This is a genomic window from Streptomyces sp. P9-A2 (assembly GCF_036634175.1).
Taxonomy (GTDB): domain Bacteria; phylum Actinomycetota; class Actinomycetes; order Streptomycetales; family Streptomycetaceae; genus Streptomyces; species Streptomyces pratens.
On the sequence record NZ_JAZIFX010000001.1, the window covers coordinates 4,004,292 to 4,119,634 of the forward strand.

The 115,343-nt window shown below is 69.1% G+C and carries 98 protein-coding genes, 3 tRNA genes and 3 pseudogenes (2 of these 104 cut by a window edge); 48 read left to right on the forward strand and 56 right to left on the reverse strand.

The window, feature by feature from the left end:
- On the forward strand, positions 1-376 hold the 3' portion of the coding sequence (locus V4Y04_RS18165) for a phosphotransferase (RefSeq protein ID WP_332429259.1). It extends 656 nt beyond the left edge of the window; 376 of the gene's 1,032 nt are visible here — the last part of the coding sequence; its start codon lies off the left edge, out of view; it ends in the stop codon at positions 374-376.
- Positions 377-546: 170 nt separating this feature from the next.
- On the opposite strand, the gene V4Y04_RS18170 is transcribed toward V4Y04_RS18165, so the two are convergent.
- The gene (locus V4Y04_RS18170; protein ID WP_332429261.1) at positions 547-2,160 is read right to left on the reverse strand and encodes a protein kinase domain-containing protein; all 1,614 of its coding nucleotides are present in this window, start codon (positions 2,158-2,160) and stop codon (positions 547-549) included.
- Between the two features lie 362 nt (positions 2,161-2,522).
- On the opposite strand from V4Y04_RS18170, the gene V4Y04_RS18175 reads away from it, so the two are divergent.
- Positions 2,523-4,196, forward strand: a complete 1,674-nt coding sequence (locus V4Y04_RS18175; RefSeq protein WP_332429263.1) for a protein kinase domain-containing protein — start codon at positions 2,523-2,525, stop codon at positions 4,194-4,196.
- 150 nt (positions 4,197-4,346) lie between these two features.
- On the opposite strand, the gene V4Y04_RS18180 is transcribed toward V4Y04_RS18175, so the two are convergent.
- Positions 4,347-4,889 (reverse strand): bacterial proteasome activator family protein, encoded by a 543-nt coding sequence (locus V4Y04_RS18180; RefSeq protein WP_332429266.1) that lies wholly within the window; start codon positions 4,887-4,889, stop codon positions 4,347-4,349.
- 756 nt (positions 4,890-5,645) lie between these two features.
- Here V4Y04_RS18180 and V4Y04_RS18185 point away from each other — a divergent pair.
- Entirely contained in the window at positions 5,646-5,960 is a 315-nt protein-coding gene (locus V4Y04_RS18185) for a hypothetical protein (RefSeq protein ID WP_332429268.1), read from the forward strand.
- A 29-nt stretch (positions 5,961-5,989) separates the two neighbouring features.
- On the opposite strand, the gene V4Y04_RS18190 is transcribed toward V4Y04_RS18185, so the two are convergent.
- Positions 5,990-6,970, reverse strand: a complete 981-nt coding sequence (locus V4Y04_RS18190) for an NAD(P)H-quinone oxidoreductase (protein ID WP_332429270.1) — start codon at positions 6,968-6,970, stop codon at positions 5,990-5,992.
- 236 nt (positions 6,971-7,206) lie between these two features.
- On the opposite strand from V4Y04_RS18190, the gene V4Y04_RS18195 reads away from it, so the two are divergent.
- A complete protein-coding gene (locus V4Y04_RS18195; RefSeq protein ID WP_332429271.1) occupies positions 7,207-8,265 on the forward strand; it encodes an ATP-binding cassette domain-containing protein in 1,059 nt (352 codons plus the stop codon).
- Positions 8,262-9,113, forward strand: a complete 852-nt coding sequence (locus V4Y04_RS18200) for an ABC transporter permease (RefSeq protein ID WP_332429272.1) — start codon at positions 8,262-8,264, stop codon at positions 9,111-9,113. The genes V4Y04_RS18195 and V4Y04_RS18200 overlap by 4 nt, the downstream gene beginning before the upstream one ends.
- Positions 9,114-9,204: 91 nt before the next feature.
- Here the strand turns inward: V4Y04_RS18200 and V4Y04_RS18205 are convergent, their stop codons facing one another.
- From V4Y04_RS18205 to pdhA, 6 genes are all read right to left on the reverse strand, one after another.
- The gene (locus V4Y04_RS18205; protein WP_332432896.1) at positions 9,205-10,299 is read right to left on the reverse strand and encodes a potassium channel family protein; all 1,095 of its coding nucleotides are present in this window, start codon (positions 10,297-10,299) and stop codon (positions 9,205-9,207) included.
- Positions 10,296-11,798, reverse strand: a complete 1,503-nt coding sequence (locus V4Y04_RS18210) for a molybdopterin molybdotransferase MoeA (RefSeq protein ID WP_332429273.1) — start codon at positions 11,796-11,798, stop codon at positions 10,296-10,298. Before V4Y04_RS18210 ends, V4Y04_RS18205 begins: the two co-directional genes overlap by 4 nt.
- Entirely contained in the window at positions 11,795-12,742 is a 948-nt protein-coding gene (locus tag V4Y04_RS18215) for a DUF6457 domain-containing protein (RefSeq protein WP_443080186.1), read from the reverse strand. The genes V4Y04_RS18210 and V4Y04_RS18215 overlap by 4 nt, the downstream gene beginning before the upstream one ends.
- Positions 12,743-13,002: 260 nt before the next feature.
- On the reverse strand, positions 13,003-14,553 hold the full coding sequence (locus V4Y04_RS18220) for a dihydrolipoamide acetyltransferase family protein (RefSeq protein WP_332429274.1): 1,551 nt from the start codon (positions 14,551-14,553) through the stop codon (positions 13,003-13,005).
- On the reverse strand, positions 14,553-15,557 hold the full coding sequence (locus V4Y04_RS18225; protein WP_332429275.1) for an alpha-ketoacid dehydrogenase subunit beta: 1,005 nt from the start codon (positions 15,555-15,557) through the stop codon (positions 14,553-14,555). Before V4Y04_RS18225 ends, V4Y04_RS18220 begins: the two co-directional genes overlap by 1 nt.
- Positions 15,554-16,726, reverse strand: a complete 1,173-nt coding sequence (pdhA, locus tag V4Y04_RS18230) for a pyruvate dehydrogenase (acetyl-transferring) E1 component subunit alpha (RefSeq protein ID WP_332429276.1) — start codon at positions 16,724-16,726, stop codon at positions 15,554-15,556. The genes V4Y04_RS18225 and pdhA overlap by 4 nt, the downstream gene beginning before the upstream one ends.
- 433 nt (positions 16,727-17,159) lie before the next feature.
- Here pdhA and V4Y04_RS18235 point away from each other — a divergent pair, with 433 nt between their 5' ends.
- Positions 17,160-17,645, forward strand: coding sequence for an Lrp/AsnC family transcriptional regulator (locus V4Y04_RS18235; RefSeq protein ID WP_332429277.1), 486 nt, complete (start codon positions 17,160-17,162; stop codon positions 17,643-17,645).
- A gap of 330 nt (positions 17,646-17,975) precedes the next feature.
- Here the strand turns inward: V4Y04_RS18235 and V4Y04_RS18240 are convergent, their stop codons facing one another.
- On the reverse strand, positions 17,976-18,566 hold the full coding sequence (locus V4Y04_RS18240) for a TetR/AcrR family transcriptional regulator (protein WP_332429278.1): 591 nt from the start codon (positions 18,564-18,566) through the stop codon (positions 17,976-17,978).
- On the reverse strand, positions 18,563-20,077 hold the full coding sequence (locus tag V4Y04_RS18245; RefSeq protein ID WP_332429279.1) for a 3-hydroxyacyl-CoA dehydrogenase: 1,515 nt from the start codon (positions 20,075-20,077) through the stop codon (positions 18,563-18,565). Before V4Y04_RS18245 ends, V4Y04_RS18240 begins: the two co-directional genes overlap by 4 nt.
- A gap of 242 nt (positions 20,078-20,319) precedes the next feature.
- On the opposite strand from V4Y04_RS18245, the gene paaN reads away from it, so the two are divergent.
- A complete protein-coding gene (gene paaN / locus V4Y04_RS18250) occupies positions 20,320-22,011 on the forward strand; it encodes a phenylacetic acid degradation protein PaaN (RefSeq protein ID WP_332429280.1) in 1,692 nt (563 codons plus the stop codon).
- Between the two features lie 22 nt (positions 22,012-22,033).
- On the opposite strand, the gene V4Y04_RS18255 is transcribed toward paaN, so the two are convergent.
- The 3 genes from V4Y04_RS18255 to V4Y04_RS18265 are packed head-to-tail and all read right to left on the reverse strand — an operon-like array spanning position 22,034 to position 25,177.
- The gene (locus V4Y04_RS18255; protein WP_332429281.1) at positions 22,034-22,888 is read right to left on the reverse strand and encodes a TrmH family RNA methyltransferase; all 855 of its coding nucleotides are present in this window, start codon (positions 22,886-22,888) and stop codon (positions 22,034-22,036) included.
- Between the two features lie 10 nt (positions 22,889-22,898).
- Positions 22,899-24,281, reverse strand: coding sequence for an HTTM domain-containing protein (locus V4Y04_RS18260; RefSeq protein WP_332429282.1), 1,383 nt, complete (start codon positions 24,279-24,281; stop codon positions 22,899-22,901).
- A complete protein-coding gene (locus tag V4Y04_RS18265; RefSeq protein WP_332429283.1) occupies positions 24,278-25,177 on the reverse strand; it encodes a DUF5819 family protein in 900 nt (299 codons plus the stop codon). Before V4Y04_RS18265 ends, V4Y04_RS18260 begins: the two co-directional genes overlap by 4 nt.
- Before the next feature lie 368 nt (positions 25,178-25,545).
- Between V4Y04_RS18265 and paaA the strand changes: the two genes are divergently transcribed.
- Genes paaA through V4Y04_RS18290 form a run of 5 tightly spaced genes read left to right on the forward strand, consistent with a single transcriptional unit; the run spans position 25,546 to position 29,228 of the window.
- Positions 25,546-26,556, forward strand: a complete 1,011-nt coding sequence (gene paaA, locus V4Y04_RS18270; protein WP_332429284.1) for a 1,2-phenylacetyl-CoA epoxidase subunit PaaA — start codon at positions 25,546-25,548, stop codon at positions 26,554-26,556.
- Positions 26,553-26,840, forward strand: a complete 288-nt coding sequence (gene paaB / locus V4Y04_RS18275) for a 1,2-phenylacetyl-CoA epoxidase subunit PaaB (protein WP_257850428.1) — start codon at positions 26,553-26,555, stop codon at positions 26,838-26,840. Before paaA ends, paaB begins: the two co-directional genes overlap by 4 nt.
- Complete coding sequence (gene paaC / locus V4Y04_RS18280) at positions 26,837-27,571, forward strand: 1,2-phenylacetyl-CoA epoxidase subunit PaaC (RefSeq protein WP_332429285.1); 735 nt, start codon at positions 26,837-26,839, stop codon at positions 27,569-27,571. The genes paaB and paaC overlap by 4 nt, the downstream gene beginning before the upstream one ends.
- Positions 27,565-28,170, forward strand: coding sequence for a 1,2-phenylacetyl-CoA epoxidase subunit PaaD (gene paaD, locus V4Y04_RS18285; RefSeq protein ID WP_332429286.1), 606 nt, complete (start codon positions 27,565-27,567; stop codon positions 28,168-28,170). The genes paaC and paaD overlap by 7 nt, the downstream gene beginning before the upstream one ends.
- Complete coding sequence (locus tag V4Y04_RS18290) at positions 28,170-29,228, forward strand: 2Fe-2S iron-sulfur cluster-binding protein (RefSeq protein WP_332429287.1); 1,059 nt, start codon at positions 28,170-28,172, stop codon at positions 29,226-29,228. The genes paaD and V4Y04_RS18290 overlap by 1 nt, the downstream gene beginning before the upstream one ends.
- A gap of 115 nt (positions 29,229-29,343) precedes the next feature.
- Here the strand turns inward: V4Y04_RS18290 and V4Y04_RS18295 are convergent.
- Positions 29,344-29,518: pseudogene (locus V4Y04_RS18295) on the reverse strand (rhodanese-like domain-containing protein); the annotation flags it as partial.
- Positions 29,519-29,580: 62 nt separating this feature from the next.
- Positions 29,581-31,632 (reverse strand): hypothetical protein, encoded by a 2,052-nt coding sequence (locus tag V4Y04_RS18300; RefSeq protein WP_332429288.1) that lies wholly within the window; start codon positions 31,630-31,632, stop codon positions 29,581-29,583.
- A gap of 522 nt (positions 31,633-32,154) precedes the next feature.
- Here V4Y04_RS18300 and V4Y04_RS18305 point away from each other — a divergent pair.
- A pseudogene (locus V4Y04_RS18305) lies at positions 32,155-32,316 on the forward strand (2Fe-2S iron-sulfur cluster-binding protein); the annotation flags it as partial.
- A gap of 138 nt (positions 32,317-32,454) precedes the next feature.
- Here the strand turns inward: V4Y04_RS18305 and V4Y04_RS18310 are convergent.
- From V4Y04_RS18310 to V4Y04_RS18325, 4 genes are all read right to left on the reverse strand, one after another.
- Positions 32,455-32,784: a rhodanese-like domain-containing protein gene (locus V4Y04_RS18310; RefSeq protein WP_332432898.1), complete on the reverse strand. Its 330-nt coding sequence runs from the start codon at positions 32,782-32,784 to the stop codon at positions 32,455-32,457.
- A 73-nt stretch (positions 32,785-32,857) separates the two neighbouring features.
- The gene (locus V4Y04_RS18315; RefSeq protein ID WP_332429289.1) at positions 32,858-33,712 is read right to left on the reverse strand and encodes a hypothetical protein; all 855 of its coding nucleotides are present in this window, start codon (positions 33,710-33,712) and stop codon (positions 32,858-32,860) included.
- Between the two features lie 208 nt (positions 33,713-33,920).
- Positions 33,921-35,402 carry a DUF2252 domain-containing protein gene (locus tag V4Y04_RS18320; RefSeq protein ID WP_332429290.1) on the reverse strand — a complete coding sequence of 494 codons (1,482 nt, stop codon included), beginning with the start codon at positions 35,400-35,402 and terminating at the stop codon, positions 33,921-33,923.
- Positions 35,403-35,736: 334 nt separating this feature from the next.
- Entirely contained in the window at positions 35,737-36,411 is a 675-nt protein-coding gene (locus V4Y04_RS18325) for a ScbR family autoregulator-binding transcription factor (RefSeq protein WP_332429291.1), read from the reverse strand.
- Positions 36,412-36,626: 215 nt separating this feature from the next.
- Between V4Y04_RS18325 and V4Y04_RS18330 the strand changes: the two genes are divergently transcribed.
- Together V4Y04_RS18330 and V4Y04_RS18335 are read left to right on the forward strand one after the other, a co-directional pair.
- Complete coding sequence (locus V4Y04_RS18330) at positions 36,627-37,730, forward strand: ScbA/BarX family gamma-butyrolactone biosynthesis protein (RefSeq protein WP_332429292.1); 1,104 nt, start codon at positions 36,627-36,629, stop codon at positions 37,728-37,730.
- Positions 37,727-38,695, forward strand: coding sequence for an NAD-dependent epimerase/dehydratase family protein (locus V4Y04_RS18335; protein ID WP_332429293.1), 969 nt, complete (start codon positions 37,727-37,729; stop codon positions 38,693-38,695). Before V4Y04_RS18330 ends, V4Y04_RS18335 begins: the two co-directional genes overlap by 4 nt.
- A 429-nt stretch (positions 38,696-39,124) precedes the next feature.
- Here the strand turns inward: V4Y04_RS18335 and V4Y04_RS18340 are convergent.
- A tRNA-Leu gene (locus V4Y04_RS18340) sits at positions 39,125-39,208 on the reverse strand.
- Positions 39,209-39,883: 675 nt separating this feature from the next.
- Between V4Y04_RS18340 and V4Y04_RS18345 the strand changes: the two genes are divergently transcribed.
- The 7 genes from V4Y04_RS18345 (at position 39,884) to V4Y04_RS18375 (ending at position 49,293) form a co-directional block, all read left to right on the forward strand.
- Complete coding sequence (locus V4Y04_RS18345; RefSeq protein ID WP_332429294.1) at positions 39,884-40,771, forward strand: DUF3662 and FHA domain-containing protein; 888 nt, start codon at positions 39,884-39,886, stop codon at positions 40,769-40,771.
- Between the two features lie 10 nt (positions 40,772-40,781).
- The gene (locus V4Y04_RS18350) at positions 40,782-41,291 is read left to right on the forward strand and encodes an FHA domain-containing protein FhaB/FipA (RefSeq protein WP_332429295.1); all 510 of its coding nucleotides are present in this window, start codon (positions 40,782-40,784) and stop codon (positions 41,289-41,291) included.
- Between the two features lie 132 nt (positions 41,292-41,423).
- Positions 41,424-42,968 carry a Stp1/IreP family PP2C-type Ser/Thr phosphatase gene (locus tag V4Y04_RS18355; protein WP_332432899.1) on the forward strand — a complete coding sequence of 515 codons (1,545 nt, stop codon included), beginning with the start codon at positions 41,424-41,426 and terminating at the stop codon, positions 42,966-42,968.
- 27 nt (positions 42,969-42,995) lie between these two features.
- The gene (locus V4Y04_RS18360; protein WP_332429296.1) at positions 42,996-44,441 is read left to right on the forward strand and encodes an FtsW/RodA/SpoVE family cell cycle protein; all 1,446 of its coding nucleotides are present in this window, start codon (positions 42,996-42,998) and stop codon (positions 44,439-44,441) included.
- A complete protein-coding gene (locus tag V4Y04_RS18365) occupies positions 44,438-45,910 on the forward strand; it encodes a peptidoglycan D,D-transpeptidase FtsI family protein (RefSeq protein ID WP_332429297.1) in 1,473 nt (490 codons plus the stop codon). Before V4Y04_RS18360 ends, V4Y04_RS18365 begins: the two co-directional genes overlap by 4 nt.
- Before the next feature lie 169 nt (positions 45,911-46,079).
- Positions 46,080-48,071: a Stk1 family PASTA domain-containing Ser/Thr kinase gene (pknB, locus tag V4Y04_RS18370; protein WP_332429298.1), complete on the forward strand. Its 1,992-nt coding sequence runs from the start codon at positions 46,080-46,082 to the stop codon at positions 48,069-48,071.
- A 187-nt stretch (positions 48,072-48,258) separates the two neighbouring features.
- On the forward strand, positions 48,259-49,293 hold the full coding sequence (locus tag V4Y04_RS18375) for a restriction endonuclease (RefSeq protein WP_332429299.1): 1,035 nt from the start codon (positions 48,259-48,261) through the stop codon (positions 49,291-49,293).
- 96 nt (positions 49,294-49,389) lie between these two features.
- Here V4Y04_RS18375 and V4Y04_RS18380 read toward each other — a convergent pair whose 3' ends face one another.
- From V4Y04_RS18380 to V4Y04_RS18405, 6 genes and pseudogenes are all read right to left on the reverse strand, one after another.
- On the reverse strand, positions 49,390-50,151 hold the full coding sequence (locus tag V4Y04_RS18380) for a class E sortase (protein WP_332429300.1): 762 nt from the start codon (positions 50,149-50,151) through the stop codon (positions 49,390-49,392).
- 13 nt (positions 50,152-50,164) lie between these two features.
- Positions 50,165-51,433, reverse strand: coding sequence for a class E sortase (locus V4Y04_RS18385; protein ID WP_332429301.1), 1,269 nt, complete (start codon positions 51,431-51,433; stop codon positions 50,165-50,167).
- Positions 51,430-52,071 (reverse strand): aminodeoxychorismate/anthranilate synthase component II, encoded by a 642-nt coding sequence (locus tag V4Y04_RS18390; protein ID WP_332429302.1) that lies wholly within the window; start codon positions 52,069-52,071, stop codon positions 51,430-51,432. Before V4Y04_RS18390 ends, V4Y04_RS18385 begins: the two co-directional genes overlap by 4 nt.
- Positions 52,068-52,229, reverse strand: coding sequence for a hypothetical protein (locus tag V4Y04_RS18395; RefSeq protein WP_332429303.1), 162 nt, complete (start codon positions 52,227-52,229; stop codon positions 52,068-52,070). The genes V4Y04_RS18390 and V4Y04_RS18395 overlap by 4 nt, the downstream gene beginning before the upstream one ends.
- Positions 52,230-52,281: 52 nt before the next feature.
- A pseudogene (locus V4Y04_RS18400) lies at positions 52,282-53,006 on the reverse strand (sortase domain-containing protein).
- Positions 53,007-53,148: 142 nt separating this feature from the next.
- The gene (locus V4Y04_RS18405; RefSeq protein ID WP_332429304.1) at positions 53,149-53,928 is read right to left on the reverse strand and encodes a DUF881 domain-containing protein; all 780 of its coding nucleotides are present in this window, start codon (positions 53,926-53,928) and stop codon (positions 53,149-53,151) included.
- Between the two features lie 140 nt (positions 53,929-54,068).
- Between V4Y04_RS18405 and crgA the strand changes: the two genes are divergently transcribed.
- Positions 54,069-54,326, forward strand: a complete 258-nt coding sequence (gene crgA / locus V4Y04_RS18410) for a cell division protein CrgA (RefSeq protein WP_332429305.1) — start codon at positions 54,069-54,071, stop codon at positions 54,324-54,326.
- Between the two features lie 311 nt (positions 54,327-54,637).
- Here the strand turns inward: crgA and V4Y04_RS18415 are convergent, their stop codons facing one another.
- Both V4Y04_RS18415 and V4Y04_RS18420 read right to left on the reverse strand, forming a co-directional pair.
- Positions 54,638-55,525: a rhomboid family intramembrane serine protease gene (locus V4Y04_RS18415; protein ID WP_332429306.1), complete on the reverse strand. Its 888-nt coding sequence runs from the start codon at positions 55,523-55,525 to the stop codon at positions 54,638-54,640.
- A 110-nt stretch (positions 55,526-55,635) separates the two neighbouring features.
- Positions 55,636-56,163, reverse strand: a complete 528-nt coding sequence (locus tag V4Y04_RS18420) for a peptidylprolyl isomerase (protein WP_055594763.1) — start codon at positions 56,161-56,163, stop codon at positions 55,636-55,638.
- Between the two features lie 324 nt (positions 56,164-56,487).
- On the opposite strand from V4Y04_RS18420, the gene V4Y04_RS18425 reads away from it, so the two are divergent.
- Positions 56,488-57,186 carry a DUF5324 family protein gene (locus V4Y04_RS18425; protein WP_332429307.1) on the forward strand — a complete coding sequence of 233 codons (699 nt, stop codon included), beginning with the start codon at positions 56,488-56,490 and terminating at the stop codon, positions 57,184-57,186.
- Between the two features lie 316 nt (positions 57,187-57,502).
- On the opposite strand, the gene V4Y04_RS18430 is transcribed toward V4Y04_RS18425, so the two are convergent.
- Positions 57,503-57,575, reverse strand: a tRNA-Ala gene (locus tag V4Y04_RS18430).
- 182 nt (positions 57,576-57,757) lie between these two features.
- Between V4Y04_RS18430 and V4Y04_RS18435 the strand changes: the two genes are divergently transcribed.
- Together V4Y04_RS18435 and V4Y04_RS18440 are read left to right on the forward strand one after the other, a co-directional pair.
- Positions 57,758-58,306, forward strand: coding sequence for a helix-turn-helix domain-containing protein (locus V4Y04_RS18435; RefSeq protein ID WP_332429308.1), 549 nt, complete (start codon positions 57,758-57,760; stop codon positions 58,304-58,306).
- A 232-nt stretch (positions 58,307-58,538) separates the two neighbouring features.
- Positions 58,539-60,266, forward strand: a complete 1,728-nt coding sequence (locus V4Y04_RS18440) for a serine/threonine-protein kinase (RefSeq protein WP_332429309.1) — start codon at positions 58,539-58,541, stop codon at positions 60,264-60,266.
- Between the two features lie 43 nt (positions 60,267-60,309).
- Here V4Y04_RS18440 and V4Y04_RS18445 read toward each other — a convergent pair whose 3' ends face one another.
- Complete coding sequence (locus V4Y04_RS18445) at positions 60,310-61,629, reverse strand: hypothetical protein (protein WP_332429310.1); 1,320 nt, start codon at positions 61,627-61,629, stop codon at positions 60,310-60,312.
- A 205-nt stretch (positions 61,630-61,834) separates the two neighbouring features.
- Positions 61,835-61,963, reverse strand: a complete 129-nt coding sequence (locus tag V4Y04_RS18450; protein ID WP_003999697.1) for a DLW-39 family protein — start codon at positions 61,961-61,963, stop codon at positions 61,835-61,837.
- A gap of 337 nt (positions 61,964-62,300) precedes the next feature.
- Between V4Y04_RS18450 and V4Y04_RS18455 the strand changes: the two genes are divergently transcribed.
- A complete protein-coding gene (locus tag V4Y04_RS18455; protein WP_332429311.1) occupies positions 62,301-62,684 on the forward strand; it encodes a DUF6344 domain-containing protein in 384 nt (127 codons plus the stop codon).
- A 528-nt stretch (positions 62,685-63,212) separates the two neighbouring features.
- Here V4Y04_RS18455 and V4Y04_RS18460 read toward each other — a convergent pair.
- The 9 genes from V4Y04_RS18460 to dnaA all read right to left on the reverse strand — a co-directional run bounded on the left by V4Y04_RS18460 (position 63,213) and on the right by dnaA (position 76,566).
- A tRNA-Ile gene (locus tag V4Y04_RS18460) sits at positions 63,213-63,286 on the reverse strand.
- A gap of 121 nt (positions 63,287-63,407) precedes the next feature.
- Positions 63,408-64,154 (reverse strand): DUF3566 domain-containing protein, encoded by a 747-nt coding sequence (locus tag V4Y04_RS18465; RefSeq protein ID WP_332429312.1) that lies wholly within the window; start codon positions 64,152-64,154, stop codon positions 63,408-63,410.
- Positions 64,155-64,172: 18 nt separating this feature from the next.
- Complete coding sequence (gene gyrA, locus V4Y04_RS18470) at positions 64,173-66,764, reverse strand: DNA gyrase subunit A (protein WP_332429313.1); 2,592 nt, start codon at positions 66,762-66,764, stop codon at positions 64,173-64,175.
- A 42-nt stretch (positions 66,765-66,806) separates the two neighbouring features.
- Entirely contained in the window at positions 66,807-68,867 is a 2,061-nt protein-coding gene (gene gyrB, locus V4Y04_RS18475; RefSeq protein ID WP_332429314.1) for a DNA topoisomerase (ATP-hydrolyzing) subunit B, read from the reverse strand.
- Between the two features lie 454 nt (positions 68,868-69,321).
- Positions 69,322-69,885: a DUF721 domain-containing protein gene (locus V4Y04_RS18480; RefSeq protein ID WP_332429315.1), complete on the reverse strand. Its 564-nt coding sequence runs from the start codon at positions 69,883-69,885 to the stop codon at positions 69,322-69,324.
- Positions 69,882-71,003: a DNA replication/repair protein RecF gene (gene recF / locus V4Y04_RS18485; RefSeq protein ID WP_332429316.1), complete on the reverse strand. Its 1,122-nt coding sequence runs from the start codon at positions 71,001-71,003 to the stop codon at positions 69,882-69,884. Before recF ends, V4Y04_RS18480 begins: the two co-directional genes overlap by 4 nt.
- Before the next feature lie 126 nt (positions 71,004-71,129).
- A complete protein-coding gene (gnd, locus tag V4Y04_RS18490) occupies positions 71,130-72,005 on the reverse strand; it encodes a phosphogluconate dehydrogenase (NAD(+)-dependent, decarboxylating) (protein WP_332429317.1) in 876 nt (291 codons plus the stop codon).
- A gap of 281 nt (positions 72,006-72,286) precedes the next feature.
- A complete protein-coding gene (dnaN, locus tag V4Y04_RS18495; protein ID WP_332429318.1) occupies positions 72,287-73,417 on the reverse strand; it encodes a DNA polymerase III subunit beta in 1,131 nt (376 codons plus the stop codon).
- A gap of 1,196 nt (positions 73,418-74,613) precedes the next feature.
- On the reverse strand, positions 74,614-76,566 hold the full coding sequence (gene dnaA / locus V4Y04_RS18500; protein WP_332429319.1) for a chromosomal replication initiator protein DnaA: 1,953 nt from the start codon (positions 76,564-76,566) through the stop codon (positions 74,614-74,616).
- A 381-nt stretch (positions 76,567-76,947) separates the two neighbouring features.
- Here dnaA and rpmH point away from each other — a divergent pair, with 381 nt between their 5' ends.
- The 9 genes from rpmH (at position 76,948) to V4Y04_RS18545 (ending at position 83,945) form a co-directional block, all read left to right on the forward strand.
- The gene (rpmH, locus tag V4Y04_RS18505) at positions 76,948-77,085 is read left to right on the forward strand and encodes a 50S ribosomal protein L34 (RefSeq protein ID WP_073787211.1); all 138 of its coding nucleotides are present in this window, start codon (positions 76,948-76,950) and stop codon (positions 77,083-77,085) included.
- A 21-nt stretch (positions 77,086-77,106) separates the two neighbouring features.
- Positions 77,107-77,478 (forward strand): ribonuclease P protein component, encoded by a 372-nt coding sequence (gene rnpA / locus V4Y04_RS18510; protein WP_332429320.1) that lies wholly within the window; start codon positions 77,107-77,109, stop codon positions 77,476-77,478.
- Entirely contained in the window at positions 77,475-77,846 is a 372-nt protein-coding gene (gene yidD, locus V4Y04_RS18515) for a membrane protein insertion efficiency factor YidD (RefSeq protein ID WP_332429321.1), read from the forward strand. Before rnpA ends, yidD begins: the two co-directional genes overlap by 4 nt.
- A gap of 3 nt (positions 77,847-77,849) precedes the next feature.
- Positions 77,850-79,121, forward strand: coding sequence for a membrane protein insertase YidC (gene yidC / locus V4Y04_RS18520; RefSeq protein ID WP_332429322.1), 1,272 nt, complete (start codon positions 77,850-77,852; stop codon positions 79,119-79,121).
- Positions 79,122-79,136: 15 nt separating this feature from the next.
- The gene (locus V4Y04_RS18525; protein WP_332429323.1) at positions 79,137-79,649 is read left to right on the forward strand and encodes a Jag family protein; all 513 of its coding nucleotides are present in this window, start codon (positions 79,137-79,139) and stop codon (positions 79,647-79,649) included.
- Between the two features lie 115 nt (positions 79,650-79,764).
- Positions 79,765-80,484: a 16S rRNA (guanine(527)-N(7))-methyltransferase RsmG gene (gene rsmG / locus V4Y04_RS18530; RefSeq protein WP_332429324.1), complete on the forward strand. Its 720-nt coding sequence runs from the start codon at positions 79,765-79,767 to the stop codon at positions 80,482-80,484.
- Between the two features lie 342 nt (positions 80,485-80,826).
- Complete coding sequence (locus V4Y04_RS18535) at positions 80,827-81,903, forward strand: ParA family protein (RefSeq protein WP_332432900.1); 1,077 nt, start codon at positions 80,827-80,829, stop codon at positions 81,901-81,903.
- Positions 81,900-83,000, forward strand: coding sequence for a ParB/RepB/Spo0J family partition protein (locus tag V4Y04_RS18540; protein WP_332429325.1), 1,101 nt, complete (start codon positions 81,900-81,902; stop codon positions 82,998-83,000). The genes V4Y04_RS18535 and V4Y04_RS18540 overlap by 4 nt, the downstream gene beginning before the upstream one ends.
- A 327-nt stretch (positions 83,001-83,327) precedes the next feature.
- Positions 83,328-83,945 carry a GNAT family N-acetyltransferase gene (locus tag V4Y04_RS18545; RefSeq protein ID WP_332429326.1) on the forward strand — a complete coding sequence of 206 codons (618 nt, stop codon included), beginning with the start codon at positions 83,328-83,330 and terminating at the stop codon, positions 83,943-83,945.
- Between the two features lie 162 nt (positions 83,946-84,107).
- Here V4Y04_RS18545 and trxA read toward each other — a convergent pair whose 3' ends face one another.
- From trxA to V4Y04_RS18580, 7 genes are all read right to left on the reverse strand, one after another.
- On the reverse strand, positions 84,108-84,440 hold the full coding sequence (gene trxA, locus V4Y04_RS18550; protein ID WP_037754283.1) for a thioredoxin: 333 nt from the start codon (positions 84,438-84,440) through the stop codon (positions 84,108-84,110).
- Positions 84,441-84,481: 41 nt separating this feature from the next.
- On the reverse strand, positions 84,482-85,450 hold the full coding sequence (gene trxB, locus V4Y04_RS18555; protein WP_332429327.1) for a thioredoxin-disulfide reductase: 969 nt from the start codon (positions 85,448-85,450) through the stop codon (positions 84,482-84,484).
- Between the two features lie 194 nt (positions 85,451-85,644).
- Complete coding sequence (locus V4Y04_RS18560; RefSeq protein WP_332429328.1) at positions 85,645-86,589, reverse strand: anti-sigma factor family protein; 945 nt, start codon at positions 86,587-86,589, stop codon at positions 85,645-85,647.
- On the reverse strand, positions 86,586-87,311 hold the full coding sequence (sigM, locus tag V4Y04_RS18565; RefSeq protein WP_332429329.1) for an RNA polymerase sigma factor SigM: 726 nt from the start codon (positions 87,309-87,311) through the stop codon (positions 86,586-86,588). Before sigM ends, V4Y04_RS18560 begins: the two co-directional genes overlap by 4 nt.
- A gap of 483 nt (positions 87,312-87,794) precedes the next feature.
- A complete protein-coding gene (locus tag V4Y04_RS18570) occupies positions 87,795-89,498 on the reverse strand; it encodes a protein kinase family protein (protein ID WP_332429330.1) in 1,704 nt (567 codons plus the stop codon).
- Positions 89,499-89,639: 141 nt separating this feature from the next.
- A complete protein-coding gene (gene murJ, locus V4Y04_RS18575; RefSeq protein WP_332429331.1) occupies positions 89,640-91,886 on the reverse strand; it encodes a murein biosynthesis integral membrane protein MurJ in 2,247 nt (748 codons plus the stop codon).
- Positions 91,887-91,931: 45 nt separating this feature from the next.
- Positions 91,932-94,352, reverse strand: coding sequence for a DUF6049 family protein (locus V4Y04_RS18580; protein ID WP_332429332.1), 2,421 nt, complete (start codon positions 94,350-94,352; stop codon positions 91,932-91,934).
- A 249-nt stretch (positions 94,353-94,601) separates the two neighbouring features.
- Here V4Y04_RS18580 and V4Y04_RS18585 point away from each other — a divergent pair, with 249 nt between their 5' ends.
- Complete coding sequence (locus V4Y04_RS18585; protein WP_332429333.1) at positions 94,602-96,062, forward strand: CCA tRNA nucleotidyltransferase; 1,461 nt, start codon at positions 94,602-94,604, stop codon at positions 96,060-96,062.
- Positions 96,063-96,172: 110 nt separating this feature from the next.
- On the opposite strand, the gene V4Y04_RS18590 is transcribed toward V4Y04_RS18585, so the two are convergent.
- The 4 genes from V4Y04_RS18590 to V4Y04_RS18605 form a co-directional block, all read right to left on the reverse strand.
- A complete protein-coding gene (locus V4Y04_RS18590; RefSeq protein WP_332429334.1) occupies positions 96,173-96,685 on the reverse strand; it encodes an LppU/SCO3897 family protein in 513 nt (170 codons plus the stop codon).
- Between the two features lie 124 nt (positions 96,686-96,809).
- Entirely contained in the window at positions 96,810-98,072 is a 1,263-nt protein-coding gene (locus tag V4Y04_RS18595; RefSeq protein ID WP_332429335.1) for an MFS transporter, read from the reverse strand.
- A gap of 97 nt (positions 98,073-98,169) precedes the next feature.
- A complete protein-coding gene (locus tag V4Y04_RS18600) occupies positions 98,170-99,252 on the reverse strand; it encodes an inositol-3-phosphate synthase (RefSeq protein ID WP_332429336.1) in 1,083 nt (360 codons plus the stop codon).
- 43 nt (positions 99,253-99,295) lie between these two features.
- Complete coding sequence (locus V4Y04_RS18605; RefSeq protein ID WP_332429337.1) at positions 99,296-99,979, reverse strand: PadR family transcriptional regulator; 684 nt, start codon at positions 99,977-99,979, stop codon at positions 99,296-99,298.
- A 396-nt stretch (positions 99,980-100,375) separates the two neighbouring features.
- On the opposite strand from V4Y04_RS18605, the gene V4Y04_RS18610 reads away from it, so the two are divergent.
- Together V4Y04_RS18610 and V4Y04_RS18615 are read left to right on the forward strand one after the other, a co-directional pair.
- On the forward strand, positions 100,376-103,078 hold the full coding sequence (locus tag V4Y04_RS18610) for a transglycosylase domain-containing protein (protein WP_332429338.1): 2,703 nt from the start codon (positions 100,376-100,378) through the stop codon (positions 103,076-103,078).
- Positions 103,079-103,177: 99 nt separating this feature from the next.
- Positions 103,178-104,686: a glycosyltransferase family 87 protein gene (locus V4Y04_RS18615; protein WP_332432901.1), complete on the forward strand. Its 1,509-nt coding sequence runs from the start codon at positions 103,178-103,180 to the stop codon at positions 104,684-104,686.
- A gap of 219 nt (positions 104,687-104,905) precedes the next feature.
- On the opposite strand, the gene V4Y04_RS18620 is transcribed toward V4Y04_RS18615, so the two are convergent.
- The 3 genes from V4Y04_RS18620 to V4Y04_RS18630 form a co-directional block, all read right to left on the reverse strand.
- Positions 104,906-105,937 (reverse strand): alanine racemase, encoded by a 1,032-nt coding sequence (locus tag V4Y04_RS18620; RefSeq protein WP_332429339.1) that lies wholly within the window; start codon positions 105,935-105,937, stop codon positions 104,906-104,908.
- A gap of 91 nt (positions 105,938-106,028) precedes the next feature.
- Positions 106,029-107,150 carry a peptidoglycan bridge formation glycyltransferase FemX gene (gene femX, locus V4Y04_RS18625; RefSeq protein WP_332429340.1) on the reverse strand — a complete coding sequence of 374 codons (1,122 nt, stop codon included), beginning with the start codon at positions 107,148-107,150 and terminating at the stop codon, positions 106,029-106,031.
- A 164-nt stretch (positions 107,151-107,314) separates the two neighbouring features.
- Positions 107,315-107,629 carry a hypothetical protein gene (locus V4Y04_RS18630; RefSeq protein WP_332429341.1) on the reverse strand — a complete coding sequence of 105 codons (315 nt, stop codon included), beginning with the start codon at positions 107,627-107,629 and terminating at the stop codon, positions 107,315-107,317.
- Between the two features lie 319 nt (positions 107,630-107,948).
- On the opposite strand from V4Y04_RS18630, the gene rpsF reads away from it, so the two are divergent.
- From rpsF to rplI, 4 genes are all read left to right on the forward strand, one after another.
- Positions 107,949-108,239, forward strand: a complete 291-nt coding sequence (gene rpsF, locus V4Y04_RS18635; RefSeq protein WP_055571119.1) for a 30S ribosomal protein S6 — start codon at positions 107,949-107,951, stop codon at positions 108,237-108,239.
- Between the two features lie 77 nt (positions 108,240-108,316).
- Complete coding sequence (locus V4Y04_RS18640; RefSeq protein ID WP_332429342.1) at positions 108,317-108,916, forward strand: single-stranded DNA-binding protein; 600 nt, start codon at positions 108,317-108,319, stop codon at positions 108,914-108,916.
- A gap of 42 nt (positions 108,917-108,958) precedes the next feature.
- A complete protein-coding gene (rpsR, locus tag V4Y04_RS18645) occupies positions 108,959-109,195 on the forward strand; it encodes a 30S ribosomal protein S18 (protein WP_003949403.1) in 237 nt (78 codons plus the stop codon).
- 18 nt (positions 109,196-109,213) lie between these two features.
- Positions 109,214-109,660 (forward strand): 50S ribosomal protein L9, encoded by a 447-nt coding sequence (gene rplI / locus V4Y04_RS18650; RefSeq protein ID WP_332429343.1) that lies wholly within the window; start codon positions 109,214-109,216, stop codon positions 109,658-109,660.
- Positions 109,661-109,756: 96 nt separating this feature from the next.
- Here the strand turns inward: rplI and V4Y04_RS18655 are convergent, their stop codons facing one another.
- The gene (locus V4Y04_RS18655; RefSeq protein ID WP_332429344.1) at positions 109,757-111,094 is read right to left on the reverse strand and encodes an MATE family efflux transporter; all 1,338 of its coding nucleotides are present in this window, start codon (positions 111,092-111,094) and stop codon (positions 109,757-109,759) included.
- A 458-nt stretch (positions 111,095-111,552) separates the two neighbouring features.
- Between V4Y04_RS18655 and dnaB the strand changes: the two genes are divergently transcribed.
- The 5 genes from dnaB to V4Y04_RS18680 form a co-directional block, all read left to right on the forward strand.
- Positions 111,553-113,031, forward strand: a complete 1,479-nt coding sequence (dnaB, locus tag V4Y04_RS18660; RefSeq protein ID WP_332429345.1) for a replicative DNA helicase — start codon at positions 111,553-111,555, stop codon at positions 113,029-113,031.
- A 110-nt stretch (positions 113,032-113,141) separates the two neighbouring features.
- Positions 113,142-113,276: a hypothetical protein gene (locus V4Y04_RS18665; RefSeq protein ID WP_332429346.1), complete on the forward strand. Its 135-nt coding sequence runs from the start codon at positions 113,142-113,144 to the stop codon at positions 113,274-113,276.
- Positions 113,276-113,488, forward strand: coding sequence for a hypothetical protein (locus V4Y04_RS18670; protein ID WP_332429347.1), 213 nt, complete (start codon positions 113,276-113,278; stop codon positions 113,486-113,488). The genes V4Y04_RS18665 and V4Y04_RS18670 overlap by 1 nt, the downstream gene beginning before the upstream one ends.
- Positions 113,489-113,641: 153 nt before the next feature.
- Positions 113,642-114,436 carry a methyltransferase domain-containing protein gene (locus tag V4Y04_RS18675; protein ID WP_332429348.1) on the forward strand — a complete coding sequence of 265 codons (795 nt, stop codon included), beginning with the start codon at positions 113,642-113,644 and terminating at the stop codon, positions 114,434-114,436.
- An 83-nt stretch (positions 114,437-114,519) separates the two neighbouring features.
- Positions 114,520-115,343, forward strand: partial view of a serine hydrolase domain-containing protein gene (locus V4Y04_RS18680; protein WP_332429349.1) — the 5' portion only. It continues 562 nt past the right edge of the window; 824 of the gene's 1,386 nt are visible here — the first part of the coding sequence; its start codon is at positions 114,520-114,522; its stop codon lies beyond the right edge, outside the window.

Genomic DNA, 115,343 nt, shown 5'->3' on the forward strand with positions numbered 1-115,343 from the left:
CCACCCGTTCAACGTGCTGTACCGAGGGGGCGCGCCCGCGGCGATCGTCGACTGGGACCGGCTCGGCGTACAGCCCCGCGCGGAGGAGGCCGTACGCGCCGCGGCGATCTTCTTCGTCCGGCCCTCGGGCACCCTCGACCTGCCACGCGTACGGTCCTATGCGCGCGCGTACCGGCGCGGTGCGGGGGCCACACCCGCCCAGCTCGCCGCGGCGGTGCACCGGGTGTGGTGGGAACGTCTCAACGACTTCTGGATGCTCCGCTGGCACTACGAGCGCGACGACACCCGCGCGGACTCCCAGTTCCCGGCCACGGCCGCACTGGTGGTGTGGTGGAGCCGGGAGTACGACGCGGTGCGCGCGGCCTTCACGGGGTGAGGCGGGCGCCCGGAGGGCCGTTCACGGCATGAGCCCGCGCGGGAGGTGTTCCGCGTGAGGCGTGCCCCGCGCGGGGTGAGCAGGACGCGGGGCGGAACGGGACGGGACGGCGGAACGGGACGGGACGGGCGCCGAGCGCCCGCCCCGTGGTCCGTACGCGTGGTCCGTGGTCAGCCGCCGGTGACGGCGCCGGCGGCCGCGCCGCCCTCCGTACCGCCGTTGGCCGCGCCACCATCGCCGCCGCCCGGGTCCGGGTCCGGGTCCGGGTCCGTCTCCGGCGGGTCCTCGGGCTCCGTCTCCACCGGCGTCGTCGGGGTGTCCGTCGGGTCGCCGCTCGGCTCCTCGGGCTGCGTGTAGCTCGGCGTCGCCGTCGGGTACGGGGTGTACGGCGGGACGTAGCCACCGCCGCCGGAGCCGTTGCCGTTACCGGTGCCGGTGTCCGTGTTCGGCGCCTCCGGCTCCTTGGTGGTGTCGTCCTCGTCCGGCGACTCGCTGGCCTTCTCCTTCTCGCTGGTCTGCGAGGAGGACGGCGACTTCTTGGAGGGTTCCTTGTCGTCCTTGCCGTCGTCGCCGCCGCCGTTCAGCGCCAGGGCGACACCCGCGACGACGGCGATCACCGCGAGCACCGCGAGGATCCACAGCTTTCCGCGGCCGTTGCCATGGTGGTCGCCGCCCTCGAAACCGCCGTCGTCCCCGCCGTTGTACCGGTTGGGGAGAATCGGCTGCGGGATGGCCGCGGTGCCGGAGGCGTCCGGGTGCGGCATCGCCGTCGTGCCCGCGAACCCTCCCGCCGGGGTGTGCCGGCCGTCGTGCACGTCGACCACGCCGGTGTTCCAGGTGCCGGTGTGGCCGCCCTGGTCGTAGAGCATCTGCAGCCCGTACTGGATCAGCCCGCGCATCTCCTCCGCCGTCTGGAACCGGTCGTCCGGCTCCTTGGCGAGCGAGCGCATGACAAGCCCGTCCAGCTCCGGAGGGCTGGCGTCGGAGACCTCCGACGGGGGCGTGGGGATGTCCTGCACGTGCTGGTAGACCACGGACAGCGGCGTCTCACCGGTGAACGGGGGCCGCAGCGCCAGCAGTTCGTACAGCATGCAGCCGGTCGCGTACAGGTCGGACCGGTGGTCGACGGCCTTGCCGAGCGCCTGCTCGGGCGAGAGGTACTGGGGGGTGCCCATGACCATGCCGGTCTGCGTCATCGTCGTGGACGCGCCGTGCAGCGCGCGGGCGATGCCGAAGTCCATCACCTTCACGGCACCGTTGTGCGTGATGATGACGTTCGCGGGCTTGATGTCGCGGTGCACGATGCCGTGCTGGTGCGAGTAGGCCAGCGCCTCCAGGACGCCGGAGACGATGATCAACGCCTGTTCGGGGCCGGGCGCCTCGGCGTTGACCAGGAGATCGCGGATCGTGCGGCCCTCGACGATCTCCATGATGATGTACGGCACGGCCTGGCCGCCCACGATGTCCTCGCCGGAGTCGTACACGGCGACGATCGAGTGGTGGTTGAGACCGGCCACCGACTGCGCCTCGCGCGTGAAACGCGCTTTGGCGATCGGGTCCTCGGCGAGATCGGTATGCATCAGTTTGACGGCGACCGTCCGCCCCAGCCGCACGTCCTCCGCGGCGAACACCTCGGCCATGCCGCCCCGGCCGAGCCTGTGCGTCAGCCGGTACCGACCGTCGCCGACAAGCCCGCCGTTGCCCCAGTTGTCCGGCGCGTCCGACATGCCGCCGCCAGTCGCCTCGGGGTCGGACGGGCCCTGAGCGCGCTGCTGCTGTGCCATCAGTCCTCGCCGTCGTTTCTGCCCGCGGTGCGCGCGGTGTTGTCACGGTCTCCGTCGGCCACGCTACAGCCTTCACGCCGGCCTCCCGTCCGGGACGGGCTGCCAGGAACAGGCATGAGAACGGGTATGAGACGGACCGGCCATGAAACCCGCAATCCATATCGTCGTGCAAATTCTGTGCACCCGCCTCACGTCCCCTGTAACGCTTCCGCGACGCTTCTGTCCCGTACGGTCACGGAACGGGCCCCACGCTTGACGCGTCAGGGGCCTGGGGCAGACTTGGCCGGGGATAACGCATTGGATCTACGAGGAATCGGTCGCCGACGGCAGTAGCGCCGAAGAGGCTACGGGGGACGCGGAGCATGAGCCAGGACGGCGCACAGGGCCACAACGCGGGGCGGGCGCTCGCCGGCGGCCGCTACCAACTGCGGGACCTGCTCGGCCAAGGCGGCATGGCCTCCGTCCACCTCGCGTACGACAGCGTGCTCGACCGTCAGGTCGCGATCAAGACCCTGCACACGGAACTCGGCAGGGAACAGGCCTTCCGCGAACGCTTCCGCCGCGAGGCCCAGTCCGTGGCGAAGCTCACGCACACCAACATCGTCTCGGTCTTCGACACCGGCGAGGACGATGTGGACGGCATGACGATGCCGTACATCGTCATGGAGTACGTCGAGGGCCGTCCGCTGGGCTCCGTGCTCGACGAGGACATACGGCGGCAGGGCGCGATGCCCGCCGACAAGGCGCTGAAGGTCACCGCGGACGTACTGGCCGCCCTGGAGATCAGCCACGAAATGGGCCTGGTCCACCGGGACATCAAGCCGGGCAACGTGATGATGACCAAGCGCGGCGTGGTCAAGGTGATGGACTTCGGCATCGCCCGCGCCATGCAGTCCGGCGTGACCTCGATGACGCAGACCGGCATGGTCGTCGGCACCCCGCAGTACCTCTCGCCCGAACAGGCGCTCGGACGGGGCGTCGACGCCCGCTCCGACCTTTACTCGGTCGGCATCATGCTCTTCCAACTGGTCACCGGACGGATCCCGTTCGACGCCGACTCGCCGCTGGCCATCGCGTACGCGCACGTGCAGGAGGAGCCACCGCTCGCCTCCTCGGTCAACCGCTCGCTGCCCCCGGCCGTGGACGCGCTGATCACCCGCGCGCTGAAGAAGAACCCGAACGAGCGTTTCCCCAGCGCCGAAGCCATGCGTAACGAGTGCCTGCGCGTGAGCCAGTCCTTCCAGGCGGCCCCGCCGAGCATCGTCCCCGGCCCGCAAGGGCAGAGCGGCTCGGGCGTCGGTTCCGCGGTGTTCCCGCCCGTCGACCAGTCGGCTCCGGCGGCCCCGGGCAGCGTCCGGACGCCGTACACGCCGGGCCCGCCCCAGCACCACACCCCGAACCCGTACGGCACCCCGGCCGCGCCGGGTCCGGCCCCGGCGTACGGCTATCCCCAGCAGGGCGCCCCTCATGGCGGCTACGCGACACCCCACCCCCCGTACGGCGCGCAGCAGGGCGGCCCGTCGACGCCTCCGTACAACCTGTCGCCCCCGGGCCCGGGCGGACCGGGCGGCGACAGGAACGACAAGCCGGTGATCATCGGTTCGGTCGCCGTGTCCGTCCTCGCCGTCGGCGGCCTGATCGCGGCGCTGCTGGCCAACGGCGGCGGCGACGAGAACGACAAGGGCGGCGACCCCGGCGTCAGCGCGTCGGTGTCGGCGGAGGTCTCCCGGGCGGCCGGGTACCGCGGACCCGACCCCTCCAGGACGATCGACCCGGAGGAGTGCACGGAGCCGAAGGAGTCCTACAACGACGAGGACGAGATCCAGCTCCCGAACCTGAAGTTCAAGTACATCAAGTCGGTCAAGGAATGCTTCCAGGCCGCCGGCTGGACCCTGGAAGTGCGGAACGTCGACGAGAACACGTACGGCGAAGGCGCGGTCATGAAGCAGTTCCCCGCCGCCGGTACGGCTGTCGACCCCGAGGAGATGCCCAAGATCCAGCTCGACGTCTCCACGGGCAAACCGCCGAACGGCTGATCTCCTGGGCTCCTGGGCTCCTGGGCTCCTGGGCTCCTGGGAAAGCCTGAGCCCACCAGGCACGGGGCAAGGAACAAAGGACGTACGAAAGGGGCCCGGCTACGACGCCGGGCCCCTTTCGTACGTCCTGTCGAAGCGGGGCAGGGACGACTACAGGTAGGGGCCGCCCGCGCGGCCGCCCATCGGGGGTTCCTCGGCTCCGCCGTCACCGACGCCCGGCGGAAGGGCCCGGCGCATCTGCTCCAGCTGGGCGCGCGCGGCCATCTGCTGGGCGAAGAGCGTGGTCTGGATGCCGTGGAAGAGGCCCTCCAGCCAGCCCACCAGCTGGGCCTGCGCGATCCGCAGTTCGGCGTCGCTCGGGGTCGCCTCGTCCGTGAAGGGCAGCGAGAGCCGCTCCAGCTCCTCGACCAGCTGAGGCGCGAGTCCGTCCTCCAGCTCCTTCACCGAGCTGGCGTGGATCTCCTTGAGCCGGACCCTGCTGGCCTCGTCCAGAGGGGCCGCGCGCACCTCCTCCAGCAGCTGCTTGATCATGCTGCCGATCCGCATGACCTTCGCGGGCTGTTCCACCTGCTCCGTCACCGGGACCTCGCGGGAGTCCTCGTCCCCCGTGCCCCCGCCGAGCGCCATCCCGTCCTGGCCGACGACCAGAACCTGCGGATTGTCCGGTGACCGTTCGTTCCTCGGCATCTCCATGCGGCCATTCTCTCGCACGCCCGCCGCACACCCCCGGGGCCCCCCGGGCTGCCCCTGACTGGGGGAATCCGGAATGCCGGGGGTGCACGGGAATGCGAGCCTGTGGGAGTCCATCCGGCCCATCTTGCCGACGGTGCGAACGGGCACCGGCCGGTGCGGGAGGTCACCGCCGTGACTCCATGGCTGTGTGCAGTGAGGGCGATGCGAGCGGGGCTCGCCCTGCGAACGTGCGTCGCGCTCGGGGCGATGACGGGCGCGGTGACCGCGGCCGGAGCGGGAACGGCGGTGGGAGCGGGGGTGATACTGCCGTACAGCGCTGCCGTGGCGCCCGTCGGTACGGCGGTGGCTTACGACGCCGAAGGACCGGTTGACGGACTTCAGGAGGCGGTGGCCGGACGGCTCGACGTGCCCGCCCGCGCGACCGCCCGCTCGTCCTCTCCGTCCCCTGCTCTCTCTTCGGCTCTCTCGCCCTTCCGCTCGGCTGCGGCTGCGGCTGCGGCTGCGGCTGCGGCTGCGGCTGCGACGCCGTCGCTCTCGGCCTCGGCCTCGGCCGGGCCTCCCCGGGCCGGCAGCCGGCCCGGGGAAGGACGGAAGCGGCCGGGGCGGGAGGTTCCCGGACCGGAGGAGAGGCCCGAGGGATCCGAGGGGTCCGAGGGGCCCGGAGAGACCAGGGAGGCGGCGGACCCGCGGGATGGGCGGGACGGCGTACCGAGCGACGGCGGACGCGGCACCGGCGGACGCGGCACCGGCGGCGGCGTGAGTGGCGTTCCCGAGAAGCCGGGCGAGCCCCAGACCGGTGCGGAGGACACCGGGCCCGCCCCGGCCTCCGGAGACGGTACGGACGGATCCGAGGAACCCGGGGCCGGCGCCACCCCTCGGGCACCCCAGTCGCAGGAGGCGGCCGCCACGGTGTCCTCCGAGGTGTCGCGACAGCCCACGTCGAACACCGCCATCGGCACCGACCGCTCCGCCGGGCCCATGCTGCGCATCCTGCCGCTGGGCAGCGGACTGGTCCTGGTGGGGCTCGGGCTGGGACTGGCGTTCGTGGGCCTCAGGCTGCGGCGGAGCTGAAGCGCGAAGCCCATGGACATCCGGACGTCCTACGGCGCGATCAGCAGCACCTTGCCGATGTGGCCACTGGCCTCCACGACCCGGTGGGCGTCGGCCGCGTCCGGCATCGGGATCTCACGGTCGACGACGGGACGGACATGACCGCCCTCGATCAGCGGCCAGACGTGTTCCCGCACGGCCGCGACGATCGCCGCCTTCTCCGCCGGCGGCCGGGCGCGCAGCGAGGTCGCGCTGATGGCGCCGCGCTTGCCGAGGAGGGCGCCGATGTTCAGCTCGCCCTTGACGCCGCCCTGCATACCGATGATCGCGAGCCGGCCGTTGACCGCGAGGGCCCTGACGTTGCGGTCCAGGTACTTGGCGCCCATGTTGTCGAGGATGACGTCCGCGCCGGCGCCGTCGGTGGCCCGCTCCAGCTCGGCCACGAAGTCCTGCTCGCGGTAGTTGATCAGGATGTCGGCGCCCAGTTCGGCGCAGCGCTCCAGCTTCTCCTTCGTACCGGCCGTGACGGCGACCTCGGCACCGACGGCCTTGGCGAGCTGGATCGCCATGGTGCCGATGCCGCTGGAGCCGCCGTGCACGAGCAGCGTCTCGCCGGGGCGGAGGTGGGCCACCATGAAGACGTTCGACCAGACCGTGCAGACGACCTCCGGGAGTGCCGCCGCCTGCTTGAGGTCAAGCCCTTCGGGGACGGGGAGCAACTGGCCGACCGGGACGGCGACCTGCTCCGCGTAGCCACCACCCGCGAGCAAGGCGCACACCTCGTCACCGACCGCCCACCCGGTCACTCCGGGGCCGAGCGCGGTGATCCGGCCGGAGCACTCCAGGCCGGGGTGGGGGGAGGCACCGGGCGGCGGGTCGTAGAAGCCCTGCCGCTGCATGATGTCGGCGCGGTTGACGGCGCCTGCCACCACCTCGACCAGCACTTCGCCCGCGCCGGGAACGGGATCGGGGACCTTGGTCCACACCAGCGTCTCGGGCCCGCCGGGTTCGGGAATCGTGATCGCATACATGAGAACGACGCTACCTCCGACCGGGCCGTGGGCGGCTCAAGTCCGGTGCCGGCCAGACCCGGGGCCGGGATCGGACCCGGGGCCCGGCTCGGTCCGGGAACCGGCTCGGTCCACGGGCGGAGGGCGGGATCCGTCGCTGGGCCGGTTCGCGGGAAAACCCCTGTGCGGGAGCGATGAGTTCGCGCGATCGTGAAGGTCTCCCCTGCGTAGCCCCAGCACGCGGAAGGACTCGAAGCATGAGCACGCAGACGTCCGGCCTGGCGATCGAAACCGCCGGCCTGGTCAAGACCTTCGGTGAGACACGGGCCGTCGACGGAGTCGATCTCACCGTGCCGGCCGGCACGGTGTACGGCGTCCTCGGACCGAACGGCGCCGGCAAGACCACCACCGTGAAGATGCTCGCCACCCTGCTGAGGCCGGGCGGCGGCGACGCCCATGTCTTCGGCCATGACGTCGTGCGCGAAGCCGACACGGTGCGCGGCCTGGTGAGCCTCACCGGGCAGTACGCGTCCGTGGACGAGGACCTCACCGGTGCCGAGAACCTGATTCTGCTGGCCCGCCTCCTCGGCCACCGCAAACCGGGCGCCCGCAGCCGTGCCGCCCAGCTGCTGGAGGCATTCGGTCTGACGGACGCGGCGGCGAAGCAGGTCAAGCACTACTCGGGCGGAATGCGGCGCCGTATCGACATCGCCGCGTCCATCCTCAACACCCCCGACCTGCTGTTCCTCGACGAACCGACGACCGGCCTGGACCCGCGCAGCCGCAACCAGGTGTGGGACATCGTGCGCGCGGTGGTCGCCCAGGGCACGACCGTGCTGCTGACCACGCAGTACCTGGACGAGGCCGACCAGCTGGCGTCCCGGATCGCCGTCATCGACCGCGGGAGGGTGATCGCCGAGGGCACCAAGGGCGAGCTGAAGGCGTCCGTCGGCGCCGGCACCGTACATCTGCGGCTGCGTGACCCGGATCAACGGCCGCTCGCCGCGGACCTGCTGCGCCGCCTGCTCGACGCACAGGTGCAGCCCGACCCCGACCCGGTGACGCTCACCGCCCGCCTGGGCGCGGCCGCGAGTCAGGACACCGCCGCCGAACAGGCCGCCCGCGCGCTGAGCGAACTGGCCGCGGCCGGCATCACCGTCGACAACTTCTCGCTCGGCCAGCCGAGCCTGGACGAGGTGTTCCTCGCCCTCACCGGCCACGACACCCAGGCATCGGGCAGCGGGGCCGGTTCCGGGACAGCGCCCGGGGCCGGCACCGACATCTCCCACAACCCGAAGGACGAGGTGGCGGCATGAGTACCGTGACGACGACCACCGAGAGCGCGGAACTCGCCCCGGTCCGCACCGACTCCCTCGCCGAGCTGCTGGTCGCCAGGGAACGCCCGCCACGGCCCAGCGCGTGGTCGGCCTCCCTGACGTTCGGCTGGCGCGCGATCCTCAAGATCAAGCATGTGCCGGAGCAGCTCTTCGACGTCACCGCGTTCCCGATCATGATGGTGCTGATGTACACGTACCTCTTCGGCGGGGCGCTGGCCGGTTCACCGACGGAGTACATCCAGTTCCTGCTGCCGGGCATCCTGGTGATGTCGGTCGTGATGATCACGATGTACACCGGTGTCTCGGTCAACACGGACATCGAGAAGGGCGTCTTCGACCGGTTCCGCACCCTGCCGATCTGGCGGCCCTCGACGATGGTCGGCTATCTGCTCGGGGACGCCCTGCGCTACACCATCGCGTCCGTCGTGATGCTCACCGTGGGCATCGTCCTCGGCTACCGGCCGGACGGCGGGGTCCCCGGTGTGCTCGCCGGGATCGCGCTGCTGGTGGTCTTCGCGTTCGCGTTCTCGTGGATCTGGACGATGTTCGGGCTGATGCTGCGCACCGAGAAGTCCGTGATGGGCGTCAGCATGATGGTGATCTTCCCGCTCACCTTCCTGTCCAACGTCTTCGTCGACCCCCGCACCATGCCGGGCTGGCTCCAGGCCTTCGTCAACAACAGCCCCGTCACGCACCTGGCGTCCGCGGTGCGCGGACTGATGGCGGGGGACTGGCCGGCCGACGAGGTGGCCTGGTCGCTGGGCTGGTCCGTCCTGCTCGTCCTGGTCTTCGGACCGATCACGATGCGGCTCTACAACCGCAAGTGACGCGGCCGGCGAACACCGAGGGAAACAACGTGGTGCCCCGGGGTCGAGTGACCCCGGGGCACCACGTTGTTTCCCTCATGTCCCGGCGGTGTCAGTCGTGAAGCGGACGGATGTCGGGGGTGACCTGGCTGACCGGTGTCGCCCGCACGATGGTGATCAGCCGGTCCGTCAGTTCGAGCGCCCCGACGTTCTTGTCGTCGTAGCCGAGCACCCGGTGCCCGCGCAGAACGCTCACCACCAGATCGTCGACCTCCCGCGGTGTCTTGCCCACCTCGGCCTTTATGACCGGCCGTTCGATCATGTCGAGGCCGGTGCCCTGCTGGATCAGGTCCTCCATCACCATGCCGGCCGCGGGGCTGAGCACGGACAGACCGAGCAGCCGGCCGGCCGCGCTGGCACTGGTGATGACCGCGTCGGCACCCGACTGCTTCAGCAGCGGGGCGTTCTCCTCCTCGCGCACCGCGACCACGATCTTCGCATTGCGGTTGAGCTGGCGGGCCGTCAGCGTGACCAGCACGGCCGTGTCGTCCCGCTGTGTGGCGATGATGATCTGCTTCGCCCGGTAGGCCTCGGCCCGCTTCAGCACCTCACTGCGCGTCGCATCCCCTATGACGCCCGCGTACCCGTCGGCCGCCGCGGCCTCGATCGCCTTGCTGCTGGGATCGACCACCACGACCTGCTCCTTGCGGAGCCCCGTCGCACAGACCGTTCTGATCGCGGACCTGCCCTTCGTGCCGAATCCGACGACGACGGTGTGATCACGCAACGTGGACCTCCAGCGGTTCAGTCGCCACTCCTCCCGGGTGCGTTCGGTGAGGGCTTCGAGGGTGGTGCCGACCAGGATGATCAGGAACATCACCCGCAACGGCGTGACGACGAAGATATTGGTCAGCCGGGCGGCGTCGCTGACCGGGGTGATGTCGCCGTACCCCGTGGTGGAGAGGGTGACGGTCGCGTAGTAGAAGGCGTCGAGGAAGTCGAGGGTGCCGTCGGAGTTGTCGGTGTAACCGTCCCGGTCGATGTACACGACCAACGCCGTCACCACGAGGAGGAACAACGCCATGGACAGTCGCTTGGCGACCTGGCGGACCGGGTGCTCGACCACTTTCCTGGGCAGTTTCACCCGATGGGTCACCAAGTGCTCGTCCGCCTGACGGGCAATGGCGTCCTGGCCCGGAAGTTTCACGTGAAACACACCCCGATCCCTCCGGACGCCCAGGGCAGATCCAGCAGTTCCGCCTCCTGACCGGGCCGTGTGCCACCCGGGGGGACGACCGCGAGGGCGTCGGCCGCGGCGACGCCACGCAGCATGGCCGGGCCGTTGTAGTGCAGCGGCAGGGCCACGTCACCGCGCAGCACGACAGGGACGAGCCGAGTGTCGTGCGGATGCCCCTGCACCGCGTCCCGCAGCGGCATCGTGTACAGCTCGGGGGCGGGGCGGGCCGCGAGGGTCCGCAACAGGGGTTCGGCGAGCGTGAGCAGCCCGGAGACCGCGGCGAGGGGATTGCCGGGCAGGCCGACGAGGTACTGGTTCTCCTTGGTCCGGGCCAGGATCATGGGATGGCCGGGGCGCACCTCGACTCCGTCCACGAGAAGTTCGGCGCCGATGCGGCGCAGCGTCGGGTGGACGTGGTCGACCGGCCCCGCGGCGGTGCCGCCGGTGGTGAGGACGACATCGGCGCCGGACCTCGTGATCGCCTTGTACAGCGTCTGCGCGTCGTCACGGACCCGGCGGACGGCGGTGACCTCGGCACCGAGTGCGCGCAGCCAGGGCGGCAGCATCGGGCCGAGGGCGTCCCGGATCAGCCCGTCGTGCGGCAGGCCTCCGGTGAGCAGTTCGTCGCCGAGGACGAGGACCTCGACGCGGGGGCGGGGGAAGGTACTGAGCGTGTCGTACCCGGCGGCCGCGGCGAGGCCCAGCACGGCCGGGGTCACCAGGGTGCCGACGGACAGCAGCTGCTCGCCGCTGCGGCACTCCTGACCACGTGGGCGGATGTCCTGACCGTGCGCGACCGTGGAGACGGGCCCGGCGTGGGACGCGCCCGCCGGCCGGGATGCGGTGACGGCTCGGGGCAGGGTGGCGTGCAGCCGGCCGTTGTCGTCGGTACGGCCGTGTTCACTGCGCAGAACAGCGGTGGTGTCCGAGGGGATACGGGCGCCGGTGGCGATACGGACGGCTTCGCCGTCGGTGAGCGGTGGGTGCTCGGCATGCCCGGCGAGGACTCCTTCCTCCCGTACGGCCCAGGGACCGGGACCGGAGACCGCCCAGCCGTCCATGGCCGAGGTGTCGAAGGAGGGCAGGTCGGTGAGGGCCGTGAGAGGGGCGGCCAGGGTGAGGCCGAGGGCGGCCTCGAGCGGCACCGGGGCCGGGGCACGGTGGGCGGCCCGGCTGCCGGCCCCTCGGCGTGCGGCGCGCTCGGCGACGGTGCGGGCCTCGGTCCAGGAGAGGGCGTGGCGGCCGTCGTGGCGCGCGTGGCCGACGGCGGGACTCCGGCCGTCCGCGGCGGGCCGGGACCCGCCCCGCCGGGGGCCGCGGGCGCGCGCGGAATCGCCGGGGGAGCGGCCGGAGGCGTCGTTCACGAGGGCGAGAGCCTCCTCGACGTCGAGGTCATCGAGGTCATCGAGGTCATCGGCATCGTCGGCGGCCCCGGTGCCCCGGTCGGCACGGGCCCCGGACGCATTCATTCGGCGTCCGGACGCGTGCCGGGCGCCGGGGCAGGGCCGGAACCCCCGCCGGAGGCTGTGTCGGCGGCGGACTGCTCGTCCGTGGGCTGTGCGGGCGCGGGCTGTGCGGGCGCGGGCTGTGCGGGCGCGGCGTCGGTGGTGTCCTCCTCGGCCCAGCGGGTGGCGAGGGCGACCGCCTTGCGCGCGGCCTCGGCGACGGCCTCCCGGTCACCGCCCGCTCGGGCGGCCGCATAGCCGACGAGGAAGGTGGTCAGCGGTGCCGCCGGCCTGGCCACACCGTGGGCGGCGTCCCGGGCGAGGTCGAGGAGCACGCCGGTGTCGACGTCCAGGTCGATGCCCAGCTCGTCCTTGACTGCGGAAATCCATTCATCCAACACGTGTCCATGCTCCCTGATGCGTGCTCTGGCGGTGGCGATGTCGTCCCAGGTGTCGCAGTCGAACGATGCCACCGGGCCGATGATTCGGGTGAGGTCGAGCGAGCCGGTCAGCCGGCGCAGCGGCAAACCGGCCAACGTGCCGTGCCCTTCGGCGAGCACCGCGAGTCCGTGACGCAGCGCAGCTGTCCGGTACGCGGCCACGAGCGGCTGGTCCCGGCCGTCGGCGTCGGTCAGCAGGACCCCGTCCGCCGTGCTCGTCCGAAGGGTGATCAGCAGCTCGTCGACGGTGGGCCCGTCGAGGAACGGCAGGTCGGCGGAGAGCAGGACGGCGTACTCCGCGGTGCTCAGGCGGAGCCCCGCGTCGAGCGCGGCCAGCGGTCCGCCGCCCGGCGGTTCCTCACGTGCCCAGGACACGGGCCGGGAGGTGGGCCGGGGGTCGGCCACGACGACGCTGGTGCGGGCGCCGGAGCAGGCGGCCAGCACGCGGTCGAGCAGCGACCGGCCGCCCACCCGCACACCGGGCTTGTCCGCGCCCCCGAGCCGCCGGGCACCGCCACCGGCCAGCACGAGGGCGTCGTAGGCAAGGGGCGCGGCGGGCGCGGGACGCACGGCAGGCGCGGGACGCACGGCAGGCGCGGGACGCACGGCGGACTCGTCGTACGCGGCGGGCACCGCCCGGTCCGGCGCGGGGTCGCGGTCACGGGTGCGGTCGCCAGCGGCTCCGGGAGCATCCGGGAGCTCGTACTCGGTCACCCCCCGAGTATGCGTGCCCCCGCGAGCACGGGGAACGCGGGGGCACGGACAGCGCGGTCAGGAAGAACGTGACGTCACAGCGTCCGCAGCAGCACCGCCGGTTGCTCCACACAGTCCGCCACGTACCGCAGGAAGCCGCCTGCCGTGCCGCCGTCACAGACCCGGTGGTCGAAGGTGAGCGAGAGCTGCACGACCTGCCTCACCGCCAGCTCGCCCTCGTGCACCCAGGGCTTGGGGACGATGCGGCCGACACCGAGCATGGCCGCCTCGGGGTGGTTGATGATCGGGGTGGAGCCGTCGACGCCGAAGACGCCGTAGTTGTTCAATGTGAACGTGCCACCCGTGAGGTCCGCCGGCGTCAGTGTTCCCGTACGGGCCGCCTCGGTCAGCCGGGCGAACTCCGCCGTCAGCGACTCCGCGTTGCGCGTGTGCGCGTCCCGTACGACGGGGACGACGAGCCCGCGCTCGGTCTGCGCGGCGAAGCCGAGATGCACGGCCGGGTGCCGGACGACCTCCCTGGCCGCCATGTCCACGGAGGAGTTGAGCTCGGGGAAACGGGCCAGCGCTGCGGTGCAGATCCGGGCCAGCAGGGCGAGTACGGAGATCTTCGACCCGCCGGCCACGGGGCTCCGGGGACGTTCCTCGGCGAAGCGCCGCATCGCGTCCCGCGCCCGCATCAGCTCGGTCGCGTCGGCGTCCACCCAGCAGGTCGCGTCGGGGATCTCGGTACGGCTGCGGGAGAGCTTGTCGGCCATGACACCGCGGATGCCCTTGAGGGGGGTGCGGAGGGTCTCCGGGGCTGCCGGAGCCCCGGCGGTCGGCGCGTGCGCCCGCGGCTGTGCCTGTGTCTGCGTCTGCGGCACGCGCGGCTGCGGCTGCGGCTCTGTGGTGGGCGCCCGGTCCTTGCCGGCCCGCGTTCCGGCGGCCCGGAGCGCGTACTCCACATCCGCCCTCAGGATCAGCCCCTCGGGCCCGGAACCAGCCATCTCCCGCAGGTCCAGGCCGTTCTGCCGGGCCAGCCGGCGCACCAGTGGCGAGATCACGGGGACCGGCCCGTCCACCGGCCCGTCGGTACGGACCTGCCGGGCAGCGGATGCCTGCCCGGCGGCGGCCCGACCGTTCACCGCGGGCGTGGCGGACGTGGCGGGCTTGGCGGGCGTCGCCGGCGCGCTCGGCACCGGCTGCCCCGGCCGGACCCTGCGACGCCTGGCCGGCGCTTCCGAAGTGCCGTACCCGACCAGCACATTGCCGGAACCCTCCGAGCGCGCGCCCTCCGCACGCGAGTCCTCCGCACGCGAACCGTCGGCACGGGGGCCGTCGGCACGGGAGCCGTCGGTTACGGAACACCGCTCCCCCGCCGGACGGTCGTCGTCGGCCGGGCCGCCCACCGCGACCGTGATCAGCGGGGCGCCCACCGGCACCTCGGCGCCCTCCTCGCCGAAGCGGGCGGTGACCACACCCTCGTAGGGGCAGGGCACGTCCACCATCGCCTTGGCCGTCTCGACCTCGACGACCGGCTGGTCGACGGCGACGACCTCGCCGACCTCGACCAGCCAGCGCACGATCTCCGCCCCGGTGAGCCCCTCACCGAGGTCGGGGAGCTTGAACTCCAGCACCTGTGCCATCAGCTTTCGGCCTCCCACTGCAGACGCCCCACGGCATCCAGGATCCGGTCCACGCCGGGCAGGTGGTGACGCTCCAGCATCGGCGGCGGATACGGGAGATCGAACCCTGCCACACGCAGCACCGGCGCCTCCAGATGATGGAAGCAGCGCTCCGTGACCCGGGCCGCGATCTCGCCGCCGGGACCGCCGAAGCCGCCCGACTCGTGAACGACGACCGCGCGTCCCGTCCGCCGCACCGAGGCGCACACCGTCTCGTCGTCGAACGGCACCAGCGAGCGCAGATCGACGACCTCCAGGTCCCAGCCCTCGGCACGGGCCGCCTCGGCCGCCTCCATGCAGACGGGAACGGACGGCCCGTACGTGATGAGCGTGGCGTTCCGGCCGGAGCGCCGCACCACCGCACGGCCCAGGGGTTCAACGGCCGTCGGCCGCTCCGGGTTCCAGGAGTCCTTCGACCAGTACAGACGCTTGGGCTCGAGGAGGACGACCGGGTCGTCGGAGGCGATGGCGGCACGCAGCAGTCCATAGGCGTCCGGGACGGTCGCGGGCGTCACGACATGAAGCCCGGGAGTCGCCATGTAGTACGCCTCGGAGGAGTCGCTGTGGTGCTCGACACCGCCGATGCCACCGCCGTAGGGGATGCGGATGGTGAGCGGCAGGGGCATCCGCCCGCGCGTACGGTTGCGCATCCTCGCGACATGCGACACCAGCTGCTCGAACGCCGGGTAGGCGAACGCGTCGAACTGCATCTCCACGACCGGCCGCAGCCCGTACATCGCCATGCCGACGGCCGTCCCGAGGATGCCCGCCTCGGCCAGCGGAGTGTCCGTGCAGCGGTCCTCGCCGAACTCCTCGGCGAGTCCGTCGGTGATCCGGAAGACACCGCCGAGGGTGCCGACGTCCTCACCCATGACGTGCACGGACGGGTCCGCGGCCATCGCGTCGCGCAGCGCGCGCGTGAGCGCCTGCGCCATGGTGGCCGGTTTGACGGCGACGGTGGTCATCGCTGCGTCCCTCCCGGTTCGGAGCCGGCCCCGGGCCCGGCCTCGCTCTCCGCTTCGGCCGCCAGCTCGGCCCGCAGCTGCTCCCGTTGCTCCAGCAGCTGGGAGGTGGGCTCGGCATAGACGTGGGCGAACAGGTCCATGGGGTCGAGCACCGGGTCCCGGTTCATGCGCGCCCGCAGGTCGGCGGCCATGGTCTCGGCGTCCTGGCGGACGGCGGCGATACGGTCGTCGTCGAGCAGACCGCGCCGGGTCAGTTCCCGTTCGAGGAGCGCGACGGGGTCGTGCCCCTTCCAGGTCTCCACCTCGGCGTCGCCCCGGTAGCGGGTCGCGTCGTCGGCGTTGGTGTGGGCCTCCACGCGGTAGGTGATCGCCTCGACCAGGGTCGGGCCGCCGCCCTCACGCGCGTGGCGTACGGCGTCGGCCAGCACCTCGTGCACGGCGGCCGCGTCGTTGCCGTCGACCAGGCGGCCGGGCATCCCGTAGCCGACGGCCTTGTGGGCCAGCGACGGGGCCGCGGTCTGCTTGGCAAGCGGAACGGAGATCGCGAAGCCGTTGTTCTGGACGAGGAAGACGACCGGCGCCCGCCACACGGCGGCGAAGTTCAGCGCCTCGTGGAAGTCGCCCTCGCTGGTCCCGCCGTCACCGACCATGGCCAGCGCGACCACGTCGTCCCCCTTGAGGCGGGCGGCGTGCGCGAGTCCGACGGCATGCGGCAGCTGGGTGGCGAGCGGCGTGCTCAGCGGTGCGACCCGGTGCTCGTAGGGGTCGTAACCGGTGTGCCGGTCGCCACGCAGGAGGGTGAGGGTCTCGACGGGGTCCACGCCGCGCGCGACGACGGCGAGCGTGTCGCGATAGCTCGGGAAGAGCCAGTCCTGCTCCTCGAGGACCAGCGCGGCGGCGACCTCGCAGGCCTCCTGTCCGGTACTGGAGGGGTAGACCGCGAGACGGCCCTGCTTGGTGAGCGCGGTGGCCTGTGCGTTGTAGCGGCGGCCCTTCACCAGCTCCGCGTACAGCCGGCGCAGCAGCTCCGGATCGGCCGCGTCGGCGCGCCCGGTGCCGAGCACCCGGTACGGCTCCGCGTCGGGCAGCAGCGGCGCGGGGTCGGTACGGGGCTGCCAGGCGGGCGGCGGGGTGGGCCGGTAAGCGCCCCGCTGCTCCATGACCGTCATGACGGCACCTCCTCGTGGGAGCGGCTGGGTCCTGTCGTCGGACTCCCATCGTCCGCCCGAAGGGCGGGCCACGCGGCGCCATGGGGATCTCCCCCCTGCTCTGGGGGCACCTCCCGGCGGTAGCCGGGGGAGAAGCCGAGAGCTTGGGGGAGCGTGCTCTCGGCGTGCCGGGCCCTGAGCCTCGTACTTGGATGTACTCGGGTCAGGGTCCGGTACGGCGAGAGTGCGTGCACGGCGTCACGTGACAGAGGGGAGTCCGCCGACGGGTCCCAGGAGACGCGGCGTCTGTGACGCGCCTCACCAACCGATTGTTCGGTCGTCGGCACATTTTGGCTACGGGTGGCACCAGGCTGTGGACAAACGGTTGTCCACAGCCTGTGATGGACGCATTACGTCCATGGCGGAGAGGCGGGACCGGGTGTCGTCTGAACAAATGGCCGAAAGCTTGGAGGGGAGCCGTCCGCTGCCGCCCGCGCGCCCCCTGGACGCCATAGACCAGGACATCCTGCGCATGCTCCAGGCGGACGGCCGCGCGTCCGTCCGGTCGGTCGCCGACCGGGTCCACGTCTCGCGCGCGAACGCCTACGCCCGGATCAACCGGCTCGTGGAGGACGGCGTCATCCGCGGCTTCGGCGCCCGCGTCGATCACGAACGGGCCGGTCACAGCACCTCTGCGTACATCACGCTGAAGATCGTCCAGAACACCTGGCGCACGGTCCGCGAGCAGCTCCGGCAGCTCCCCGGCGCCTCCCACATCGCCCTGGTGGGCGGCGACTTCGACGTGCTGCTCCTGGTGCACACCCCGGACAACCGGGCGTTGCGCGAGCTGGTGCTGACCCGGCTCCAGGCGATCCCCGAGGTGCTCAGCACGCGCACCCTGCTGGTGTTCGAGGAGGAGGACCTGGAACCACAGAGGTGAACCGCCGGACGAGCCCGGGGCTGCTCCCGGACAGCCCCCCGCGCGGAACCGTTCCCCGGTGAGGACCACCCCGGGCCGTTCCTGGAGCCAGGGCGTGTTTCGAAAGGAGCGCCGGCCGCCCGGAGGGCGGGCGCCGCGGTGTCATGGGGGTCCCCCTGCTCGAGCGGAGCCGAGAGCTTGGGGGAGCGTGCGATCGCACGGCGGAGGGTCGCCCGCGTACCGGGCGTACGTGGGCGCTCCCGACAACGCGGCTGGGGGTCCCCCTGCTCGAAGAGCTTGGGGGAGTGCGCGCCGGACGCCGCGGGGCAGGCGGGACTTTCGACACACGTCCTAGGACGCCTTGCGCAGCCCGCCGAAGGCCAGCTGGACCACCGCGTCCGTCACCTCGCGCTCGCTCATGCCGTGCCCGTCCGGCCGGTACCACTCGACGATCGAGTTGATCATCCCGAAGACCAGCCGGGTCGCCAGGCGTACCTCTATGTCGCCGCGCACGTCCCCGTCCGCCGCCGCGGCCCTCAGCAGTGCCGCCACCCGGTGGTCGAATTCGCGCCGCCGTTCCAGGGCCCACCGCTCGGTTCCCGTGTTGCCGCGCACGCGCAGCAGCAGCGTCACGTACGGCAGCTCCGCGATCAGGACCTCGACCATGCGCCGCACGACGTACTCCAGGCGCTCGGCGGCACGCCCCGCGCACGCGTGCTCCTCGTCGAGGATGCCGAAGAGCCCGTCCAGCGCCCGGCTCACCGCGCGCCGCAACAGCTCCTCCTTACCCGTCACATGGTGGTATATCGACGACTTGGAGATGCCGGCGGCCTTGGAGAGATGCTCCATGGAGGTGCCGTCGTAGCCGCGCTCGTTGAACACCCGGACGGCGACGGAGAGCAGGGACTCCGGGGTGTACGTGTCACGCCTGGCGGTGGTCATGGGGTGTCCTCCCGCTTCTCGGTGGCGCACGCGTGCCGGTAGAGCGCGAGGGACGGCGCGTAGCGGCCGGACTGATCACGCTCGTGCAGGTCCTCCAGGAGGGCACCGGCCCAGCCACGGCCGAGGCGACGGCTCCACTCGAAGGGGCCGAGGGGGTAGTTGACTCCCAGCCGCATCGCGGTGTCGATGTCCTGCTCGGTGGCCACCCCCTTGGCGACGGCGTCGTGCGCCAGGTCGATGATCCGCGCCACCGTGCGCGCGACGATCATGCCGGGGACGTCCCCGATGACGCTGACCTTCTTTCCGAGCGCCTGGAACAGCCCGGTGGCCTCGGCGACGGTCCGCGCGGAGGTGTCCTGGGAGTGGGACAGGGCGATGCGCGTGGCTTCGCGGTAGTCCGGCGAGAGGTCGAAGTAGACGACGTCGCGGTACTCCACGGAGGTCTGGCCGTCGGCGAGCACCAGCTGGCCGCCACCGGGCAGCACCAGGCGGGTGCCGTTGTCCTCGTCCTCCGCGCGGACCTGGATTCCGGCCTCGCGGATCAGGGCGAACAGGTCCGAGGCGGGCCCCAGATCACCCTCGGCGACCACGTACGCGGGCGGGCCCGCCCGCTCCGCGGTGTGCGGCTCGGGACGCTCGGCACCGTCCCGGTAGTCGTACCAGCCCTGGCCGCTCTTGCGGCCGAGGCGGCCGGACTCGACCAGCCGGCGCTGGACCAGGGACGGCGTGAAGCGCACGTCCTGGAAGAAGGACTGCCACACCGAGTGGGTGACGGACTCGTTGACGTCCTGCCCGATGAGGTCGGTCAGTTCGAAGGCACCCATGCGGAAGCCGCCGCACTCGCGCAGCACCGCGTCGACGGTGGCCGGATCGGCACCCTGGGACTCGTACACCGCGAAGGCTTCGGCGTAGAAGGGCCGGGCGATGCGGTTGACGATGAAGCCGGGGGTGTCGGCGCAGGCGACCGGTGTCTTGCCCCAGGCGCGGGCCGTCTCGTACGCGCGCGTGGCGCAGGTGACGTCGGTGGCGAAGCCGGAGACGACCTCGACGAGTGGCAGCAGCGGCGCCGGGTTGAAGAAGTGCAGGCCCACGAAGCGGCCGGGGACGCGCAGGGCGCCGCCGACGGCGGTGACCGACAGGGAGGACGTGTTGGTGGCGAGCAGGCAGTCGTCGGAGACGACGTCCTCCAGCGCGCGGAACAGCTCCTGCTTGACGTCCAGGCGCTCCAGGACTGCCTCGACGACCAGGGCGCAGTCGGCGAGGGCGGTGAGGTCGTCGGCGGGCAGCAGGCGGGCGCGGGCCGCGTCCCGGTCGGCGGCGGTGAGCCGTTCCTTCGCCACGAGCCGGTCGAGCCGGGCCACGATCCCCTCGGCCGCTTCCCGGGCCCGGCCGGGGACGGCGTCGTACAGCCGCACGGGATGACCCGCGACCAGGGCGACCTGGGCGATGCCCTGGCCCATGGTGCCGGTACCGACGACGGCCACAGGGCTGCTGAGGTCGAGTGCTGTCATGTGCGCGATCCTCCCGCACGGGCTTGTCCACGGATGCGGCGGACCCCCTTGTCCCGACCGATCGTTCGGTTACTCTAACTCCGACCGCCCGACTTCCGACATCCCTTGCCTCCGACGCCCTGTCTTTCGCCCTTCCCTCCGGCATCGCCGCCGTCCGGCACCGTCGGCTTCCGATGCCCCTGCCCCCGCCTCCTGCCCAGGGCTTTGCCCGGTCCCCGAACTCGACGAGGAGTTGGTCCCCGATGGCCGCCGAACTCACCGCGCAGCAGCTGACCGCCCAGCACCGGCCCACCCTGGACCGGGCGCTGGAAGCGATCCGCACGCGCGCGTACTGGTCCCCCCACCCCGAGCACCCCAAGGCCTACGGGGAGAACGGCAGCCTGGACCTCGCGGCGGGCAAGGCCGCCTTCGACGCGCTGCTCAACACCCGCCTCGACCTCGGCCAGCCCGGCACCGACGACTGGGTGGGCGGCGAGACCTCGCCGTACGGCTTCGAGCTGGGCGTCAGCTACCCGCACGCGGACCTCGACGTGCTGCTGCCCGCCATGCGGGCCGGGATGCGGGCCTGGCGGGACGCGGGCGCCGAGACCCGCGCGGTGGTCTGCCTGGAGATCCTCAAGCGGATCGGCGACCGGACGCCCGAGTTCGCCCACGCGGTCATGCACACCTCCGGCCAGGCGTTCATGATGGCGTTCCAGGCCGGCGGCCCGCACGCGCAGGACCGCGGCCTGGAAGCGGTGGCGTACGCGTACGCCGAGCAGACACGCACCCCCGGCACCGCGGAGTGGACCAAGCCGCAGGGCAAGCGCGACCCACTGGTGCTGACCAAGCGGTTCACCCCGGTCCCGCGCGGCATCGGCCTGGTCGTCGGCTGCAACACCTTCCCCACGTGGAACGGCTATCCGGGCCTGTTCGCCTCCCTTGCCACCGGCAACGCGGTGCTGGTCAAACCGCACCCCCGCGCGGTGCTGCCGCTCGCGCTCACCGTCCAGGTCGCGCGCCAGGTACTCACCGAGGCCGGCTTCGACCCGAACCTGGTGGCGCTGGCCGCCGAGCGGCCCGATGAGGGCATCGCCAAGGACCTGGCCACCCGCCCGGAGATCCGGATCGTCGACTACACCGGCTCCACGGAGTTCGGCGACTGGCTGGAGGCCAACGCCCGCCAGGCACAGGTGTACACGGAGAAGGCCGGCGTCAACACGGTGATCGTGGAATCCGCCGGCGACTACCAGGGCATGCTCGCCAACCTGGCGTTCTCCCTGTCGCTCTACAGCGGCCAGATGTGCACCACCCCGCAGAACCTGCTGATCCCGCGCGACGGCATCACCACCGACCAGGGCCTCAAGTCCTTCGACGAGGTCGTCGCCGACCTGGCGCAGGCGGTCGACGGCCTGCTCGGCGACGACACGCGCGCGGTCGGCCTGCTCGGCGCACTCGTCAACCCCGGTGTCAAGGATCGTCTGGAGGCCGCCGCCGGCCTCGGCGAGGTCGCCCTCGCCTCCCGCCGCATCGCCCACCCGGAATTCCCGGACGCGGTGGTCCGTACACCGGTGATCGTGAAACTGGACGGCGCGAAGCCGGACGCCGAGGCCGCCTACATGAGCGAGTGCTTCGGCCCGGTCTCCTTCGCCGTCGCCGTCGACTCGGCGTCCGACGCGGCGGAGCTGCTGCGGCGCACCGTCCGCGAGAAGGGCGCCATGACCGTCGGCGCGTACACGACCTCCCCGGAGTTCGAGGAGGAGGTGCGGGAGGTCTGTCTGGAGGAGGCCGCCCAGCTCTCCCTCAACCTCACCGGCGGGGTGTACGTCAACCAGACGGCCGCCTTCTCCGACTTCCACGGCTCCGGCGGCAACCCGGCGGCCAACGCGGCCCTCACCGACGCCGCGTTCGTGGCCAACCGCTTCCGGGTGGTCGAGGTGCGCCAGGAGGCATAGACGCGGCCGGCGCGGGAGCCGCTCAGACGGGTGCGCCCCCGGCGGCGCTCCAGTGGTACAGCGTCATGGCCACACTGGTCGCGAGGTTGTAGCTGGAGACCTGGGGGCGCATCGGCAGCGCCACCAGATGGTCGGCACGCGCGCGCAGCTCGGGCGAGAGCCCGCTGCGCTCCGAGCCGAAGGCCAGCAGCGCGTCGTCCGGCAGTCTCAGTGCGCGAATGTCCTCGCCCTCCGGATCTAGTGCGAACACCGGGCCGGCGGGCAGTTCGTCGACGGACAGCCGTTCCACGGCGGTCGCGAAGTGCAGCCCGGCCCCGCCGCGCACGACCGTGGGATGCCAGGGGTCGAGGGTGCCGGTGGTGACGACCCCGGTCGCCCCGAAACCGGCGGCCAGCCGGATCACGGCGCCCGCGTTGCCCAGGTTGCGCGGCTGGTCCAGGACCACCACGGGCGCGGTGCGCGGGGTACGCGCCAGCCCGGCCAGGTTGCCCGCGCGGGAGGGCCGTACGGCGAGGGCGGCGACGGCGGTGGGGTGCGGGCGCGGGACGAGCGAGGCGTACGTCTCGTACGGCACCTCCGCCAGCAGCGCCGCCAGCGCCTCCCGGACGTCCGGGGCCAGCTCGTCGGCGAGGGCGAGCGCGGCGGCCCGGTCCGCGGTCACCGCCACCTCGACCTCGGCCCCGAAGCGCACGGCGTGCTTGAGGGCGTGGAAGCCGTCGAGCAGAACCGCACCGTCGCTGTGCCGGTGCCAGCGGGTCACGGGGGCGATCCCCTGGGCGGGGGACGTGGGGGGCACGGAGTCACTGTGGGGGACGGCGTCGGGGGTGGTGTCAGGAGGGGTGGTGTCAGGGGTGGTGTCGCTGTCGGGGGCGGCCATGAGGTGCAGCCTACGGGCGCGTGCTGGGTGGCTTCCCGGGCGCGGGGACGGTCGGCCACCGACCGGCCTGCTCCTCCCGGTCCACGTGCTCCACATGATCCGTCTGATCCACATGATCCGTCTGATCCACATGATCCGTCTGATCCACGTGGTCCAGCTGATCCACGTGGTTCACCGGCTCCGCCTGGTTCCCGGTCCTGGGCACGGGCACCGGCGCACCGCCCGTGCGCGTGCGCGGCGGTGGGATTCGGAGTATCCGGTTGCGTACCCACCTGCAGGCGCGTCCGAAGGCGTTGCCCAGCCGGCGCAGGAACGATGTAGGCAGGAAGACCGCGTCGGCCGCGATCATCGCCAGGGAGAAGAAGGGCAGCCCCAGGGCGACGGCGATCACCGCGTGCTCGGTGATCATGAGCCCCAGGAGCACGTTCTTGACCCGCCGGTTGAACAGGGTGAACGGAAAGGCGACCTGTACGGCGACCGTCCCGTAGGTCACCAGCATCACCAGGGTGCCGCTGGCGGTCAGCAGGTCACCGAGGGCCGGCCAGGGGGAGAAGTACTCCAGGTGCAGTGGGTAGTGCACCGCGGTGCCGTCCTGCCAGCGGGAGCCCTGGACCTTGTACCAACCGGCCGTGGCGTAGATCAGACAGGCCTCGGCCATGATCACCAGCAGGGCGCCGTTGTGCACGATGTTGGCGACGACATCCAGCAGACCGCGCGGCTGCGGGGTCCTCGCACAGCGCCCCACCAGCCACCACAGCGCCTGTGCCAGCCATACGGCCCACAGCAGCGCCGGGACGAACCGGTCGCCGTCCATCCGGCCGGCCAGGGTCGCCAGGAGCAGCAGGAAGCCCAGCGCCCCCCACAGCGCGGGGCCCGTCCGGTCCCGCGGCCGCTCTCCACGCGCGCGTGCCTCGTCCGCGCGCCGGGCGCGCCTCGCGTCCAGGGACCACACCTGGCCGCAGCGCGTGAACACGAGGTAGACCGACATCAGGTGCAGGACGTTGTCGCCGCCGTCGCCCATGAAGACGCTGCGGTTCTGCAGCGACAGCACGCCCACCATGAACAGCACCGACATGGTGCGGGTGCGCCAGCCCAGCAGCAGCAGGACGCTCCACACCACCGCGAGCAGGTAGAGGGCCTCGAACCAGCCCTGGCCGTCCGACCACAGCAGCGCGGTGAAGGCGCCGTTGGATCCGACGAGCTGATCGGCGAGGTCCCAGTCCCACGGGCCGTCGGGCCCGTACAGCTCCTGGCGGTGGGGGAACTCGCGCAGCAGGAACAGCAGCCAGGTCGCGCTGAAGCCGATCCGGATCACCGCGGTCTGATGGGGGCCGAGGGCGGAATCGGTGACCCGCGCGACGGCGCCGGACCCCTTGAGCAGGTAGCGGTTCACCCGATGCCTCCCCGGGCCTCGTCCTTGGGCACCGGCCACCAGGGCAGCGTGCGGTACACGGGTTTCGTGGAGACCTCCTCCTCGCTCCACTCCGGCGGCGGCACGTTGACCGTGCGGGAGCGGACCTGGAGCCGGTCGACGACACCGCCCGGCCCGGCCGCGTACGACCGGTCGAGACGCATCACCATGATCCGGCGCAGATACGACTCGGCCAGCGTGCCGCGCATCCCCACCGGCCGGCCCTCGCCGTCGTGCGTGGCGACGAAGAAGTCCCAGGCGCGGCGCAGCTCGTTCTGCTGGGTGTGGCTGGGCAGGAGGTTGCCGTCGATGGCCCGGCCGTCCTCGGCGGACAGGTCGTACCAGCCGGTGGTCCGCACTCCCCCGTCCGGCGTCAGGACCTCGGCGCGGACCTGGACGGAGATGTTCTGCTGCAACGGGTTCGGCGCGAACAGCTTCCAGTTCTGCTCGAACTCCGGGTAGATCCAGTCCTCGATCGCCTTGGCGTGTCCCTTGGAGACCGTGTTCGCGGGCGCGACGTGGAGGAACGTCATCCCTATGTGCACGCAGACGACGACAGCCACGATCCCGAGCGCCAGGGCGGCGGCGATCCGATGGCCGAGGGGGAGGGCGGCCACGCCGGTACGGGGCTCGAGGGGCGGGGGATCCGCGTCCGGGACCGAGGGAACATCCGGAGCCGGAGAGACGTCCGGAGCCGGAGAGACGTCCGAGAGCGGAGGGGCATCCGAGGGAGGAGGGGCGCCCGCGGGCCGGGGATCGTCCTGAGCAGTGGGTGTCGGTGCGGGAGCGGGCGGGGCGGAGGGCGGGGCAGGGTCGCCCGGCACGCCCGGCCCGGTCCGCCCGTGCCGGGCGTGCGAGCCCTCGTCGTACACGTCCATCCCGCCCCGTTCCCACAGTCCCGTTCCCACAGTCCCGGTCCGAATTCCGGCCGATCGCCGCCACCGTCCTGCGTGCGCGGGCGACGTGCCGCCCGCGTACCGCTTCGCAGCGTCGCACGGGAACGGTACTCAGCACCGGCCGTCGCGGCACAGCCCCGGCCGTCCACGCGTTCCGTGGCCGTCACCACATCCACCGTCCGCCCGGTCGCCCAACAGGTACTCCCCCTGTCGGCGATCCCGCCCGAGGTTATCCACAGCTGTTGACACCTCGCGGTGCCCGTCTCACCATGGAATCGCGCGAACCGAACGATCGGTCGGGAGCGTGTTCCGGGAAGAACCCGGGAAGAACCCAGGTCGAGGGGGACCTCATGGCGACAGCAGTCGGCAGCGTCGGCGCCGACGCGGGTGAGAGCGTGGGCGGCGGCGCCGGCAGCAGCACGGAGTACGAGCGCGCCTTCGACGCGGCCGTCGCTGCCGACGAACGCATCGAACCGCGCGACTGGATGCCCGACGCCTACCGCGCCACACTCGTCCGGCAGATCGCGCAGCACGCGCACTCCGAGATCATCGGCATGCAGCCGGAGGCCAACTGGATCACCCGCGCGCCCTCGCTGCGCCGCAAGGCGATCCTGATGGCCAAGGTGCAGGACGAAGCCGGACACGGCCTGTATCTCTACAGCGCCGCCGAAACCCTCGGCACGGGACGCGACGAGCTGCTGGACAAGCTGCACTCCGGCCGCCAGAAGTACTCCTCGATCTTCAACTACCCCACGCTGACCTGGGCCGACGTCGGTGCGATCGGCTGGCTGGTGGACGGCGCCGCGATCACCAACCAGGTGCCCCTGTGCCGCTGCTCGTACGGCCCGTACGCGCGCGCGATGGTGCGCATCTGCAAGGAGGAGTCCTTCCACCAGCGCCAGGGCTACGAGCTGCTGCTGGCCCTGAGCCGTGGCACCCCCGCACAGCACGCGATGGCCCAGGACGCGGTGGACCGCTGGTGGTGGCCGTCGCTGATGATGTTCGGCCCGCCCGACGACGAGTCCCAGCACTCCGCGCAGTCGATGGCCTGGAAGATCAAGCGGCACTCCAACGACGAGCTGCGCCAACGCTTCGTCGACATCTGCGTCCCCCAGGCCGAGTCGCTCGGCCTCACCCTCCCCGACCCGGACCTGCGGTGGAACGAGGAACGGGGACACCACGACTTCGGCCCGATCGACTGGACGGAGTTCCGGAACGTCCTCAAGGGCGACGGCCCGTGCAACGAGGAGCGGCTGACCCGGCGCAGGCGCGCCCACGAAGAGGGCGCCTGGGTCAGGGAGTCGGCAGCCGCCTACGCGGCCAAGCACACGACCGGCGAGACAGGAGCGATCCGCGCATGACCGACACCGACTGGCCCCTGTGGGAGGTCTTCGTACGCTCGCGCCGGGGGCTGTCCCACACCCACGCCGGCAGCCTGCACGCCCCGGACGCGGAGCTGGCCCTGCGCAATGCCCGCGATCTGTACACCCGTCGCGGCGAGGGCGTCTCGATCTGGGTCGTGCCGTCGTCCACGATCACCGCGTCCTCGCCCGACGAGAAGGACCCGTTCTTCGAACCGGCCGCCGACAAGCCCTACCGGCACCCGACGTTCTACGAGATCCCCGAGGGGGTGCGGCACCTGTGACGACGACACCCGCCCGGGACACCGTCCTCACGGCGGCCGCGCTCGCCCTCGGCGACGACGCCCTGGTGCTCTCCCACCGCCTGGGCGAATGGGCCGGCCACGCCCCCGTGCTGGAGGAGGAGGTCGCCCTCGCCAACATCGCGCTGGACCTGCTGGGCCAGGCCCGCGTACTGCTGTCGCTGGCGGGCGACGAGGACGAGCTGGCGTTCCTCCGGGAGGAACGCGCCTTCCGCAACCTCCAGCTGGTCGAGCAGCCGAACGGCGACTTCGCCCACACCATCGCCCGCCAGTTGTACTTCTCCACCTATCAGCACCTCCTGCACGCCGAACTCGCCGCCGGGGACGGCCCGCTGGCACCGCTGGCCGGCAAGGCCGTCAAGGAGGTCACCTACCACCGCGACCACGCCGAGCAATGGACCCTGCGGCTCGGCGACGGCACCGCCACCGGCCACACCCGGATGCAGCGGGCGGTGGACGCGCTGTGGCGGTACACCGGCGAGATGTTCCAGCCGGTCGAGGGCCTCGGCGTCGACTGGTCGGCCCTGGAGACGGCCTGGCTGGAGCAGATCACGCAGGTGCTGCACAGGGCCACGCTCACCGTGCCCGACGGCCCGCGCACGGGTGCGTGGACGGCCGGCGCCGGACGCCAGGGGCTGCACACCGAGTCCTTCGGCCACATGCTCGCCGAGATGCAGCACCTGCACCGCAGCCACCCGGGGGCGACATGGTGACCCCGGCGGCCACCACCCCGCTGGAGGCGGAACTGCTCGAACTGGCCGGTTCGGTTCCCGACCCCGAACTGCCCGTGCTGACCCTGCGCGAGCTGGGCGTGGTGCGCGCGGTGCACGCGCACGGGGCGGACACCGTCGAGGTCGAGCTGACCCCCACGTACACGGGGTGCCCGGCCGTCGAGGCGATGTCCGCGGACATCGAGCGAGTGCTGCGCGAGCACGGGGTGCGCGAGGTCACCGTCCGCAGGGTGCTCGCGCCCGCCTGGTCGACCGACGACATCACCGACGAAGGGCGGCGCAAGCTGCGGGAGTTCGGTATAGCCCCGCCACGCGTACGGCCGGCGTCCGGTGCGGTCGCGGTGGATCTCGGACCGACCCGCACCCGCGGCCGCGGCCTCCGGGCGAACGGGGTGGACGGGGTGGACGGGGTGGACGGGGCGCACGAACCCACGTGCGAATCCACACCGGAACCCGTGCGGTGCCCGCGCTGCGGCTCCGCCGACACCGAACTGCTCAGCCGTTTCTCGTCCACCGCCTGCAAGGCGCTGCGCCGCTGCCTGGACTGCCGTGAACCGTTCGACCACTTCAAGGAGTTGTGATGGCGCGCTTCCACCGGCTCCGGGTGGCCGCCGTCGACCGGCTCACCGACAACTCCGTCGCCCTCACCCTCACCGTCCCGCCGGACCTGCGCGAGGAGTACCGCTACGTCCCCGGCCAGCACCTGGCCCTGCGGCGCAGGGCCGACGGCCAGGACATCCGGCGCACCTACTCGATCTGCTCCCCGGCCCCCGACGGCACGGGGCCCGGCACGCTGCGGGTGGGGGTACGGCTGGTCGAGGACGGCGCCTTCTCGACGTACGCCCTGAAGGAGATCGGCGTCGGGGACGAACTGGAGGTGATGACCCCCGCGGGCCGGTTCACCCTCCCGCCCACGCCCGGCCGGTACGCGGCGATCGTCGGCGGGAGCGGCATCACCCCGGTGCTCTCCATCGCCTCGACCCTTCTGGAGCGAGAGCCGGGGGCCCGGTTCTGCCTGATCCGCAGTGACCGGACAGCCGCCTCGACGATGTTCCTGGAGGAGGTCGCCGACCTTAAGGACCGCTACCCCGACCGGTTCCAGTTGGTGCCGGTGCTCTCGCGGGAGGAGCAGCAGGCGGGGCTGCCGTCCGGACGCCTCGACGAGGAGCGGCTCACCGCCCTGCTGCCGGCACTGCTGCCCGTAGGGCAGGTGGACGGCTGGTTCCTGTGCGGCCCGTACGGGCTGGTCGAGGGGGCCGAACGGGCCCTGCGCGGTCTGGGCGTGACGCGCTCCCGCATCCACCAGGAGATCTTCCACGTGGACACCGGCGCACCGACCGCCCCCACGACCCCGGCTCCCGCCCACAGCATCGTCACCGCCCTGCTCGACGGACGCGGCGGTACCTGGCCCGTCCAGGACGGCGAGTCCCTGCTGGAGACGGTGCTGCGCAACCGCCCCGACGCCCCCTACGCCTGCAAGGGCGGGGTGTGCGGAACATGCCGCGCCTTCCTCGTCTCGGGTGAGGTGCGGATGGACCGCAACTTCGCGCTGGAGCCGGAGGAGACCGACGCGGGCTACGTGCTGGCCTGCCAGTCGCGTCCGGTGACGGAGAGGGTGGAGCTGGACTTCGACCGGTGAGGGCCGCACCGTCACATACGGACGCACCGCACGGCCGGGCAGATTCCGCCGCCACGTACAGCCGCACCGGTCACGTCCCGGCCGATTCCGCCGTGACCGCCCGCCCTGCCCTGTACTACAGAACATGTCCGGGCCGCCCCGTCATCGGTGACGACGGGGCGGCCCACGGACTCCCCCACCTGCGTGCCGCCGTCCACGTTCACGGCGTCGACGCCCTGCTGGACCGGATACATCGTGACCTGGGCCGAACGCCCACCGGAACGACAGATCACATGCACCCGGCCGTGCTCGCCCCACCTGCCACAGGGGACCGGCCGCCGGTCGTCCTGTCCGTCGCTCAGCTCAGGTCAGGTCAGGTCAGGTCGACGCGGTTCGCGTCGAGGGCCGGTGTCAACAGCGTGTCGCTCGGCGCATGCTCCTGCTGGTGGAGAAGGGCCGTGTCGGCGAGGGCGTTGACCGCGGTGTTGAACCGCTCCATCGAGGTGGGCCGGTCGGGGCCGAGGACGTACTCCTTGAGCGTGTGCCGGTCGAGTGCCATCGGGTCATGGCGCGGCTCTCGCACCGACCGCAGGATCTCCGGCAGTCGGGTGCAGGCACGGTCGAGGAGATAGGCGCCGCCCGCAGTGGTGTAGGCGGCCCGGAATTCCTCGTCGGGCAGGTCGTGAGCATTGGTCAGGACGTACGGCTTGAGGCTCGCGACGAAGTCGGCGACGACGGATGAGACGTCGCTGATGAGCATGTCCGCCTGGTTGAAGCACTCGTACAGGGTGGGCAGTTGACCGGTGATCACCTGGTGGCGGAGGGGGCCGGTGCGGCTCCAGAAGAGGTGGTGCCATTCGGCTTCCAGCGCGTGCCACTCGTCGGAGCCGGTGTCGTCCGGCATCCGTGCGTCGCGCGTCTGCTGGGCGTCGTCGCCGGTGCGGTTACGGCCGGCGAGTTCGTTGAGCCGTTCCTTGATCTCCTGCATCCGCGGCTCCGTCCCGGTGGCGAGCTCGGGCAGGGTGTCGGCGGACTGACGCCGGCGGTTGTCGGCGTCGAGCATCTCCCGGATGGCCCGATCGGCGGCCGCGGCTTCGACGGAGCGCTTGCCGGTCAGCGGGTGCGGTTTGTACAGGACCCGTACGCCCTCGTCGAGCAGGGCACTGATCAGGCCCGTGCCCATGGGGATCAGGGAGGTGTGGCAGTCGTCGTCGCTCCAGCCCTCCCAGGTCGGCGCGTACAGCACGGTAGGCAGCGGGCCGGGTATGTGCTCGGCGTGCGGCCGGATCGAGGACAGTTGGGGACGGCCGACCTCCACGATCGCGGCGTCGTCGATGGCGTGCCGGATCCGCTGGTAGCGGTCGCGGCCCGCGCGTCCGGCCACCCATATCTCGTCGTACACCTTGCTGACCCGGTTGCTGCTGGCGAGCTTGTCGCTGTCGCCATGGCCGATGAAGACGTGCTTGGCCTCGGCGACGCGCAGCATGTGGACGTTCTTGCCCGCGTTGCCCGGATACAGCACCACCTTCAGGTCAGGCAGGTCCAGTTGGGCCAGGTCGTCGGCCCTGGGCACGCATACGACCGGGAGGCGGGTGCGGCTGAGGTAGGCGAAGGAGGCGCGTTCCCGCAGGATGATCAGCGGGCGGCGGTCGAGGTTCTCCAGAGTCTCGATCCACATGTTGACCTGGTACATGAAGTCACGGGAGACCGCGGCGAAGCTGAAGTACAGGGCCACCTCCGGCCGGTAGTCGGCCAGCTGCCGGTTGAGTGCGGCGATGATCTCCTCCCGTTCCGGCATCCGGCGGGCCGTTCGCACCTGCGCGGCCAGTGCCAGCAGCATGAGAGCGGGCAGGACAAGGCTCACCGCGTATCCGGCCTTGGTGAGGAACCAGCCGGAGGTCGCCAGACCGACGAGCAGCCCCGCGTGCATCGGCAGGTCGAGGTGGAGCAGCCGGCGCAGGTAGCGGCGGAACAGCAGGGGCGGCGGAGCCTTGGGGATGCCTGCGTCACTCATGTCCATGTTGCGTACGGCGACCGGAAGCCTCCGCTTCCGGTGGATGACGCGGTGCAGCGCGGTGTAGAGCACGAGTATCCCGAACTGGCCGCCCAGGACGAGCAGTCCGGCGACCAGCACGGGCTCGGGCGCGTCCAGGCGCACCGCCAGCACGAGAAGCAGCGCGTCACGGACCAGGAATCGCATGATCCGGTCGAACCTGAAACCTGCCAGCCGGCGGATGAAGGCGGGCTCGACACGGTGCAGCCACGCGTCCGTGACATAGCTGACGGCCGATGCGGCGATGAACCCCCACAGATGGGGAAGCAGGGCGAACAGCGGTAGCGCCGCATAGCTCGCCCCGAGCAGGAGCGACAGCGCGAATCCGCCCCTGGTGTGTATGCGCAGCGCGGCACGCAGCGGTCGGAGCATGGTTGCTCGATGTCCCTTCCAGGAATCGGCCGGGAAGCCTGCCGAGGAATGAGTAATACGTGTGTTCGACACGTACATGGGGTGAATGGTTGTGTAACAAGAGACAACTTTCTCAACGCGCGAATCGGACGGACCCGGCGCCCCCGCTTCAGGGCCTACGGGACGATCGGCCGTCCGTCCGGCGTACGCCGCCATGTCCGTCGCACGCGGTCGGAGTGGGCGACGCGCAGGTCCGCGGTGCGGGAGCCGGGGGACGCGGCGCTCACGTCCGCTGAACTGCCGTGATGGCCGCGCCACCATGACCGCGCCACCATGGCCGGGCCCCGGACGGAGAGGACACGAGGCGCGAGCACCCGGAATCGCAGGGGACACCTGAGGATGGCCGCGTCACCACGAACCGTGGGCGAACGAAGCAGGAGCCTGCCCGTGAGCTATCTCACGGACGGGCCCCTGCGTGCTTCAACCGGGCCGTGCATCGCCGCACAGCCCGCAGCAACCGGGAAACGGGCCACTGCCGTGCCCAAGTCCGGGGTGTGCGGAACGTGCCGCCCCTTCCTCGTCTCGGGTGAGGTACGGATGGACCGCGACTTCGCGCTGGAGTCGGAGGAGACCGACGCGGGCTACGTGCCGGCCTGCCCGTCGCATCCGGCGACGGAGAGGGTGGAGCTGGACTTCGACCGGTGACGGCCGCACCGCCACGTACGGACGCACCGCCGCCATGTACGGACGCACCGGTCACGTCCCGGCCGATTCCGCCGTCGTGTACGGACGCACCGGTCACGTCCCGGCCGATTCCGCCGTGACCGCCCGCCCTGCCCAGTGCTACAGAACGTGCCCGGGCTTCCCGTCATCGGTGACGACGGGGCGGCCCGCGGACTCCCACACCTGCATGCCGCCGTCCACGTTCACGGCGTCGATGCCCTGCTGGACCAGATACATCGTGACCTGGGCCGAACGCCCACCGGAACGGCAGATCACATGCACCCGGCCGTCCTGCGGAGCCGCCTCGGCCAGTTCGCCGTAGCGGGCGACGAACTCACTGACCGGGATGTGCAGCGCCCCTTCGGCATGACCGGACGTCCACTCGTCGCTTTCGCGGACGTCCAGCAGGAAGTCGCTGTCCTTGAGGTCCGAGACCTCGACCGTGGGCACCCCAGTCGCAAAACTCATGCCCCCGACGCTACCGGAAGCCCCGGCCCGGGACTCGCGCCCACCGGACCGGACCTCAGCTCTCCAGAGCCTCCAGGGCCGCCAGCTCCGCCTCGCGCTCGGCCACCTCGGCGCGCAGCTGTTCGGCGATCTCCTCCAGGAGACGGTCCGGGTCGTCCGGGGCCAGCCGGAGCATCGAGCCGATGGCGCCCTCCTCGAGCTCCTTCGCGACCAGCGTGAGCAGTTCCTTGCGCTGGGCAAGCCATTCGAGCCGGGCGTAGAGTTCCTCGCCGGCGCTCGGGGCCTGCTCCTTCAGTTTCGGGCCCGCCGCCCATTCGGCGGTGAGCTCCCGCAGCTCGGCCTCGCTGCCACGGGCGTAGGCGGCGTTGACGCGGGTGATGAACTCCTCGCGACGGTGACGTTCCGCCTCCTCCTGTGCCAGGTCCGGGTGGGCCTGGCGGGCGAGGTCGCGGTAGAGCTTGCGGGCCTCCTCGCTGGGCCGCACCCGCTCCGGGGGCCGGACGGGCTGGCCGGTGAGCATGGCCGCGGCCTCCGGGAAGAGACCGTTGCCGTCCATCCAGCCGCTCAGCAGTTCCTCCACGCCGGGAATCGGCTGCAGCCGGGAGCGCGCGTCGTCGGCCAGCCGACGGTCCTCGGGATCACCGCTGCGGGCGGCCCTGGCCTCCAGGATGCGGGCGTCCAGCTCCTCGATGCGGGCGTACACGGGACCGAGCCGCTGCTCGTGCAGCCGGGAGAAATTCTCGACCTCGATGCGGAAGGTGTCCACCGCGATCTCGAACTCGATCAGCGCCTGCTCCGCGGCCCGCACGGCCCGCTCCAGCCGTGCCTCGGGCCGCTGCGCATCACCGCCGGCCGCCGCCTGCTCCGCACCGGCGCCGCCACTGCCCTGCTCACCCTGCGAGGTCGTCACCCGAACAGCGTAGGCCACCACCGCCACCACCGATTCCCATCATCCCTGCCCCTGCCGCCACCCACCCGGCCCCGGCAGCCGACCGACCTCCCGCCCGGCCGACCGGAGACCGGGGAGGGTCATGGGCCGGCCGGGGTCATGGCCCCACCGGCTCCGCCCGCACCCTCACCCGGCCAGTGGAGAGCCTCCGGAAGGAGTGAAGCGGTGCTCAGACCCCCGTCTCCGCCGCGATCCGGCCCGAGCGGACCGCTGTCAGCAGGTCCGCGTGGTCCGCCTCCGTGCGGTCGGCATAGCGGAAGGCGAAGTCGCCCATCGCCTCGTCGAGCTCGTCGCTCCTGCCGCAGTACCCCGCGATCAGGCGGGGGTCGGCGCTGTGGGAATGGGCGCGGGCCAGGAGGGCGCCGGTCATCCGGGCGTAGTCGTCGACCTGGTCGGCGGACAGGGCCGTGGGGTCGACGCTGCCCTTGCGGTTGCGGAACTGCCGTACCTGGTAGGGCCGCCCCTCGACGGTCGTCCAGCCCAGCAAGTTGTCGCTGACCACCTGCATCCGCTTCTGGCCCAGGACCACGCGCCGGCCCTCGTGGCCGACGTCGGGGACGTCGAAGCCGGCCGTCAGCAGATGCGGCACCAGCGCCGAGGCGCGGGCCTCCTTCACCTGAAGGACAAGGGGCTCCCCCCGATGGTCGAGGAGCAGCACGACGTACGAGCGGGTGCCCACGCTGCCCGTGCCGACGACGCGGAACGCCACGTCCTGCACCGCGTGCCGGGCCAGCAGCGGAAGCCGGTCGGGCTGGAGGGTGCCGACGTACTCCTCCAGGGAGGAGGCCACCGCCAGGGCCTCGGCGTCGGGGACACGGCGCAGCACCGGCGGGGCGTCGACGAAGCGGCGCCCGCCGTCCTCCGTCACCTTGGTGGACTTGGCCGCGAAACGGCCGCTGGTGTTGGCGCGGGCCTTCGTGTAGACCCGCTCCAGTGTGCCGAGCAGATCGTGCGCGTCGGTGTGGGAGACCAGTTCCTCGTCGGCGATGGCGTTCCACGCGTCCAGCACCGGCATCTTCGCCAGCAGCCGCATCGTGCGACGGTAGGCGCCCACCGTGTCCTGGGCGGCTTTGCGGCAGGTGTCCTCGTCCGCGCCGACCTCCCGCCCCGCGAGCACCAGCGAAGTGGCGAGCCGCTTGAGGTCCCACTCCCAGGGACCCCACACCGTCTCGTCGAAGTCGTTCAGGTCGATGACCAGCCCACCGCGCGCGTCGCCGTACAGACCGAAGTTCGCCGCGTGCGCGTCGCCGCAGAGCTGCGCGCGGATCCGCGTCATGGGGGTGCGGGCCAGGTCGTGGCCCATCAGGCCCGCCGATCCGCGCAGGAAGGCGAACGGTGTCGCCGCCATCCTGCCCACTCGTATCGGCGTCAGCTCGGGCAGCCGGCCACGACTGGACTCCTCGACCGCGCTGACCGCGTCGGGGCGTGAGGGATCCAGATCGAGAGCCGAGTGCGCCCTGCGCGGCACCAGCCGGCGCAGAGCCTTGCCGTCCGCCTTGGCCGAGCCCTCGGGCGGCCACGCCGCGAAGCCCGGTACGCGCGGCAGCCGCCGCACCTCACCGGCGGCGAGGTCCGGCTCCGCCCGCTCCGCCGTCCTGCCCGTCCCGGTCCCGCCGGCACCAGTTTCGGTCACCACAACCGCCTCCCCCATACGCCCGTACCTACACACACCGGCCGTGCCGCACGCGAACGGCCACCGACCGTCGGCCCGCCTCGATGTCGCCATGGGCATCGGCGCAGGCCATGAGATCAACTGTGCCGACCGTACAACCAGGTGGCCGAAACGCGTCAGACCCTGTGGACAACTCCGGGACCGTGGACAACTCCGTCACTCACCCGCGCCCCTGCCACCACCCGCCCCGCAACCACTGCCCGCCCCATCACCCGAGCCACGGCGACCACCTGCCGCACCCTCCCCCGCCTGTCCTGCCGGTCCCGCCTGTCCTGCCTGTCCTGCCCCGCCCCGCCGGTCCTGCCCCGCCCTGCTATCTCGCTTCTGCCTCGGTGGCCACGTTCCCCGTGGCCGGTTCCAGGCGCCCCGCCTCAAGGGCCCGCCGACCGCGGTCCGCCGAGATGTCCAGCCGGGCCAGCACCGCCGGCACCGCGATGCCCGGCAGCATGTGCTGGAACAGCACCACGACCCGGTGCTCCAGATCCTGCCGCTGACAGCGCAGCTGCGAGAGGAGCTGTACTCCCGAAAAGCTCGCGACCAGTAGTTCCGCCGTCTCCGTCACCTCGACGTGCGGCAGCAGTTCGCCCCCCGCCTTCGCCTCGGCCAGGGTCCGGGTGGTCTGGTCGATCCACATCCGGAAAGCGGGGGTCCGGTCCAGTCCCAACGCTCCCTGGTCCAGGGCCAGTCCGACACTGGCGCGCACCAGCGGATCCGTGCACAGCCGCAGGGCCAGCACCAGACCGGAGTCGACGAGTTCCTGGAGCTTGCTGGACTGGGGCTGCAGGGCCACCGCCAGCTGCTCCTCGAAAATGCCGAGCGCCAGCTCCTCCTTGGAGCCGAAGTGGAAGTACAGCGCTCCCTTGGTCACCCCTGCCCGGCCCAGAATCTCGCCGATGGTCGCCGAGGTGTAACCGCGCTCGTCGAAGACGGCCGCCGCCGCGTCCAGAATGGTCCGCCGTGTGCGGATCGCGCGCTCCTGTCGCGCCATCGGGTGCCTCCTGATCTCCGTGGATCTCGTGGATCGCCGTGAAGTGGTCATGCGGTAGCCATGCGGTCGGCATACCGCCGTACCACGATGCCGTGCGGGCTCGTGGACTCGTGGACTCGTCTCCAACGGTGTGGATCACCCTTGAAAAAAACCGGCTCGTCCGTATCTTAGTGCGAAGTCGACCGGAGCCAGGCCTTCTATCCGGAGGGTTCCTCATGCCGCAGTCAGGTGCCACAAGCACGCCCACGGAGGATCGAACCGGACAGCGAAGCGCGCCCGCAACCACCGCTGGACAGGCAGTCGGCGCCCTCACCGTCACCCGGGTCACCGCGGAACTCGCCCACCGCACCCGCGCGGCGGACATCTTCCCGACGGAATGGGTCCGCCTGTCCGAACTCGACTTCCGCGTCACCGCGCACTGGCCCGCCGACCACTCCTTCTTCGGCCCCGTGGACGACCTCCGCCAGGATCCGATGATCGTCGCCGAGACACTGCGCCAGACGACGATGGCCCTCGCCCATGCCGAGTTCGGTGCCCCCCTCGACACACACTTCGTCATGTGGGATCTGGGAATCTCCACCGTCCCCTCCGAACTGCTGCTCGCGGACGCCGCGGAGCCGGTCACCGTCGACGTCGTCTGCTCCGAGGTACGCCGCCGGGGCCGCGGCCTGAGCAGCATGCGGACCACCATGGAGTTCCACCGCGCGGGACGGCTCGTCGCCCGGGGCACCGGCAGCATGGGCTGCACCTCACCGGCCGCGTACCGCCGCCTGCGAGCCGGGCAGCCGGGCAGCCCGGGCAGCCCGGGCACCGCGATACCTCCCTTACCCCCCGTCCCTCACGAGCTGGTCGGCCGTCACCGCGCGGAGGACGTCGTCCTCGCCCGCTCCGACCGCCCCGGCACCTGGCTCCTGCGTGTCGACACCAGTCACCCCGTGCTCTTCGCCCGGCCCAACGACCACGTCCCCGGCATGGTTCTGTTCGAGGCGGCCCGCCAGGCGGCGACAGCGGCAACCGGCGGACGCGTCTTCCTGCCGTCCGACCTGGCCTCCTCCTTCAGCCGCTACACCGAGCTGGACAGCCCTTGCCTCCTCGAAACCGAGGTCTTCGACAAGGGCGGAGCCGACGATGAGGCCAGGAGCCCCGACAGGGGGGACGACGGTGACGAAGGCGAGGTGACCGTACGGGTCTTCGGCCTGCAGAACGACGAACCCGTCTTCACCGTCACCCTCGCCTCGGCCCTCCACCGCCGGAGCCCGTGGCCACCCCCAAGGCTTCCCCCAGCCCCAGCCCCATCCCCGGTACGGTCGCTGACGTGACGGTGAACCTCCTGATCACGGGCGGCACCGGTTTCATCGGGAGCCGGATCACCGCCGCGGCGCGCCGACGCCCGCACACCCACATCCGGTTGCTGTCCCGCCGCGCCCCCGCCGGGAACGCACAGCCCGACGCCCCGCAGCCGAGCACCTTCCCGGACACGCCCCCGCCCGCCGTGACCGTCCCCGGTGACCTCACCGACCCCGCCTCCCTGCACGGCAGTTGCGCCGGCGTCGATGTCCTCGTCCACTGCGCCTCACGCATCACCGGCGACCCGGAATCCGTCGCGGCGGTCAACGACCGGGGCACCAAGGCGCTGGTGGAGGAGGCGGTACGCAGCGGGGTGCGCCGGATCCTGTACGTGAGCACCGCCGCCGTCCACGGCAGGGGCCCCTTCCGCGGCGTACGGCCGGGCGAGGCTCCCGTCGCCCCCGTCTCCGCCACCAGCCGCACCCGCGCCGCGGCCGAACGGCACGTACTCGACGCGGGCGGCCTGGTGCTGCGACCCCACCTGGTGTACGGCTCGGGCGACCACTGGGTGGTACCCGGACTGGTGGGGCTCCTGAGGGAGTTGTCGGCCACCGTGGCGGGCTGCGGGGCCCTGCACTCGATGATCGACGTCGACGTCCTGGGCCGCGCGGCCGTCGCCGCGGCACTCTCCCCGGTCCACGAACCCGGCGTCCACTACGTCAACCACCCGGACCCGGTAGCCGCGTCGGAGCTGCTCGCGGCCGTCTGCGCACAGGTGGAACAGCCCGGCGGGGGAACGGCGGTCGACGTCACGACCGCCTACGCGCGGGCCGCCGGCTCCCCGCGCGCCCTGCATCACCTCGGCATGCTCACCGTCGACCACTGGTTCAGGGACGACACCTTCTGGGACCGCCTGGACTGCTCCCCGGGCGAGCCCTTCCTCCGCGCCTTCCCCCACGCGGCCCCCTGGTACCGGTCGTTCGCCACCGCCCTCTGACCGGCCACCGCCACGGTCACCACCACGACCATCGCACCCGCGCTCCCGGCCCCGTCGGCTCACCGACGTGCCGCAAGCGGCGCACCGTCCCCGTCCTGCCCGCCGCCGCGCCACCGCGCCACCGCGCCACCGCGCCACCGCGCCACCGCGCCACCGCGCCACCGCGCCACCGCGCCACCGCAAGGCCACGTCACTGGGTATCCGGCCGCCGGAGGGCCGCGCGAGCCGGACCTGAGACTTTCCTCACAGGCCACCGGTGGCCCGCAGCGGAGTGGGCGAAGCTTCACACCCGGAACGGGACCGCGGACGGCCCGAGCCGTCGGCGATCCCTGTGTTTCCGCCCACACACAGCGGAACGGGCGGCATCGTGATCACGATGCCGCCCGTTCCCTTGGTACTACTGAAGCACTCTCACTCGGTGCTTCGATGTGCGCGAGGGGGGAGTTGAACCCCCACGCCCTTGCGGGCACTGGAACCTGAATCCAGCGCGTCTGCCTATTCCGCCACTCGCGCATTCGGTGTGTCCTCGGGCCCTTTCCTGTAAGGGTCAGGCGCCTTCCGACTCCTGAACATTAGCACGCTGGCCGGGGTGGATTCACATCCCTTTCCACCCGCCCCCACTCCCCACCCGCGCTGAGCAGCACCGCCGCCCATGAGCGGTCCGCAAGCGGCACACCGGCCGTCCGGACCACCCTTGAACCACCCCCGAGCAGTCACGGATGATCAACGACGTCATCGCACGGGCCCGTCCCGTACCGCCCTGTGTCGCTCCCGTCACACCGGACAAAAACGTACCGACGGGCACCGATACCCACCCACGGGAACTGATGAGAACCGCTTCACGTATCAACCTCGTACCGGTAGCCCTCGTCTCCACAGGTGCCGGGCAGAGTCCACAGCCAGGTGCGGGACACTGGTCCGCGGTCCCCTTTACGATCCATGGCAGAGCGGCTCGCACGAACACGGCCGAAGGAGTTCGAAGGCGAGCCCCGAAGGGAACTCCGTCAGGCATCGACACCCGTCGGGCCGGACGGGCAGGGGGAACCAGCCGATCGACCAGGGCGTGGATACGATCAGTAAGCAGTACCGGTTATGCGGTGCACGGAACAGCGCACCGGGCAGTAGAGGCGGTAGACGCAGCAGAAGACAGGGCAGTACACAGGACGGCAACGACGGAGGAGGTGCCCCATGGGAGTCCTGAAGAAGTTTGAGCAGCGACTCGAAGGCCTGGTCAACGGCACCTTTGCCAAGGTGTTCAAGTCCGAGGTGCAGCCCGTGGAGATCGCGGGAGCGCTCCAGCGGGAGTGCGACAACAACGCGACCATCTGGAACCGTGATCGCACCGTTGTCCCCAACGACTTCATCGTCGAACTGAGCACCCCCGACTTCGAGCGGCTCAGCCCGTACTCCGGGCAGCTCGGCGACGAACTCGCCGGCATGGTGCGCGACTACGCCAAGCAGCAGCGCTACACCTTCATGGGCCCCATCAAGGTGCAGCTCGAGAAGGCGGACGACCTCGACACCGGCCTGTACCGGGTGCGCAGCCGTACACTCGCCTCCTCCAGCAGCCAGGCGGGCCCCGCAGGTCCCGGCCCTTCAGGCCCCGGCCCCGCCGGACCCGGCATGGGCGGCCCGCCCGTCGGCGGCCCCGGCGGTTACGGCTACCCGCCGGCCGGTCCCACGGGCGCCCCGCCCATGCCGGCCGCGCCGCCGCCCGGCGGCCGGCCCGGCGGTTACGGCTACCCGCAGCCCGCGGGCGGCCAGCGGCCCCCCGCCGCACCCGCGTCCGCCGGACGCACCCGGCACTGGGTCGAGATCAACGGCAACCGCCACCAGATCTCCAACGGGACGCTCGTACTGGGCCGCAGCACCGAGGCCGACGTGCGGATCGACGACCCCGGCGTCTCCCGCCGGCACTGCGAGATCCGGACCGGAACGCCTTCGACGATCCAGGATCTGGGATCCACCAACGGCATCGTGGTGGACGGACAGCACACCACCCGCGCTACGCTCCGCGACGGCTCGCGAATCGTCGTGGGCAGCACCACCATCATTTACCGGCAAGCCGAAGGGTGAAGCGGGGGCAATGTCAGAGCTGACCCTCACGGTCATGCGGCTGGGTTTTCTGGCCGTTCTGTGGCTGTTCGTGATCGTGGCCGTGCAGGTCATCCGCAGCGACCTGTTCGGCACGCGGGTCACCCAGCGCGGAGCGCGCCGGGAGACCGCCCGGCCGCAACAGGGCGCCCGGCAGGCACCACCGCCGCAGCGCCAGCAGTCCGGGGGCGGCCGCCGCGGCCGTAACGCCCCCACCAAACTCGTCGTGACCGAGGGCATCCTCACGGGCACCACCGTCGCGCTCCAGGGCCAGACCATCACGCTGGGCCGGGCGCACGACAGCACCATCGTGCTGGACGACGACTACGCCTCCAGCCGCCATGCCCGGATCTACCCGGACCGCGACGGCCAGTGGATCGTCGAGGACCTGGGTTCCACGAACGGCACCTATCTGGAACGGTCCAGGCTGACGACCCCCACACCGATCGGACCGGGTTCACCGATCCGCATCGGCAAGACCGTCATCGAGCTGCGGAAGTAGTACGACAATGAGCGAGCGGAGCGAGCACGCAGTGGGGGCCGTCACCCCGGGCCCCGGCGCGCTCCCGACCGGAGGGTGGGCAGTGTGGCTCGACACGACCGGCTGTACCCGGAGCCGACGGGCGAGGTGCGCATGAGTCTGTCCCTGCGCTTCGCCGCCGGATCGCACAAGGGGATGATCCGGGAGGGCAACGAGGACTCCGGTTACGCCGGCCCCCGCCTGCTCGCCATCGCCGACGGTATGGGCGGCGCCGCGGCCGGCGAGGTCGCCTCCTCCGAGGCCATCTCCACCATCGTCTCGCTCGACGACGACGTCCCCGGCTCCGACCTGCTCACCTCCCTCGGCTCGGCCGTGCAGCGCGCCAACGACCAGCTGCGCATGATGGTCGAGGAGGACCCCCAGCTCGAAGGCATGGGCACCACCCTGACCGCGCTGCTGTGGACCGGCCAGCGCCTCGGCATGGTCCACGTCGGCGACTCCAGGGCCTACCTGCTGCGCGACGGCGTCCTCACCCAGATCACCCAGGACCACACCTGGGTGCAGCGGCTGGTGGACGAGGGCCGGATCACCGAGGAGGAGGCGACCACCCACCCGCAGCGGTCCCTGCTCATGCGGGCCCTCGGCAGCGGCGAACACGTCGAGCCCGACCTGTCGATCCGCGAGGTCCGGGCGGGCGACCGGTATCTGATCTGCTCCGACGGCCTGTCCGGCGTGGTCTCCCACCAGACCCTCGAGGAAGCCCTGGCGGGCTACCAGGGTCCCGAGGACACCGTGCAGACACTGATCGAGCTGGCACTGCGCGGCGGCGGCCCGGACAACATCACCGTGATCATCGCCGACGTCCTCGACCTCGACACCGGTGACACCCTGGCCGGCCGGCTGTCCGACACCCCGGTCGTGGTCGGCGCCGTCGCCGAGAACCAGAACCAGCCCAGCGACAACAGCGCCATGCAGACCCCGGCCGGCCGCGCCGCCGGACTCGGCCGCAGGCGCGGCCAGGGCGGCGGGGACGACGGGGGCGAATTCGGCCCGCCCGGCAGCGGCGACGTCACCGGCTTCATCCAGACCGACGGCTTCGACTACGGCGAGGGCGACTTCGTCAAGCCCCGCAAGAACCGCCGGTGGCTCAAACGCTCCTTCTTCGGCCTGCTCACCCTCGCCGTCATCGGCGGCGGCGTGTACAGCGGCTGGCGCTGGACGCAGACCCAGTACTACGTCGGCACCAACGGCGAACACGTCGCGCTCTACCAGGGCATCAGCCAGGACCTGGCCTGGGTCTCGCTCTCGAAGGTCGAGAAGGACCACCCCGAGATCGAACTCAAGTACCTGCCGCCCTACCAGCGGAAGCTGGTCGAGGCGACCATCGCCGAAGGCGACCTGCACGGCGCCCGGTCGAAGATCGACGAACTCTCGGTCCAGGCCTCCGCGTGCAGGAAGGAAGCCGAGCGCCGCACCGCCGACAGCAAGAACAACTCCAAGACCGGCGAGGGCGAGGCCGGAGGCACCACGGGAACCACACCCGCCTCCTTCACGTCCAAGGCCTCGCCGACGCCGACCCCCTCGGACTCGACCGAGGCACCGCAGAAGTCCACGCCCCCGTCCGCACCTACTCCCAGCCCCGGCCCCAGCCTCTCGGAGGAGGAGCAGAAGGTCGTCTCGCTGTGCGGTAAGCAGTAGGCAAGCCGTGAGAGGCCCTGTCACACGATGAGCAGTACTACCAACCCATCGGCGCAGCACACGTCCACGATCGGTGCGATCGGGGCGCCGAGCCGGCGCAACACCGAGCTCGCGCTGCTGGTCTTCGCCGTCGTCATCCCGGTCTTCGCCTACGCCAACGTCGGCCTGGCCATCAGCGACGAGATCCCGGCCGGCCTGCTGAGCTACGGCCTGGGCCTCGGCCTGATGGCAGGCATCGGCCATCTCGTCGTACGGAAGTTCGCGCCGTACGCGGACCCGCTGATGCTGCCGCTGGCCACTCTGCTCAACGGGCTCGGGCTCGTCGCCATCTGGCGGTTGGACCAGTCGAAACTACTGCAGCAGATCCATCAGGCGGGCACCGCCGCCCCCAGACAGCTGCTCTACACCGCCCTGGGCATCGGCCTGTTCGTCGCCGTGCTGGTCTTCCTCAAGGACCACCGCGTCCTGCAGCGCTACACCTACATCTCGATGCTCGGCGCACTGGTCCTGCTGCTGCTGCCCCTGGTGCCCGGCCTCGGCCACAACCTCTACGGCGCGAAGATCTGGATCAAGATCGGCAGCTTCACCATCCAGCCCGGTGAGTTCGCCAAGATCGTCCTGGCGATCTTCTTCGCCGGCTACCTGATGGTGAAGCGCGACGCGCTCGCCCTGGCCAGCCGCCGCTTCATGGGGTTGTACCTGCCGCGCGGACGCGACCTCGGACCGATCCTCGTCGTGTGGGCGGTGTCGATCCTCATCCTCGTCTTCGAGACCGACCTCGGTACCTCCCTGCTGTTCTTCGGCATGTTCGTGATCATGCTGTACGTCGCCACCGAGCGGACCAGCTGGATCGTCTTCGGTCTGCTGATGTCCAGCGCCGGCGCCGTCGGCGTGGCCAGCTTCGAACCGCACATCCAGACACGCGTCCAGGCCTGGCTCGACCCGATGCGCGAGTACCAGCTGAGCCGGTCCGGGGCCAGCGACGGCATCGTCCACTCCGAGCAAGCCATGCAGGCACTGTGGGCCTTCGGCTCCGGCGGCACCCTCGGCACCGGCTGGGGCCAGGGCCACTCCGACCTCATCCGGTTCGCCGCCAACTCCGACTTCATCCTCGCCACCTTCGGCGAGGAACTCGGCCTGGCCGGCATCATGGCCCTGCTCCTGCTCTACGCGCTGATCGTGGAACGCGGCGTGCGCACCGCCCTCGCCGCCCGCGACCCGTTCGGCAAGCTGCTCGCCATCGGCCTGTCCGGCGCCTTCGCCCTCCAGGTCTTCGTCGTCGCCGGCGGCGTCATGGGCCTGATCCCGCTGACCGGTATGACGATGCCCTTCCTGGCGTACGGCGGTTCCTCCGTCATCGCCAACTGGGCGCTCATCGGCATCCTGCTGAGAATCAGCGACACGGCCAGACGCCCCGCCCCCGCCCCCGTCTCCAACCCCGACGCCGAGATGACCCAGGTGGTCCGCCCGTGAACAAGCCCCTGCGCCGGATCGCGATCTTCTGCGGCCTCCTCGTCCTCACCCTCCTCCTCCGCGACAACTGGCTCCAGTACGTCCGGGCCGACGAGCTGAGGAGCGACAAGAACAACCGCCGGGTCGCCATCGAGCGGTACGCGTCACCGCGCGGCGACATCATCGTCGGCGGTGAGCCGATCACCGGGCACACCACCACCAAGGGCGAATTCAAGTACAAGCGCACCTACAAGGACGGCGCCATGTGGGCGCCGGTCACCGGCTACGTCTCCCAGGCTTTCGGCGCCAACCAGCTGGAGGCCATCGAGGACGGCATCCTCACCGGTAACGACGAGCGCCTGTTCTTCCGCAACACGCTCGACATGCTCACGGGCAAGGCCAAGGAGGGCGGCAACGTCGTCACCACCCTCAACGCCTACGCTCAGAAGGCCGCTTACGAGGGCCTGAAGAAGCAGGGCGGCAAGGGCTCGGTCGTCGCCCTCGAACCCTCCACCGGCAAGGTCCTCGCGCTCGCCTCCTTCCCCTCGTACGACCCGTCCGTGTTCGCCGGCGGCAGCGACAAGGACGCCGAGGCCTGGCGGAAGCTGCAGAAGAAGGAGAACCCCGACGACCCGATGCTGAACCGGGCCCTGCGCGAGGTCTACCCGCCCGGCTCCACCTTCAAGGTCCTCACCGCGGCCGCCGCCCTGGAGGAGGGGCTGTACAAGAGCGCGGACGAGAAGACCGACACGCCGCTGCCGTGGATCATGCCGGGCACCACGACCCCGCTGACGAACGACGGCGACCTCCCCTGCGAGGACGCCACCCTCCGCGAAGCGCTCCGGGTCTCCTGCAACACCGTCTTCGGCAAGATCGGCGCCGACCTCGGCAACGACAAGATGCTCGAGTACGCCAAGAAGTTCGGCTTCACCGAGGAACAGTTCACCCCGGTCCGCTCCAGCGCCTCGGTCTTCTCCGACGACATGAACGAGTCGCAGACCGCGCTCTCCTCCATCGGCCAGTTCAACACCGCCACCACCCCGCTGCAGATGGCGATGGTCACCGCCGCCATCGCCAACAACGGCACCCTGATGAAGCCGTACATGGTCGACGAACTCCAGGCCCCGAGCGTCGACACCATCGAGAAGACGGACCCGGAGGAACTGAGCAAGCCCATGTCGGCGGAGAACGCCCAGATTCTCCAGTCGATGATGGAGACCGTCGTCTCCGAGGGCACCGGCTCCAGGGCGAAGATCGACGGCGTCACCATCGGCGGTAAGACCGGTACCGCCCAGCACGGTGTGGACAACAGCGAGAACCCCTACGCGTGGTTCATCTCCTACGCCAAGGGCGAGGACGGCAGCTCGCCGGTGGCCGTCGCCGTGATCATCGAGGACGACGACGCCGTGCGTGGCGACATCTCCGGCGGTGGCCTCGCGGCCCCCATCGCGAAGAGCGTGATGGAGGCGGTCGTCAAGGGCAAGCAGTGACCCCGCTCACATCCGCTTCCCATCGGTGCACGTTGCGGTACCGGTCCTGTATCGGCTGCGGTACTTGGCCAGGTCACACAAAGCGAGCCGGGTACCGTATCCCCGGACGGCAGCCTCCGACCGCGCGAACGTGCCGGCCGGGACCGACGGAGAGGGCTGGTAGGTAGCTATGGAAGAGCCGCGTCGCCTCGGCGGCCGGTACGAACTGGGCCACGTGCTCGGCCGCGGTGGCATGGCAGAGGTATACCTCGGCCACGACACCCGCCTCGGCCGCACCGTTGCAGTGAAGACGCTCCGCGCCGACCTCGCGCGTGACCCGTCCTTCCAGGCCCGGTTCCGCCGGGAGGCCCAGTCGGCCGCCTCGCTCAACCATCCCGCGATCGTCGCGGTCTACGACACGGGCGAGGACTACATCGACGGGGTCTCCATCCCGTACATCGTCATGGAGTACGTCGACGGCTCCACGCTCCGTGAACTCCTGCACAGCGGTCGCAAGCTGCTGCCGGAGCGGACGCTGGAGATGACCATCGGCATCCTCCAGGCCCTGGAGTACTCGCACCGGGCCGGCATCGTCCACCGCGACATCAAGCCCGCGAACGTCATGCTGACGCGCAACGGCCAGGTCAAGGTCATGGACTTCGGCATCGCCCGCGCCATGGGCGACTCCGGCATGACGATGACCCAGACCTCGGCGGTCATCGGCACCGCCCAGTACCTCTCACCCGAGCAGGCCAAAGGCGAACAGGTCGACGCCCGCTCCGACCTCTACTCCACCGGCTGCCTGCTGTACGAACTCCTCACCGTCCGCCCGCCGTTCGTCGGCGACTCCCCCGTCGCGGTCGCCTACCAGCACGTCCGGGAGGAACCGCAGGCGCCGAGCGTCTTCGACCCCGAGGTCACGCCCGAGATAGACGCGATCACGCTGAAGGCGCTCGTCAAGGACCCCGACTACCGCTACCAGTCGGCCGACGAGATGCGCGTCGACATCGAGGCCTACCTCGACGGCCGGCCCGTCGCCGCCACCGCCGCGATGGGCACGGCCGGCTACGGCGGCTACCCCGGCGACCAGCCGACGACCGCCCTGCGCTCGGACTCCGGCGCCGCGACGTCGATGCTGCCCCCCATGAACCCGGACGACGGCGGCTACGACGACCGCCCCGGCCGGCGCCGCCAGCAGAAGAAGAACAACACCTCGACGATCCTGCTCGTCGCGTCGGGTGTCCTGGTCCTGATCGGCGCCATCCTCCTCGGCCGCTGGGCCTTCTCCGGCGACGGAGGCGTGGGCAACGACACCCTCAAAGCCCCGAACTTCATCGGCATCACGAAGGAAGACGCCGAGAAACAGGCCACCAACACCGACCTGGTACTCGAGTTCACGGAGAAACCCTGCGAGAACCAGGCCAAGGGCAACATCTGCGAGCAGGACCCCGAGGCGGGCACCGACGTCGAGAAGGAATCCACCGTCAACCTGGTGGTGTCCACGGGGGCGCCCAAGGTGGTGGTGCCGAGCGTCGTCGGCGACAACATCGACGACGCCAAGGCGGAGCTGGAGGACGAGAAGTACGCCTTCGTCGTCGAGACCAAGGAGAAGGAGGTCTCGGAGACAGCGGGCACCGTCCTCGAGCAGGACCCTCCTCTCGGCGAGGAGGTGGAGAAGGGCACCACCATCACCCTCACCGTCGCCAAGGCAGTGGCCAGGTCGACGGTCCCGGACGTCCTCGGCAGGACGTGCGACGAGGCCAAGACACAGATGAGCGCCAGCGACCTGGTGGGTAACTGCACCGAGCAGGAGGTCGACGACCCGAACCAGGCCGGCAAGGTCATCTCGACCACACCGGGTCCCAACCAGCAGGTCGACAAGAACTCCCAGGTGCAGATCGTCATCGGCAAGGCCAAGGAGGCCGAGCAGCCCGAGAAGGTCGCCGTCCCTAACGTCAACGACCAGACCCTCGAAGCCGCCCGAAGGCTGCTCGAGGAAGCCGGGCTGGCGGTCGGCGAGGTCAAGGGCTCACAGGATCCCAACGCCCGTGTCGTCGGCGCCAACCCGGGCCAGGGCAACCCGGTCGACAAGGGAACGGCAGTCACTCTGTTCACCGTGGACCAGGGTGGCAACAACGGCGGCGGCTTCCTCGGCGGCCTCACCGGCGGCAACAGGGACTGACCCCTCCGGACACCCCGGACGCGCCGGAGCCCCGGGCCCCTCTTCGGAGGGGCCCGGGGCTCTTTCATGGACCCGGCCTGAACGCGTGTCCTCGCCTCGCTCGTGCCTTCGCGTGCCACCGCCCGTTGATCGGGTGGGGTGGGGCATCCGAGCTCTGCTCCGACCACGAGAACCGAAGGGGCAGAAGGTGATCAAGGAATCGGTACTGCTGGAATCGCAGACGCTGCGCAGCATCGTGCTGGACCGCGGGGACGTGCTCGACAAGGTCAAGGCCCTGTCGCTGCTGCCGGACGGAATGCACGTGACGACGGCGATGGTGGCGACGTACTTCGAGGTGGCCGAGACAGTCATCAACAACCTGCTCAGCCGCCACCGCCATGAACTTCAGTCCAACGGAATGCAAGTCCTGCGCGGTTCAGAACTGCGGAATTTTAAGGAACTCAACCTGAGTTCCTATGGCCATCCACAGCCGCGCTCGGCCCTCGCCATCTGGTCCCGCCGTGCCGTCCTCAACGTCGCCATGCTCCTCCGGGACAGCGAAGTCGCACGTCAGGTGCGTGTGTATCTCCTGGACATGGAGCACCTGGCGCGCACACAGCCTGTGGACAACCCAGGCCTCACCGAACCCGTCTCCCTCGATGCCCGTATCGACCAGCGGATCACCCACATCCTCGGCAGGACGGTCGTACCGATGTTCAACACCCTGATCGCCTCCTCCGGCGAACACCGCCGCGAGCTCATCGAACTCCGCGAGGACATCGAGAACGTCGAACGCAGAATGTGCTGGCACCACAAGCGCCTCGCCACCCTGGAAGGAGAGAACCCGACGGAGAACGTCAGGTCGACACTCAAGGCGATGACCTGGCAGGCTTTCGAGCGGCATGTCGCCGACCTGCTGCGGCGTGACGGCTGCATCGATGTCGTCGTACGGCAGGCCCGCAGCGACAGGGGCATCGACATCACCGGCCGCACCGCGGACGGGCGGACCGTGGCCGTCCAGTGCAAGAACCGGCCAGGACGCTGGACCGTGCCCAGTGCCGACATGCAGAAGTTCGCGGGCGCGGCGCGTGCCATCGACCGTGTGGACCTCGCGCTCTTCGTCGCCACCTGCGACTTCAGCCACGAGGCGCAGGCGATCGCCGACCTGACCGGGGTCGTCACGGTCAATCGGGAAGAAGTCGAGGCCTGGACCGCCGGGGTGCGTCTCAAGGCTCTGCGGTAACGGCGGATCGCAGAAGCCCGAAGCCGCAAGAGCAAGTTGCGGCTTCGGGCCTCCGTCATGTTAGGGGACCGAGGCCCTCGCAGAACCTCGGCGCCTTCAGCGCAGTTCCTCCGGCGGTGTCCGGTCCTCGTCGACCTTCTCCGTACGGACCAGTTCACCCCAGACGACGTAGCGGTACTTGCTGGTGTACACCGGCGTGCAGGTCGTCAGGGTGATGTAGTGGCCGGCCTTCTTGCGGCCGGACTCCTCGGGGACCTTCGCGAGGACGTCCACGTTGTACTTCGAGGTCTCGGGAAGGATCGCGTAGGTCTTGTAGACGTACCAGGTGTCCTTCGTCTCGAAGACGATCGGGTCGCCGTCCTTGATCTTGTGGATGTCGTGGAACTTGGCCCCGTGGCCGTCCCGGTGCGCGGCCAGCGAGAAGTTGCCCTTCTTGCCGGACGTCGGCAGGGTCGCCTTCACCGGGTCGGTGTAGTAGCCGGCGACGCCGTCGTTGAGCACCTTCATCGTGGTGCCCTTCTCGATCAGGATGTCGTCGCCCATCGCGGGCACGTGCAGGAAGCCGATGCCGTTCCTGCTGTCGTAGGAGGCGGGACCGTCACCGGCGTCGCCACCGGGTCCCTGGGCCCAGTTGTCGCGCACCTTGTCGGCCTGCTTGCCCGCCTCCCGGTCGGCGAGCACGTTCGTCCACCACAGGGAGTAGACGACGAACAGGCCGAGCACCAGGCCCGCGGTGATGAGGAGTTCCCCGAGTGCGCTGACCAGCAACGCGCCCGGTCCCATACGGCGGCGGGCCGGAGGTGGCGGTGACGCGGGCATGGGGGTGTGCTCTTCGGTGTCGTCGGCGGTCGCTGCCACGTTTCCTCTGCCCTTACCTGACGAGCGCATCCGGCTTGCCCTTGCTGCGCGGCCGTTCCTCGTCCATCTTGCCCCAGACGATCATGCGGTACTTGCTGGTGAACTCCGGCGTGCACGTGGTCAGCGTGATGTAGCGGCCCGGCCCGGTGAAGTTCGACCCCTTCGGGACGGGCTCGAGGACGCTCACGTTGCTCGGCGGCGTCACCGGCAGGATCGACGCCATCTTGTAGACGAAGTACGTGTCCTGCGTCTCCACGACGATCGGGTCGCCCGGCTCCAGCCGGTTGATGTACCGGAACGGCTCCCCATGCGTGTTGCGGTGCCCCGCGACCCCGAAGTTGCCCTTCTTGTCGTTCGGCATCGCCGTCTTCAGGGCCCCCTCCGCGTAATGGCCCACCATGCCCCGGTCGAGCACCTTCTTGCTGTCGATGCCCTCGGCGATCGGCACCACCACGTCCAGCTTCGGGATGTGCAGCAGCGCGAAACCCTGACCCGGCTCGAACGCGCCCGGCTTGCGCTTGCCGTTGGCCCAGTCGCTCTGGAGGTCGCTGGCCTCCTGACCGGCCTGTGCCTGCGCACGCACATTCGTCCACCACAACTGGTACGTCACGAACAGCAGCATCAGCACACCGCAGGTGATGAACACCTCGCCGATACCCCGGCTCGCGACGACGGCGGGACTCACCTTCCGCTCCCGGGCCCGCCGCCGCGCCTCCACGCGCGAGAGCGGCGCCTGAGGCGCGCTGTGCCCCTGCCGGACATCACGGCCCTCGGAGGGGCTGTTCGCGCCGCCACGGCGCCCCTGGCGCCTCTTGGTGGCCTTCCTGCGCGCCGCCCGGCCCTCGGGAGCCACCGGGGGCTCCGTGCGCGCCCCGCCCGCCCTGTCCGTCCCATACACCGCGTCCGCCGCGTCCGCCGCAGCACCGCCCGTGCCCGTCGTGTACCCCGTGCCGTCCGTACGCCGCGCGCGCCCCACGCGCTGCGGCGGCGGATCGGGGATCCGCAGCGCCACCGTCTCCTCGTCGACGGGCGGCAGGTAGGCGGTGCTGTCTTCGGGGTAGGCAGCACCGCTGCCGGGGCCGACGACGGCACCGCCGTAGGGGTAGGCGCCCTGCTGGGTGGTGTCGTACCAGTCGCCGCCCCCAAACGTGCCGGGTGCCCCGTACGGCTGCTGCTGCCCGTACGAGGTCCCCTGCTCGCCGCCGGTGCCGTACGAGAAGCCCTCCGTGAAGGACTCCCCGTGTCCGGCGCCGGACTCGCGCTCGGGGCGCAGCGCGGTCACGCCGACGACCTGCCCACCACCGGGGCGAGCCCCGCCGATCTCGCCACCGCCCCCTCGTCCCCGCACTCCACCAGCCAGTTGGCCAGCATCCGGTGACCGTGCTCGGTGAGCACCGACTCGGGATGGAACTGCACGCCCTCGACGCGCAGTTCACGGTGACGCAGACCCATCACGATGCCGTCCGGCGTCCGGGCCGTCACTTCCAGCTCCTCCGGTACGGTGGCCGGCTCGGCGGCCAGCGAGTGGTAGCGCGTCGCCGTGAACGGCGACGGCAGGCCCGCGAAGACGCCCTTGCCCTCGTGCTCGACCGGCGAGGTCTTCCCGTGCAGCAACTCGGGGGCACGGTCCACGACACCGCCGTAGGCCACCTGCATGGACTGCATGCCGAGGCAGACACCGAAGACCGGCACCCCGGTCGACGCGCAGTGCCGCACCATGTCCACACAGACCCCGGCCTGCTCGGGAGTCCCGGGCCCCGGGGACAGCAGCACGCCGTCGAACCCTCCCCCACTCGCATGCGCCGTCGACACCTCGTCATTGCGCAGAACCTCGCACTCGGCGCCCAGTTGGTAGAGGTACTGCACCAGGTTGAAGACGAAGCTGTCGTAGTTGTCGACGACGAGAATGCGCGCGCTCACTGGCTGTCCACCGTCACATCATTGAAGGGCAGCAGCGGTTCCGCCCAGGGGAAGACGTACTGGAAGAGGACATAGACCACAGCGGTGGCCAGCACGAGTGAGATGAGCGCCCTCACCCATCCGTTACCCGGCAGATGCCGCCAGATCCAGCTGTACATGCCGTCCCTTCCGTCGCACCACGGCACCAGACCCACGCCGTACGTCACCAGACTAACGGCGCAACGCCTCCGGTTTCCCGGCCTCCCCAGGCTGCGTGAAGTCCGGATGGGCCCAGACGATCAGCCGGTGGCTGGGCCCTATTCCGGTTCGCACGTCGTCAGCGTCGAGTAACGGCCCGGACGCGTACACCCGGAAGTACGTGGACCAGGGCCGTTCACCTCGATGTCCGTGGGCGCGGTTCTGCACGGACCCCGGCCGATCCGGTACGTGAACCAGGTTGTCCCGTCGGTCACAGCACCACCGCATCGCCCCGCCCGAGCCAGGGAAAGTCCTTGAACGGGTCGCCATGGGTGCGCCGGTGACCGGCGACGGCGACGGCGACGGCGACGGCGACGGCGACGGCGACGGCGAAGTCACTCTCGCAGTCCAGCCGCGCGGCGTTCACCTGGTCACCGGGTCTCCTCTTCGGGATGCCGGCCTCCGTTCCCTCGAGCACGGGCTTGTTCCACGTGAAACCAAGACGCGGGATGTACATGCTCGCGAAAGGCTTCCCCGCGACGTACGGCTCCGGCTCCGGCTCCGGGGGATGCGCCGGGGATGCACCGGAATTCACGGTGGGCACGGGCGAGGACGTGGCGGCCGGTGGCGCGGACCTGGCGGCCGACAGGGCCACTCCCCCTCGTCCACCGGCCCTCGAGGAGCGCGATCCGGCCGTCCATGACCTGACCGGCCCTGACCCCGGCACGGAAGAGGACCTGGGTGGCGAAGGGCACCATCAGGGTGCCGAAGAGCACGATCAGCGTGCTGACTGGTGTCGCACAGCTCGCTGACGGTCCTGACGGTCCTGACGGCCCCACGCACCGACGGCTCCCGGCCTCACCCGGGGTCTGCCCCGGCCCGGAGTCTGCCCCGCGGCCTCTACTCCACCGGCTTCGCGTGGTGCAGGTCCACTGTGCCCGAGTAGCCGGGCAGAGTCATCGGCCCGTCGTCCTCGACCTTCCAGCCGAGCCCGTAGACATTGACGTACACCATGTAGTTCTGGATCGACGAGGAGGCCGCGAGCGCGTTCTTCAGCTTCTCCGGATCACCGACCGCCGTGATCTTGTACGGCGGCGAGTAGACGCGGCCCTGGAGAATCAGGGTGTTGCCCACGCAGCGCACCGCGCTGGTGGAGATCAGCCGCTGGTCCATGACCTTGATGCCCTCGGCGCCGCCCTGCCACATCGCGTTCACCACGGCCTGGAGATCCTGCTGGTGGATGACCAGATAGTCGGGTTCCGGCTCGGGATATCCGGGAAGCTTGGCGGTGGCGTCCGGTGGAGCGTCGTCGAGTGTGACCGTGACGGCCTCCCCCTTGAGCTCCTGCGTCCCCGCGCGGTGCTCCAAGTCGACGAGTTCGTCGTCCTCCGCCGCACTCCTGCCGGCATCGCGCCCGGCAAGGGACTCGACGTCCCCGCGCAGAGCCGCGTTGGACTTCTCCAGCTCACCGTTCTTCCGGCTGCGCTCATGAATGAGGTCGGACAACTTCAGCAGCGAGTCGTCCGTGCGGATGTTGGTCCCCTTCGCCGTGTCGAAGCTGGTGAAGAAGAGCAGACCCGCGAGGGCGAAGACACCCGTGGTGAGAATCCGGACGGGCCGGAAACCCCATCGGCGGACAGGACTGGATTCCGTCCCGGGAGAGTCGGCAGAATTGCTCAACGTACCCTTATCTCCTTCGGCGCCACGGAAGGACTACGCTAACGGACGCCCGGGGGAGCGCTCGGAGTCCCCTCCCAACCGCCCCGAGCCCGACCCAGTTCCCTGCGCGGCCACGCAGCGCATCGACAGGAGAGACCCTCGTGCCGAAGTCACGTATCCGCAAGAAGGCCGACTACACGCCGCCGGCGGCGGCGAAGCAGACGACCGCCCTCAAGCTGACCAGCCGCTCCTGGGTCGCGCCGGTGATGCTGGCTCTGTTCCTGATCGGCCTGGCCTGGATCGTCGTGTTCTACGTCACCGACGGCACGCTGCCCATCAAGGATCTGGGCAACTGGAACATCGTGGTGGGCTTCGGTTTCATCGCCGCCGGATTCGGCGTCTCCACGCAGTGGAAGTAGCGCCCGGCAGCGCTCACCACCCGCTGAACCAGATCCTGCCCGGAGCTGCCCGACAGCTCCGGGCGGGACTGTCCTCAGCGCTGGGCGGGACTGTCCACCGAGTTATCCACAGGCATTTCCACAGCGTGGGGAAAAGAAACGACGATCTGTGGATAACCCCTCGGACGTTGACGCCCGTGTAACAGAAGCACCGGTAACCGAATACCTGTTCGCACGCCTCTGACCTGGGAAAACACAAGTCAGTGACATCGGGCACAGATGTTCCCGCACGGTGTGCACAAGATCCGCCACATGCTGTGGACAACGTGTCCTCAGACGAGCTGAACCGTCCTCACCAGGGTCATCGACACGACCACGGCAAGAACCAGCGCACAGGTTCCGTACTGGATCAGCGCTCGCCGCTCACGCGGCGCGTGGACCATGGCGTATCCGATCACGACACCGGCGACAAGTCCTCCGATATGGGCCTGCCATGCGATGTTGCTCCAGCCGAAGGTGAAGATCAAGTTGATCACCAGCAGGGCGATGATCGGCCGCATGTCGTAGTTGAGCCGCCGCACCAGGACCGCGGTCGCGCCGAACAGCCCGAAGATGGCACCCGAGGCACCGAGCGAGGCCGTGGACCCCGAGGCCAGCAGATAGGTCAGCGCACTGCCCGCCAGGCCCGAAATCAGGTAGAGCGCGAGATAGCGTGCCCGGCCGAGGGCCTGCTCGAGCGGTCCGCCGAGCCACCACAGACCGAGCATGTTGAAGGCGATGTGCCAGATCTCCTCGTGCGTGAACATCGAGGTGACCAGGCGGTACCACTCCCCCTCGGCGACCCCCTCGGTGGGATGGAACGGCACCGGGGGCCAGAGCCCGATCAGCATGAGATGGCCCAGCAGCGACGACCAGACATGCACCGCGATGAACACCGCGGCATTGATCCCGAGGAGGACCTTGGTGACCAGCCGGGGGTCCGCGGCGACGGTGCCGCCCGCGATCGTGCGGGGCATGGAGGCCGTGGGCGCGTGGCCGGTTGCCGAGCCTCCGCGGACGCATTCGGGGCACTGGAACCCGACCGAGGCGCTGATCATGCACTCGGGGCAGATCGGACGTTCGCAGCGGGTACAGCGAATGCCGGTCTCACGGTCCGGGTGGCGATAGCAGACGAGGACACCGTGGGCGTCCTGCGGGCTGCCGGCAGCCTGGTCGTCCATGGGTTCCCCTAGGTCGTGTGGAAAAGCCCCGCCCCGCCCATCCTTACGGATGAGCGGGGCGTTTGGTTCCCTCTGGGGGGCTTGCGCGCTCCTCGGGGGCAGGGCCGTCCTCAGCCCTCGCGAATCTCGACCGACTCGATGACGACGTCATTGAGCGGACGGTCGGTTCGCGGGTTGGTCTGCGCGGCCGCGATGGTGTCGATGACCTTCTGGCTCGCGGCGTCGGTGACCTCGCCGAAGATGGTGTGCTTGCGGTTCAGCCACGCCGTCGGAGAGACGGTGATGAAGAACTGCGAGCCGTTGGTGCCCGGACCGGCGTTGGCCATCGCCAGCAGGTAGGGCTTGTCGAAGCGCAGGTCCGGGTGGAACTCGTCCTCGAACTGGTAGCCGGGACCGCCGGTGCCGTTGCCCAGCGGGTCCCCGCCCTGAATCATGAAGCCACTGATCACCCGGTGGAAGACCGTGCCGTCGTAGAGCTTGGCCGTGGACTTCGCCCCGGTCTCCGGGTGCGTCCACTCCCGCTCGCCCTTGGCGAGCTCGACGAAGTTCTTGACGGTGATCGGCGCCTGGTTCGCGAAGAGCCGGACCTCGATGTCGCCGTTGTTGGTCTTCAGGGTGGCGTAGAGCTGGTCAGCCACGGTGTGCCTTCCGTTGTCTTTCCGTAACTCCCTGATCCTCGCATGGACGGGGCGCACAGTCGCCGTCACCCGCTCCCAGGAGGGCGACAGGGCCGAACAGCTTGCGGAAACCGGGTGAGTGCCGCCGTGACGGGGGCACTCGGCAATGATCCGTGGCATGGTCGACGAACCAGCTCCTGTTCCCCCGCATTCATCCGCTATTGCACTCGATCGATGCCATCGGCACCCATATGCCCGCCCACACATGCCCGACGTCGACGCGGGATGCATGATCCGTAAAAGGGTGGACAGTCGAAAAACGTACGCCACCGAGGAGGAGGAACCGTGACCCGCATCGAAAGCGTGCGCGCCGCGACTGATTCGGCAAAGGACAACGTGCTGCACGCCGCGGACGTGGTGGCGCCCTACGCCGACACAGCCAAGGTGAAGGCCGCGCACTACGCGCAGGAGGCACGCGTACGGCTGGCGCCCAAGGTGACACAGGCCGCAGGGCATGCCCTGGTCCAGTACGGCACCCATGTCCAGCCGTACCTGGAGCAGGCCCGCACCCATGTGCCGCCGAAGGTCGATCTGGCCGCCCATGAGGCAGCCGTCCGCACCCGTAAGGCCGCCCAGCAGGCGGCGGACTACTCCCGGCCGAGGATCGAACAGGCCAGGGCCGCCGCCGGCCCGGCGAAGGACGAGGCGGCGGCACGCAGTGCGGCGGTGCTGGCCGCCCTGCGTGGCCAGGTCTCGGCCCAGCAGATCCAGAAGCTGGTTCGCAAGCAGCAACGGCGCGCGAAGGCCGGTCGTGCCGCGAAGGTGATCGTCGTCCTGGGTGCCGTTGCCGGCGGCGCCTTCGCCGCCTGGAAGTGGTGGGACAAGCAGGCCAACCCGGACTGGCTGGTGGAGCCGCCGCCCGCGACCGATGTCCGGGAGTCCGGCACGCTGACGTCGGTGGACGGCAGCCGCGGGGCCACGCTGGACCCCGAGGTCCGGGCGAAGGAGGCCGAGGAGGCCGCCAAGCGCGACGAACAGCCGTAGGCCTGTTTGCGCGTGGCGGCGCACCCGCCTGCGGTGTCAACAGCCCGGTGGGGCAGGAGGATTCAGCGCCTCCTGCCCCACCGGGCTGTTTCACGTGAAACAGGTCCCGGGAAGCGGCGAACGGGAACCGGGCGGCGGAAAGCCGGGAGTCCTGGACGTCGGGCTACGGCGGGGAGCCGGGGCCGGACGTCGGGCTACGGCAGGGAGTCAGGGCCGGAGGCCGGGCCACGGCGGGGGAACGAGGCCGGCAGCCGGGAGAGAAGCCGATGGAAAAACCCCTCTCACCTGCGTTTTCACAGGTGAGAGGGGTTTTTTGTGGAGCCTAGGGGAGTCGAACCCCTGACATCTGCCATGCAAAGACAGCGCTCTACCAACTGAGCTAAGGCCCCGTGGACAAAGCGTCCACCAGGAAGAAGGACATCCGGGCGGGCGCCAGAACCAGAGTACCGGGTCACCGGGGGGGTTCTGCAAAAAGGATTGGGGGTCCCCGTGACCGACCACTCTCCGTAAGATGCTTGGCGTGGTTCGCTACAGCGAAGCACGGTTCTTGGGGAAGCGATGGGGAGACGCAATGGACGCCGCACAGCAGGAAGCCACCGCAAGAGCGCGGGAACTGCAGCGGAACTGGTACGGGGAGCCACTGGGGGCGCTCTTCCGTAAGCTCATAGATGATCTCGGCCTCAACCAGGCTCGTCTCGCGGGGGTACTGGGACTGTCCGCTCCGATGCTGTCGCAGCTGATGAGCGGCCAGCGGGCGAAGATCGGCAATCCCGCCGTGGTCCAGCGGGTACAGCTGCTGCAGGACCTGGCGGGACAGGTCGCGGACGGAAGCGTCAGCGCGGCCGAGGCGACCGAACGCATGGAGGAGATCAAGAAGTCGCAGGGCGGCTCGGTGCTCAGCAACACCGCGCAGACGACAAGCGGTTCGGGGGCGCCCACGGTCAAGCGGGTGGTGCGTGAGATCCAGTCGCTGCTGCGCTCGGTGGCTGCCGCCGGTGACATCATCGACGCCGCCGACACTCTCGCCCCGACCCATCCCGAACTGGCAGAGTTCCTCCGGGTCTACGGCGCCGGCCGCACCTCCGACGCGGTCACGCACTACCAGTCCCACCAGAACTGAGGCTCCGGCCGCCGGAGGGGGCCGGCGGCCGGAGGGGGCCGGCGGCCGGAGGGGGCCGGCGGCCGGAGGGGGCCGGCGGCCGGAAACGCGGGAGGGACAGCCGGGGGGAGTCGAACCGTTCGTCGCGGGGGAAGCAGTCGAGGGGAAGCAGTCGGCGTGAGGCAGAACGTGAGCCAGAAGGGGTAGGGCAGGACCAGGCACGGCACCGCTGGGGGAGGAGCGACGCACAGTCATGGGTGAGGTCTTTGCCGGCCGGTACGAACTGGCCGACCCGATCGGGCGCGGAGGGGTCGGTGCCGTCTGGCGTGCCTGGGACCACCGTCGCCGCCGTTACGCGGCCGCCAAGGTCCTGCTGCAGAGCGACGCCCACTCCCTGCTCCGTTTCGTGCGCGAGCAGGCCCTGCGGATCGACCACCCCCATGTGCTCGCCCCGACCAGTTGGGCCGCCGACGACGACAAGGTTCTGTTCACCATGGACCTGGTCGCCGGCGGTTCGCTGGTCCACCTCATCGGCGACTACGGTCCCCTGCCGCCGGTGTTCGTCAGCACCCTGCTCGACCAGCTCCTGGCGGGGCTCACCGCGGTGCACACGGAAGGCGTCGTCCACCGCGACATCAAGCCCGCCAACATCCTCCTGGAGGCCACCGGCACGGGCACGCCGCGGCTGCGGCTGTCCGACTTCGGCATCGCCATGCGGCTCGGAGAGCCCCGCCTGACCGAGGCCGACCTGGTGGTGGGCACGCCCGGTTATCTCGCGCCGGAGCAGATGATGGGCTCCGAACCGGATTTCCCCGCAGACCTGTTCGCCGTGGGCCTGGTCGCGCTGTATCTGCTGGAGGGCGCCAAACCGGATGCCAAGGCCCTCATCCAGTACTTCGACGAACACGGGACGCCCGGGGCTCCCCAGGACGTCCCCGAGCCGCTGTGGCAGGTCGTGGCCACTCTGCTGCAGCCGGACCCGCAGGCGCGGTTCCGTACGGCCACGGGGGCGCGCAAGGCCTTGGCGGCGGCCAGGGAGCTGCTCCCGGGGCCTGGGCCCGACGACGAAGTGATCGAGATCTTCGACCAACTCGGCCCGCTTCCCGCGGGCTTCGGCCCCGACGGCCCGCTGAAGGCGGCCTCGGGCGTGCGATCGGAACGGGGCCGGGGCAGGGGCCGCCCCGGAGCGGAGGAGCGACATCCGGAGCACGGGGAGACGGGCCGCCCGGGGAACGCCCGGCCGGGGGACCTCGGACCGGCGGGCGCCGGAACACCAAGTGCCGGAACACCAGGTGCCGGAATGGCGAGCCCGGTGTTCCAGCCCTTCGGCGGAGACCACAGCACTCCGGCGTTACCCGGTTCATCCTCCATGGGAAGCGGTACCGGTTCCGCCGACCCGCTCCAGGGCACCACCCCGGCGCCGCATTCCGCCCCCCACACCACCTGGCCACCCGCCTCCGGCATCGTCCCGCCTCCGGCACCCTCCGTCCCCCCGCAGCCGCCCTCCATGTCGGACACCGGCAGCTTCCACCTGCCACCGCCCCGGGCCACGGTCACCCCCTCGCCCTCGCCCGCTCCGCCGCGTCACGCGCCCACGCCGGCGGCGCAGCCACAGGCTTCGTTACCGGCACCGCCTCGGGTACCGGGGCTGCCCCAGCCGCCGTACAACGCGCATTCGCAGGTCGCCCACTCCGGCTCCGTGTCCCCCGTATCTCCTCACGACCCCACCCACCCGCTGCGCTCCCCCCTGCCCCGGACGTCCACGCGTTCCCGCCCCATGTCGCACCGCGCCGATCCCTCCACCGCCGAATACACCGCCGGGGTCCCTGATGCCCCCTCCCAGGGCAGGGCGGGGCCACGGCACGGAGCGGGCAGCCGACGTCGTCGCCGTCCCGGCCCTCCCGCGCGAGTGGCAGTCCCTCTCCTGCTCCTGGCCCTGGCCTGTTACGCCGTGGGGTTCTGGGCGCTCACCCGCATCTGAAACCCCTGCCGCTCCACGGACCGCCGTCCCGGCAACTGCCTTTCTAGCCCGGGAAGACGGTTCTCCGCCGCGCCACCGCGGTCCACACCCCGAGGCCCACCAGCAGTGCGCTGCCGGTGCCGATACCGCCCACCGCGAGCGCCGTCATCACGGTGTCGTCGTTCGCTGACCCATCCGCCTGCGGCCCGTCCAGCGCCGCCTCGTGGTCCTGCCCACCGGCCGCGAAGACGTCCGACGGCACGGACTCCCCCGCGTATCCGGGCCCGTCCTGCGCCGTCCCGCTCACGCGTACCCGCAGCGTCAGCGGGACAGGCCCGTCGCCGAAGTCGTCCGCGACCTTCTCCGCGAGGTGCGCGACGAGGTAGTACGAGCCGGCGAAACGCATCGCCGCGACCTGGCTGTTGGGCGCGTGGCGATTGGCGTACGCGACGGGGGGCAGCGGGGAGAGGCTGCCCGACTTCTGCCTGCCGTCGTAGCCGATGCCCACGTCCGCGACATGTCCGCGTACGGGATTGTAGAGGTCCAGGTCCAGTGCGGCGGGGACGAATCCGGCCCCTCCCGAGCTCGAACTGCCCAGTTCGGCGGTGGCGTTGAGCTGTCGGCCCCAGGCGACCGGGACCTTGTAGAAGAGCGTTCGGCCGGGTCTGATGTCGTCCCGCCAGACTCCCTCACCGAGTGGGGTGGCCTCGGTGAAACCGGCGCCGCCGGCACGCCGTCGGGCCTCCCCGGCGACGGGTTCGGGCGAGGCGGAGTTCCACGCGTCCGGCGCGGTCGTCGCACCGGCCCGCACCGGCCGCGGTTCCGACACGGTGGTGAGCTCCAGCTCCCAGGCATCGGGGGAGGCGCCCTTGCCGTCCGGATCCGCGCGTTCGACGATCATGTAGTACGTACCGGCGTCCTTGCAGAGGAACCGCCGGGGAGAGATCTCCCGCGCGGCCCACGCCGCGACCGGATGCGGGCTGGCGGCGGCGCCGAAGGTCGCCGTGTCCACGCCGCAGGAGCGCCCGTCACCGTCCTGTACGGACACCTTGACGCCGTCGATGACAGCGGCGCCACCGCCGCCCGGCGGGACGGCGGTGGCGGAGGCATAGACGTTCGAGGCGTCGTCGAGTTCCAGGCGGTAGTGGACCGGGCCGCTCGCCGGGAGGGTGCTCCGATAGGTGCGGCCGGTCTCCAGCTGTACGGCGTCCGCGGTGCTCAGGGATCCTTCGACCCGCGGCGCGTCCTCCTCGAAGGCGTAGCTCCCAGGGGCCTCTGCGGCAACCGCCTCCTGCCCCGTGGGCACGCCCGGCACGCCCGGCACGCCCGGCACGCCCGTCAGCAGCACCGCGGCGAGCATCACCACTCCCGCGCGTCCGGCCACCGGGATCCGGCCGCCCCTCGCCGCCCGTGCACGCCGTCCCCACGCAGTACACCGCCGTGCCCTCACGCGCCACTCCTCGTCGTCGCCGGACGTCGCACCGTGACCATCCTGCCCCGCGGACAAGGCCCGTCGGCAAGGCCCCACACCACACAAAAACCCCGGCCGCGAGTGCGGCCGGGGTCTGTTCAGCGTCGTATGTCGGTACTCACGAACCCGTGGGCACGGAGTCAGTCGCCTCCGTCCACAGATCCTGCTCGGCGCGATCCGCCTGGATCTGGCGGTACACGAGGAGCCCGCCGATGGCGGCCAGTGCGACCAGGAGAAGCTTCTTCACCGCGCGACCTCGTCTTTCTTGACGTAGGGGACCTCTGGCGCCCGACTATACACACCGGCCGAGACCGATCGGTGACCTGCATCGGCCCGTCAACTCCCCTCTCGGGCCGCGCAGTAGAAGCAGGAAACAGCGGCCGGGCCGGAGGGTTGCCACCCCCACACGGTCGGTGATTTCAGCCACCTCCCTCCATGATCTTCCGCTTTTCGACCCCCTTGCGCCCATCCGGGTGGTGTTCATCTGAACATCGACGCGCCACGTACGCAGGTCCACCACTTCGCGGCCCGCATACACATCATGAGGAAAGTACGCAAATCGCCCGACCCGAAAGTGAGGGGCCATGGCCCGGAACAAGGTCATGAAGCTGTGGACCGCCATCATCACCGCCTTCCTCGCGCTGTGCACGGCGCTCGGATTCATCACCACGACCGCCTCCGCGGCCGTACCCCGGACCGAGACGGCGCGCAACAGCGAGCGCGCCCCGGACGCGACGGCGCCGGCGACGTCCGTCCGGCCCTGGTCCCATGCGAGGGCCCTGCCCCCCACGATGAAACAGCGCATCCGCGCGGAGGCCCACGGCGCATCCCCCGGCTGCCGCCACCGCCCGCTCGCGAACCCGGACCCGGCCCCGGACCCTGATCCGGCCCCCTCCACGTCCTGCTCCGACGACGACACCCCGCCCCCGACGGAACCCCTCAGAGGCCGCGTCCCGCTCCAGCGCTGAGCCCCGGAGCCCCGCACCCGCCAGCACCCCTTCCGTGCCGTTCCGGCTCCCCGAAGTCCCGGCGAACTCGCGTACAGCCCCAACGGCACGCGAAGAACAGCCCGGCAGCTCGAACACGAGCTGCCGGGCTTCCCCATGCGCCCACCCCGACGCCCCCACCCACTCACCGGATCATCAGGGTCCAAGGGGCAACCGCACACCCCGGTCCCCTGCCACAGCGGCGAAGGACGCGAAGGAAGGGCGTCCAGGCCACGCCCCACGACGCGACGGGACAGGGTGGGGTGGGGTCGGACGACAGAACGATGGAAACGAGTCCAGGCGGAACAGGGTCACCACGACCGCATCGGCCACCCCCACGCCGCCCGATGCCGACCGCGGGCGCCCCGGCCCCGCTCCACCCACCAGTGAGCTCCGCCGGCCACACCTCGCACCGGACACGGCACACCAACACCGCACCGCACCGCACGCGGAAGTCCCCGGGGACACCGAAAACCCCCGGCCGTATCGACCGGGGGTCTCGCAGTGATGTGGGGCTAACAGGATTTGAACCTGTGGCCTCATCCTTATCAGGGATGCGCTCTAACCAACTGAGCTATAGCCCCGCCGCGCTCTGCGGTACATGTCCCGCGCGCTGACTACTGAAGATTAGCGCACGACCGGGGCAGTCCCAAAATCGGTTGCCGCAGGGCGGTAGGAGCAGGTCGGGAAAGCGCTGAGCGCCGCTCACTCGTCCTCGGCCAGCGTCAGCTCGACGCCGCCCACGAAGCCCGCGGAAAGGTTGTAGATGAACGCGCCGAGGGTCGCCAGGGCCGTCGCCAGGACGACGTCGATGACCGCGATGATCGTCGTGAACAGCAGCACGTTGGGCAGCGACAGGAACGACTGGAGGTCGAAGCCGTTCGACTCGTTGGAGCCGGTCGCCTCGGAGATCGTGCCGCCGACGGTGGAGAAGACACCCATCGCGTCCATGACCATCCACAGCACCGCCGACGCGACGATCGTGCAGATGCCCAGGGCGATGGAGAGCAGGAAGCTGACCTTCATCACCGACCAGGGGTCGGCCTTGGCCACCCGCAGGCGCGCCTTGCGCACGCGCGGTGTGGTGCGCGCCCCGGTGCGTGGGCGGCGTACCGCGCCGGCCTGACCCCCTGCTGTACCGTCCTGCGCGGTGTAGGCCTGCGGCGGGTGGTACGGCCCCGCCTGTTGCTGCGACTGCCGTTCCCCCGGCAGCGGTGAGGCCGTGTGAGCAGCGCCGCCCTGTCCGGGCGCGCTCTGCTGCTGGCCTCGGGTGTCCGTCACAGTTCCCCCCTGGGATCCATGTCTGTCGGACGAAGGCGAGTCCTTGCCGGGCGACTTGATCGCTTTCAGGTTGGTCGTGTGCGGATCTGTCGCCCGTGCGGCAGAGCCACGGCCACCGCCGTCCGTGCCCGTACTGGTACCGGTCGGTCCGGTGCCCGTGGCTCCGCTCACGCTGACTCACTCCTCGTGCTACTCAGCCGAGGGCGCCTCACCCTCGTCCGTGCCGGTGGTCACGGCACCTTCATCGGTCTCGTCCACGGCCACGTCGCCGTCGACTTCCTCCGCTTCGCGTCCCGCCTCGGCGTTACGGGCGATGCCGACCACGGCATCGCGCTTGCCCAGATTGATCAGTTGGACGCCCATGGTGTCACGGCCCGTCTCCCTGACCCCGCTGACCCGCGTACGAATCACACCGCCCGACAGCGTGATGGCGAGGATCTCGTCGGTCTCCTCGACCACCAGCGCGCCGACGAGGGTTCCACGATCCTCTACGATCTTGGCGGCCTTGATACCGAGGCCGCCGCGGCCCTGGACGCGGTACTCGTCGACAGCGGTCCGCTTCGCGTACCCACCGTCTGTGGCAGTGAACACGAACGTACCGGGTCGAACAACATTCATCGAGAGCAGTTCGTCCCCTTCGCGGAAACTCATACCCTTTACACCTGAAGTCGCACGGCCCATGGGTCGCAAAGTCTCATCCGTCGCGGTGAACCTGATCGACTGCGCCTTCTTGCTGATCAGTAGTAGATCATCTTCTGGCGATACGAGCTCGGCCCCGATCAGTTCGTCATCGGCGCCGTCCTCCTGCTCCCGCAGGTTGATCGCGATCACACCGCCCGCACGCGGCGAATCGTAATCCTTCAGCGATGTCTTCTTCACCAGGCCGGCCTTGGTGGCAAGAACCAGGTAGGGCGCCGCCTCGTAGTCACGGATCGCGAGGATCTGGGCGATCGCCTCGTCCGGCTGGAAGGCCAGCAGGTTCGCCACGTGCTGTCCGCGCGCGTCCCGGCCTGCGTCGGGCAGCTCGTACGCCTTGGCCCGGTAGACCCGGCCCTTGTTGGTGAAGAACAGCAGCCAGTGGTGCGTGGTGGACACGAAGAAGTGGTTGACGATGTCGTCTTCCTTGAGCTTCGCGCCCCGTACGCCCTTGCCACCACGCTTCTGGGCCCGGTAGTCATCGGCCTTGGTGCGCTTGATGTAACCACCGCGCGTGACCGTGACGACGATGTCCTCTTCGGCGATCAGGTCCTCGATGGACATGTCGCCCTCATAGGGGATCAGCTTCGTCTTGCGGTCGTCCCCGTACTTCTCCACGAGCGCGGCCAGTTCCGCGCTGACGATCCCGCGCTGGCGGACCGGGGAGGCGAGGATCTCGGTGTAGTCGTTGATCTTCGTCTGAAGTTCGTCGTGCTCCTGGACGATCTTCTGGCGTTCCAGTGCCGCCAGCCGGCGGAGCTGCATCTCCAGGATCGCGTTGGCCTGGATCTCGTCGATCTCCAGGAGGCCCATCAGGCCCCCGCGCGCGATCTCGACGGTGTCGCTGCGCCGGATCAGCGCGATGACCTCGTCGATGGCGTCCAGGGCCTTCAGCAGGCCACGCAGGATGTGTGCGCGCTCCTCGGCCTTGCGCAGCCTGAAGCGCGTACGGCGGACGATGACCTCGATCTGGTGGTTCACCCAGTGGCGGATGAACGCATCCAGGGAGAGCGTGCGCGGCACGCCGTCGACCAGTGCCAGCATGTTGGCGCCGAAGTTGGTCTGCAGGTCGGTGTGCTTGTAGAGGTTATTCAGGACGACCTTGGCGACCGCGTCCCGCTTGAGCACGATGACCAGGCGCTGGCCGGTGCGGGACGACGTCTCGTCACGGACGTCCGCGATACCGCCGACCTTGCCGTCCTTCACCAGGTCGGCGATCTTCTGCGCGAGGTTGTCGGGGTTGGTCTGGTACGGCAGCTCGGTGACCACCAGGCACTGGCGGTTCTGGATCTCCTCGACCTCGACCACCGCGCGCATGGTGATCGACCCGCGGCCCGTCCGGTACGCCTCCTCGATGCCACTGCGGCCCACCACGAGGGCGCCGGTGGGGAAGTCGGGGCCCTTGATGCGCTCGAGGAGCGCGTCGAGCAGTTCCTCGTTCGACGACTCGTGGTGTTCCAGGTACCACTGGGCGCCGGCCGCGACCTCGCGCAGGCTGTGCGGCGGGATGTTGGTCGCCATACCGACCGCGATACCGGCCGATCCGTTGATCAGCAGGTTCGGGAAGCGGGCCGGCAGGACGGTCGGCTCCTGGGAGCGGCCGTCGTAGTTGTCCTTGAAGTCGACGGTCTCCTCGTCGATGTCGCGGACCATCTCCATCGACAGCGGCGCCATCTTGCACTCGGTGTACCGCATGGCCGCCGCGGGGTCGTTGCCCGGGGAGCCGAAGTTGCCGTTGGAGTCCACCAGCGGCATCCGCATCGACCACGGCTGCGCGAGGCGGACCAGCGCGTCGTAGATCGAGGAGTCGCCGTGCGGGTGGTAGTTGCCCATGACGTCGCCGACCACACGCGCGCATTTGTAGAAGCCGCGCTCGGGCCGGTAGCCGCCGTCGTACATGGCGTACAGCACACGGCGGTGGACGGGCTTGAGCCCGTCACGGACGTCCGGCAGCGCACGCGAGACGATGACGGACATCGCGTAGTCGAGGTACGAACGCTGCATCTCCGTCTCGAGCCCGACGGGCTCGACGCGCATGACGATGCCGTTCTCTTCGGACATGGCGGGAATGTTCTCGTCGGTCATTGCTGGTGAAGATCCTTCCTGGTGCGGTCAGCTGAGACCGACTCAGATGTCGAGGAAGCGGACGTCCTTGGCATTGCGCTGGATGAACTGGCGGCGCGCCTCCACGTCCTCGCCCATGAGGACGGAGAACAGGTCGTCGGCCTGCGCGGCGTCGTCCAGGGTGACCTGGCCGAGGACACGGTGCTCCTGGTCCATCGTGGTGATGCGCAGTTCCTCGGCGTTCATCTCGCCGAGGCCCTTGAAGCGCTGGACGGAGTCCTCACGGATGCGCTTGCCGGCCTGACGGCCCAGCTCGATCAGCGCGTCGCGCTCGCGGTCGGAGTACGCGTACTCGAAGTCCTCCCGGCCCCACTTGATCTTGTAGAGCGGGGGACGGGAGAGGAACACGTGCCCGGCCTCGACCAGCGGCCGCATGAAGCGGAACAGGAACGTCAGCAGCAGAGTGTTGATGTGCTGGCCGTCGACGTCGGCGTCCGCCATCAGGATGATCTTGTGATAGCGGAGCTTCTCGATGTCGAAGTCCTCGTGCACACCGGTGCCGAACGCGGAGATCATCGCCTGGATCTCCTGGTTCTGCAGGATCCGGTCGATGCGCGCCTTCTCGACGTTGAGGATCTTGCCCCGGATCGGGAGGATCGCCTGGTACTGCGGGTTCCGGCCGGACTTGGCCGAGCCGCCGGCGGAGTCACCCTCGACAATGAAGATCTCGCACTTGGTGGGGTCGTTCGACTGGCAGTCCGAGAGCTTGCCCGGCAGGGACGCCGACTCCAGCAGCCCCTTGCGGCGGGTCAGATCGCGGGCCTTGCGGGCCGCCACACGCGCGGTGGCCGCCGCGATGCCCTTGCGGACGATGTCCGCGGCTTCGTTGGGGTTGCGGTCCAGCCAGTCGGCGAGGCGCTCGTAGATGACCTTCTGGACGAAGGTCTTCACCTCGGTGTTGCCGAGCTTGGTCTTGGTCTGGCCCTCGAACTGGGGCTCGCTCAGCTTGACCGAGATGATCGCCGTCAGACCCTCACGGATGTCGTCGCCCGTGAGGTTGTCGTCCTTCTCCCGCAGCAGCTTCTTGTCGCGCGCGTACTTGTTGATGAGCGAGGTCATCGCCGCGCGGAAGCCCTCTTCGTGCGTACCGCCCTCATGGGTGTGGATGATGTTGGCGAAGGAGTAGACGCCTTCGGTGTAGCCGCTGTTCCACTGCATGGCGACCTCGAGGGACAGGAGCTTCTCCTTGTCCTCGGCCTCGAGGTCGATCACAGTGGGGTGCACCACGTCGCCCTTGCGGGAGTTGAGGTACTTCACGAAGTCGACGATGCCGCCCTCGTAGTGGTACGAGACGGCCTTGACCTCGTGCTTCTCGTCCTCGCCCGCCTCGTCCGCCCCGGCGGTGGCCTTCGCCGACTCCCGCTCGTCGGCGAGGTTGATCCGCAGGCCCTTGTTGAGGAACGCCATCTCCTGGAAACGCCGCGAAAGCGTCTCGAAGGAGTACTCGGTGGTCTCGAAGATGTCCGCGTCGGCCCAGAAGGTGACCGTGGTCCCGGTCTCGTCCGTGGCCTCCTGCTGGACCAGCGGGGCCGTGGGGACACCCAGCTTGTAGTCCTGCGTCCAGCGGTGGCCGTCGCGCTTGATCTCGACGGAGATCCTGCTCGACAGGGCGTTCACCACGGAGACACCGACGCCGTGCAGGCCGCCGGAGACCGCGTATCCGCCGCCGCCGAACTTGCCGCCCGCGTGCAGCACGGTCAGCACGACCTCGACGGCCGGCTTGTTCTCCGAAGGGACGATCCCCACCGGGATGCCCCGGCCGTTGTCGACGACCCGGACACCGCCGTCGGCCAGGATCGTCACATCGATCGTGTCCGCGTACCCGGCCAGAGCCTCGTCGACGGAGTTGTCGACGACCTCCTGCACCAAGTGGTGCAGCCCTCGCTCGCCGGTCGAACCGATGTACATACCGGGTCGCTTGCGGACCGCGTCCAGACCCTCGAGGACGGTGATGGCACTGGCGTCGTACGAAGCGGTGATCTCGCCGTTGAGGGCGGCCGCCTCGTTCTTCTCGCCGGTGTCGGTGGACGGGATGTTCTCGTTGGGGTTGCCGGAATCGGCCACGAAGCGCCCTTTCTGGCACACCACGAGCCTGGCTCGGCGGCGGGTTGCCGGAGCGGCTGCGGCATGTTGCGTTGATAAGCCTTGATCAGCGTTGCTCAGCTTTTCCCGGGCGGTCCCCACGATCGGGGCGGGATTGCTTCCAGTCTACCGGTAGCTCGGACATCGATGGGGGTTTGCCGGTGCCTGAGTCCGCATGTGCCGCCCTCAACCGGTCTCGTCCGACTCCCGATATACGGATGGGGGCCCCAAGAGGCTCACGAGGGCACCTAGCGCTTCCGGGCGTCCACCCTTTGCTGCTTACGAGTCAGGTGGCAATCCGGCACCCCGCCCAGGGGTGCGCCGAAAGGGGCGCCGACGGATCGAACGCACCCACGAAAGCTCTCGGTGTGACGTCGGTCACCCTCTGGCGGAAGACCCGTTACAGGGCTCGGAACATGGCTCGAAAGGGTCTGGGTCACCCGTACGTGTCGCCGGGACCAGTACTTCCGGGGGCGCGCAGCGGGCCGTAGCGGCGGGCCGGGCCACCCGGTCCGTTGACCTTGATCAGCCTCACTGTGCCGTGGCCCAGGTCCTCGTTCAGCCGGGCGACCAGAGTCGGGGCGAGCAACCTCAGATTCGTCGCCCACGCGGTGGAGTCACAACGCACGACCAGCACCCGCTCGTCCTCGTCGTAACGCTCCGGCTCACAGTGCTTGGCCACGTCCTCACCTACGATCTCGGGCCAGCGCCCCATCACACCGCCCACCGCGGCCGGGGTCTCCCAGCCACGTTCGGTGAGCAACCGGTTGATCGCCGCGCCGAGCGCCATGGGGTCGCGCCGGTCCCCGCGCGCGCCCGAGCGCAGGCCACCGCGCCGCGCCTGTTTCTTCTGCTGTGCCACGTCCCCCCGCGCGCGCGCCGCCTCCTTGGCCGCGCGCAACGCCACGCGCGCGAGGTCGACGCCCGAAGGTTCAGGGGCCGCCTTCCGAGGAGCTCCAGGGTCTCCGGGAGCTCCGTCGGGCCTGCCAGGCTCGCTCATACCCGTTCCACCCTCCCCTCGGCCACCACGAACCGCGTCCCCGACAACGCATGGGGGACGTCGTCATCGACCGCCGCGGTCACCAGCACCTGCTCGCCGGGCGCGACCAGCTCGGCAAGGCGCTCACGACGGCGGGCGTCCAACTCGGCGAAGACGTCGTCGAGGATCAGCACCGGCTCATTGCCCTCGGCGCGCAGCAGGTCGTAGGAGGCCAGGCGCAGTGCCAGCGCGTAGGACCAGGACTCGCCATGGGATGCATAGCCCTTGGCCGGCAGCCGGCCGAGATTGAGCAGCAGATCGTCGCGGTGCGGGCCGACCAGGGTGACGCCCCGCTCGACCTCCTGCTTGCGCGCCTCGGCGAGCGCGGCCGACAACTGTTCGAACAGGTCCTCACGCGTGTGCGCCTCACCGGGCGCAGACGACTTGTACTCCAGGGCGACGGGGCCGCCGCCCGGCGCGAGCTGTTCGTACGCCTTGTCGGCGAGTGGCTGAATCGCGGCGATCAGGTCCAGTCGCCGGGCCAGCAGTTCGGCACCCACACGCGCGAGGTGCTGGTCCCAGACGTCGAGGGTGGACAGGTCCATGGTGCGTCCGCCGTGGCGGCGGGCCAGCGCTGCAGACTTCAGCAACGTGTTGCGCTGCTTGAGAACACGGTCGTAGTCGGAGCGGACACCGGCCATGCGCGGGGAGCGGGCGGTGATCAGCTCGTCCAGGAACCGACGCCGCTCGCCGGGATCACCCTTGACCAGGGCGAGGTCCTCGGGCGCGAACAGGACGGTACGGACGATCCCCAGCACGTCCCGGGGCCTGACCTGCGAGGACCTGTTGATCCGGGCGCGGTTGGCGCGGCCCGGGTTCAGTTCCAGCTCGACGAGCTGCTGCCGCTCGCCCTGGCGGACCTGGGCCCGGATGATCGCGCGGTCGGCACCCATGCGGACCAGCGGAGTGTCGGAGGAGACACGGTGACTGCCGAGAGTGGCGAGATAACCGACCGCCTCGACGAGATTCGTCTTGCCCTGCCCATTGGGGCCGACGAAGGCCGTGACCCCCGGATCGAGCGGGACCTCGACCCGAGGGTAGGACCGGAAATCGGCCAGCGACAGGTGCGTGACGTGCATGGTTGTTCGCCGACCTCCCCCGGCGTTGTGGACCGTCGTGCGGCCCTGTGGGCTGCGGCCCCGGAACCGCCCCGCCTGCTCAGACGGTGGCCGCTCCGGCTGTTTCGTGGAGTGCTTCTCCGTGGATCACTTCTTCTCGACCGCGTGGCCGCCGAACTGGTTGCGCAGCGCCGCGATCATCTTCATCTGCGGCGAGTCCTCCTGACGGGAGGAGAACCGCGCGAACAGCGACGCGGTGATCGCCGGCAGCGGGACCGCGTTGTCGAGCGCGGCCTCCACAGTCCAGCGTCCCTCACCGGAGTCCTGTGCGTACCCCTGGAGGCCCTCCAGGTGCTCGTCCTCGTGCAGCGCGTTCACCGCGAGGTCGAGCAGCCAGGAGCGGATGACCGTGCCCTCCTGCCAGGAGCGGAAGACCTCCCGGACATCGGTCACCGAGTCGACCTTCTCCAGGAGCTCCCAGCCCTCGGCATAGGCCTGCATCATCGCGTACTCGATGCCGTTGTGGACCATCTTGGCGAAGTGGCCGGCACCGGCCTTGCCGGCGTGCACCGAGCCGAAGTCGCCCGCCGGCTTCAGGGCGTCGAAGACCGGCTGCACCTTGGCGACGTGCTCCTTGTCGCCGCCGTACATCAGCGCGTAGCCGTTGTCCAGGCCCCAGACGCCGCCGGAGACCCCACAGTCGACGAAGCCTATGCCCTTGGCCGCCAGCTCCTCGGCGTGCTTCTCGTCGTCCGTCCAGCGGGAGTTGCCGCCGTCCACCACGACGTCGCCGGGCTGCAGCAGCACGGCGAGTTCGTCGATGGTCGATTGGGTGGCCTCGCCCGCCGGGACCATCACCCAGACCACGCGCGGACCCTCGAGCTTGCCCACAAGCTCTTCCAGGCTGTGGACATCGGCGAGGTCCGGATTGCGGTCGTATCCGAGAACGGTGTGGCCCGCGCGGCGAATCCGCTCGCGCATGTTGCCGCCCATCTTGCCGAGGCCGACGAGACCGAGCTCCATCAGTTGTGTTCCTTAGGTTGCGACGTGGCGTGGCGGCACGAGCGTGCCGCGGCACTTACGTACCGACCCGACCCTAAACCCGGGCGCTCACGCACATCTGTGGGCATACGCGCTCATGCGCACGCCCCCACCTGCGGTTTCACCGACACCGGCCGACCAGCCGCCTCTCGCCGCTTCCGGGTCCGGCAGCAGCCGGCACACCCACGGCCCGGCGCCCGGACCCGGAAGGACTGTGCACGCCTGTGGACCGGTGCGGGCGGCCCTGGACAGGCGGGGCGAGGTCAGCCGCTGAGCCGCACCGGCATGATCAGGTACTTGTAGGCGTCGTCCGCCTCTGCGTCCACCGCGGGCCTGCCGCTGAGCAGCGCGGGCTTGGTGGAGGTGGTGAACGACAGCTGGGCCACCGGAGAGTCGATGGCGCTCAGGCCGTCCAGCAGGAACGTGGGGTTGAAGGCGATCGAGATGTCGTCTCCCTCCAGCTGGGCGTCGACCCTCTCCACAGCCTGTGCGTCGTCACTGGAACCGGCCTCCAGGATGAGCACACCCTGCTCGAAGCTCAGCCGCACCGGGGTGTTGCGCTCGGCGACCAGAGCCACACGCTTGACGGCCTCCACGAAGGGGGCGGTCTCGATGACGGCAACGCTGTTGAACTCGGTCGGGAACAGCGTGCGGTACTTCGGAAGGTCACCTTCCAGCAGCCGCGTGGTGGTGCGCCGACCCGCGCCTTCGAAGCCGATCAGGCCCTCGCCCGCACCCGAGCCGGACAGCGCCAGGATCACCTGGTCGCCGCTGGTCAGCGCCTTGGCGGTGTCCAGAAGCGTCTTGGCGGGCACCAGGGCGACCGCCGAGGCCTCCGGGTCCTCCGGCTTCCACAGGAACTCGCGGACCGCGAAGCGGTAGCGGTCGGTGGAGGCCAGGGTCACCGTGTCGCCCTCGATCTCGATGCGGACACCGGTCAGGACGGGCAGGGTGTCGTCGCGGCCCGCCGCGATGGCGACCTGCTGCACGGCGGACGCGAAGACCTCACCCGGCACCGTGCCCGTCGCGTTCGGCATCTGCGGCAGGGCCGGGTACTCCTCCACCGGCAGGGTGTGGAGCGTGAACCGCGAGGAACCGCAGACCACCGTCGCCCGTACACCGTCTGTGGAAATCTCCACCGGCCGGTTGGGGAGAGCACGGCAGATGTCGGCGAGCAGCCGGCCCGAGACGAGCACCGTGCCCTCCTCCTCGACCTCCGTCTCCACCGAGACCCGCGCGGAGACCTCGTAGTCGAAGCTGGACAGGCTCAGCTGTCCCGACTCGGCCTTCAGCAGCAGGCCCGCGAGGACCGGCGCCGGCGGACGGGCCGGGAGGCTGCGTGCCGCCCAGGCCACTGCCTCCGCGAGTACGTCGCGTTCCACCCGGATCTTCACCGTAAGCCGCCTCCTGCTATTGCCGGCGTTCTCGCGCCCTGCTTCGCCTTCGTCATCTGACTCGGTGTGCTCGGCCTCTGGGAGGCGCAAGGACACCGGGAACAGTCTGACGCACAGCACTGACAGTAGGTGCCCCTCGGGTCAAGTCGTGACGAGGGGCAGTCGGCGCAGAAGCGGTGAGTTGTGCACAGGGCCTCCTTCGAAACGGATTCCTCACTCTCTCTAGTCGGGAGTAGTAGTAGGGCCTGTGGATACGGTGGATAACCTCGTTTTCCCAGCTCAGGGCCTAGATTTTGTCCACCGACCCTGTGGGCGGAGCCGGTGGACAACTCGGGGTTTCTGTGGAGAACAGAAAGTTCTGCACACTCCGTACACAGGGTGGGTCGAGTTGTCCCCAGCTTCGTCCCCAGGTTTGGCGGTCTTTCCCACAGGCCCCCTGGGCGCCTTGGTGTGACGCCTTTCACTCGACCCGGTGAGGGGAGGCAGCGTGTTGCCGAACAGTGGACAGGCGTGTGGAGAAGTGCATGATCGCTGGGGACAACCGGCCTCCGCCTGTGGATTGCCGGTGGAAAACTTTATCCACAGGCTGTGGATTACCGTCTTGTCCACAGCCTGTGGAGATCGCTTGTCCACGAATCCACAACCGGTTGACCTGGCCCGATAGTGCCCCATGGGGCAGCCCTGTGGACAGGATCGGGATAACTTCGCGGTCCCCAGGATGTGGACGGGAAAAACCTGCCCAATCTGTGGAGGAAGGCCGTAACCCGGTGCCGAAATGGAACAGCGGACAGGACCTCGAGGATGGCCGGGGGCCGGGGATCGTCCCGAGGGCAGAGGCGAGGACCGACGTGGGGCCGACATGGGGCAGGTGGGGCGATGAGGGGGCGGCAGCGGGTCTCGGCGGCTCCTGGAGGCGCGAGAAGGCGCTAGGCCTTTCCGGGTTCTGCTGGTGAGCGGGCCGGTGAGTCGGCGGGCGTACGAGGAAGGGCGTCCCCGGATGTGGTCCGGGGACGCCCTTCCTGGGTGCCTGACGGTTCTGACGGTTCTGAGAGGGCGAGCCCGGCCGGGGAGCAAGGGATGCTGTGGGCGGGTGCCGGGTCTCCCCTGGCGGCCGCGACGGGTGGCCCGGTACCGCGGGGGCCCTTGTCGCCGGTGGGTGCCTGAGTGCCTGCTTGGGGTACGGACGCCGGGAGGCCTCAGCCGGCCTTGATGCGGTTGGTGAGTTCTGTGACCTGGTTGTAGATGGAGCGCCGCTCCGCCATCAGATTGCGGATCTTCCGGTCCGCGTGCATCACCGTCGTATGGTCGCGGCCGCCGAACAGCGCGCCGATCTTCGGCAGCGACAGGTCGGTCAGTTCGCGGCACAGGTACATCGCGATCTGCCGCGCGGTCACCAGCGCGCGTCCGCGCGAGGTGCCGCACAGGTCTTCGACCGTGAGCCCGAAGTAGTCGGCGGTCGCGCCCATGATGGCCGTCGAGGTGATCTCCGGTGCGGAGTTGTCCCCGCCGGGCATCAGGTCCTTCAGGACGATCTCGGAGAGCCCGAGGTCCACCGGCTGCCGGTTGAGCGAGGCGAAGGCCGTCACCCTGATCAGCGCGCCCTCCAGCTCACGGATGTTCCGCGAGATCCGGGAGGCGATGAACTCCAGCACCTCCGGCGGGGCGTTGAGCTGTTCCTGCACCGCCTTCTTGCGCAGGATCGCGATCCGCGTCTCCAGCTCCGGCGGCTGGACGTCGGTGATCAGACCCCACTCGAAACGGTTCCGCAGCCGGTCCTCCAGCGTCACCAGCTGTTTGGGCGGCCGGTCACTGGAGAGCACGATCTGCTTGTTGGCGTTGTGCAGCGTGTTGAAGGTGTGGAAGAACTCCTCCTGCGTCGACTCCTTGTCCGCGAGGAACTGGATGTCGTCGACCAGCAGGATGTCCATCTCCCGGTACCGCTTGCGGAAGCTGTCGCCCTTGCCGTCGCGGATGGAGTTGATGAACTCGTTGGTGAACTCCTCCGAGCTCACGTACCGCACCCGGGTGCCGGGGTAGAGACTGCGCGCGTAGTGTCCGATCGCGTGCAGCAGGTGCGTCTTGCCGAGTCCGGACTCCCCGTAGATGAAGAGGGGGTTGTACGCCTTCGCGGGGGCCTCGGCCACCGCCACCGCCGCAGCGTGCGCGAAGCGGTTGGAGGCGCCGATCACGAACGTGTCGAAGAGGTACTTCGGGTTCAGCCGCGCGGTCGGCTCACCGGGGCCGGTCGCCGGCGCGGGCTGCGCGGCCAGCGGACCGGGCGCGCCGCTGGCGGGCAGGTTCGGGCCGACGGGGCCGCCACGGTGGACGTGACCCGCGCCGGAGGGAGGCTCCGGCAGCTCGCGGCGGACTGCGTCGCGCTGGTCGTAGTCGCCGCGGTCGTACTTCGCGCGTGATGTCTCGTAGCCGGAGCGCTGCTGGTCGTAGGAGGGGCGTTCCATCGGCTGCGGACGATAGTCCTGCGAGGGCGCGCCACCGTAGCCGTCCTGGGGTCCGTACGTTTCCTGGGACGGCGAGGCGTACGGGTCGCGGTCCGGGAAGCCGAGGCGCTGCTGCTGCCAGCTGTACTCGTCCTGTGCCGGGCGGGGCCAGGAGCCGGGCTCCGGTCGCTGGTACTCCGAGGGGTAGGCAGGGCGGGCGGTGGGGAGTTGGTCGCCGGGCGGCCCGGGATGCTGGTCGGCGCGGCGCCGGCCGTAGCCCTTGTAGCTGTCGTAGTCCTCGTACTGCTCGCGCTCCTGCCTGTCCGGGCGGTCCTGGCGGTCAGGGTGCTCAGGGTGGTCCTGCCGGGCCGGCGGGAGCTCGGGTTCTTCGTAGCGTGGCTGAGGGCGGGGGGCGAGCGGGGCCGGAGGCTCTCCCGCGGAGTCGTCGACGGTGATGGCGATACGGATGGGGCGCCCGCACTCGCGGCTCAGGCTCTCGCTGACGACCGGTGCCAGGCGGCCCTCGAGAACGCCCTTGGCGAACTCGTTCGGCACGGCGAGCAGGGCGGTGTCGGCGACCAGCGCCAGTGGCTGGCAGCGCCGGATCCAGTGTTCGTCCTTCCCCTCCACTCCCTGACCCCGGCCCTCACCGAGGAGCTGCTCCAGTACGCGTGGCCACACTGCGGCAAGATCGGCAGGTACGTCAGCCACAGGGCACGCTCTCTCGCAGGTCCCTCGAACGTGTGGTTCAGGGACGGGTTGGGTCGGGTTCTAAAAGGGGGTGCTGGAGGGACAAAGGAACGAATCGGAGTTCATCCACGGTAGTCAGGGCGGCCGGTACGGTTCAAGTCATTGTCCCCAGCCTGTGGACAAGTGTCTCCCGGCGACGGCTGGTTTGACCGAACGGCGTGGCCGCGCGTACCGTGACGAGGTCGAGTTGTCGATGGCTGCTGCCGCCTGCCTCCGATGGGCACAGATCGCGCAAGTTGATCGGTCAGCGGTGCACTCGGGCGTAACGCGAGCTACTCGTGGGCGCACGGTGACAGCCAGGACGGCACCCCGCAATCTACGAACTCTTTCTGGAGCCCCCGAGTGAGCAAGCGCACCTTCCAGCCGAACAACCGTCGTCGCGCCAAGACCCACGGCTTCCGGCTGCGTATGCGTACCCGTGCCGGCCGCGCGATTCTTGCGTCCCGCCGTGACAAGGGTCGCGCCCGTCTGTCCGCCTGATCCTGATCAGGTCATGACGTCGTGCTGCCCACCGAGAACCGGCTGAGGCGGCGCGAGGACTTCGCGACCGCGGTACGACGGGGACGCCGGGCCGGACGCCGGCACCTCGTCGTACACCTACGCAGCGGTGTCACGGACCCGCATGCGTCTGGGGAGAACGCTGCCCCGACGCGTGCGGGTTTCGTCGTAAGCAAAGCGGTGGGCGGTGCGGTCGTGCGGAACAAGGTGAAGCGCAGACTTCGCCACCTGATGCGCGATCGAGTCGCCCTGCTGCCCCCCGGTAGCCTGGTAGTCGTACGAGCGTTGCCCGGAGCGGGGGACGCCGCCCATGCACAACTGGCCCAAGACCTGGACGCCGCTCTTCAGCGGTTGCTGGGAGGGGGCACGCGATGAAGTACCCGCTGCTGGTTCTGATCAAGCTCTATCAGTGGACGATCAGTCCCCTACTCGGACCTGTATGCAAGTACTACCCGTCGTGTTCCCACTACGGCTACACGGCCATCGACCGGCACGGTGCCATCAAGGGCACAGCACTCACGGCCTGGCGCATCCTGCGGTGCAATCCGTGGTCGCTGGGTGGCGTGGACCATGTCCCGCCACGCAAGCGACCGCGGTGGCACGAAATGCTGCGTAACGCCTGGCGTGCACGCAAGGGCGGGCCCGCCTCCGCCGAACCGGCCACCGAAGGACGGACCTCTCCCGAGACTCCGAGTTCTTCGAGCCCGGCCGCAGAGACCTCGCCCCATGCCCAAGGAGCATGATTAGTGGACACGATTGCCAGCCTCTTCAGCTTCATCACGACACCTGTCTCCTGGGTCATCGTCCAGTTCCACAGCGTGTACGGGGCCATCTTCGGTCCTGACACCGGGTGGGCCTGGGGCCTGTCCATCGTGTCCCTGGTGATCCTGATCCGTATCTGCCTGATCCCGCTCTTCGTGAAGCAGATCAAGGCGACACGCGCGATGCAGACGCTCCAGCCAGAGATGAAGAAGATCCAGGAGCGCTACAAGAACGACAAGCAGCGCCAGTCCGAAGAGATGATGAAGCTGTACAAGGACGCGGGTACCAACCCGCTCTCCTCGTGCCTTCCCATCCTGGCGCAGTCTCCGTTCTTCTTCGCCCTGTACCACGTGCTCAACAGCATCGCGTCCAATGACACCGTCGGCGTGATCAACGAGCGTCTGCTGGAAAGCGCGCAGAAGGCGCACATCTTCGGTGCCCCGCTTGCGGCGAAGTTCACGGACAATGCGGACAAGGTCGAGGCCCTCAACGCCTCCCTGACCGATGTGCGCATCGTCACGGCGCTCATGATCGTGCTGATGTCGCTGTCGCAGTTCTACACGCAGCGCCAGCTGATGACGAAGAACGTCGACACCACGGTGAAGACGCCGTTCATGCAGCAGCAGAAGATGCTGATGTACGTCTTCCCCGTCATCTTCGCCGTCTTCGGTATCAACTTCCCCGTCGGCGTCCTCGTCTACTGGCTGACCACCAACGTGTGGACCATGGGCCAGCAGATGTACGTCATCCACAACAACCCGACGCCGGGTTCCAAGGCGCAGGCCGCGTACCTGGAGCGTTTCTCCAAGCACGTCACCCGTCACGGCAAGACCCGTAACCGCCGTGAGCGTGCCATCGTCAAGGCCATCGTGGCCAAGGGCCGGGACCGTAACGAGTACGAGCGCAAGTTCATCAACGGTCTGAACAAGGTGGGCCTCGCGGCCCAGGCCGACGGTGCGGTGATCAAGGGCGATGCCACGGCCGCCGTCCAGGCGGAGGACGGTTCCCCGACGACGGCCCAGGCCGCGAAGCGGCAGCAACCCAAGCGGCAGAGCAAGTCCCAGCGCCAGGGTGGTACGGCGAAGGCGGCCGGCGAGTCCCTCTCGCTGACCAAGGCCGAGGAACCCGAGGGCGACGTCAAGCCCGCCGCCGCTGCCAAGAAGGGCAACGCGAAGCCCGGCGGAAGTACCCGCAGCAAGGCCCAGTCCGGACAGCGCAAGGGTCCGCAGCGGCCCAAGTCCCCGTCCAAGAAGTAAGAAGGAGTCCATCCCGTGACGGAAGGCACCACCTCCGCCGCTGCCGAGGGCGCAGACACCCTGACCCGCCTGGAGCAGGAAGGCGAGATCGCAGCGGACTACCTGGAGGGTCTGCTCGACATCGCCGACCTCGACGGTGACATCGACATGGACGTCGAGGCAGACCGTGCCTCTGTCTCGATCGTCAGTGACTCGTCCGGCCGTGACCTGCAGAAGCTGGTCGGTCGTGACGGCGAGGTACTCGAAGCGCTCCAGGAGCTCACGCGCCTGGCCGTACACCGCGAGACCGGTGACCGCAGCCGACTGATGCTCGACATCGCGGGCTACCGCGCCAAGAAGCGGGCCGAGCTGTCCGAGCTCGGGGCCAAGGCCGCTACCGAGGCCAGGAACAGCGGCGAGCCCGTGAAGCTCGACCCGATGACGCCGTTCGAGCGCAAGGTCGTGCACGACGCGGTCAAGGCTGCCGGTCTGAGCAGTGAGTCCGAGGGCGAGGAACCGCAGCGCTTCGTCGTCGTGCTTCCCGCCTGAACGGTTCCCCATTCCACCGGCCCCGTCTGTTGCGCAGACGGGGCCGAATTTTGTCAGCCTGATAGTTCTGTGGTGTCGGCCGCCGGGTCGGCACGGTACGGAAGGACGGTCCCCCGTGACGGAGGCAGCGGAGCTTCCCCCCGCGCCCGAGCAGGCCCGTGAGGTGTTCGGTGATCGCTTCGCGGACGCTGTGCGTTACGCGGAGCTACTTGCCGAGACGGGCGTGCAGCGTGGTCTGATCGGCCCACGGGAGGTGCCCCGGCTATGGGAGAGACATCTGCTGAACTGCGCGGTGCTCTCGGAGGTCGTCCCCGAGGGCGTGACGGTGTGCGATGTCGGCTCGGGTGCCGGCCTGCCGGGCATCCCCTTGGCGCTGGTCCGGGAGGACCTCAAGATCACGTTGCTGGAACCGCTGCTGCGGCGTACCACCTTCTTGACCGAAGTCGTGGAGCTGCTGGGCCTGGACCATGTGACGGTCGTCCGTGGGCGGGCCGAGGAGGTCATGGGAACGCTGACTCCGGTCCACGTGGTGACCGCGCGGGCCGTGGCACCGCTCGATCGTCTCGCCACATGGGGCGTTCCCCTACTGAGGCCCTACGGAGAGATGCTCGCTCTCAAGGGTGATGCGGCCGAGGAGGAGCTGAAGAGCGCGACCGCTGCTCTGAACAAGCTCGGTGCGGTGGCGACGTCGATCGTGCATGTAGGTGAGGGCGTGGTGGATCCGATGTCCACAGTCGTGCGCGTCGAGGTCGGGGAAAGCCCTGGAGGTGTGCGCTTCGCGGCTAAGCGCGCGAAGGCCGCCCGCACGGGACGTGTACGGCGCCGACGCGGATAAGGTTCACGCAGCCTGTGGCAAGGCGACTGGCAGGCAGGCATGCCCTCTGGAGGGCCGGCCGTACTCCACACAAGCTGCCGAACCTCTGCGTGTCGGAGTGTCGCGGCAGTGCGGGCCCGGCTGCTGTGCATCGTGTTTCACGTGAAACATCGCTCCCTGCTGCACGGCATCATCAGTCGCGGTCGCGCCGCAGCCGAACCCCGCGACCGTAAGCCTCTCGGTTCACTCGGAGAGGGTCCTGTTCCCGGCGAGAGTTCACCCCCCTCAGGGGGCACGGAGTTGTCCACAGCGGTGGTTTTCTCCACAGAACGTAAGGCCTCGCTGGTTCACGACCCCGAAGGCATGGGAGGCTCTGTTCATTGCGAGCCTGAAGTCGAGGAGAGTGAATCCTTGCGGTCCGACGCCAATATCGCGGGACCGATGACCGATCCGGTCCCCGGTCCCCGTACCGAATCGATGGGGGCGGATGTTTCACGTGAAACACCGCCTCCGATGGACGACGCTCCCATCGGCCGTACTGCCCAGGTGGCGGTGGACGCGCTGGGTCGCGCAGGCGAGGGCCTGCCACGGCCTGAGCAGACACGCCTCATGGTGGTCGCCAACCAGAAGGGCGGCGTGGGCAAGACGACGACAACTGTCAACCTTGCCGCATCGCTCGCGCTCCATGGCGCTCGGGTCCTGGTGATCGACCTCGACCCTCAGGGCAACGCATCCACGGCCCTGGGCATCGACCATCACGCAGAAGTCCCTTCCATCTATGACGTGCTGGTCGAGAGCAGGCCGCTGGCGGAAGTGGTCCAGCCGGTCCCCGACGTGGAGGGCCTTTTCTGCGCCCCCGCCACGATCGATCTTGCCGGTGCGGAGATCGAGCTGGTGTCCCTGGTGGCACGGGAGAGTCGACTGCAGCGTGCAATCCAAGCCTACGAGCAGCCTCTGGATTACATCCTCATCGACTGCCCCCCGTCGCTCGGCCTGCTGACAGTCAACGCGATGGTGGCAGGTCAGGAGGTTCTGATCCCGATTCAGTGCGAGTACTACGCGCTGGAAGGCCTGGGGCAGCTGCTCCGCAACGTCGATCTGGTGCGGGGGCACCTCAATCCCTCCCTGCATGTCTCGACGATCCTGCTCACCATGTATGACGGCCGGACGCGGCTCGCGTCCCAGGTCGCGGACGAGGTGCGCAGTCACTTCGGTGAGGAGGTGCTGCGGACGAGCATTCCCCGTTCCGTGCGCATCTCGGAGGCGCCGAGCTACGGGCAGACGGTACTGACCTACGATCCTGGATCGAGTGGTGCCCTCTCCTACCTTGAGGCGGCACGAGAGATCGCGTTGAGGGGTGTAGGCGTGAGCTACGACGCATCGAACGCGCACATCGGCGCACAGCAGAACGATCCGAGCATGGTGGAGGGCGTCCAGTGAGTGAGCGACGGAGAGGGTTGGGTCGTGGTCTCGGCGCACTGATCCCTGCTGCCCCGACAGAGAAAATGGTCGCCCCGGCCATGACGGGAGGCGCTGCTTCCGCGTCTTCCGCCAGCCCGCCGGTGGCACCGAACGAGCGTGGGGTGGCCGTCGCGAAGCTGGCCGCGTTGTCCTCTGTTCCACGTGAAACAGAAGGTCTCTCGACGCAAGGTGCGGCGGAGACTCCTATGCCTCCCCTGGGGGCGCATTTCGCCGAGATCCCCATCGAGTCCATCAAGCCGAACCCGCGTCAGCCTCGCGCGGTCTTCGATGAGGACGCACTGGCAGAGCTTGTCACGTCCATCAAGGAGGTCGGCCTCCTCCAGCCCGTTGTCGTACGACAGGTCGGGCCGGCGCACTACGAGCTCATCATGGGCGAGCGTCGCTGGCGGGCCTGCCGCCTGGCGGGGCTCGAGGCCATCCCTGCGATTGTCCGGGCTACGGAGGACGAGAAACTCCTTCTGGACGCTCTTCTGGAGAACCTGCACCGGGCCCAGTTGAACCCACTGGAAGAGGCAGCCGCCTACGACCAGTTGCTCAAGGACTTCAACTGCACCCACGATCAGCTGGCGGACCGCATCGGCCGTTCCCGTCCGCAGGTGTCCAACACCCTGCGTCTGCTGAAGCTCTCGCCGAGGGTCCAGAGCCGGGTGGCTGCGGGAGTGCTGTCCGCCGGACATGCGCGGGCCCTGCTATCTGTCGAGGACTCAGAGGAGCAGGAGAGACTGGCCCATCGGATCGTGGCCGAAGGGCTCTCGGTACGCGCCGTCGAGGAGATCGTCACACTGATGGGGTCCGGACCTCAGAAGGCGCCGCGGTCCAAGGGGCCGCGTGCGGGTGCACTGGTGTCGCCGGCTCTGTCCGATCTGGCCACACGCCTCTCGGATCGCTTCGAGACGCGAGTGAAGGTCGACCTGGGACAGAAGAAGGGCAAGATCACCGTCGAGTTCGCCTCGATGGAGGATCTCGAACGCATCCTCGGTACGCTCGCCCCCGATGAAGGGCCGGTTCTGCAGAAGAGCCTGGTGGACGACGATGCTGTAGAGGACGATTCCTGAGGCATCGGCTCGTTCAGCCGAACAGTCGACCAGGGGCGGATTGTGTCCGGTATGTGCCGGAACATGGTCCGCCCTTTGCTTTTTGCCGGTATCGACGGAATCGCTTCGTGGATACGATGCATGGAAATACGAGGTGTATCCACCGGCAGTACCTTTGATCCTCTGAGCGCAAGGCAGGGCCATGCGAACGATGAGCCGTATCGGACTGGTGAGAGCAGGGCTGGCGATCGCTGTCTTCGGTGGGTTCATCGGCAGCCTGCTCAAGGAGCGGCATGCTCTGAAAGCCGTCCGCGAGGCAGCAGGCGAAGGAAGCGAGGCACAGGCTTCATGGGGCGTCGGCTCGTACCGCTCACGCTGGACAACCTTCAGGACCTTCCCCGGAACTGTCGCTCGTGTGTCTTCTGGGAGCTTGATCCCGTCAGCGGTGAGGCAGCGTTAAAGGCGGGTACGTCAGCGGTCGAGAAGGAGTCATGGATCTCCGCTGTACTCCTGGACTGGGGGTCGTGCGGAAGAGTCGTCTACGTGGACGACGTCCCCGTGGGTTTCGTTCTCTACGCTCCGCCCGCCTACGTGCCGCGTGCCACAGCCTTTCCCACGAGTCCTGTGTCGCCCGATGCGGTGCAGTTGATGACTGCGCTCATCGTGCCGGGCTACCAGGCTCAAGGGCTGGGGAGGGTGATGGTACAGACGGTGGCGAAGGACCTGCTGCGGCGCGGGTTCAAAGCGATCGAAGCCTTCGGCGACGCGCGTTGGAAGACGCCGGCCTGTGTGCTGCCTGCTGATCATCTCCTGGCCGTGGGGTTCAAGACGGTCCGTCAGCATCCCGCGTATCCCCGGCTCAGACTGGAACTGCGGACGACGTTGTCGTGGAAGGACGACGTCGAGATGGCATGGGACCGCCTGCTCGGAGCAGTACAGAAGGAGCCGGCATTGCGCCCCCTTTGAACCGGGCGATGCTGATCCACTCGGAGTTCATGCCCTGAGTCTCCGGGCCGACGATGTCAGTATCTGAGAGTCCGGAGCACCTCATGCGAATGGGCCGACCCATGCGGGTCGGCCCATTCGTGTTTCACGTGAAACACACGCCGCCGGTGCGGGGGTCGGCGATCATTCGGCGATGAAGTCCTCGAGGTCGCGAACGATCGCAGCCTTTGGCTTGGCACCGACGATGGTCTTGGCGACCTCGCCACCCTGGTAGACGTTCAGGGTCGGGATGGACATGACGCCGTACTTGGCGGCCGTACCCGGATTCTCGTCGATGTTCAGCTTGACGACCTCGATCTTGTCCCCGTACTCCGCGGCAATGGCCTCGAGGGAAGGGGCGATCTGGCGGCACGGTCCGCACCAGGCGGCCCAGAAGTCCACCAGGACAGGCTTGTCGCTCTTGAGGACGTCCTCGTCGAAGGAATCGTCCGTCACGTTCTTCAGGGTGCCGGCCACGGCGGGCTCCTTAACTGGTTGGTGCGTGGGGCGGGTGGGGGTCAGACGGCGGTCTTCTCGGGCTCGGCCTTCTTCTCGTCGGCGAGAGAGGCAAGGAACCTCTCGGCGTCGAGGGCGGCGGCACAGCCCGTACCGGCCGCGGTGATCGCCTGGCGGTAGGTGTGGTCGACCACGTCACCGGCACCGAACACACCGGTGAGGTTCGTACGCGTCGACGGCGCCTGGACCTTCAGGTAGCCCTCGTCGTCCAGTTCCAGCTGGCTCTTGAAGAGTTCCGTACGGGGGTCGTGCCCGATCGCGATGAAAAGACCGGTCACCGCCAGGTCCGAAAGGTCTCCGGTCTTGAGGTTCCGCAGCTTCAGACCCGAGAGTTTCTGGTCACCCTGCACCTCGGCGACCTCGCTGTCCCAGACGAACGAGATCTTCGGGTCGGCGAGGGCGCGCTCCTGCATCGCCTTCGAAGCCCGCAGGGTGTCGCGGCGGTGGACGATCGTGACGGACTTGGCGAACCGCGAGAGGAAGGTGGCCTCCTCCATCGCGGTGTCACCGCCGCCGATCACGGCGATGTCCTGGTCCTTGAAGAAGAAGCCGTCACACGTGGCACACCAGGAGACACCGCGGCCGGAGAGGGCGTCCTCGTTCGGCAGACCGAGCTTGCGGTGCTGCGATCCGGTGGTGATGATGACGGCCCTCGCCTTGTGAACCGTGCCCGCTGTGTCCGTGACGGTCTTGATCTCGCCGGCCAGGTCGACGGAGACCACGTCGTCCGGGATGAGCTCGGCACCGAAGCGCTCCGCCTGGGCACGCATGTTGTCCATGAGCTCGGGGCCCAGGATGCCGTCCTGGAATCCCGGGAAGTTTTCGACATCGGTCGTGTTCATCAGCGCGCCACCGGCGGTGACGGCGCCCTCGAACACCAGAGGCTTCAGCGACGCACGGGCGGTGTAGAGCGCCGCGGTGTAGCCGGCAGGCCCCGAACCGATGATGATCACGTTACGGACGTCGCTCACAGCTTGATTCCTCATCTCTGGTCTGTGTCATCCGACCGGTGGGAGTTCCTGTCGGAACTCTCACCTCACCCAACGGATCCTAAGGGGCGGGCATTCCCGCTGTGCCCGAGTACACGGACGTGGTCCTCGGGCAGGCGGAGGGAGGTACACACCGTACGAGATGCCACCGCGGGATGCGGACGAAGCGGCGGCGCTCAGTCGCGTGTGTAGACGTGCTCCAACAGCACCTTCGCGGCGGAAGCAGAGGAGGGATCGGCGACACACGTGGCATCGACGATGTAGGCGGTCACCCGGGTGTCGACGGAGGTGTCGGGAAGCACCACCAGGAGAGCCTCTCGCCCTTCATAGGTGCCTTCCTCCGTGGCGAGGGCGGCGTCTTCGCGGCCGATCCCCTCACGGACGCATTCCGGGACCGTGGCCTTGAGCACCCTGGGGCCGGTAGCGGTACCGGATGTCGACTCCAGCCCGAAGGGCTGCGCGCTGCGGGAGGAGTTGCTCTTCACCCGGCTCTGCGCGAGGAGGTCGGAGACCTGCTTCTCCAACTCTCCCTCGGAGAAGGTGTCCGTGGCAGTCGTCTGACGACCGTCCCCCGTGCCCTCATTCTGGGACGAGAGGAGTAGGGTGCCGAGCCCCAGAGCCGCGACGGTGAACGCCGTCCCCAGCACTGCGGCCCTGTGGCGTCCGCGCTGCACGCGGCCTTTGCGTCCCGGGCCGGCCGTAGAGGGCCGAGGGCGCCCGGCGGGGCGCCCCGTAGACGCTGGTGCTTCACGTGATGCCGATGTTTCACGTGAAACATGCGCGCGATCATCGTCGGGCAGGGCGGGGGAAACGCCGACGGGTTCTGTGTCGGTCGATTCCGCGATGCTCTTGGACTCCGGCGCTGTGGCATGAAGCAGAGCTTCTGCGGCGAGCGCGGCGTCGATACGGCTCGCCATCTCGGCCGGCATGCGGGGTGGCCCCGGCATGGTGCCGAGCAGCCCCTGGATCTCCTCCAGTGAGACACGGACGTCCGCGCAGAGCTCGCACTCGTCCAGATGCCGGCGCACAGCGGTGTCCCTGGCGGGCGGCAGGAGTCCCTCGGTGAGGTCGGAGATCTCCTCGACGCCCGGGTGTTCCGTCATATCTGTCGTCGAGGTCACGCTCGCCCACCTCCGCCCTTCACTGCCGCTGGGTCACTCGGTCCTGCATCCGGCGGATCTGCTCGACGCGGCCCCGCTGCGGGTGGGACGGATGCCCCCTGCGTCCGGTTCCGTTCCTCGCTCCGTTTCCTGTCGTCACCGCTGCCGTCCGGCCGTAGATGACGTAGAAGAGGAAGGAGTCTGGCTCTGCCCCGGGCGCAGCGGCTCTTCACCGTGCCGGTCGGCACGTCGAGGATGCGGGCGGCTTCGGCCACCGGATAGCCCTGCATGTCCACGAGGACGAGCGCCGCCCGTTGATCGGGCGGTAGCGTCCCCATCGCTTCGATGAGCTGGCGGTGCAGATCGTTCCGTTCGGCGGGAGCCGAAGCGGATTCGTGGGGCTCCAGCAGCTGGTCCAGGCGCTCCGTGTCCTCGACAGGAGAGGTCTTCCGGGATGCCGCCTTGCGCGCACGGTCCAGACAGGCGTTCACCGTGATCCGATGCAGCCATGTCGTGACGGCCGACTGGCCCCGGAAGGTGTGGGCGGCCCGGTAGGCGGAGACAAGGGCGTCCTGGACCGCGTCAGCGGCCTCCTCGCGGTCTCCCAGAGTCCGCAGGGCTACCGCCCACAGGCGATCACGGTGACGACGGACTAGCTCACCGAAGGCATCCTTGTCCCCCGAGACATGGGATGCCAGGAGTTCGGCGTCTGAGCGATCAGCTCGCCAGGACTCATTGTCCACACAGATTCCCCGCGTTCTTGGGGAGACAGCCGTGACACTGCTGCCCAACTCGTAATCCTGACCGACAGAATGGCACACAGCGGGTCGGGATGTAACGGGGTGGGGAGATATCCGCCCTGTACTGCGCCAATTGCGCATGACGAGCATATCCGCCCAAAAGTGTCGACGAAGACATGTCGTGACCGATAAGCGAGAGCTTTTTTATTTCTTGCAAATCAAGATCAACTTTGGATGTGCTTACCCTTGCTCAGCGAGACATCGTCTGCAAGAAGAAGGTTGACCTGACGTCACGCGTTGGAACGTCGTGGAGTCCGACATGCAGACGCATGTGGTCGACGACAACAAGGCGGTTTTGGGCAGATCTCTGAGCCTGTGGCCGGCCAAGGCGGAATCCGCTCGGAAGCTGCTTGCCGAAGACGGTTGAATAGTGGCGGTCTGCGGTCTGCGGTTTTCGGTAACCGCAGACCATGCGGTCCGCTGAGTTCAGCTGCTCACCTTGATGTCCACGACCCTACCGCGCCATTTTCCTTCGTCCACCTGTACCGGCAGTTCGGTCAGCCAGACCAGCAAATATCGGGACTTGAGCGTCTCATCGGGCTTGAGGATGACACTTTCGCCAGACCCTTGAGTGACCTTGGAAAATCCGTCAAAGGACGTCGGTTGCCCTCCTGCGTCGCTGGCGGCTGCACGAAGCTCGACCGAGGTGTTCCCCACGAAAGAAACGGTGACTTTGCCGACTTCCTGGACCTTGCCGAGGTCCAGGATGACGCCAACCCCGGGCTTGAGCCGGCCGAAGTCCGAACTCAGGTAGAAGTCGGTCTGCCAGTACGTACCGGGAGCGTCGTCATAGACCTTCGCCACATCGGCCGGCTTCTCGGAACCGTTCCCCATGGGGTCGAAGTCGTCAGCACCCGTGATGGCTATGGGTTGAGACGGCTTGGGTGCGCTGCTGCTCTTGTCGTCCTCGTCCGTCGTCTGGGTCTTGTTCGTGTCGTCCGCGTTGCTGCCCTGGTCGATGAGGGCGTCGGCGAGCTGCCAACTGCCCAGACCGAGCGCGGCGATCAGCAGCGCTGAAACGGCCCACTTCAGGACCTTGCCGGTACGGCTCTGCAGGGGAGGCGGGGGGACAGGGACCGGCTGTGTGACGCGCGTGCCCGGCCGGGGTGCCGGACGCCCGTAGGAGCCCTGCTGGTAGGTCGTGCGCTGGTAGTCCGGTGGAGCGGTGAACGCGGGCTCCGGCGGGCGGATGCGGGGCATCTCGCCGATCGCCTTCACCAGTTCTTCCGGTGTGGTGCAAGGGGACTCGTGGCGGGACGCGGTGGCCCCGTCGTTGGCCAGGGCGCGCATGGCGAGCTCGGACAGGCCGCGGTGAACACCGGCCCGTACCTGGTCGGGCGGGATCAGACCGATGTCCTTCGGCAGTCCGGACAGACCGTGGGCGTCATTCTCGTACGGCCAGCGCTGAGTGAGCGCCGCGTACAGCAGGGCACCGATGGACTCGGTGTCGGCGCGCTGTGGGGTGTCGGAGCCGATGCCACGCAGCGCCGCGTTCACCGCGAGGCCTCGGATGCGCCATTGGCCGGTCGAGGTACGCAGTACCGCGTTGGGGTTCAGACGCAGATGGGCGAGTCCTTCGCGGTGGGCCGCGGCCATGGCGGAGGAGATCTGACTGGCCATCTGGTAGGCGTCGTACACCTCCAACGGGCCGGCCGCCAGGAGGGCGGTCAACTCGGTCGCGTCGGGGAGCCATTCGTGGACGACGTAGACGATGTCGTCCTCCTCGACGGCGTCCAGGACCTGGACGAAGCGCGGATCGCCCAGCAGGGCCGAGGAACGGGCCGAGGCCAGGACGGAGCGTGCCCGCGAGTGATCCGCGGGCAGGATGTGCACGCCGACGGCACGGCGAAGCTTCTCGTCCATGGCACGCCAACTGCTGAATCCGTCCAGACGGGTGATGCATTCCTCGAGGCGGTAGCGTCTGGCGAGCTTGTGACCGCTGTGCAGTTCGAGCGGCGGCATCTTCCCGGGACCGTCGATCCCGGTGCTCTCCTGTGCCGCGTCGCTGTCCGTTTCCTGCTCCTGGTTATTGGCCACCCCGTCGGCCGTGGACTGGTCCGCCTGCGCGGTCAGCGACTGGTCGTCGCCGTTGTCTGCCACGTCGACGGCAGCTGTGCTCCGTTCCGCCACCGTCGTTCCCTGCCTCCCCATCCATGTACGCGTCGGGCAACGGCCCGTGCGCGCCGTCCGACGCCGAAACCAATTGTGCCCACAGTCCGCTGCTATGCACGACACACAAGGGCCTGCGATGGTTGTGCGCCTACCCGAGCCTCAGCGTCCCAGGCGTCCGCGGACCATACCGACCAGCGAGTTGACCTCCACAATGCGCATCCGGCGCGCGGCGACGAAAAAGACGACGAGCAGTACGGCTCCACCGGCCAGCAGCGCGGTGAAGGAACCGCCGACGCCCTGACCGAGGGTGCGCCCGATGCCGTAGCAGACCGCACCGGCGAGGAGTGCGGCCGGAACCGAGGCGATGCACAGCCGGGCGTAAGTCCGCAGGACCCGGGCGCCGTCCAGGTCTCCGCCCAGCTTCGTGCGCAGCCGGCGCCAGGCGATACCGACGCCGGCCGCGTAGGCCACACCGTACGAGGCTGCCATGCCGACCACGGCCCAGCGGGCGGGGAGGACGAAGAAGCAGGCCGCCGAGGCGACCGCGTTGACCGCGGCCACGATGACCGTGTTGTAGAAGGGGGTCCGGGTGTCTTCGTAGGCGTAGAAGGCACGCAGGACGACGTACTGCACGGAGTAGGGAATCAGGCCGAGGCCGAAGGCCATCAGCATGTAGCCCATGTTGGTCGCTGAGCTGATGCCCGAGGAACCGAAGATCAGGGTGCACATCGGGATGCCGAGCGCGATGAAGCCGAAGGAGATCGGCACGATCGCGACGGCCGTGGTGCGCAGGCCCTGGGAGATGTCGTCCCGGACGGCACCGCCGTCGTCCTCCGCCGCCGAGCGGGAGATACGGGGCAGCAGGGCGGCCATCAGGGAGACGGTGATGATGGCCTGGGGCAGGCCCCAGATCAGCTGGGCGTTGGCGTAGGCGGCGAAGCCGGTGCCCCGGACGCCGGAGTCCAGGCCGGCAGCGGTGGAGAGCTGGGTCACGACCAGCGCGCCCGCCTGGTTGGCGAGCACGAAAAGGATGGTCCACTTGGCGAGCATCGCCGCCTTGCCCAGCCCGTGGCCCTTCCAGTCGAAGCGCAGACGGATACGGAATCCCGTCTCGCGCAGGTACGGGATCATGGCCAGGGCCTGGACGACGAGGCCGAGCAGGATACCGATGCCGAGGAGACGCTGGCCTTCCGGCGGGATGCTCGTGACGGTCATCTTCGTAGTGGCGGCGGTGCCGTAGACATAGATGAACGTACCGAGCGTCACGATGATGACGATGTTGTTGAGGACCGGGGTCCACATCATCGCGCCGAACCGTCCGCGCGCGTTGAGGATCTGACCCATCACCACGTGCACGCCCATGAAGAAGATCGAGGGCAGGAAGTAGCGGGTGAAGGTGACGGCGACCTCGTTGGCCGCGGGGTTGGAGGCGACCGGGTTCGACAGCGCCCGTACGAGGAGCGGGGCGGCGAGCCATGCGGCGGCGGTGAGCGCGGCCAGGGCCACCATCACGAGGGTCAGCAGCCGGTTGGCGTACGCGATGCCGCCGTCGGCGTCGTCCTTCATGGAACGGACGAGCTGCGGCACGAAGACGGAGTTGAGGCCGCCGCCGACGGTGAGGATGTAGATCATGGTCGGCAACTGGTAGGCGACCTGGAACGAGTCGCCGAGGAGGCCCAGGCCGAGCGCCGAGACGATCAGAGCGGACCGGATGAAGCCCGTGAGGCGGGACACCATCGTGCCCGCCGCCATCACGGCGCTGGACTTCAGCAGCCCTCCGGCCCGGCCGCCCTTCTTCGTGGGTGCCGCGGGATCCGGTTCCGGCACGGGAGCCTCGGCGACCGGAGGCGGCGTGGCACCCGCGTAGTGGCCGGGAGCCGCGGAGGCCGGGCCGGGCGCGGACTCGTAGGGCCGGCCGGGGTGTCCCCCGCCCTGCTGCTGGTCACGGAAGAGGTGAGCGAAGGCGTCGGACTCATGACGTTGCTCCCCGACCTGGCCGACCAGGTCGTCCACGCCCACGAACTGCGTCGTGCGCGGGTCGTCCCCGTACGGGAGGTGCTGGGACGGGCCATCCGGCTCCGGCGCGGGGGCCTGGGCCCACACTCGGGGGTCGGGCGCGTAGGGCGAACGGGGAGGCTGCCCGTACAGCGGCTGCTGAGGGGGGTGTGTGCCCGGCGGGGGCGGGGGATGTGCCGCGCGGTCGTACAGGGCCTCGGTGACCGGGTCCTGGGCGGCGATGTCCTGCGCCCGGTAGGGGTCCTGGTCGTAGGCGTCCTGGAGGTACATGTCGGCGGACGGCTGCGGCGCCTGGTCGTGACCGGGCGGCGGGCCCCCCTGGGGGTCCGGCTCGGGATGGCCCGAGTCGCCCGCGGCATGGCCGCGGTCACCGTCGTACGGCGCGTTCATGATTTACCCCACCTCATCGTCCCGGGCCCACCGGCCACGGCAGCCTCAACGGTCCACTCTCTCACCCGTGCCGGACGGGCCTGCTTTTTCCGGTGCGGTGTCCGGTACCGGGTCACTCGGCTGCTCCGGGTCGTCCGTTTTCTCCGCGCCGGCTTCCGGTTCCTTCGTCTCAGGGCCGCTCTCCGGCTTCTCGGTAGGACGTTTCGCAAGGGTGTCCGGGTTCTGCGGATCGTCGTCGGGGCCCTCGCCCTCCGGGCGGTTCTGCTCCTGGGCCTCGCGGGCCGCGGCACGCTTGCGTTGCGTGTACATCCGGAAGCCGGCGAGGACGAGCAGCAGCACGCCGCCGCCGATGACCAGCATCACCGTGGCGGTGATCTCGGTGACCTTGACGTCGAAGGTGACAGGCTCGCCGTACTTCTGGCCGTCCTGCGTGTACAGCTGGGCGATCACCGTGGCCCGGCCGTTGGCGTTGGCGGACGTGGTGAACTTCACCGAATGGCTGTGCCCGCCGGAGACGGTGATCGGCTGCTCCTCGTAGGCGTCGCCGCCGATCTCGAGGCGGGTCGGGTTGGTCGAGGTGAGCCGCAGCGTCAGGCTCTCGACGCCCTGCACCAGGTTGTTCTGGACGGTCACGGGGATGGTGGCGCTGCGGCCGGAGAGCTTCGTCTCCGACTTGTCGATCAGTTTCACCTGGTCGAGAAGTCCGTCGAGGTACGCCTCGACGCCGCTGCGGTAGGTGGCGGCCTCGGCGATCCGGCCGCGCCAGGAGACGGACATTCCGCGGTTCATGGCCAGGCCGAACGGGGTCACGACCCGGGACGGGTCCGAGAGGATCATTTTGAACGTGTTGAGTTTGCCCTGGGTCCTCGCGATCTGTTCGAACGCGGACCGTGGCAGCTCCTGCTTGCGCAGTGAGGAGGGGTACGAGGAGGCCGCGGGGACCTTGGTGGTGGCGGCAGGATCCGGTTCGGCCTTCGCGGCAGCGGTGAGGTTCTCGGACTCCGACCAGTTCTCGTCCTGAACGGCCTTCAACGCCTCGGCCATCGTCTGGGCCTGGCTGGCGGTGGGGGTGCGCTGCGGGGCGATGACGACGCTGCGCTGCCGACCGGTCTGGAGACCCAGCGCCAGGCTCTGGGCCAGGAACCGCTGCACGGCGAGTGTGGACGTGGATGCCCTGGTCATGTCGCCCTGGAACAGGGTGGACAACTGGGCGTCCGCGACGACCGCCGTGGTGCCGCCGCCGATGGGGCGGGCGGCAGAGGGCGTGTACGACAGGTCGCCGGTCTCCCGGAAGTTGTCGCTGCGGGCGATCACCTTGTCGGCTCCGGCGGAGGTGGCGACCTTGACGATGGAGGGGTCCACCGCTCCGTTGACGGGCCAGGCGAAGTCCGTGGTCGGTTTCACGTGGAGGATCGGTTCCACCGTGTTGACGACGACGTCCGTGGCTTCCTTGAGATGACTCAGGGAGCCGGTGACCGAGGTGCCGTTGTGGGCGAGGGAAGCCAGATCCGGATCCCCGAAGGGCAGCGCGACGACCTCCTTGCCCTTCACCGCGCTCTGTACATTGGCGAGCCACCGCTTGGCGGCGGCCTGATGGCTGCCGGCCGTGGTGGTGTCACCCGAGCCCTGGACCTTGTAGCTCTCGGTCATCGCGTCGACGGATGCCAGCAGATCCGGATCGATCACCCAGGTGATGTCGAGGTTCCTGCCCAGTGCCACCATCCGGTCCAGGCGGCCGCCGGGGGCGATTTCCTTGGCCAGGTCGTCGTCACGGAGGACCGGGGTCTGCTGCTCGTTGGAGCCCGTCTCCGCCGTCGTGTGGACCGTGGAGATCAGAGGCCACAGAAATGTCGTGCTCGTCTTCGTGTCGACGTCATCGGGCTGCCACGGGAGGAGCGTCCGCCGGACACCGAGGGTCTGTTCCCAGGGCTGCGCGGCGGTCTGCCCGGAGAGGGCCACGGCCAGTTGGTAGACGCCGTTCTCCCCCAGGCTCAGCTCGTCCACCGGTACGGAGATGCTGAAGCGCTGCGAGACACCAGGTGTGAGCTCGGCGTACTCCTGGGCGTACTTGTCGTCGACCTCCGGGCCGATCGCGCTCTGGACGTCGTCGCTGTCCCGGGCGACGCGGTCGATACCGGAGCGGGTGTTCAGCAGGGGACCCACACGCAGACCGACGTGGGCGTCGGTGACCGTTTGCTTGCCCTTGTTGGTCACCGTGCCGGACACCGTGATGGTGTCGTCCTCGCCGGGGGCGCCGGGCGTGAGCGAGTTCACGGAGACGGAGACCGAGCCCGTGCCGGAGGCGGCCTGCGCGGAACTCCCCGCGGCGGCGGCCGCAGGAGGCGCAGTGGGCCACTGGAGCAACCCTGTCAGCAGGGGTGCTCCGGCGAACAGGATGCCGGTGCGCCGCAGCCAGCGGCGGGCAGGTGAGGGATGCATCCCCTGGAAGTCTGCCGCCTCGGCCACGTGCTCGCCCGTCCCTCGTGGTCAGTGGTCGTCGTATGTGCGTCCACGCATGGTAACGATGCCCGGTGAGGCTGAGTGCCGCGGACCGGTCCGCAAGATCGGTTCGGCTGCCGCACTGTCCTGTATGTGGCTGTATAAGAGGGCGCTTCCCCTGCCCAGGGCGCCGGTCCTGTGAGGAGGCTGTGGGAGGGGACCGGGCAGATCAATGGAGGAGCTTCCGGCCGCCCGAGCCACGTACCCTTTTCTGTTGTGCCGAACGCCAACGAACAAACCAGTGCCCTGAGCCAGGTGCAGGACCGAGCGGTGAACGAACTGCTGCGAGTCGCCCCGGTCGCCGACGATCTTGCCCGCCGCTTCCGGGAGGCCGGGTTCTCACTCGCTCTGGTCGGCGGCTCGGTCCGGGACGCGCTGCTCGGCCGGCTCGGTAATGACCTGGACTTCACCACCGACGCCCGCCCGCAGGACGTTCTGAAGATCGTCCGTCCGTGGGCGGACGCCGTCTGGGAAGTGGGTATCGCCTTCGGCACTGTCGGAGCCCAGAAGGAGGCCCGCGTCGGAGATGTTGATCGAAGCTTTCAGATCGAGGTGACGACCTACCGCTCGGAGGCGTACGACCGCACGTCACGCAAGCCTGAGGTGGCGTACGGCGACTCCATCGAGGAGGACCTCGTCCGGCGTGACTTCACTGTGAACGCGATGGCCGTCGCGCTGCCCGAGAAGGAGTTCATCGATCCGCACGGTGGTCTGGACGATCTGGCGGCAGGTGTGCTGCGTACGCCGGGTACCCCCGAGGCATCCTTCTCGGACGACCCGTTGCGGATGATGCGGGCCGCGCGCTTCGCCGCTCAGCTCGATTTCGAGGTGGCTCCTGAGGTGGTCGCGGCCTTGCGGGAGATGGCCGGACGTATCGAGATCGTCTCCGCCGAACGGGTACGGGACGAGCTGAACAAACTGGTTCTGTCCGCATACCCCCGCAAGGGGCTGACCCTGCTCGTCGACACCGGGCTCGCCGACCATGTCCTGCCCGAACTGCCGGCCCTGCGTCTGGAGAGTGATGAACACCACCGGCACAAGGACGTCTACGAACACACGTTGATCGTCCTGGAGCAGGCGATGGCCCTGGAGGGCAACGGCCCCGACCTGACTCTCCGCCTGGCGGCTCTGCTGCACGACATCGGCAAGCCGCGTACACGCCGCTTCGAGAACGACGGCCGGGTCTCGTTCCATCACCACGAGGTGGTGGGGGCGAAGATGACGAAAAAGCGCCTGACGGCCCTCAAGTACTCCAACGAGTTGGTGAAGGACATCTCGCGCCTGGTCGAGCTTCATCTGAGGTTCCACGGCTACGGCACGGGAGAGTGGACGGACTCCGCCGTTCGCCGTTACGTCCGCGACGCGGGGCCGCTCCTGGGCCGGCTCCATAAGCTGACCCGCTCGGACTGCACGACACGCAACCGTCGCAGGGCGACCGCCCTCTCGCGTGCGTACGACGGTCTGGAGGAACGGATTACGAAGCTTCAGGAGCGGGAGGAGCTGGACGCCATCCGTCCGGACCTCGACGGAAACCAGATCATGGAGGCCCTGGGCGTCAGCCCCGGGCCGGCCGTCGGTCAGGCATACAAGCACATGCTGGAACTGCGTCTGGAGAACGGCCCGATGGAATACGGCGCGGCGGTGGCGGCCCTCAAGGAGTGGTGGGCCGGACAGTAGAGCTGAGAGCGTGGAGCCGGGTTATGTTTCACGTGAAACGTGACCCGGCTCAGGACGCACGGAGGGGCGGTGTTTCACGTGAAACACCGCCCCTCCGTGCGCTTGCCTTACTACTTGTGGTCCTTCAGGCAGAGCAGGAAGTCCTTGCCGTCACCACTCTGGGTGTACACGTACTGGAAGCCCTTGGCCTCGGCCTCACACTTGCTGGAAGCCAGGGTGTCGGAGAGGAACGAACCGTCAATCTTGGCCAGCACCTCGTACTGAGCGTCCGAGGAGTTGCAGTCGACGACCTCGAGGTCGGGATTGTCGTCACTGGTACTGCCGCGGTGCATGCAGTCACCGACTGCCGCGGTGTTGGCGTCGTCCCGGCTGGAGATGAAAGCGCCGATAGCCGCACCGACGAGCACCACGACGATGATGATGTTCTTGATCGTCTTGAAGCCGATTTTGCGGCGAGGCTGCTCCGGGGGGACGGGGGCGCCTTGCGGGGGGAATCCAGGCTGACCGGCCTGCTGGGGAAAGCCCGGCTGGCCCTGAGCGAAGGGGTTCTGGCCCTGGGGCTGCTGCTGGGGCTGCTGCTGACCCTGGGCGTACGGGTTGCCCTGAGGCGGCGGAGTGGTCACTTGGAGGTCCCCCCTGGAACGCGAGTGCGTGGCGTGAATTACGTGTTGATCAGACGCACGTAAGTTACCGGGCGCCACTGACAACGTCCTCCCGTGTGGGGGCTCTGTGGCATTGATGTGACACTTACTGCCGCTCGAAACGGCTGATAGTTACAGTTACTGCCCCGTAGATAACGGCGATTGTTACCACTAGAGGGACCGATCGGCCGTCCGGCGGCAGCATCAGGGCAGCCACTGCGGCGGCGCCGACGAAGGCCACGTTGAACAGAACGTCGTAGAGGGAGAAGATCCGGCCACGGAAGGCGTCGTCAACGGAGGACTGGATGATGGTGTCCGTGGCGATCTTCGCGCCCTGGGTGGTCAGGCCCAGGACGAATGCCCCGATCAGCAGAGGACCACTGGCGAAGGGCAGACCGAAGGCAGGCTCCAGGACCGCGGCGGCCGCCGCGCAGATCATGATCCAGCGGCCGGGCCCGAACCGCCCTGCGGCCCAGGGGGTCACGACGGCGGCGACGAAGAAACCGGCGCCGGACACGCCCAATGCCAGGCCCAGAAGGGCGAGCCCCTCCTCCGTGGTGTCGGTCAGGGCGTACCGGCACAGCATCAGCAGCATGACGAGCATGGCGCCGTAGCAGAACCTCATCAGGGACATCGCGGCGAGCGCCCAGGCGGCTTCCCTGCGTGAGGGCGCCGCCAGGTGACGCAGACCTGCCAGCAGATCGTGAGCGGTGCCGGTGAGCGCCGTGACCAGCCCTGGCTGCATCAGTGTCCGGTCGGGGCCCAGCGCTTCCTTCGCGATGCGCAGTGATGCCAGAGCCGCGCACAGGTACAGCGCCGCGCTCACGAGCACCACGGCCGCATCGGAGTCGGAGACGATCAGGCGTACGAGGAAGGCGAGTCCGCCGCCCGCGGTCGCGGCGAGTGTTCCGGCGGTCGGGGAGAGGGAATTGGCGATGACCAGCCGCTCGGAGTCCACCACGCGCGGCAGCGCGGCGGAAAGGCCGGCGAGGACGAAACGGTTGACGGCGGTCACGCACAAGGCGGAGGCGAAGAGCAGCCGGTCCGGAACCTGGCCGAGAATCAGGACGGCGGTCACCGACGCCATCAGTGCGCGCAGCAGGTTGCCGTACAGGAAGACCTGGCGGCGACGCCAGCGGTCGAGCAGGGCCCCGGCGAAGGGACCGACCAGGGAGTAGGGGAGCAGCAGGACCGCCATCGCGGAGGCGATCGCCACGGCCGACGTCTGCTTCTCCGGTGAGAAGACCACGTAGGAGGCGAGCGCGACCTGGAAGACGCCATCGGCGCCCTGGGAGAGCAGCCGGACGGTGAGCAGGCGTCTGAAGCCCTGAAAACGCAGCAGGACGCGCAGGTCACGGACGACGGCCATGGGGCACAGCCTCACATACGGGGAGGGTCCCCGGGACATACGCCCCGGGGACCCTCGATCACCCGCACATCAGGTACTCACCTTCAGGAGGTGGGTCCTAGCTCTCGATCTCACCCGCGATGAACTTCTCGACGTTCACGCGGGCCTCGTCGTCGAAGTACTGCACCGGGGGGGACTTCATGAAGTACGAGGAGGCCGACAGGATGGGGCCGCCGATGCCGCGGTCCTTGGCGATCTTCGCGGCACGCAGGGCGTCGATGATGACACCTGCGGAGTTCGGGGAGTCCCAGACCTCGAGCTTGTACTCCAGGCTGAGCGGGACGTCACCGAACGCGCGGCCCTCGAGGCGCACGTAGGCCCACTTGCGGTCGTCCAGCCACGGGACGTAGTCGGACGGGCCGATGTGGACGTTCTTCTCGCCGAGGTCCCGGTCGGGGATCTGGGAGGTGACGGCCTGCGTCTTGGAGATCTTCTTGGACTCCAGGCGCTCCCGCTCGAGCATGTTCTTGAAGTCCATATTGCCGCCGACGTTCAGCTGCATCGTGCGGTCCAGGACGACACCGCGGTCCTCGAACAGCTTCGCCATGACGCGGTGCGTGATGGTGGCGCCGACCTGGGACTTGATGTCGTCACCGACGATCGGCACACCGGCCTCGGTGAACTTGTCCGCCCACTCCTTGGTGCCGGCGATGAACACCGGGAGGGCGTTGACGAAGGCGACCTTGGCGTCGATGGCGCACTGGGCGTAGAACTTCGCCGCGTCCTCGGAACCGACGGGCAGGTAGCAGACCAGGACGTCGACCTGCTTGTCCTTGAGGACCTGGACGATGTCGACCGGCTCCTCGGCGGACTCCTCGATGGTGGCCCGGTAGTACATGCCGAGACCGTCGAGGGTGTGGCCGCGCTGGACCGTCACACCGGTGCTGGGGACGTCGCAGATCTTGATGGTGTTGTTCTCGGAGGCGCCGATGGCGTCAGCGAGGTCGAGGCCGACCTTCTTGGCGTCCACGTCGAAAGCGGCGACGAACTCGACGTCGCTGACGTGGTAATCGCCGAACTGAACGTGCATCAGGCCCGGTACCTTGGACGCCGCGTCGGCGTCCTTGTAGTACTCGACGCCCTGCACCAGCGACGCGGCGCAGTTGCCCACGCCGACGACGGCTACGCGAACCGAACCCATTCCGGTTGCTCCCTGTGTGTACGAGTGAGGCCCTGAGCGGGACTCACGTGGCGGTGTCGGCGGGCGAACCGGCCCGGGGATCGTCCCCGGGCCGGGGCAGGTCGCCCGACGTTCCAGATGTGGTGTTCTGTCGAGGGGGTGCCCCGGGGGCGGGACCCTTCAGGTCCTGTCCGGCCCGCTCGCTCTCGATGAGCTCGTTCAGCCAGCGCACTTCCCGCTCCACGGACTCCATCCCGTGGCGCTGGAGCTCGAGCGTGTAGTCGTCGAGACGTTCCCTGGTCCGGGCCAGCGAAGCGCGCATTTTCTCCAGGCGCTCCTCCAGCCGGCTGCGGCGGCCTTCCAGTACACGCATGCGTACGTCGCGTGAGGTCTGTCCGAAGAAGGCGAACCGCGCAGCGAAGGTCTCGTCCTCGTACGCGTCGGGGCCCGTCTGGGAGAGCAGCTGTTCGAAGTGCTCCTTGCCGTCGGCCGTCAACCTGTAGACGATCTTGGCGCGGCGGCCCGTGAGCGGAGCGGCGAGGGCGTCCTCGGTGGTGTGCCCCGGTTCCTCGATCAACCAGCCGTTGGCGACCAGCGTCTTGAGGCAGGGGTAGAGCGTTCCGTAGCTGAAGGCACGGAACACACCCAGTGACGTATTGAGTCGTTTGCGCAGCTCATAGCCGTGCATGGGGGACTCGCGGAGCAGGCCGAGGACGGCGAACTCGAGGATCCCGGAACGCCGGCTCATCGTCGCCTCCTCCCTGTCGCGGTCGTGCCGTGACGGTTTCTCGGGTGGCTCATCGCCGCCCTTATGCCGAGCTGATGTATCGACTCGATACATCACGACGATAGAACGGCCTTGCTTCCGGGACAAGAGGAGGTGTGGTGAACGGGATCACATCCGCGTTCCAAAGCGAGCAAGTTGCCTGTTTTGAGCTGAACTTCTGTGCTCGCGGGTTTTGGCGGTGCGTAGTCTGTGCGCCATGCAGAACACCGGGAACCGAGTTACGCGTGGGGGTGTCCTCGTCCCTGGTGCAGTACGGGATGAATGCGGGACCCACGGCATCCGTACTTCGGGGGGACCGGAAACCAGTTGCCGTTTCCAGGCGCGCGAGAATGCGCCTGCCCGAGGAGTAGTCGTTCGATGAGCGAGCACCGTCGCAAACCGCAGCAGCCGCAGGGAGGCGGACGTGCCGCGGCCCGACGCGGCCAGTCCGGCTCGTCCTCCGGCCGCCGCGTGGCACCGGGAGGCGCCACCGGGTCTCCGTCCGATTCCTATGGGTCGGACTCCCGCGACTCGGGTGGTGAGGGCCATACCCATGGAAGCCGCGTCGAAGCACGACGCGCGGCACAGAGAGGCGGGGGCCGCCGGGCCGGTTCCACCGGGCCCGGCCGGGGGCGGTCGGCGCCTTCCGACAAGAAGCGGATCATCGACTATCCGCGCCACGACAAGTACGGCTGGCATCGCTGGATGCCGTCCTGGAAGTTCGTCACCGGGCTGTGCATCGCGTTCTTCGGCAGCATGGTGGCCGCCGCGGGAATCGGGTACGCGCTGGTGGGCGTGCCCGTCATTGCCGAGACCGCCACGGCGCAGAACAACGTCTACTACTGGTCCGACGAGTCGCAGATGGTCGCGACGGGTGGTGAGCGCAACCGCCAGATCGTCAACCTCGAGAAGATCCCCAAGGCGATGCAGGACGCGGTCATCTCCCAGGAGAACAAGACCTTCCGCCAGGACACCGGCATCGACCCCAGGGGCATCGCCCGCGCCGTGCTCAACATGGCCACGGGCGGCGAGACGCAGGGCGGGTCCACGATCACCCAGCAGTACGTCAAGAACGCCATGCTGGACGACCAGTCGCAGACGCTCTCCCGCAAGGTCAAGGAGATGTTCGTCTCGATCAAGGTCGGCACCAAAATGGACAAGGACGAGATCCTCGAGGGCTACCTGAACTCCGCGTACTACGGGCGTGGGGCATACGGGATCCAGGCGGCTGCCCAGGCGTACTTCGACAAGCCCGCACTCGAGCTCGACGAGGGCGAGTGTGCCTTCCTGTCGGCGGTCCTCAAGGGCGCCACCTACTACGACCCGGCCGGCGCGACCTCCATCGACCCGGTCAATGCCACTCGGGAGAAGAACGAGAAGCGTGCCCGGCTCCAGATGCAGGACACGCTGGAAAAGATGGTTGAGTACGGCCATCTGGATCCTGCGGACAGGGCTAAGTACACCAAGCTGCCCAAGGTGGAGAACCCCCGGTCGAACACCGCGCTGAGCGGGCAGATCGGTTACCTCGTTGACCTCGCCAAGGCGTACATCGTCAACAACAGCGACGAAACCGGTATCACCGCCAACAAGCTGGAGCAGGGCGGCTACTCGATCTACACGACCTTCGACAAGAAGAAGGTCGAGGCGCTCGAGAAGTCGGTCACGAAGGTCTACAAGGCGAACATCAAGCCCGAGGAGCGCCCGAGGACGGACACCCACGTCCAGTTCGGCGGTGCCTCGGTGGACCCGGCGACCGGTGCGATCAAGGCCATCTACGGCGGTGCCGACGCGACCAAGCACTTCACCAACAACGCCGACGCGACCGGTGCCCAGGTCGGCTCGACGTTCAAGCCGTACGTGCTGGCGGCCGCCATGAAGTGGGGCGTCCGGGACCCCGAGGGCGACCCGGTGCAGCCCCAGGACGAGCGTACGAAGGTCTCCGAGAAGAGCCTGTACAGCGGCAAGAACAAACTCAAGATCAATGAATACGACGGTTCGGTCTGGCAGAACGAGAAGGGCGAGCAGTGGCAGCAGGTCAACGACGGTGACGAGTCACTCGGCGACCCGCCCGACTACAAGATCGATCTCCGTAAGGCGATGCAGTTCTCGGTGAACTCCGCGTTCGTTCAACTCGGCGTGGATGTCGGCCTGGACAAGGTGAAGGAGTCCGCGGTGGACTCCGGGCTTCTGGAGAGCAGCCTCGCCGGAACGAACTACCCGTCGTTCTCCCTCGGTACCTCCAACCCCAGCGCGATCCGCATGGCGGGTTCGTACGCCACCTTCGCGGCCAGCGGCGAGCAGCGTGATCCGTTCTCGGTCAAGAAGGTGACGGACAAGGACGGCACGGTCTTCACCCACAAGACCCAGACCGAGCAGGCGTTCACCGCTCTGGTCGCCGACAACGTCACGGACGTCCTGAAGACCGTCGTCGAGGACGGAACCGGCAGCAACGCCCAGCTCGAGGGCCGCGAGGTGGCCGGCAAGACCGGCACCACGGACGGCAACAAGTCCGCCTGGTTCGTCGGCTACACCCCGCAGTTGTCCACGGCGATCAGCATGTTCCGGTACCCCGACGACGAGACCATCAAGAACCGCCAGTTCCTGGAGATGTACGGAACAGGTGACCAGGAATCGATCCACGGTGCCTCGTTCCCGTCCGAGATCTGGGCCGACTACATGGAGGTCGCGCTGAAGGGCCAGAAGGCTCTGCCCTTCCCGACCCCGAAGCCCATTGGCGAGATCGTCAACGACACTCCGTCGCCGACCGCGAGTCCCTCGCCCACGGAGACCGAGGAGGAGACGCCGTCGGCGTCTCCGAGCACTTCGGAGCCGGCGCCGGAGCCGGAGCCCAGCCGCCCCACGCCGTCCGAGACCGCCACCTGCAGGGTCTTCGACTTCAACTGTGAGGACGAGGACGACACGGGCGGTACAGGGCCAGGAGGCTCGGACGCCGGTGGTACGGACGGCGGGGTGACCAGCTCACCGTCGCCTTCGGAGTCGGAAGAGGAAGGCACCAGCCGGGGCAACGGCAACGGCAACGGCAACGGAAGCGGTGGCTTCCTCGGGGGCTCGACCGGGTAGCCGCACTTTCGCCCGACTTGGGTGTTTCACGTGAAACATGGGCCGCCGTACCCCTCGGGTACGGCGGCCCTCGGCATGGGCCCCGGTGCGTACGGCAGGATGTGCGGCATGCCCAGTGGAGAATCGACGCAAGCGAGCGTCCACGAGCCGGAGCTGGTGGGGCCGACCCGGGAGGACAAGGTCGCCAGGGCCGGCAGTGAGCTGATCGGCGGTCCGCTCGGGCGGCGTGCCCTGCTGGGGACGTCCTGGTGGACCCCGGTCCGGGTGATCGCGCTCGTGGCGATCGGTATGTTCACCCTCGGCCTGGTCCAGAAGGCGCCCTGTTACAACGGTGCGTGGTTCTTCGGCGCCGGCTCCCAGTACACCCACGCGTGCTACTCGGACATCCCGCACCTCTACCAGGGGCGGGGCTTCGCCGACGGCCTCGTACCCTACTTCGACCAGCTCCCCGGCGACATGCAGTACCTCGAATACCCGGTGCTGACCGGTGTGTTCATGGAGGTCGCGTCCTGGCTCACCCCCGGCAGCGGGAGCATCCAGGACCAGGAGCAGTGGTACTGGATGGTCAATGCCGGAATGCTCATGGTGTGCGCGGCCGTCATCGCCGTCTGCGTGACCCGTACGCACGCCCGGCGCCCCTGGGACGGCCTGCTGGTCGCCCTGGCGCCGGCCTTCGCTCTGACCGCGACCATCAACTGGGACCTGCTGGCGGTCGCGCTGACGGCTGCCGCGATGCTCATGTGGTCGCGTAGCCGGCCTCTTGCCTTCGGAATCCTCCTGGGGCTGGCCACAGCCGCCAAGCTCTACCCCGTGCTCCTCCTGGGGCCGCTGCTGGTGCTGTGCTGGCGTGTCGGACGGTGGCGGGAGTTCGGGAAGGCCCTGGGCGGTGCCGTCGTCGCCTGGGCCGTGGTGAACGGGCCGGTGATGCTCTTCGCCTTCGACGGCTGGTCGAAGTTCTACACGTTCAGCCAGGAGCGGGGCGTCGACTTCGGCTCCTTCTGGCTGATCATCGCCCAGAACTCGTCCGACCCGCTCAGCACCGAGACGGTCAACACCCTTGCCACGCTGTTGATGCTGCTGTGCTGCGTGGGCGTCGCCGCGCTGGCCCTTGCGGCTCCCCGCCGACCACGCTTCGCGCAGCTCGCCTTCCTGGTCGTCGCCGCGTTCATCCTCACCAACAAGGTCTACTCGCCCCAGTACGTCCTGTGGCTGGTGCCCCTGGCCGTCCTGGCCCGGCCGAAGTGGCGGGACTTCCTGATCTGGCAGGCCTGCGAGGTTGCCTACTTCCTCGGCATCTGGATGTATCTCGCGTACACGACCAGCGGAGACGCCAACAAGGGACTGCCCGCCGACGGTTACCACTGGACCATCGGTCTGCATCTGCTCGGGACGCTCTACCTGTGCGTCATGATCGTGCGCGACATCCTGATGCCGGACCGGGACCCGGTGCGCAGGTCCGGTGGCGACGATCCCTCGGGCGGGGTGCTGAACGGAGCGGAGGACGCCTTCGTGCTCGGTCCCGCTGCTCGGCCCGCTCGGGACACCGCGCAGTTCGACAAGCCGCAGGTCGGGTGGGGCAAGGCCGATGCCACGGGTAGTTCGCTCTGAGCGAACGACCCGTGGCTGGGCGGGTGGCCGGTCCGATGACAGGTCACGCCGGATGCTGGTGAAGGCACAGGGAAGGGCCGTGCACGGGGGCACCGTGTACGGCCCTTCTCGCTGTTCCGGCGCCTGCTCAGGCGCTGCTTCTGTCTCCTCCGCAGGCTCTGTCTCCCTCGCCTGCTCCGCCTGCCCCGCTTGCTCCGTCTGCCCCGCGCCTTGTGCCGCTCAGCGGTCGAGGATCCGGTCGAACTGCGTGGTGGTGTGCCGCAGGTGGGCCACCAGCTCCTCACCGACCTGCGGTTCCGGTGCGTCCGAGGGCACGAACAGGATCGACACCTGCATGTGCGGCGGTTCGGCGAACCAGCGCTGCTTGCCGGCCCAGACGAACGGAGAGAGGTTCCTGTTCACCGTGGCCAGTCCGGCGCGGGCAACGCCCTTGGCACGCGGCATGACGCCGTGCAGAGCCTTGGGGGCCTCCAGGCCCACCCCGTGCGACGTGCCCCCCGCCACAACCACCAGGAAGCCGTCGGACGCGGCCTTCTGCTGCCGGTAGCCGAACCTCTCGCCCTTGGCTATGCGTGTGACGTCCAGGACGGCACCGCGGTATTCGGTGGCCTCGTGGTCCCCCAGCCACAGCCGCGTGCCGATCCGGGCGCGGAACCGCGTCTGCGGGAACTGCTGCTGCAGCCGGGCGAGTTCCTCGGCCTTGAGGTGGCTGACGAACATGGTGTGCAGGGGGAGGCGGGCTGCTCGCAGTCGGTCCATCCAGCCGATGACCTCCTCGACGGCGTCCGAGCCGTCGGTGCGGTCCAGGGGCAGATGGATGGCGAAACCCTCGAGCCGGACGTTCTCTATGGCGGAGTGCAGCTGGGGCAGATCCTGCTCGCTGACGCCGTGCCGCTTCATCGAGGACATCACCTCGATGACCACCCGGGCGCCGACCAGGCCGTACACGCCGTCGATCGACGAAACCGAGCGGATGACCCGGTCGGGCAGCGGGACGGGTTCCTCGCCGCGCCGGTACGGCGTCAGCACGAGCAGATCGCCGCCGAACCAGTCCTTGATCCGGGCAGCCTCGTACGTCGTGCCGACGGCGAGGATGTCCGAGCCCAGCCGGGTGGCCTCCTCGGCCAGCCGCCCGTGTCCGAAGCCGTAGCCGTTGCCCTTGCAGACCGGGACGAGTCCCGGGAACTGCTGCTGCACGTGCTTGTGATGCGCCCGCCAGCGCGCGGTGTCGACGTAAAGCGTGAGCGCCATGGCCGGACCTGGAACCTTTCTCGTGGTTGCGGTATGTCGGAGGGTCGAGAGCTGTGGGAACTGGTGGAGCGAACCGTGCGCGGAGCCGGTGTCAGCGGCGCGACATGTAGATGTCGAGCGCCTTGTGGAGCAGCTTGTTCAGCGGGAAGTCCCACTCGCCGAGGTACTCGGCGGCCTCGCCGCCCGTGCCCACCTTGAACTGGATCAGTCCGAAGAGATGGTCGGTCTCGTCCAGCGAGTCGGAGATGCCGCGCAGGTCGTAGACGGTGGCGCCGAGCGCGTAGGCGTCGCGCAGCATCCGCCACTGCATCGCGTTCGAAGGCCGGACCTCACGGCCGATGTTGTCGGACGCGCCGTAGGAGTACCAGACGTGACCGCCGACGATCAGCATCGTCGCCGCCGACAGGTTGACGCCGTTGTGCCGGGAGAAGTACAGCCGCATGCGGTTGGGGTCCTCGGCGTTGAGGGCGGTCCACATGCGCTGGAAGTACGACAGCGGGCGCGGCCGGAAGTGGTCGCGCACGGCGGTGATCTCGTACAGCCGCTGCCACTCTTCCAGGTCGTTGTAACTGCCCTGGACGACCTCGACGCCGGCCTTCTCGGCCTTCTTGATGTTGCGGCGCCACAACTGGTTGAAGTTCTTGTGGACCTCTTCCAGGGAGCGGTTCGCCAGCGGCACCTGGTAGACGTAGCGGGGTTGTACGTCACCGAAACCGGCTCCGCCGTCCTCACCCTGCTGCCATCCCATACGGCGCAGCTTGTCGGCTACCTCGAAGGCACGGGGCTCGATGAAGTCGGCCTCCAGATCACGCAGACGCTTCACGTCCGGGTCCTGGATGCCCTTCTTGATGGTCGTCGCCTCCCAGCGCCGGATGACCACAGGCGGGCCCATCTTCACCGAGAACGCGCCCTGCTGCTTCAGGTGGGCGAGCATCGGCTCGATCCACTCCTGAAGATTTGGCGCGAACCAGTTGATGACCGGGCCTTCGGGGAGATAGGCCAGGTAGCGCTTGATCTTGGGGAGCTGCCGGTAGAGGACGAGGCCGGCGCCGACCAGCTCGCCGGTGCGGTCGTCGAACCATCCGAGGTTCTCCGCGCGCCATTCCGCCTTGACGTCCGACCAGGCAGGGACCTGCATGTGACTCGCCGACGGCAGGCTCTGGATGTATGCCAGATGCTGCTCTCGGCTGATGGTCCTCAGGGTCAGGCTCATTCGGGGCGCTCCTCGGGCTGGTGTGTCCCCATGGGTTCAGGGGCTCCGGCTCTCGCGCGAAGCCTACTGCGCCGTGGATGCGCCCTGGTTGGGCACACGGGGCCTGCGCCCCGGCCTGTCACGGCCGGGGCGCACCCACGGTATGCGGGAGGAGGTGTCCGGTGTCAGTCGATGACCCCGCCGAACAGGCCGCCGTGCGACATGCCGAGGAAGAAACCGATTGCTGCGGCGCCCAGCCCCAGGATCAGGCCGAAGCGCTCCCGCGTTGTCTCCGAGATCCACTGGCCGTACGCGCCAGTGAGAATTCCCACCAGGCCGGCCCATGAGCTGAGCAGGTGCAGATGGTGGAACAGCGCGGTGACGAGGGACGTGACCCCCAGCACCAGGGTTACCGCGAGCAGGGCTCTCTGGACTGGGTGGGGCTTGTCGTCCGTGGCGAAAAGGCCTCCGACGGTGTTGGGTCGCAATGCCTGTGCCATGGGCACCTCCTGCGAAAGGCGGCGCATCGTAGCGCCGTACACACCCGATGTGTACAGACTGCCGGGCTTCCGGGCCTGATTTCAACCGGAAGCCGCTGTGCGGGTACTCTGTACCGTCTGCACCGGTGTCTGTCCGGATGGATACCAGTCACGTTCAGGACAGGACCACGGGTCCGTCCCGGCCGATCTGGAGAAACCGCCACCCGACCTCGATTGTCAGTGGCGGCTGTTCTACTGACAGGCATCGTTGCGCAACGCATCACGACCCTCCTGCCACGGAACGACCGTGGCCGCTGAGTCCAAAGGAGGTGGGTTCCACATGCGTCACTACGAGGTGATGGTCATCCTCGACCCCGATCTCGAGGAGCGTGCAGTCTCCCCGCTGATCGAGAACTTCCTTTCTGTCGTCAGGGATGGCGGCGGAAAGGTCGAGAAGATCGATACCTGGGGGCGTCGTCGTCTCTCGTACGAGATCAAGAAGAAGCCCGAGGGCATCTACTCGGTCATCGATCTGCAGGCCGAGCCTGCGGTCGTCAAGGAGCTCGACCGCCAGATGAACCTGAACGAGTCGGTCCTCCGGACCAAGGTCCTCCGCCCCGAGAACCACTGAGCTCTTCCGCTCAGCTGGTCCCGGGACCCGAGTAGCAGCACAAGCAGCCAGCAGCAAACCCGCCGAGAGGTTCCCCCATGGCAGGCGAGACCGTCATCACGGTCGTCGGCAACCTTGTCGATGACCCCGAGCTGCGCTTCACCCCGTCCGGTGCGGCCGTCGCGAAGTTCCGTGTCGCGTCGACTCCCCGCACCTTCGACCGCCAGACGAACGAGTGGAAGGACGGCGAGAGCCTGTTCCTGACCTGCTCGGTCTGGCGTCAGGCGGCGGAGAACGTCGCCGAGTCGCTCCAGCGAGGCATGCGCGTCGTCGTGCAGGGCCGGCTGAAGCAGCGGTCCTACGAGGACCGTGAGGGCGTCAAGCGCACGGTCTACGAACTGGACGTCGAGGAAGTCGGTGCCAGCCTGCGCAACGCCACGGCCAAGGTCACCAAGACCACCGGCCGAGGTGGCCAGGGTGGTTACAGCGGTGGCGGCAACCAGGGTGGTGGCAGCTGGGGCGGAGGCTCCGGCGGCGGCCAGCAGGGTGGCAGCGCTCCGGCCGACGACCCCTGGGCATCCGGCGCTCCCGCCGGCGGCCAGCAGGGTGGCGGCGGCCAGAGTGGCGGCGGCTGGGGCGGAGGCTCCGGCGGCAGCGGTGGCGGCGGTGGCGGCTACTCGGACGAGCCCCCCTTCTAGGCGGGGCCGCACCACACTTCTTGATCACACAGGAGATACATCATGGCGAAGCCGCCTGTGCGCAAGCCGAAGAAGAAGGTCTGCGCATTCTGCAAGGACAAGGTCACGTACGTGGACTACAAGGACACGAACATGCTGCGGAAGTTCATTTCCGACCGCGGCAAGATCCGTGCCCGTCGCGTGACCGGTAACTGCACCCAGCACCAGCGTGACGTCGCCACGGCTGTCAAGAACAGCCGTGAGATGGCGCTGCTGCCCTACACCTCCACCGCGCGATAAGGGAAGGGTGACCGACTCATGAAGATCATCCTCACCCACGAGGTCTCCGGCCTCGGCGCCGCGGGCGACGTCGTCGACGTCAAGGACGGTTACGCTCGCAACTACCTGGTTCCGCGGAAGCTCGCGATCCGCTGGACCAAGGGTGGCGAGAAGGACGTCGAGCAGATTCGTCGCGCTCGCAAGATCCACGAGATCCAGACCATCGAGCAGGCCAACCAGGTGAAGGCCCAGCTCGAGGGCGTCAAGGTCCGCCTCGCGGTCCGCTCCGGCAACGCCGGTCGTCTCTTCGGTTCCGTCACGCCCGCCGACATCGCTTCCGCGATCAAGGCTTCCGGCGGTCCCCAGGTCGACAAGCGTCGTATCGAGCTCGGCGCGCCGATCAAGAACCTCGGCGTCCACGAGACGTCCGTGCGTCTGCACCCCGAGGTTGCCGCCAAGGTCGACCTCGAGGTTGTCTCGGAGTAAGTACTGCTCGTTGCAGCAGACAGAGGGCGGGGCCGCACCTTTCAGGTGCGGCCCCGCCGTTGTTTCACGTGAAACGACGGGTTTCGCGTGAAACGGTCAGCGTGCGGCGCCGGTGACGATCCAGCGGCCCGAGCGGGTGCGGAACCACAGGGTCAGCAGCCGAACGGTCATCATGAGAGCCATCGTCCCCCACAGTGCGGTGAGTCCACCTCCGAACATCGGGACCAGCAGGGCGAACGGAGTGAAGACCACCAGAGTGATCAGCATCGCCCATGCCAGGTACGGCCCGTCGCCCGCGCCCATCAGTACCCCGTCCAGCACGAAGACGATGCCGGAGATCGGCTGGGACAGCGCGACGATCACCAGGGCCGGCAACGCCATGTCCGTGACTGTGGAATCGCTGGTGAACAGAGGCAGGAAGAACGGCCGGGCGAGCACCACGACCATGCCGAGGACGGCTCCGACCCCGAAGCCCCACTGCACCATGCGACGGCATACCTGGCGGGCCCCCTGAACGTCTCCGGCTCCCAGATAGCGGCCGATGATGGCCTGCCCGGCGATCGCGATGGCATCCAGCGCGAAGGCGAGCAGGCTCCACAGGGAAAGGATGATCTGGTGAGCCGCGATGTCGGAATCGCCGAGTCGGGCGGCGACGGCGGTGGTGATCATCAGGATGGCCCTGAGTGAGAGGGTCCGTACCAGCAATGGCGCGCCGGCCTGGGCAGAGGCTCTGATCCCCGCGAGGTCCGGGCGTAGTGAGGCACCGTGCTTGCGCGCTCCCTTCAGCACCACGATCAGATAGACAACGGCCATGCCCCACTGGGCGATGACCGTGCCCCAGGCGGAGCCCGCGATACCGAAACCGGCGCCGTAGACCAGGGCGACATTGAGAACGCCATTGGCGGCGAAGCCGCCGACGGCGACGTAGAGAGGGGTTCTGGTGTCCTGCAGTCCGCGCAGGACACCGGTCGCGGCGAGCACGATCAGCATGGCCGGTATGCCGAGTGAGGAAATACGCAGATAGGTGATCGCGTAGGGGGACGCGGTGTCCGAGGCTCCGAACAGATCCACGAGGGAGGGTGCCGTGGGCAGAAGCAGGGTGACGACACCGGCACCGAGGAACAGGGCGAGCCAGACTCCGTCCATGCCCTGGCGGATGGCTGAGGGGAGGTCGCCGGCGCCGACCCGTCGGGCGACAGCGGCCGTGGTGGCGTAGGCGAGGAAGACGAAGATGCTGACGGCGGTCATCAGGAGGGCCGAGGCGACGCCGAGTCCGGCGAGCTGTGCTGTGCCGAGGTGGCCGACGATGGCGCTGTCCGCCATGACGAAGAGGGGTTCGGCGACGAGGGCGCCGAATGCCGGTACGGCCAGCATGACGATCTCGCGGTCGTGCTGCCGTCGGACGGCTCGAGGGCGCGCGGAGGCCTGTGTCATGCGCACCAATCTAATCGTCCACAGGTAAGAGATGCAATGTGTCATAGACCCTTACGTGATGGCGCAGGGTGTGTGCTTGCATACAGCACTTGGGGGGATCTTGGCCGAAGAGGAAATTTTTTTGTTCTACACAGGCGGTGGATGAGGAAATGCCAGGTCAGCGCTCCTCTTGCGGATCAATGCGGGTCTTGTTCACAGGGCTGTCCACCGGGTCGTGCACAGGTTTGGCGGACTTCTCCACAGCATTGGGCCAGTCGTCCACATGCCCTGTGGATAACCAGATTGGCTGACGGTGCAGACGGGCCTACGGTGGTCCGGCGCCCACTCCGTTTGCCGGTTTCCGAAAAGTCATAAAACCGGCGCTCGACAACCGGAGTCGGGCGCCCTATTTGTCAGTGCCGTGTCGTAGAAAGAGGAGCACGGCGAGGTCCGCTCGGCGGACGGGAGGAGGTTGCTCGGTGAGCATTTCCGAGCCCTTGGACGACCCGTGGGCCGACACCGGACCCAGTGATCGTCTGCCCGCTTCCCGGCGCCGTGAAAATGGAGGCCGCGGCCGTGACGAACAGCACGACCGGGGCCGGGATTCCGGTGGATGGGACGGCACGGGCTCCACGTTCGAGCGGGTACCGCCGCAGGACCTCGAGGCCGAGCAGTCCGTTCTGGGAGGCATGCTGCTCTCCAAGGACGCCATCGCCGATGTAGTGGAGATCCTCAAGGGCAACGACTTCTACAAGCCGGCTCATGAAACCGTCTACACAGCCGTTCTCGACGTCTACGCGAAGGGTGAACCGGCCGACCCCATCACGATCGCCGCGGAGCTGACCAAGCGCGGTGAGATCAACAAGGTCGGCGGGGCCTCGTATCTGCACACCCTCGTCCAGACGGTGCCCACGGCGGCCAACGCGGCGTACTACGCGGAGATCGTGCACGAGCGCGCTGTGCTGCGCCGCCTGGTCGAGGCCGGTACCCGGATCACACAGATGGGGTACGCGGCCGACGACGATGTCGACGAGATCGTCAACCGGGCGCAGGCCGAGATCTACGCCGTCACGGAACAGCGCACCAGTGAGGACTACCTCCCGCTCGGCGACATCATGGAAGGCGCGCTCGACGAGATCGAGGCGATCGGTTCACGCAGCGGTGAGATGACCGGTGTGCCCACGGGGTTCACGGACTTCGACTCGCTCACCAACGGGCTGCACCCGGGGCAGATGATCGTCATCGCCGCGCGTCCCGCGATGGGTAAGTCCACGCTCGCGCTGGACTTCGCCCGTGCCGCGTCCATCAAGCACAACCTGCCGAGTGTGGTCTTCTCGCTCGAGATGGGGCGCAACGAGATCGCGATGCGCCTGCTGTCAGCCGAGGCCCGGGTCGCCCTCCACCACATGCGGTCCGGGACGATGACCGACGAGGACTGGACCCGCCTGGCACGCCGGATGCCGGACGTTTCGGCGGCACCGCTCTACATCGACGACTCCCCGAACCTGTCGATGATGGAAATCCGCGCCAAGTGCCGTCGGCTGAAGCAGCGCAACGACCTGCGGCTGGTTGTCATCGACTACCTCCAGCTGATGCAGTCCGGCGGTTCCAAGCGGGCGGAGAGCCGTCAGCAGGAGGTCTCGGACATGTCCCGTAACCTCAAGCTGCTCGCCAAGGAACTGGAGTTGCCAGTCATCGCGCTCTCCCAGCTCAACCGTGGTCCCGAGCAGCGCACCGACAAGAAGCCGATGGTCTCCGACCTGCGTGAGTCGGGCTCCATCGAGCAGGACGCCGACATGGTCATCCTGTTGCACCGCGAGGACGCGTACGAGAAGGAGTCCCCGCGAGCGGGCGAGGCCGACCTGATCGTGGCCAAGCACCGAAACGGCCCGACAGCGACCATCACGGTCGCCTTCCAGGGCCACTACTCCCGCTTCGTGGACATGGCGCAGACCTGACCGGTTCCCTTGTAGGGTCTCAGATTTCGTGGCCAAATCTCACGGTCGATGGCCAAGCGATGGCAGATCTGACACGAGTTTGAGATTGGCAGGTCAGGCCCTTCACTCATATGGGTGAGCGGGGTCTGATGCCGCCCCGCTACGGAATCTGCGCCGACGACTGGCCGGAACCCGGGGAGGCGTTCAAGGCCCACCGGCGGCTCCGCGCCGTCAACGGCGGCAGCGACGACGAACAGGAGGCGTGATGCAGAGCAGTGCGGAGAACAGCGATGTTGTGCTCAGGATCGTGGACACCATGGTCGCCTACCGGAAGGCACACGGCGGCCTACCTGCCGACACGGACGGCCTTGAGGACATGGCCGTGGCGATCGTCGAGGCCCTGGAGCGCGACGACTTCCGCATCGTGGACGTCTTGAGCGGCAGCCGGACCGAGACGCCCACATCCGAACCGGCCTGACGGCACGGCAGCGGGGCGCCAGCCACTCCGGCCGGCGCCCCGCTTGCGTTCTGCACTCCGTCAGCGGGTGGTTAGCCAGCGAGCTGACGAGCCAGCAAGCCGGCCGCCCCGAGGATTCGGACACGATCGTGAGACTGGACGGCTGGCCGAGCCGTGAGACACGACGACAACTACCAGGTCACGGCACCGGCACTGGCCATGGGCGGCGAGACCCTACATCCCTTCCTGGGGAACAGCACCGCTGCCGGCCACGGCTACAAGCGGGAGCCGATGAACCCGCTGGACGTCCAGCAGGGGCAGACGGCACTCGACATGGGATGCGGTCCGGGCGCCGACCTGCCGGCACTGGCCGAACGCGTCGGCGTCAGCGGCGCGGTGGTCGGAGTCGACCGTGACCCGGCGATGCTCACCGAAGCCCGTCGGCGCACGACAGACCTGCCGGTGGTGGAGATCCGGGAGGGAGACGCTCACTCCCTGCCCGTCGCGCCGGAGCCAGTGGACCGGGCCAAGAACGACCGGGTTCTCATGCACGTCGCCGAGCCCGCCGATGCCCTGGCACAACTCCACTCGGTCACCCGGCCGGGCGCACGGATCGGTCTTGCCGAACCTGACCGGGACACCTTGACCGTCGACGCGGAGGACCTCGGCACAAGCCGTGCCTTCACCCGTTACCCCACCTCGGAAGTGGTCCGGCACGCCACCATCGGCCGCAGCCTCGTCCGCCACGCGGAGCAAGCCGGCTTCACCGTCGAGACGGTGATCGCCACGACGCCGGTCTTCCTCGACTTCCAGGACGCGGATCACACCCTGGGACTGGGCCGTACCCTGCAACAGGCCATCGATGACGGTCACATCGACGAAGAACGTGGCCGTCGCCGGTTCACCTCTCTTTCCGAGGGAACCTTCTTCGCTTCCTTCATGTTCGTCAGCGTGGTCTGCTCCCGCTGACGAACATCCAGGACGGGCGCGGCGTCGGCCGCTCCGGCCGCCGACTTCCTACGGGCGGAGCCCGCACCTGGTGAACTGAGGGCATGTCGACACCTCAGGAAGAACTGCTGGCCGGTACGCGTCGGGCGTTGCTGCACCGCATCGCCGTCGCCCAGACGGAGGAGCGTGCCCCGTCGCTCGTCGCGACCGTGGTGCGGGGCGGAGAGGCCGTCTGGACGGGGGCGCGGACATCGGTGGAGGGGCGTGCGCCGGACGAGGACGTGCAGTACCGCATCGGCTCCATCACCAAGACATTCACCGCCGTACTGGTTCTCCAGTTGCGTGATGAGGGGGTGATCGACCTCGGGGACCCGCTGGAGAAGTATCTGCCGGGTACGGGTGCGGGGGAGGCGACCCTCGCCGAGCTGCTCTCGCATGCCGGAGGTCTGGCGGCCGAGACACCGGGGCCCTGGTGGGAACGCACCCCCGGCTCACTGCGGCCCGACCTGGCCGATGTCCTGGGCGAGCGGCCCCTGGTGCATCCGGTCGGCCGGCGGTTCCACTACTCGAACCCCGGATACGCGCTGCTCGGCGCACTTGTGGAGAAGCTGCGCGGTGCCACGTGGGAGGAGGTACTCCGACGTGACGTGCTTGAGCCCTTGGGCCTGCGCCGGACGGGTGTGCGTCCGAAGACGCCGCATGCGGGCGGCTGGGCGGTGCATCCGTGGGCCGACGTGATGCTGCGCGAGCCGGCCGAGGACCTCGGGCGGATGGCTCCGGCGGGACAACTCTGGTCCACCACAGGTGACTTGGCACGCTTCGCGGTCTTCCTGGCCCACGGGAACGCACGGGTACTGAATATCGAGTCGTTGCGGGAGATGAGGAGGCCTGCAGCGCCGGCAGAGGCAACGGATGTGGCGAGCGGCTA

What these genes read in the sequence shown, in the direction of transcription:
- V4Y04_RS18615 (WP_332432901.1), top strand. Translation starts at nt 103,178, where the DNA reads ATGTGCGGCATGCCCAGTGGAGAATCGACGCAAGCGAGCGTCCACGAG.
- V4Y04_RS18595 (WP_332429335.1), bottom strand. Translation starts at nt 98,072, where the DNA reads ATGGCCGTCGTCCGTGACCTGCGCGTCCTGCTGCGTTTTCAGGGCTTC.
- V4Y04_RS18455 (WP_332429311.1), top strand. Translation starts at nt 62,301, where the DNA reads ATGGCCCGGAACAAGGTCATGAAGCTGTGGACCGCCATCATCACCGCC.
- V4Y04_RS18225 (WP_332429275.1), bottom strand. Translation starts at nt 15,557, where the DNA reads ATGACCACCGTCGCCGTCAAACCGGCCACCATGGCGCAGGCGCTCACG.
- pknB (WP_332429298.1), top strand. Translation starts at nt 46,080, where the DNA reads ATGGAAGAGCCGCGTCGCCTCGGCGGCCGGTACGAACTGGGCCACGTG.
- V4Y04_RS18170 (WP_332429261.1), bottom strand. Translation starts at nt 2,160, where the DNA reads ATGGCACAGCAGCAGCGCGCTCAGGGCCCGTCCGACCCCGAGGCGACT.
- V4Y04_RS18670 (WP_332429347.1), top strand. Translation starts at nt 113,276, where the DNA reads ATGCAGAGCAGTGCGGAGAACAGCGATGTTGTGCTCAGGATCGTGGAC.
- femX (WP_332429340.1), bottom strand. Translation starts at nt 107,150, where the DNA reads ATGAGCCTGACCCTGAGGACCATCAGCCGAGAGCAGCATCTGGCATAC.
- V4Y04_RS18610 (WP_332429338.1), top strand. Translation starts at nt 100,376, where the DNA reads ATGAGCGAGCACCGTCGCAAACCGCAGCAGCCGCAGGGAGGCGGACGT.
- V4Y04_RS18190 (WP_332429270.1), bottom strand. Translation starts at nt 6,970, where the DNA reads ATGTATGCGATCACGATTCCCGAACCCGGCGGGCCCGAGACGCTGGTG.
- rpsF (WP_055571119.1), top strand. Translation starts at nt 107,949, where the DNA reads ATGCGTCACTACGAGGTGATGGTCATCCTCGACCCCGATCTCGAGGAG.
- paaB (WP_257850428.1), top strand. Translation starts at nt 26,553, where the DNA reads ATGACCGACACCGACTGGCCCCTGTGGGAGGTCTTCGTACGCTCGCGC.
- V4Y04_RS18195 (WP_332429271.1), top strand. Translation starts at nt 7,207, where the DNA reads ATGAGCACGCAGACGTCCGGCCTGGCGATCGAAACCGCCGGCCTGGTC.
- V4Y04_RS18620 (WP_332429339.1), bottom strand. Translation starts at nt 105,937, where the DNA reads ATGGCGCTCACGCTTTACGTCGACACCGCGCGCTGGCGGGCGCATCAC.
- V4Y04_RS18665 (WP_332429346.1), top strand. Translation starts at nt 113,142, where the DNA reads ATGGGTGAGCGGGGTCTGATGCCGCCCCGCTACGGAATCTGCGCCGAC.
- paaN (WP_332429280.1), top strand. Translation starts at nt 20,320, where the DNA reads ATGGCCGCCGAACTCACCGCGCAGCAGCTGACCGCCCAGCACCGGCCC.
- V4Y04_RS18325 (WP_332429291.1), bottom strand. Translation starts at nt 36,411, where the DNA reads ATGGCGCGACAGGAGCGCGCGATCCGCACACGGCGGACCATTCTGGAC.
- V4Y04_RS18435 (WP_332429308.1), top strand. Translation starts at nt 57,758, where the DNA reads ATGGACGCCGCACAGCAGGAAGCCACCGCAAGAGCGCGGGAACTGCAG.
- pdhA (WP_332429276.1), bottom strand. Translation starts at nt 16,726, where the DNA reads ATGACGGTCATGGAGCAGCGGGGCGCTTACCGGCCCACCCCGCCGCCC.
- V4Y04_RS18235 (WP_332429277.1), top strand. Translation starts at nt 17,160, where the DNA reads ATGGCCGAAAGCTTGGAGGGGAGCCGTCCGCTGCCGCCCGCGCGCCCC.
- paaA (WP_332429284.1), top strand. Translation starts at nt 25,546, where the DNA reads ATGGCGACAGCAGTCGGCAGCGTCGGCGCCGACGCGGGTGAGAGCGTG.
- yidD (WP_332429321.1), top strand. Translation starts at nt 77,475, where the DNA reads ATGAAGTACCCGCTGCTGGTTCTGATCAAGCTCTATCAGTGGACGATC.
- V4Y04_RS18605 (WP_332429337.1), bottom strand. Translation starts at nt 99,979, where the DNA reads ATGAGCCGGCGTTCCGGGATCCTCGAGTTCGCCGTCCTCGGCCTGCTC.
- gnd (WP_332429317.1), bottom strand. Translation starts at nt 72,005, where the DNA reads ATGGAGCTCGGTCTCGTCGGCCTCGGCAAGATGGGCGGCAACATGCGC.
- rpsR (WP_003949403.1), top strand. Translation starts at nt 108,959, where the DNA reads ATGGCGAAGCCGCCTGTGCGCAAGCCGAAGAAGAAGGTCTGCGCATTC.
- gyrA (WP_332429313.1), bottom strand. Translation starts at nt 66,764, where the DNA reads ATGACCGACGAGAACATTCCCGCCATGTCCGAAGAGAACGGCATCGTC.
- V4Y04_RS18210 (WP_332429273.1), bottom strand. Translation starts at nt 11,798, where the DNA reads ATGAATGCGTCCGGGGCCCGTGCCGACCGGGGCACCGGGGCCGCCGAC.
- V4Y04_RS18600 (WP_332429336.1), bottom strand. Translation starts at nt 99,252, where the DNA reads ATGGGTTCGGTTCGCGTAGCCGTCGTCGGCGTGGGCAACTGCGCCGCG.
- V4Y04_RS18175 (WP_332429263.1), top strand. Translation starts at nt 2,523, where the DNA reads ATGAGCCAGGACGGCGCACAGGGCCACAACGCGGGGCGGGCGCTCGCC.
- V4Y04_RS18655 (WP_332429344.1), bottom strand. Translation starts at nt 111,094, where the DNA reads ATGACACAGGCCTCCGCGCGCCCTCGAGCCGTCCGACGGCAGCACGAC.
- V4Y04_RS18290 (WP_332429287.1), top strand. Translation starts at nt 28,170, where the DNA reads ATGGCGCGCTTCCACCGGCTCCGGGTGGCCGCCGTCGACCGGCTCACC.
- V4Y04_RS18360 (WP_332429296.1), top strand. Translation starts at nt 42,996, where the DNA reads ATGAGCAGTACTACCAACCCATCGGCGCAGCACACGTCCACGATCGGT.
- V4Y04_RS18440 (WP_332429309.1), top strand. Translation starts at nt 58,539, where the DNA reads ATGGGTGAGGTCTTTGCCGGCCGGTACGAACTGGCCGACCCGATCGGG.
- recF (WP_332429316.1), bottom strand. Translation starts at nt 71,003, where the DNA reads ATGCACGTCACGCACCTGTCGCTGGCCGATTTCCGGTCCTACCCTCGG.
- V4Y04_RS18640 (WP_332429342.1), top strand. Translation starts at nt 108,317, where the DNA reads ATGGCAGGCGAGACCGTCATCACGGTCGTCGGCAACCTTGTCGATGAC.
- murJ (WP_332429331.1), bottom strand. Translation starts at nt 91,886, where the DNA reads ATGAACGCGCCGTACGACGGTGACCGCGGCCATGCCGCGGGCGACTCG.
- V4Y04_RS18480 (WP_332429315.1), bottom strand. Translation starts at nt 69,885, where the DNA reads ATGAGCGAGCCTGGCAGGCCCGACGGAGCTCCCGGAGACCCTGGAGCT.
- V4Y04_RS18300 (WP_332429288.1), bottom strand. Translation starts at nt 31,632, where the DNA reads ATGCTCCGACCGCTGCGTGCCGCGCTGCGCATACACACCAGGGGCGGA.
- V4Y04_RS18535 (WP_332432900.1), top strand. Translation starts at nt 80,827, where the DNA reads ATGGGAGGCTCTGTTCATTGCGAGCCTGAAGTCGAGGAGAGTGAATCC.
- V4Y04_RS18545 (WP_332429326.1), top strand. Translation starts at nt 83,328, where the DNA reads ATGGGGCGTCGGCTCGTACCGCTCACGCTGGACAACCTTCAGGACCTT.
- rplI (WP_332429343.1), top strand. Translation starts at nt 109,214, where the DNA reads ATGAAGATCATCCTCACCCACGAGGTCTCCGGCCTCGGCGCCGCGGGC.
- V4Y04_RS18330 (WP_332429292.1), top strand. Translation starts at nt 36,627, where the DNA reads ATGCCGCAGTCAGGTGCCACAAGCACGCCCACGGAGGATCGAACCGGA.
- V4Y04_RS18265 (WP_332429283.1), bottom strand. Translation starts at nt 25,177, where the DNA reads ATGGACGTGTACGACGAGGGCTCGCACGCCCGGCACGGGCGGACCGGG.
- V4Y04_RS18245 (WP_332429279.1), bottom strand. Translation starts at nt 20,077, where the DNA reads ATGACAGCACTCGACCTCAGCAGCCCTGTGGCCGTCGTCGGTACCGGC.
- V4Y04_RS18395 (WP_332429303.1), bottom strand. Translation starts at nt 52,229, where the DNA reads ATGTACAGCTGGATCTGGCGGCATCTGCCGGGTAACGGATGGGTGAGG.
- paaD (WP_332429286.1), top strand. Translation starts at nt 27,565, where the DNA reads ATGGTGACCCCGGCGGCCACCACCCCGCTGGAGGCGGAACTGCTCGAA.
- V4Y04_RS18220 (WP_332429274.1), bottom strand. Translation starts at nt 14,553, where the DNA reads ATGGCACAGGTGCTGGAGTTCAAGCTCCCCGACCTCGGTGAGGGGCTC.
- V4Y04_RS18355 (WP_332432899.1), top strand. Translation starts at nt 41,424, where the DNA reads ATGAGTCTGTCCCTGCGCTTCGCCGCCGGATCGCACAAGGGGATGATC.
- V4Y04_RS18350 (WP_332429295.1), top strand. Translation starts at nt 40,782, where the DNA reads ATGTCAGAGCTGACCCTCACGGTCATGCGGCTGGGTTTTCTGGCCGTT.
- V4Y04_RS18345 (WP_332429294.1), top strand. Translation starts at nt 39,884, where the DNA reads ATGGGAGTCCTGAAGAAGTTTGAGCAGCGACTCGAAGGCCTGGTCAAC.
- V4Y04_RS18180 (WP_332429266.1), bottom strand. Translation starts at nt 4,889, where the DNA reads ATGGAGATGCCGAGGAACGAACGGTCACCGGACAATCCGCAGGTTCTG.
- V4Y04_RS18630 (WP_332429341.1), bottom strand. Translation starts at nt 107,629, where the DNA reads ATGGCACAGGCATTGCGACCCAACACCGTCGGAGGCCTTTTCGCCACG.
- V4Y04_RS18200 (WP_332429272.1), top strand. Translation starts at nt 8,262, where the DNA reads ATGAGTACCGTGACGACGACCACCGAGAGCGCGGAACTCGCCCCGGTC.
- V4Y04_RS18415 (WP_332429306.1), bottom strand. Translation starts at nt 55,525, where the DNA reads ATGGACGACCAGGCTGCCGGCAGCCCGCAGGACGCCCACGGTGTCCTC.
- V4Y04_RS18240 (WP_332429278.1), bottom strand. Translation starts at nt 18,566, where the DNA reads ATGACCACCGCCAGGCGTGACACGTACACCCCGGAGTCCCTGCTCTCC.
- V4Y04_RS18255 (WP_332429281.1), bottom strand. Translation starts at nt 22,888, where the DNA reads ATGGCCGCCCCCGACAGCGACACCACCCCTGACACCACCCCTCCTGAC.
- V4Y04_RS18320 (WP_332429290.1), bottom strand. Translation starts at nt 35,402, where the DNA reads ATGGGGGAGGCGGTTGTGGTGACCGAAACTGGTGCCGGCGGGACCGGG.